Raw genomic sequence first — 115343 nt, forward strand, 5'->3', positions numbered from 1 at the left:
CGCACTATTCATCATTACCATGCCGACGGTTTAATTTTTCTCAAACGCCCTCTATACGCCCTTTCTAAACCGACACTTAGTATCTCTCCTTGTGCGTTGATGACACTTGGAGGTCGGTATGAATAAAATCTTCAAAGTCATCTTCAACAAATCCACCCAAACTTGGACAGTGGTCTCTGAGCTTGCCAAATCTGCCACCAAAGTCAAATCACAAAGCCTGGCTGCCCCAGTAGTATCTCAAACGACTGACACCCCAAGCCATCATCTAAGCAACTACGGCGAACTAACCATTATCAGCATCTTAGTACTCTCTAGCTTATATACTGGTATGGCGTGGGGAGGGCATAATACCCCAGGTAATGGTGGTACAGGGCACACTGTTGCATGGGGAGAGAGTAGCTCCGCAAATGTAGGTGGTGCAGTCGCTTTGGGACACGCAGCTAAAGTAAAGGCTCTAGAGGGAATATCCATTGGCTATAACACAAATCTTACAAGTAAATATTCTATTGCGATTGGTTCTGGAGCTAGTGCCACTGGTGGTGATAATTATGTAAGTTCTACTGCGATTGGCTATAAAGCACATGGAGGTGCAAAAGAGGGCGTGGCTTTAGGAGCATATTCAAAAACAGATAGATTTTCACTAACTAGCGACAATGTGAGTACTAATAAGATTAATGTGCAGCCTAATACTCGAGTAAATAGTGTTTGGGGACCTCAAGGAGTTAATCACAATGATATTAAAGAGACTGTTCGGGAGACAAAGGGGGCAGTCTCAGTGGGGGATTCAACGGGTACTGCTCCCAAATCTGCCACATTCACCCGCCAAATAATTAACGTGGCAGCAGGTTCTGCGGATTCTGATGCGGTAAACGTTGCTCAGCTACGGGCAGTGGCCGAATATGCCAAGAATCTTGCCAAGAATGTACAAGGTGGCTATGACATTACTGTGAAAGGGGATAATGGTCAAGGAGTACAAATTACCTCCCGTAATAAAACACTTAATTTGAACGGTAAAAAGGATAGCAATCACCAAAACATCATCGTTTCCAAAGCGAATAGTAGCAGTACACTTGAATTTGCACTAAATAAGGAGCTTAAAGGGGTAACCAATATCATCACTCAAAATCTGACTTCAACTGCCATGGCTACTTTTAATCAAGGGATAACCCTTGGTAACCAAGGGCCAAAGATTATAAAAGGCGATAACCAAGATACTATCAAAATAATGGGTACAGACGATCAAAGTGAAGTAAAAATCACCAACCTTAAGGCGGGTGAATCTGATAGCGATGCAGTGAACTTTAAGCAACTAAAAGACAACAAAGTCAAGGTTGAAGCAAATGGTTTGGCAAAAGTGAGTTCAACAGATAATCAGATAGAGGGGGGCAAAACTTACACTATAACTGTAGAAAAAGCCACTGTGCCAAATGATGACGATAACGACGGTAAGCTAAACGACAATGCTAATGACGATAATAAAGTCTTAAGTGCCAAAGGTGTGATTGATGCTATCAATAAAGCTGGTTTTAAGCTGCAAAACAATGGCACTGGCAATGGTGTAATCAATGCAGGCGATACGCTTAACTTTGAGAATGGTACTGGCACAACGGTGACAGTAACTACAGACAATGGTGGGGCGAAAGTTAAGGTGAATATCAATACAGCTGATATTACTATCACTGACGGCAAAGCTCAAGATCCACAAGCTCAAAACAATAGTGATAAATTGACCACTGTTAAAGCCGTTGCTAAAGCAATCAACGACATAGGCTTTAAAGTCAAATCGGAGGGCAATAAAATCAATGGTGCTGATACGGTGGCTAGCCAATTGATAAAAAATGGCGAAGAGTTGGTATTTAAAGCGGGCGATAACCTAGAAATTGGTCGCCAAGATAAAACCTTTACGATTCAAACTAAGCGTAATGTAAGCTTTGACAGCATACAGCTGGGTAATGATGCCCCAAAAATCACTAAGGGTGATGACGGTAGCACTATTAAGCTCACAAGTGGTAACGGCAATCAAGATATAACGCTAACTGGTATCAAAGATGGCGTGAAGGATAGCGACGCAGTGAACTTTGGTCAATTGAAGAAAACCCTTACTGTGGGTGCAAACCTGAAGTTTGGTGGTGATATAGGTAATGACATTACTCGTATTCATAGCCAAAAGCTGACTGTCTCTGGTGGTGAGAAAATTGCAGGTAACTTAACCGAGAATAATATCGGTGTGGTGAGTGATGGTACTGACAAACTAGTGGTCAAGTTAGCCAAAAATATTGTCATGGGTACAGGTTCAATCAAATTTACCCCTGATAAGGCAGAGCAAGGGCAAGATGTTATTTTAAAGAGTACGGGCTTGCAGATCATTCCTGCTGATGCAATTGTGAAAAAAATGACTGGTAATGAGATAGATCTCAATAAAGCTATCGAAATCAACCAAGACGGTATTAATGCTGGCTCCAAGGTCATCAAAAATATTGCATCTGGTACAGATGACAACCACGCAGCGACGGTTGGACAGTTGAGAGCAAGCCGTACAGTGATTGAAAAAGGTACGAACATCGTTAGCGTAGATGTGCAAGATAATGGTGATAAGAAAACCTACACTATTAATGCGAAGGGTGCGAAAGTCTTTGCTAGAAACGGCTTGGAAGTACAAAGCACTGATGGCGCTGATAATGTAACCAATTATACCGTTGGTTTAACAAAAGACATACAAGATAAAATCCAAAAAGGCGTAGATTTCAAAAATAAAGTAGATACTCAAGGTATTACTTTTAAAGGCAATGACAATGGTGCTGGCGTAACCAAAAAATTAGGCGAAATGCTTAATATTGTTGGTGCGGCTGACAATAATAACGGCAACCACCAAAACATCACTACAGCTGCTGTGAGTAACGATTTCACACTTACCCTCAATTCGGTATTAAAAGGCATTACTAGCATTACAGGTTTGATGCCAAATCTGACCGCTCATGGTGCAACTGGCAACACCAAGCCACAGCAACTTGACGAAACGAAAGCGGCTAGCGTGGGAGATGTGCTAAATGCAGGCTGGAATTTGGCTCATAAAGATGGCAATAACGAAAGTGCTAAAGATTTTGTAAAGCCTTATGATACTGTTGTGTTTGAAAATGGTAATGCAACGACAGTTAGCATTGTTAGTTCTGATAACAGCCAGAAAAATACCATCAAAGTTGATGTTAATACTGATAACACGACGATTACCATTGATGCAAATAGCGGCAATAGGTTAAAAGCAGTTACAGGGACAATCAATGAAGGTGCTGCGAACACTAATGATGAAGGCAAAGCGGTTGTCAATAATGGTGATGCTAACAAACTGACTACTGTTCAAACTGTAGTAGAGGCCATTAATAAAGTAGGCTTTAAAGTCAAATCTGCAGGTAACAAAATTCAAGGCAGAGATATGGCTACAAGCGAGCTTGTTAAAAGAGGAGATGAGCTGATCTTTGAAGCTGGCGACAATTTAGAAATTGGTCGCCAAGATAAGACGTTTAAAGTTCAAACTAAGCGTGATGTAAACTTTAATAGCGTAGAAGCAAGCCAGTCTATCAGCGTTAGTAGCAATGCTGGCTCAAAAGTAAATATTACAGGTACTAGCGTTGTTGGTCTAAAATTCATCTTTGCTGACGCAGCAGGTCAAAATATTACCAATGCTCCGTTTATAGACGGATTGAATGGCAGCTTACGTGTCGGGTCTGGTAATGCCAATACCCCAGTGAAAATCACTAACCTTGCTCAAGGTATAGAGAACACTGATGCCGTCAATGTTGGACAGCTCAAAAACTCAAGCTGGGAATTGAAGCACGAGGCAAGACAGCAAGATCATGATACAGCCTACGATGCAGCACATAAAAAAGATGATGTCAAAAAAGACGACAGCATTACCTTTAAAGATGGTAAGGGTACTCGCTTTAAGATTAATGATGGTCAAAATACTACAGAGCTAACAGAAAACACTGTTCAGTTAGATATTGACGTGGACGATCAAACTGTTTGGGTAAACCAAGAAGGTAAGCTACAAGCAGCTTCTCCACAAACTCGTTATCAAGCCGATGGCGTTTGGGGAGCGACAGTCACTCGTGAAAATGGTCAGATCTTAAAAATTCAAGGTGGTGATACCATTATTGACCGTACTGCACCAGCACTAGGTACATATAAAAATATCACAACACAAGTTAAACAAACTGCTCCAAATGTAGATCAAGACACGATTGAAATCGTTTTAAACAAAGACGTGAAAATAGACAGTGTTGAGACCAAAACAGTCAATGCCAAAGAAAAGGTGAGTGTGGGAGAAAATAATAGCACGACAATTACTGGCAGTAGCGTTGTTTCTCCAAAAATTACTTTTGTGACAGGTAATAACCAAGCTGATACACCTTCCATCACGGCAAATGGAGGTGATCTAAAAGTGAGCAAGGGCAACAATGGCGAAGCGGCTAAGATCACCAATGTGGCTGATGGTACAGCAGACGACCACGCTGCGAATATAGCTCAGCTAAACAAAGCCAAAACTAAAGTGGTAGGTGCAGAGTTAGCCAAAGTTACTAAAGCTAATATCAATGGTGATCCGACTAAAGGCACAACTTATACCGTAACTGTAGAAAAAGCCACTGTGCCAAATGCAACAGCTGATGGCAAGTTGGGAAATCCAGCCGATGGCGAAAAAGTGCTGACCGTTAGTGGCGTGGTAGAAGCTATCAATAAAGCTGGTTTTAAGCTGCAAAACAATGGCACTGGCAATGATGTAATCAATGCAGGCGATACGCTTAACTTTGAGAATGGTACTGGCACAACGGTGACAGTAACTACAGACAATGGTGGTGCAAAAGTTAAGGTGGATATCAATAAAGCTGGCGTTACAACCATTAATGGCATAGCACAGGTCGATCCTGCAAATCAAACTAATGGCGATCGTTTTGTTACTGTGGATACCGTTGTTAAAGCGTTAAATGACGCAGGATTTAAGATCACTGCTGATAAAGAGGACTCGGGTATGCAGACTGGTACGAAAGAAGATAAGCTGATCAAAGCTGGCGAGAAAATTACTCTTAAAGCAGGCAAAAACCTCACAGTTAAGCAATCTGGGGCAGATTTTACTTTCTCAATGCAAGATCAAGTTGAGGTTGATAAAGTGACAGTAGGTTCGGTTAGCATTGAAAAAACTGACGGCATTAACGCGGGTCAAAAAGCTATTAGCAATGTTAAAGATGGTGTGAAAGACAGCGATGTGGTAAATGTGAAGCAGCTAAATGCAGCTAAGACGGAAGTCAAAGGTATGGGGCTTGCCACGGTGAGCAAATCACAAGGTGATAAAGGTCAGGATGTTTATATTGTCAATGTCAATGCCCAAGGTGTGGTAGGCACAGCTCAAACGTCTATGATGTATACTGATGGCTACGGTAATAAAGTGTATAAGCACACTGATGGCAAGTTCTACACCCAGCCAAATGGCGGTGGCGATGAAGTCGATCCAGATCAAATCACTGCTACATTAAATAGTCCGAGTAAGGGTGGCACCAATACGCCAACCACGCTAAACAATGCGGCAGGTTCACTCGCACAAGCGGTCAATATTGGCGATAAAATTGTAGGTTTAAATCAGCGTTTGGGCAACCGACTAGCCACTGATTTCACTCGCAACCAAGCTTTACCGCAACAGGTACAGAATATCTACAACAATGTGGCAACTGTGGGTGATGTGCTAAACGCTGGCTGGAATCTACAAGGTAATGGTATTGCGGTAGACTTTGTTAAGTCATATGACACGGTAAACTTTATCAACGGCATGGGTACATCGGCTGTGGTGATAAATAGGGACGGTAAAACTTCAACGGTGAAAGTTGATGTTAATATGGACGACACTACGCTAACTACCGAGAAATTTGTAGAAGATGGCATAGAGAAAACTCGATTAAAAGCCAACACGGGTGAGATAGAGAAAGTGACCGATAATACCAAGCCAGATCAATCTCTATCAAGGGGTAAAGTAGCAGCTAAAGTGGGCGATGAGAACAAGTTAGCAGCGGTTGGCACCGTCGTGCAAGCGGTCAATAGTGTTGGATTTATTGTAAAAGCCAATGATCAGCAAGATGGTCAGCTGATTAAATCTGGCGATATGCTAGGGCTTAAAGCGGGCAAAAATGTGAAAATTGAGCGTAATGGCGGCGATTTCACCATTAGCATTGATGATATGGCGTTTAATAATGTTCAGCTAGACAATGATCACACTGTACCCAAATTATCTAGCGATGGTAAGGGCAATGTCAAAGTGGGTGATAAAGATGGTAACCTTGTGAAAATCACCAATGTTAAAGATGGTGAGAACGACAGCGATGCGGCGACAGTGAAGCAGCTTAAAGCGGTTCAAGTCGCCTCAACCACTAAAGTAGCTGGCGACCAAGGCGTAACGGTTACCAAGAGGCAAAATGCAGATAGCAGCACCAGCTATGAAGTCGCAGCGAAGACCGATAATGTTACTGTTGGCATTAACGAGAAAGGCGAGATTGCAGCCAAAACGGGTAACATGGTGGTAACTGGCGGCAAAGCAACGGGTAACCAAACCGATGGCGATAAGCTGGCAACGGTAAACACTGTGGCAGAGGCACTTAACAACGCAGGCTTTATTGTCAAAGCTAATGGCAAAGATGGCACGCTGATCGAATTAGGCGATGCGATTGAGTTTTTTGGTGGCGACAATATTATCATCAGCGAAAATGGCGGCAAAGTAACGGTTGAGATCAAAAAAGAGGTGGCGTTTGACAATGTCAAAGTCGGTGATGCAATGGTTAGCAAAGATGGTATCAATGCGGGCAATAAGCAAATTACCAATGTGGCTGATGGCGTAGCTGATACTGATGCGGTGAATATGAAGCAGCTTAAAGGTGCGAAGACCGAAGTTACAGCCTCAGGCTTGGCTATGGTAACCAATATAACGAGTTTAAGTGGTCAAAATGCCTACAATGTTGATGTGGCAAAAGCGGATAAACCAATCATTTCTGCTACTGGTAATGTGAGCCTCACAAGCCCTGACGATGCAGGCAAGGTCTTGACTGCAGGCGATGTGGTCGAGACGGTGAGTAACAGTCATTTTAATATCAATGGCAAAGAGGCAAATGGGACGAATGTTACTAGCAAAGTAAAAGCAGGTAATACAGTTGAGTTTACAAATGGTCAAGGCACGACGGCAATTGTAGAGGTCGATCAAGTGGGTAAAATTGCTCTAAAGATTGACAGCCCATTAGCTTATATCAATACCAATAAAGCAGATAGTTCAACGCCAAGTGATAAGGTGAAACTAGTCGGTGAAAAAGGCTCTGATAACGCTGTGCAATTGCAAAATATCGCAAGTGCTGTTCATAGCGAGGTATCTATTTTAGATGTGAGGCACCCAACCGATGCTGAACGTAATGCGATTGCAAAAGCCATTATACAAGCAGAAGAAGATGCTCTGTTGAATGCAGTAAATGTGGGTGATTTACAAGCTATCACTAATAATGTTATTGGTACTGATATTATCAAAACTTATGATGTGAAAGGCGGCGAAAAACGTGGTATGACGTTAACAGAAGCAATCAACAATATGAATAAAGAGGGGATTCGTTTCTTCCACGTTAATGATGGTACTAATCCTGCGACTGGTTCAGACAAAAGTAATGAGGACTCAAGTGCAGCAGGGAAATATGCTACTGCTGTAGGTTTCCAATCAGAAGCAAATGGTAAAAATGCAGTTGCTGTCGGTAAGACTAATGTTGCCGAAGGTAATAATAGTGTCAGTATCGGTAGCGATAACCAAGTCTTGACTAAAAATTCAGGTGCATTAGGTAGCTTAAACCGTGTTGAAGTGCTAGATCAAGGTGATGAGCTAACAGGTAGCTATGCTGTTGGTAATAATAATGTGATTAATTCAAGTAATACATTTGTATTGGGTAGTGGCGTTAAAAATACCATTGAAAACTCTGTGTATTTGGGTAACCAAACACAGGTTACAGCAGGTAACCAAGAAGGAACTCGCCATCTTAGCTTAGCGGGTAAACAAGGTGATACAACAACGGCTGGCGATAAAGGCGTTATTTTAAGAACGACGATTGGTGGTATTACCTATGGAGATTTTGCTGGTGCAAAAGCGAATGGTGCGGTATCAGTCGGTTCTACTGGTAATGAACGCCGTATTCAAAACGTAGCTGCAGGTGAGATTTCTCCAACATCAACTGATGCTGTCAATGGTAGCCAATTACATAGCCTAGGTAGAGCAATTGCTGGATTAAATACTCGTATTAATGAAGTGGATAACGATGCAAATGCAGGTATCGCTTCAGCAATGGCGACTGGTGGATTAGCACAGGCTTATTTACCAAGTAAAAGTATGATTGCGATTGGCGGAAGTACCTACAGAGGCAGACAAGCTTATGCAATCGGTATCTCAGCAATCAGTGATGGCGGCGATTGGATCTTAAAAGGTTCTATAAATAGCAATAGCCGTGGACACGTCGGTGCAACAATGAGTGCTGGGTTCCAATGGTAGAAATGCTTTAGCGTGGTTTTCAGACAGGATTGTACGACAATGCTGTCTGCTATTTTTAATTTATGAGGTAAAATTAAATGAAGTTAACAATGTTAGTCAGTGTTGTTGTTATTCTTGTGTTAGCAGGGTGTTCAGGTTCAACGATCAAAAGTGATGGCACGGTTACTGAACTTAGATGGCCAGATCTTTCTTCAGCTGCTTTTGATAAAAACAGAGGAACATTTCCTAACATAGAAAATTTATTAAATATTCGCTCAGCAATGACAAAAGATCAGCTTTATAAGTTGATCGGCTATCCGCAATTTTATGAGGGATTCCATGTGCGAGAATGGAACTATTTATTCCATTTTAACACGCCAAGTCAAGGAACTGATGGAATTACTACTTGCCAATATAAGGTCGTATTTGATAATAAAGCTTATGCTCGCAGTTTCTTTTGGCGAGCTGTCGATCCTGTTGACGCTGTGTGTCCACCAAATAAAGATCCAGGGGCGATCATTCGTGAAATAAAACAAACTGAAGCACTTATTCGCCAGTAGTTTAAATTGATAGTTTATATTGTTATACTTAGGTTTAATAATGAGAGTTTTTAAATTAGCCATCATATTTGTATTTGCCATATCGTCTGTAGAGGCGATTGCCTATGCAAAGATACAAAAGCACCATAAAAAGGTGATTGTAAACATTCGTACAGCAGAGCTTTGTTTTTCGGATACAGGCGATTGTCATAAAGTATTAATTGGAAAAACTACGCCGAAAGGAACGTTTGATTTAACACTTTATGCAACTAAGCTCCCTGGTTATGGTGGTACAGTTTTAGGATTTAAACAGGAAGGAAATTTCCTATTTGCATTACATAGAGTTTGGACTCGTAAACCCTCAGAACGTCGTTTAGAACGAATCGTTTCTAATAAGGTCTCTGATCGGATAATGACGAATGGCTGTATTAATGTTACTGATCCTATTTATGAGCGATTGCAAAACTACTTTGTGTTAGAAGTTATTTAAGGTTTATTTATATTCATTTTTAAAAGTTGATGGTTTTGAAGCTGATTCCGATATTGTCGGAGTCAGTTTTTTATATAAATAGATATTTTTTATTTTGAGTGTAATTGAGAGATAATAAAGATTTATTATTTGATTATAAAAAGGTTAATAGAATGAAAAACAGAATATACTCCCTTGATTATTTAAGGGGTATTATGGCATTGACGATAATGGTTTATCATTTTTTGATATTTCAAGGGCTAAAGCCTGATGTAAGTGGCATTATTGAAAAATTTGCTATTTATGGCGTATCTATTTTTTATATTCTAAGTGGATTAACACTCTGTTTGATTTATAATCAGAAAGATTTTTCTTTATTTAGTTCTTGGTTAGTTTTTCTTAAGAAAAGAGCATTTAGAATTTTACCTTTATTTGCATTGGTAACGCTCATTGTTTTCTATATGAATGGCGATTTTTCATACCAAGTTTGGATAACGTTAATATTAAATATAACAGGATTGTTTTCTATTTTAAACTATGATGGATATTTAGTAACAGGTGGCTGGTCTATTGGCAATGAGTTGTTTTTTTACATATTGTTTCCATTTTTTATTTTATTATCATCTAAATCTATTAGGCTATTTGGTGCTGTTTTAGCTATATTGTTATTTATTTATAGCTATTTTGCTTACTTTATTATTTTTGATAATTTAAGTTTATCTCAAAATTGGTCTTATTATATTCACCCATTAAATCAGATTTTCCTCTTTGCAAGCGGTGTTTTTGCTGGATTTTTTTGCAAGAGTAGATCAGAAAATAGAAATCATATGTTTTTATATATAGGGATAATGATACTTTGGGTTTATTATCCTGTCTCAGGTGATTTCTCTGCGATTATTTCAGGTGAGCATCGATTATTATTGACAATATTATCTATTTTAACTGTCCTTGTCTTTTTTCAATTCCCACTTCCATTGCCACGGTTTATACATCGTTTATTCCATACTTTAGGTGAAATAAGTTATGGTGTATATTTGTTACACCCTATTGTGTATCAGTTATTGAATAGATTAAATGTATTTACATTAAATGAATTATTTTATATCTCAATTTTAGGGACGTTAGGCGTGAGTTATTTATCATATCACACACTTGAACGCTATTTTATTAAATTAGCAAAATAATAGTTATGGTTATAGAAAATAAAAATACGCAAATTTTAGCTGAATTATTATTAGAACATAATTTTAGCGTACCAGAGATGGCACAATACTCTTTAATTCAGACAGCGGTATTGATGTCTGATTTCGTGTTACGAACATTACAGAAACAGCCTGCATTATTGCAAGAATGGTTAGTCAGTCCGCCTATGCCAAATTCGGTTGGGAATTATGCAGAAAAATGGCAAAAAATTGCGATAAATATTAGCACTGAAGAACAATTACACCATTTTTTGCGTCTGTTTCGTCATCAAGAGATGGCAGCGTTGAGTTATTTGCAATCAAATGCTCTGGTGGATCCTCAATTTATTTTTGAACATTTATCGGATTTAGCGGAAACTTTGATTTTAAGTGCGAGGGATTGGTTGTTTATCCAGCTTTGTAAAGCATATGGTATGCCAAAAAATGCCCAAGGTGAGAGGCAGGAGCTGCTTATTTTAGGTATGGGGAAATTAGGCGGTCGAGAGCTAAATTTTTCGTCTGATGTGGATTTGATTTTTACTTATCCAGAGGGAGGGCAAACGGATATAGCCGACACTCTCGCACACAAACCTATTGAAAATAGTCAATTTTTCACTCGCTTAGGACAGCGTTTAATTCAAGCACTAGATCAGATTACGCCTGATGGTTTTGTATATCGAACAGATATGCGTTTACGTCCATTTGGTGAAAGTGGGGCGTTGGTGCTAAGTTTTGCAGCGATGGAAGATTATTACCAAGAACAGGGGCGTGATTGGGAGAGGTATGCGATGATTAAGGCAAAAATTCTTGGTGAGAATTTGCAAAACAATCATCATCGTTACCTCAAATCGCTACTTCGCCCATTTGTTTATCGTCGTTATTTAGATTTTAGTGCGATTCAATCGTTGCGAGAAATGAAGCAAAAAATTAGTCGAGAGGTTGTGCGGCGAAACTTGCATAATAATATTAAGCTAGGGGCAGGGGGAATTCGTGAAATAGAATTTATTGTGCAAGTGTTCCAAATGATTCGAGGCGGTAGAGATAAAATTTTACAGCAACGCAGTTTGCTGAAAGTGTTGCCTCAATTAGGTGAACTTAATTTGTTGAATGCAGATCAAGCAGAGAGTTTGGAAGCCGCTTATCTATTTTTGCGTTATGTGGAAAATGTTTTGCAAGCGATTGACGATAGACAAACTCAAACTTTACCAGAAGATCAAGCGGTTCAATCTCAGCTTATTTTTGCAATCAATCAGGCCAAAGGGGCAAATTTTGATTTTGCTTATAAAGTGAAAAATATAAACAAAGAACGCCTAGAGGGAAAACTAAATGGCTGGGACGACTTTCTGCGTTTATTGGCCTTTCATCAAGCGAATGTGCAGGCAATTTTTGTGGCGTTAATTGGCGAGGAAGGCAGCTCAAATGGTGTCGAGTCAGAAAAAGAAAGACGAGAGTTGGCACAATGGCGGGATATCTTACATTATCAAATTAGTTTTGATGACTTAGCAAGCGTCTTGTCTGATTATCCTGTGGCACAATCAGATTATACTGTGCTGTTTGACTTGTTAGAACATACTTTTCAAGAATGGGTAAAGCGTTCAATTGGTATTCGAGGTCGTGAGGCGTTACGCAAGCTGATGCCTCAAGTATTAGATGCGGTTTGTCAAGAGAGTGATTATTTATGCCTGTTACCTCGACTGCTGAAAATTATAGACAAAATCACCACTCGAACCACTTATTTGGAACTATTACTTGAAAATGAGCAAATTATTCCTCAGTTGATGTTGCTTTGTGGTAAATCGGTGATGGTGGCTGAACAAATTGCACGTTATCCAATGCTGCTTGATGAGATAATTGTATTAAAAAGTTTAACGCAAGTTATTGAATTAGAACAATATTCAAGGATTTTACACGATTATTTGCTGCGTATTTCTGAAGATGATGAAGAGGCAATCATTGACGGTTTGCGTCAGTTTAAACAAAGTCAGTTATTGCGGATTGCGTGTGCGGATATTTTGGAGGTATTACCTGTGATGAAAATCAGTGACCATCTGACTTATCTTGCACAAGCGATCATTAAAATGGTTGTGGAGATTGCGTGGAAGTCTTTGGTTCAGCGGTTTGGTTTGCCTGATCATTTGCAAATAGATTCAGAAATACAAGAAAAAGGTTTTGCCGTGATTGGTTATGGGAAATTAGGTGGAATTGAATTAGGCTATAACTCCGATCTTGATTTAGTTTTTCTACATAATGCTCCACAAGAAGGGGAAACGGTAGGCGGTAAAAGATCGATCCCAAGTCATCAGTTCTATTTGAAATTAACCCAAAAAATAAATTCGATCTTTAATCTTAATACCAGTGCGGGCATTTTGTATGACATTGATATGCGGTTGCGTCCTTCTGGCGAAGCTGGCTTACTGGTGAGTACTTTTAATGCTTATTCGCAATATCAAAAACAAGAAGCGTGGACGTGGGAAACACAAGCATTAGTGCGTAGTCGTTGTGTCTATGGTTCCGAAAAGCTAGAGCGACTTTTTGAGGGAATTCGACAATCCGTGTTAGTGATGCCAAGGGTGAATATAGAGTTACAGCAATCCGTGAAAACGATGAGGGAGAAGATGTACCAACATCTAGCACAGGTAAAGCAGGGACAGTTTCATCTGAAAACAGATCGTGGTGGTATTATTGATATTGAATTTATAGCACAATATTTAGTATTAGCGAATGCGGATCGTTTTCCACAAATGGCGGTTTGGTCAGATAATGTCAGAATTTTCGAGACTGCTATTGAATATGGGATTTTAGACGTTGAGAAGGGAAAGCAATTAAAGCGTTGTTATACCACTTTGCGAAATAAAGTACATCATTTGAATTTATTGGGTAAAGAGAGTGTAGTGGAAGCAGACCAATTTATTTTGGAACGTCAATTTGTTGCCGCAATGTGGCAGGAAATCCTTTCTTAAGTTTTGCTGCTATTGTATTTTATTTTTGACATACTAAGGGCTAAAAATATAGGTGAAGCGGTTAATACTTGGAAAATTTTTGCAAAACGGCTATACTCCACCTCCAGAGTTGGTTAGACAATCGCTGGTTTATTGAAGCCCTCAAGTTTGTAATGGCACAAATTTGCAATTGCATAATCTAGGGGACAAGTAAACGAGAGGAAAGTCCGAGCTACATAGGGCAGAGTGCCAGATAACGTCTGGGCAGCGTGAGCTGACGACAAGTGCAACAGAGAGCAGACCGCCTTTTTTATAAAGGTAAGGGTGAAAGGGTGTGGTAAGAGCACACCGTGTGACTGGTAACAGTTCACAGCAAGGTAAACTCCACTCGTAGCAAGACCAAATAGGAATTCAATGAGTGGCCCGCTCAGAATTCGGGTAGGTTGCTTGAGCGTAATAGTAATGTTACGCCTAGAGGAATGATTGTCCACGACAGAACTCGGCTTATCGACCAACTCGTCCTATTTTTACAAATGGAATTCTGTTCGTTTTGTATCCGTCGTTTTACGAGATTGGGCGTATTAATGGTTGGATTGTGTAAATGATTTGATTATCTCAATAGTTGATAGTACGATGAAAAAATATCTGATGAAGCTAGGCTTTTCGGTCATCTTTGGGTGCTTGCCTTTCCAATTATTGGCTCACCCTCACTCGTTTTTAGATATGAAAAACCAAGTCCGTATTGAGCAAGGAAAGTTAAAAGGTTTTGCAATGAGTTGGCGGCTAGACGAAATTACTTCGTCTGAGTTGATTTATGAAATAAATAGTAGTAAAGACAAATCGGCTGCTCGTGAAAAAATTTTAGAAGAGCTTAAACAGTCATTAGTGCAGGCTCATTACTTCAGTGAATTTTATGATAAGCAAAACCAGCCTGTTAAATTTAAATCCCTTCCAGAAACACCGACATTGCGTATTGAACATAACCGCATTATTTATGATTTTTTCTTGCCTGTTGCTAAACCACCACAAGTTGCAGGTCAGCGTTTTAAATTGTTCACATTTGAGCCTAGCTATTATCTTTATATGGGTTATGAAAGTAAAAATGATGTGAGCAGTAGTGATCCGACACAATGCCAAGTGGTATTAGAGGAAGCGAAAGTAAATCAATCTTTAAGGCTTTATGCCTCAAAGCTAGATAGAACTGAAACGCCAGATATGCCACTGGAAAGTGGCGGATCATTGGGAGCACAGTTTGCACAAAAGGTAAATGTGATATGCCAGTAGCAGGAAAATCAACAGTAACTTCCCTAAAGACTTGTCAGCCAAAAACAGTTCGCTCAAAAACAAAGCAAGGTAGTTGGATAGCGGTCAGTATTTTGATAATTTTTGCAGCAGTTTTTTTAATTTATCAGATTTATCCTTACTTACTTTTTCAGGTTGTCAATTGGCAAAAAAGTTTTAATCAACAAATCTCTCAAGCATTCAATTTTATAGAGCAACAACCACAGCAAGCAGGATTAACTTTATTCGTGGTGAGCTTTCTTTATGGCGTTTTTCACGCAGTCGGACCAGGGCACGGTAAATTTATTTTAAGTAGCTATCTTTCAATAGAGCAAGCAAAATTACCACAAGCGATGCGTATTACTTTATTGTCTGCTTTGGCACAAGGTTTAGTGGCGATTGCTCTCGTCTCCGTTTTGGTTGTAGGACTGATGTTATCTCGAAGTTATTTTAATCTGACTGTAAAATGGGTGGAAAGAGGTAGCTTTATTTTAATGATCTTGTTTGGTTGCTATTGGCTTTATCAAGGGATTAAAGTATGGCGAAAATCAGCCCAGAAAGTGGTCAAGATTTATAAAATAGTGCCTTTACATAGCAATCACGCAGGTCATCAAGTTCAAATTCATTCAGAGCAATGTGGTTGCGGACATAAACATTTACCCTCTTCTGATGAGCTGGCAAAAATACAGGATTGGAAATCAATGTTATTGGTCATTTTCAGTATTGGTTTGCGTCCTTGTTCAGGAGCGATTTTGGTATTGTTTTTAGCTTATACATTGGATTTATACCTTTGGGGAATCTTTTCAGCTTTGGTGATGGCGGCTGGCACAGGATTAACTTTGAGTCTGTTTGCAATGATTGTGCTTGTCGCTCGTAAAAGAGCAGCCAAAATAAGCCGCTGGTATCTCTCCGAGACACAGAGTAAGCGGTCAGTTTTTGGTTTAAAATTACTATTAGGAATTATATTAATTAGCTTTGGAATAATCTTATTTCACGGCAGCTTAATTGATGTCGCACCAGTGGGTTTATTTAAACGTTAGATTGATAAATATTATTCAATTTATAAAAAGACTTCTTCTAACGAGATAAAAAGTTTAGAATAAAGACTCATTTTTTAATCTATTACGAATAATTTTATAACAAAATATTTACAAAGGTCTCATTATGGAAAGCATTGTTGCTCAATTTGAAAGTATGCTGAAGTGGATTGTCGATAATATTGATGGACCACTTTGGGATATAACGGTGATTACTCTTTTAGGCGTTGGGTTGTTTTTTACCATTACAACAGGGTTGGTTCAGCTCCGTCTATTGCCTCGTAGTATTCGTGAAATGTGGTCAGGGCGTGCAGCAGAAGGTGAATCGCTTACACCTTTCCAAGCATTTGCAACAGGACTTGCTAGTCGTGTTGGTGTCGGGAATATTGGTGGTGTCGCTACAGCGATTGCATTGGGTGGACCAGGAGCCGTGTTTTGGATGTGGATTACTGCTCTGATTGGTATGAGCAGTGCTTTTGCTGAATCTTCACTAGCACAAGTTTATAAAATACGAGATCCGAATGGTATGTTTAGAGGCGGTCCTGCCTATTACATCACCAAAGGCTTAAAAGCACCTTGGTTAGCGGTTGCTTTCGCTATTACGTTAATTTTTACATTTGGTTTTGCTTTCAATGCCGTACAAGCAAATTCCATCGTCGAAGCAACACGTAATGCGTGGAATTGGAATGCTAGTTATGTGGGGATTTCTCTCGTCGTTTTGACAGCGATTATCATTTTTGGTGGAATAAAACGAGTAGCTCAAGTCTCAGCAAAAGTTGTACCAATGATGGCACTGTTCTACCTTATTATGGCAGTGATAATTTTAGGTATGAATATCGAAAAAGTGCCAGCAGTTTTATCAAATATTGTTCAAAGTGCTTTTGATTTTTCAGCAATGGCTGGCGGAATGTTTGGTGCAATTTTTTCTAAAGCAATGATAATGGGGATTAAAAGAGGGTTATTCTCCAACGAAGCAGGTATGGGATCAGCGCCTAACTCGGCGGCAACTTCTGATGCCAAACACCCAGCTTCGCAAGGACTCATTCAAATGTTGGGGGTTTTTGTCGATACAATTATTGTTTGTACCTGTACTGCAATTATTATTTTGATGTCAGATAATTATGGCAGCGAGGCTCTACGAGGTGTATCACTTACACAGCAATCACTGGAATTCCACGTTGGCGAATTTGGATTGCATTTCTTAGCTTTTATCCTACTACTATTTTGCTACACATCAATTATTGGTAACTACGCCTACGCAGAAACTAATGTCCGTTATATCCGCAATACACCAAGTTTTGTGCTTGGCTTTCGTTTAGTGGTTCTATTTTTTGTTTATTTCGGTGCTGTGCGTGATGGTGGCATCGTATGGGCATTCGCTGATACTGTAATGGCATCAATGGCAATGATTAATTTGGTTTCAATTATACTGCTCGCTCCAATTGTATGGCTCATTCTCAAAGACTACCAAAAACAAATTCAATCAGGTATTCAACAACCTAAATTCAAGATAGAAGACTATCCTAACCTGATTAAGCGAGGCGTTGATCCTGAAGTTTGGAAATCAACAGATTAATCGCATAAGTAAAGAAGAAAACAAGGCAAACTTAGTGTTTGCCTTGTTTTTAAATGAAGTTATATGGAGAATAAGAAATGAAAAATTGTTGGTTATTTTTATCTGCGGTGAGCGGCTTTTTTTGTGTGGCCTTTAGGGCGTTTGCTTCGCATAGATTACAAGCGGATTTGGATTTAAAATCGCTAGGGTGGATTGAGACAGGGTTGAAATATCAGATGTTTCATACAGTCTCTTTGCTGGCGTTGGGCTTATTTCAAATTGCAAATTTTCGGCAAAATCCGCCCGCTTGTCGGACTAAAGCGTTTCGTTTGATTGGCGGAAGTTGGAGTTTGGGGATTGCATTGTTCAGTGGCAGCTTATATGCCTTGGCATTGGGGGCTGATCGCGGGTTAGTCTGGGTTACACCTGTTGGTGGTCTACTTTTTTTAATTGGTTGGGCAGGTTTATGTTATATCTCAATTGTCAGACAGAAGAGCGAAAATGAATAAGTTAGCACTGTATTGTCGAGCTGGCTTTGAGAAGGAAGTTGCTGCAGAAATCAGTGAGCGAGCTGCAGAGCAAGGCGTATTTGGTTTTGCCAATCTTCGGGAGAATAGCGGCTATGTGATTTTTGAGTGTTATCAAGCTGGAGAGGCAGATAAATTGGCTCGAGAATTAAGGTTGGATACTTTGATTTTTGTGCGTCAGATGTTGGTTGTGGGCGATTTGTTGCAAAATTTGCCTGAGAATGATCGAATTTCTCCAATTATGGCAAAATATCAGCAATTAAGCCTGCAAAATAGTTGTGATGTCGTGGTGGATACACCTGATACCAATGAGGCAAAAGAGCTACTTACGTTTTGTCGAAAATTTACTGTGCCATTGCGTAATGCGTCAAGAAAAATGGGGTGGCTGAAAGAGAAAATATCTTCCAAAAATAGTATTATTTTACATATTTTATTTGTGCGTGCTGGCTGCTGTTATGTGGGGTATGCTTATAATGAAAATAGCTCACCGTTTTTGATGGGTATTCCTCGTTTAAAATTTCCTGTTGATGCTCCAAGCCGTTCAACATTGAAATTGGAAGAGGCTATTTTGACTTTTTTACCAAAAGCCGAAGAAGCTAAACGTTTGAACGATCAAATGGTTGCGGTAGATCTTGGAGCTTGCCCTGGGGGTTGGACGTATCAGCTGGTAAAACGTGGCCTATTCGTTTATGCCGTTGATCACGGTAAGATGGCGGCGAGTTTACACGAGACTGGGAGGATTGAACATTGTGAGGAAGATGGATTTAAATTTCAGCCGCCTAAACGTAAGCAGATCGACTGGTTGGTGTGCGATATGGTAGAACAGCCGATGCGAATTACAAAATTGATGGCTAAGTGGTTGGTCAATGGCTGGTGTAGAGAGACAATTTTTAATCTGAAGCTGCCAATGAAGAAGCGTTATCAAGAAGTCAAATTATGCTTGGTATCTATTGGAGATGAACTCACTAAGCAAGGTTTTTGGTTTAAAGTACAGGCGAAACACCTCTACCATGATCGTGAAGAAATTACAGTGCATATTGTGATATTAGGTCAAAAATAGAAAGATTTTAAAGGTTATGTTTAAGACAATGTCTTAATACTATGTAGCAAGTAAACATTCGCTACTTTATAATAACGATATTTTCAATTCAGTTAATCATAAAAAGAGGTCAAGAATGAGTAATCCAATTTATAAACGTATTTTGTTAAAGTTGAGTGGCGAAGCATTGCAGGGTGAGGATGGTTTTGGTATTGATCCATCAATTCTTGACCGAATGGCATTAGAGATTAAAGAGATACTTTCGTTAGGTGTGGAAGTCGGGGTTGTTCTAGGGGGCGGTAATTTATTTCGTGGTGCGAAACTAGCAAAGGCGGGAATGAATCGTGTTGTGGGCGATCATATGGGTATGTTGGCGACAGTGATGAATGGTTTAGCGATGCGTGATGCCTTGCATCGTGCTGATGTCAATGCAAAATTGATGTCTGCTTTCCAGCTAAATGGAATTTGTGATACTTATAACTGGTCAGAGGCGATTAAGATGTTGCGTGAGCAGCGTGTTGTGATATTTTCTGCTGGCACAGGAAGCCCATTTTTTACAACGGACTCTGCAGCTTGCTTGCGTGGTATTGAAATTGAAGCTGATGTTGTTTTAAAAGCGACAAAAGTTGATGGAGTATATGATAAAGATCCTGCTAAAAATCCAGATGCGATGCTTTATAAAACATTAACTTATGCAGAGGTTATTGAGCGTGAATTGCAAGTGATGGATTTAGCGGCATTTACATTAGCTCGTGATCATGCTATGCCGATTCGTGTCTTTAATATGGGTAAAGCAGGGGCATTACGTCAGGTTGTGATGGGAACAGATGAGGGGACTACGATCTCTTAATTAATGGGATTTTGCAAAATTTTTGCCAAATCCCACCGCTTGCTTATGATAGAATCCTTAGCCTATTTGGTTAAGGATTTTTTATTATGAGCGAGAAACACGGTAAACCTTTTATTTTACATAGTCCTTTTAAGCCTTCTGGTGATCAGCCCTCGGCCATTGCAAAACTAATTGAGGGGTTAAATGATGGGCTAGCATATCAAACCTTATTAGGGGTAACAGGCTCAGGTAAAACATTTACTATTGCGAATGTGATAGCTTCTCTTAATCGCCCTGCAATGCTTCTTGCTCCAAATAAAACATTGGCTGCTCAACTTTATGCCGAGATGAAAGCCTTTTTTCCTGAAAATGCTGTCGAATATTTCGTTTCCTACTATGATTATTATCAGCCCGAAGCTTATGTGCCAAGTAGCGATACTTTTATTGAAAAAGATGCTTCAATTAATGAACAAATTGAGCAAATGCGTCTATCAGCGACTAAATCTTTTCTAGAACGTCGAGATACCATTGTTGTTGCTTCTGTTTCGGCAATTTATGGTTTGGGTGATGTCGATGCGTATATGCAGATGATGCTGCATTTGCAAGTGGGGGCAATCATTAATCAGCGTGATATTTTAACTCGACTTGCAGAACTACAATATACTCGTAATGATCAGGTTTTTCAGCGTTCGACATTTCGAGTAAGAGGCGAGGTCATTGATATTTTCCCTGCTGAATCAGATGATATCGCTTTGCGTGTGGAGTTGTTTGATGATGAAATTGAGAGTTTATCTCTTTTTGATCCGCTGACAGGGCATAGTTTAGGTAAAGTACCTCGTTATACGGTTTATCCTAAAACGCATTATGTTACGCCTCGTGAACGTATTTTACACGCTATTGAGCAGATAAAAATTGAACTGGCAGATAGGCGAAATAATTTACTTCAAGAAAATAAGTTACTGGAAGAGCAACGGCTTGCACAGCGTACTCAATTTGATATTGAGATGATGAATGAACTTGGTTATTGTTCGGGCATTGAAAACTATTCACGCTATTTATCGGGTAGACAAGCAGGAGAAGCTCCACCGACTCTCTTTGATTATATGCCCGCAGATGGCTTATTGATTATTGACGAAAGCCACGTTACCGTGCCACAAATTGGTGGAATGTATCGTGGCGATCGAGCGAGAAAAGAGACGTTGGTGCAGTATGGTTTTCGTTTACCTTCGGCGTTAGATAATCGTCCTTTAAAATTTGAGGAATTTGAACGCCTTGCACCACAAACTATTTATGTGTCGGCTACCCCTGGTCATTACGAGTTAGAAAAATCAAATGGTGATGTTATTGATCAAGTGGTGCGTCCGACAGGGTTGCTTGACCCCATTATTGAGGTACGTCCTGTTGCCACTCAAGTTGATGATGTGTTGTCTGAAATTCATAAACGTGTCGCTCTTAATGAGCGGGTGCTGATTACTACGCTAACGAAGAAAATGGCAGAAGATTTAACCGACTACCTTGATGAACACGGCGTACGAGTGCGTTATTTGCATAGCGATATTGACACGGTTGAGCGAGTGGAAATTATTCACGATTTACGAATGGGAATGTTTGATGTATTAGTGGGGATCAATTTATTGCGAGAGGGATTGGATATGCCAGAAGTATCGCTAGTTGCTATTCTTGATGCCGATAAGGAGGGCTTCCTTCGCTCGGAAAGATCATTGATTCAGACTATCGGACGAGCCGCTCGAAATTTGAATGGTAAGGCAATTCTTTATGGTGATCGCATTACCAATTCGATGCAAAAAGCGATTACTGAGACAGAACGTCGCCGAGAGAAGCAGCAAAAATATAATGAGGAAAATGGTATTACACCACAGGCACTCAATAAAAAAGTGGGGGAATTATTAGATATTGGACAAAGCGATAAACCAAAACGAAGTAAACAAGCGGTCAATCAGGTGTCAAAATCTACAAATTACTCTGCTAAATCCCTTAAAGAGTTAGAAAAAGAGCTGGAACAACTTGAGCAGCAAATGCGGGATTTCGCTAAAGATCTTGAATTTGAAAAAGCAGCAGCAGTGAGAGATCAAATTGGAGAGTTGAAGAAGATTTTGTTTTAGCGTACTATTTCGATAGTACATTACTTAATTTTAACAAGGGGATTTTATGAAATTTTCGAAAACATTATTGGTGAGTTTATTCGGTGCTTTTTCTGTTGTGGCAGGAGCGGAGGTAAAAGAAAATCTGCAAAATGTGGCGATCACCGCCATTGTGGAACACCCAGCACTCGATACCATTAGACAGGGGATGATTGAAGAGTTAGCTCGAGAGGGATTTGTTGAGGGTAAAAATATTCATATTGACTTTCAATCTGCACAAGGAAGTAGTGCGACAGCAGCTCAAATTGCACGCAAATTTGTTGGAGATAAAGCTGATGTGATTATTCCGATTACTACACCAAGTGCACAGCCTGTAGTGGCGGCTACTCGTTCTATTCCTATTGTGTTCTCAGGCGTTACTGATCCTGTTGCGGCAAAATTGGTGAAATCGTGGGAGCCAAGTGGGACAAATGTAACAGGGATTTCAGATCACAAGCCTATTGAGCCACAACTAGAATTAATTCAAGCATTTGTGCCAAATTTAAAAAGCCTTGGTTATGTGTATAGTGCAGGGGAAGTGAATTCTACGATCGTATTGGAAGAACTCAAACAAGCGGCAAAAAATGTTAATATTACGGTTGTGCCTGTTGCGGTACAGCGTAGTGCAGATATTGGATCAGCTGCTCGTAGTTTAAATGGGAAGGTACAAGCGATTTATATTACCGAAGATAATGGGGTGGTTTCTGCTTATGAGGCATTGCATAAAGCGGCATTAGAAGGTGGAATTCCTGTGATAGCAGCAGATCGTGATACCGTTCAGCGTGGGGCATTGGCTGCTTATGCAGTTAATCAATATGAAATTGGTGTAGAAACGGGAAAAGTTGCAGCACGAGTACTGCGAGGCGAAAAAGCAGGTTCAATTGCGACCCATTCAGTAAGTAAAATGGAGCTTTCGTTAAATAAGCAGACTGCAAATGCGTTAGGGATTCATTTGCCAGAGGCTTTGGTTAAAGAAGCAAAAGATGTATTTAAATAAATTTAGATGATATCTATATAAAATGAGTATTTTTTAATCTAAAATACTCATTTTTTACTTTAAATCGTCAAAAGATTACCAGCCTTGTACCATCGCCCCTTTAAAGACTTCATTCGCTTTATTAAATACTTCTTCTGTTTGATAGGCTTTTACAAAGTCTTTTACTGCCTCACTATGTTGGTTATCTTCACGAGCTACAATAATATTCACATAAGGTGAATTTTTCGATTCTACAAAAATACCATCTTTAGTTGGCGTCAAACCGATTTGACCTGCATAAGAAGTATTAATAATCGAAAATGCCACATCATCTAATGTGCGAGGTAATAGTGGTGCATCAACTTCAAGGATTTCTAAATTTTTAGGGTTTTCGATAATATCTACTCGAGTGGAGAGTAGTTTAGTGTTGTCTTTTAATTTAATTAATCCTTGTGCTTCCAACAGAATTAATGCACGACCGAGATTGGTTGGATCGTTGGGAATGGCAATTTTGTCGCCATTCTTTAATTCAGCAATCGATTTAATTTTTTTAGAGTAAGCCGCAATTGGATAAACAAAAGTATTGCCGACAGGCACGAGTTTATAGCCTTTATCTGCCATTTCCTTATCAAGATAAGGTTTATGCTGGAAGGCGTTTAAATCCATATCGCCTTTGTCTAATGAGGCATTTGGCGTGGTGTAATCGCTAAAGACAATTAACTCCACATCACGATGATATTTTTCTTTGGCAATTTTAGCAGCAACTTCCATCACTTCGTGTTCTGGACCTGAAATGACACCAACTTTTAGTTTTGATACTGCTTTATCTTCGCAAGCCGTTAATGCAATAGCGGCTAAAGAAATGATTCCCCAAAATTTATTAAATTGCATATTGTTTCCCCTTTAGTTAAAAGAAAGTCAGATTTTGCAATTATTTCATTCAATCTGACCGCTTGTTATGGATATAAATATAATAAGTGATTAAAAATAGCGATTGATCTTTTTTATAAGATTACCAGCCTTTCACCACACCACCATTGAATAATCTCACCGCTTCTTGGTAAACCTCTTCTGTTTGGAAGGATTTTAAGAAGGTTTGTAGACGCTCATCATTTTTATTATCTTCACGGCTAACGACTAAATTAACATAGGGTGAATCTTTCGATTCGACAATAATGCCGTCTTGGTCTGGGCTTAATCCTGCTTGACCAGCGTAAGTATTATTAATAATGGAAAGATCGACATCATCTAAAGAACGTGTTAAAAGTGAGGTATCAATTTGCGTGATCTTAATATTTTTAGGATTTTCAATAATATCATTTTCAGTAGCAAATAAATTATTCGGATCACTTAATTTAATTAAGCCGTGAGCTTGAAGTAAAAGCAATGCTCGAGCTGTATTACTTGGGTTGTTCGGAATAGAAATAACGGCATTATGGGGTAATTCATCAATGGATTTAATCTTTTTAGAGTAGCCTGCAATGGGCCAAATAAAAGTATTACCAATAATGGCCATTTTATAGCCACGATCTTTACTCTCTTGTTCTAAATAAGGCACGGTTTGGAAAGCATTTGCATCTAAATCACCACTGTGTAAGGCTGCATTAGGTTGGGTGTATTCTGTGAACTGCACTAATTCTACCTCTAAGCCATATTTTTCTTTTGCAATCTTTACAGCCACTTCCGTCATTTGGGCTTCAGGTCCTGTCATCACACCGATTTTCAGTGGTTTAACATCTGTTATTAAAGCTGTTTTTTCTTCTTTACAACCAGTAAGAGCAATAGCGGAAACAAAGGCAAAGATGAGTAATTTTTTTAAGTTCATAGTAATCCTTATGGAATAAGATAGATTAGGTTAAATAGATGAGTTAGCCAAACGATCCTTCAAATTTATTCAGTTGATTAAGGGCAGGAGGAAGCCCCCTGCCTTCAATCGTTCAGATAATTAATAATATTGCAAAAAATCTAGAAAAAGCTACCGCTAGTAATGGGTTACCAACCTTTTACCACGCCATCTTTAAAGTGTTTTTGTGCTTCTTGAAATACTTCTTCGGTTTGGTAGGCTTTCACAAAATTTTGTACTGCCGCTGAATCTTTATTATCTTGGCGAGCAACAATTAAGTTTACATACGGAGAATCTTTCGACTCAACAAATACGCCGTGTTCTGTAGTATTTAAACCAACCTGACCTGCATAAGTGTTGTTTACGACCGCTAGATCAACATCATCAAGTGCCTTAGCCGCCACAGAGGTGTCTACCTCTTGGATTTTGATATTTTTTGGATTTTCAATAATGTCTAAAGAGGTTGAAAATAAATTGGTATTATCTTGCAGTTTTATTAAACCTTGTTTTTCCAATAAAATTAACGCACGAGCAAGATTTGAAGGGTCGTTTGGTACAGCAATCACGGCACCATCTTGCAATTCAGAGACATTTTTAATTTTTTTAGAATAGCCTGCCAATGGGTAAACAAAAGTATTACCAACAACCACTAAATTATCTAAGCCTTTAGATTGGCTATCCTTATCTAGGTAAGGTTTGTGTTGCATTGCATTAATGTCAAGATCGCCTTTGCTGACAGCGGTATTCGGTAATGCATAATCATTAAACAAGACGAATTCCACATCTAAGTTGTATTTGTCTTTTGCAACTTGAGCGGCACGTTCAGCCACAGTATGTTCTGGACCTGACATTACGCCCACTTTAATTTTTTGTGCCGTTGAAGTCGTTGTAGAAACCTCTGTTTTTTTGTCTTCTTTACAGGCGGTAAGAGCCAAAGTAGAAATTAACACAGTTGCAAGTATTTTTTTGAAATTCATAATAAAATCTCCGAAGTAGTAAATGAATAAAGCTGAAATGACAGCGAGAATTAACGATGATCAAATTTTTGTGCCAACCGATCGCCGATTTTCTGACTGATCATCACAATGGCAACGATGATAATGGTGGCAATCCATTTTACATAGATCATATTTCTGTGTTCGCCATAGCTGATCGCTAGGTTGCCTAAGCCACCACCGCCAACCGCACCAGCCATAGCAGAGTAACCAATTAATGCGACAAGTGTTAGCGTAATCCCATTAATCAAAATGGAGAGCGATTCAGGCAAGTAAAATTTTGTAACGACCTGCCAGTTGGTTGCCCCCATAGATTTTGCTGCTTCGGTTAAACCACTTGGAATTTCCAACAGTGCATTTGAGGTTAAACGAGCAAAAAATGGAATAGCAGAAACAGATAGAGGAACGATAGCAGCCGTTGTTCCGAGTGTAGTGCCGACTAGAAGACGTGTAAAAGGCAATAACACAACAAGTAAGATAATAAAAGGTACAGACCGTCCAATATTAATAATAATATCCAGTATCTGATGTAACCCTTTATGCTCTAAGATCTCGCCCTTACCTGTTAGGAATGCAACAAAGCCAATCGGTAGCCCAATAAGCACCGCAAGGGCAGTGGCGACAAATCCCATATAAAGTGTTTCAACAGTCGATTGAGCAACAAGTTCCCACATTTTAGGGGTAAGTTCATTAAGAAAATCATTCCACATAACCAAGCACCTCAACTTTTACATTATTATCCATTAAATAGAATTTCGCCTCAGCAATCGCATCTTGATGCCCTGTAACTTCTGCAATGACAAAGCCGAATTTTACGCCACCTGCATAATCAATTTGAGACATTAAGATACTGAAATCAATGCTGAATTTTTTGGAAGCATAAGACAATAGAGGGGCATCAACAGAATGTCCTGTGAATTCAAATTTAATGATTGGCTTGTTATTAGCTGTCGGAATTTGTGCCAGCTGCTTAGTGTATTGTGCAGGCAATTCAACGTGAAATGTAGATTGAATAAAACGCTGTGCCAGCTCTGTTTTAGGATTTGAGAAGATTTCGCTAACCGAGCCTGATTCAATCAATTTACCTTTATCAATCACTGCAACACGATCGCAGATTCGTTTCACAACGTCCATTTCGTGAGTAATCAACAAAATAGTCAGCCCTAGGCGAGCGTTGATTTCTTTCAGCAATTGCAGAATGGATTGGGTGGTAGCTGGATCTAATGCACTGGTTGCTTCATCGCATAACAGCACTTGCGGATCGTTTGCTAAGGCTCTTGCAATAGCAACACGCTGTTTTTGCCCACCAGATAAATTGCTTGGATAGACATCACGTTTATCGGCAAGCCCTACTAATGCCAGCAATTCATTAACTTTCTTCTCAATTTTTTCTTTTGGCGTGTGGCTGAGTTCAAGTGGCAAAGCGACATTGCCAAACACGGTACGAGAGGAAAGTAAATTAAAATGCTGAAAGATCATCGCAATTTGGCGACGGGCTAAAATAAGCTGGCTTTCTGATAAGGCAGTGAGATCTTGACCCGCAACGATTATTTGTCCTATGGTTGGACGTTCTAACAGGTTTACACAGCGAATCAGCGTGCTTTTTCCTGCTCCAGAAGCACCAATGACACCGAAAATTGTCCCTTTAGGAACCTGAAGATTAACGTTATCAAGGGCTGTAATTTTCTGCCCTTTTACATCAAATTGCTTGCTGATCTGTTTCAGCTGAATCATAAGTGATTATCCATAATTAATTTGAGATAAAACAAGTGGGATATTCTAGACGTCTAGATTGCTATGTCAATTGAGTAAATTGAATTTTTTATGCGAAAAAAGCATAACAGGTCAAATTCACTTCCTTCTCTTTTGCAAAAGAAGAAGGAAATGAAATAAAAGTCATTTACAAGCGGTGAGTGAGGCTCAAATTTTTGCAAAATGTATTTAGTTGAAAACGTGTATTTGATTGAAAATAGTGGCAAGTTTTGCGTGGTCTTTAATGCCTTTTGCAGATTCGACACCTGAATTTAAATCAACACCTAAACACTGTTGAGCTAACGCTTGTTCTATGTTTTCAGCATTAATTCCGCCAGCCAGTAAGGCTTTTTGTTTCAGCTCTTGGGGAATTAATGACCAGTCAAAGGTTTTTCCTGTTCCCCCTTGCTGGGTTTGGGTTTTGCTGTCAAATACATAGCGGTCAATGACGGTGCTATCTTCAATAATGGGTTTTTCTTGAGTAAATGAAATCGCTCGCCAAATTTGTATATGAGGGGGTAATTGATTGCGTAATTTGGCAAGGTAATCGTCATCTTCGTTACCGTGGAGTTGCACAGCGAATAAATCCAATTGGCGTGCAATTTTTTCGACAAAATCAACCGCTTGATCTTGAAAAACGCCAACAAAACGTAGCGGTGCTTGTACAACAAGTTCTTGTGCTTGTCTAAGTGATAATGCCCTAGGGGAGTGTTCGGCAAAAATTAGTCCGCCGTATAATGCACCACAGCGATAGGCTGCCTCAATATCTTCTTTTCGAGTTAAACCACAGACTTTATTTTCGCCAAAAATAACGCTACGCACGGCATTATTCAGATCCGCACTGCCCATTAAACTGCTTCCGATTAGAAAGCCGTGAGCAAAAGGCGAAATATTTTTTATTTGTTGGTGCGTATAAATTCCTGATTCGCTAATTAACCGCACATCATCGGAGAGCTTGTGCTGATATTTTTGTGCTAAATGCACGATACGATTCATATCAATGGAGAGATCGTGCAGATTACGATTATTCACGCCGATAATTTTTGCTCCCAAGGCAATTGCTCGTTCAAATTCTTGTTCGTTACTGGTTTCAGTCAGCACTCCCATTCCAAGAGAATGAGCCAACGTACTTAATTCAAGATAGGTTTTATCATCAACAACTGACAGCATCAATAAAATGGCATCAGCGTGGTAATAACGAGCAAGATAAACCTGATAAGGGGAAATCATAAAATCTTTGCACAAAATTGGTTGTGGCACTTGATTGCGAACTTGGGCAATATAGCGAAAATCGCCTTGAAAATACTGCTCATCAGTCAATACAGAAATCGCAGTAGCGTAGTTTCTATAGACTTGTGCAATACAATTAAGATCAAAATCTGCACGAATTAGTCCTTTTGATGGCGAGGCTTTTTTACATTCTAAAATATAAGCAGGATGATTGGTCATCGAATGTGTGGCAAAAGCAGCATAAAAATCTCTATCACTCGGTTGAATTTGAGCTTGGAAAGTGGAGAGCGGTTGTATCTGTTGCTGTTTTTTAACCCATTCGGCTTTATCTTGAACAATTTTTTGCAGGATTGTTGGTTTTTGCAGGCTAGTCGGTTGCGTTTGCATAAATTTCCCTTAATTTCCTTTTCTCATCGCATCATTGTAAAAATCAGCTAAAATAGTGCCTGATTTTTTTAAGGATAGCAAATGAGAATCTCAAATACGGAAATAGTAGAAGTACAATTACGCCATAGATTAAATGATCTACAAATTGTACTTCGCCTACATCATCACTGGGAGCAAGTTCCTCCTTCGGCACAAGCAATGGCAAGCACACAGCCTTTTTGTATTGATACGTTGTCTGCAACACAATGGCTACAGTGGATTTTTATTCCTCGTTTTTTGGCATTACTTGATGCGAAAGGCAAGCTACCAAGCAGTTTAAGTATCAGCCCCTATTTAGAAGAAGCACTAAAAAACACGCCCTCCCAAAATGCAATTTTAGAAGCAATGAAAAATATTGAGCGGTTATTTGTAAAATGAGTTTAGTCTTAGATGTGCTTTATCGTGATGATGAACTGATTGCGATGAATAAACCAGCAGGAATGCTTGTACATCGTAGTTGGTTAGATAAAAATGAAACCGTATTTGCAATGCAGACGTTGCGAGATCAAATTGGACAACACGTTTTCCCCATTCATCGCCTTGATCGCCCTACATCGGGTGTATTGTTGTTTGCCTTAAATAGCGATATGGCGAGAATAATGAGTGAGCAGTTTGCATTACATCAAATACGCAAAGTTTATTTAGCCGTGGTGAGAGGTTATTTGAGTGGTGACGGGCGAATTGATTACCCCTTGAAGGTGAAGTTAGATAAAATTGCGGATAAATTTTCCGCACCGAAAGCTGCACAGGAGGCTATTACAGATTATAAGGGCGTAGCACAGGTAGAGATGCCTTATCCTGCAGGAAAATTTAACACAGCACGCTACAGCTTGTTACAACTGTTTCCGCAAACAGGCAGAAAGCATCAATTACGCCGCCATTTAAAACATCTACATCACCCAATTATGGGCGATACCAACTACGGAGACTTACACCAAAATCGTGCTTTGAGTCTTCATACACAATGTGATAGGCTTTTTTTGCACGCCCAGAGCTTGTATTTTACACACCCTAAAACATTGCAGAAAATAGAGATAAATGCACCGCTTGATCAGCAATGGCAATCACTCTTTCAACAATTTAACTGGTATTTCCCCCACCTTTTTGAAAAAGAAAATATTTTGTAGATTCACTATTGATGGGTAGGTATAATGGACAACGCTTTATTAAATTTAACTCACGAGCAGCAACAGCAAGCTGTAGAACGTATTCAGCAGTTAATGCTGCAAGGAACGAGTAGTGGTGAGGCGATTGCGATAGTTGCTAAACAATTGCGTGAGCAATATTCCGCTATTATTTTAAATAATGCTAAAGGAGAAATGTAATGAAAAAGTTTACAATCAGTTTATTTGCACTGATTTCAGCGAATGTAATGGCAGTGTCATCAATAGAGAGACCTCAAGAAAATATTCCTCCAAAATTACGTTTTGGCGTATTTGAGGTGAAAGAAAAAGGATCGAGACTGCTAGAAAGTAATCAATTCTCAGTCAGCAATAAGGAGCATAAATTGTGTTGGGCTGCATTTGATATGCCATTTGATGTATCAAATACAGTTATAGAAGTATTTTATTCGCCGAAAAAAGCAAAATTTATAGATACGATTCAACAAGTAAGTACATCAGAAGATGGAAAAACACATACTGTGACATCAAAATTACCGAGTCAACAGGGTAAGTTTATAGAGCGATGTTGGACATTTGATAAAAATGATCCTTTAGGTAAATATAGTGTTGATATTCAAGTTAATGATATTATTTTTCCAACACAATATTTTGAAGTAACAAAATAGGTTATTTTTAGATTTAATTTCCTTTCGTTGTTATTTTATAAAAGAACTTCCTCTGTAAAAAGAGGAAGTAAGATAATAAAAGTAAAGCAGAATGGATTTATAACTTTGCGGATTAATGGAGTTGCTGTTTGATAAAATGAATATTCTTTAGAAAATACTCTTCGCTGAATAAATAATGAAACAACGCTTGAGGAGTGAATTTCAAAGAAGGATTAAGTTTAAAGAACATTTGGGCTAAATGATCATTATATTTAACCATTCTTAGCATATCGGCAATGTTTTGACTTAACTGGTATATTTCTAATATAGATAATGAAGTCGAATTATCAGCACGAGCGGTGAGTTTCTCAATATTTTCTGCAATCGCTTGGCTATCCATTAATAAATAACCTCTTTTCGCTTTACTTAAGCTACTAAACCACATTCCTTGCCTAACTGGCATTTTCGATAATAAATCAATTAGATCTTGCACATCGCCTGATTTTAATTCAAATTCGATTTCGCAGATTTCTTCTTGATTTTCACTGCTTGTAACCTTTCCTTGATCAAGTGCAATCTCAATGTTGGAATCTTGAAAAGCAATTAGCCAACTTTGTCGAGTAAAGTCTGTTGTAAAGACAGGTTGTAACTTATTTTGTAGGTGAATAATATGATTAAACGTAGGGGTATTCGGAAAAGAATATGTTTTAACGAGTTTTTTTAAATCAGGGTGTTTAGAGGTTAATTCTACATTGTATTCAGGACGAATATGTAAGCCACCAATAATATCGCCTTCCGTTTTTAAGGTTAGTTCGTACTTATTTTCATTCATAATATAAAAAGAGCGAACCCGTAATCCCATTTTATGAGCAGCAAAAAAGCGTTCTGCTGAATCATAATAGGTATTTTTTAATGGTTTTGTTTCTTTCTCTAGAAAATCGAACGAATGAATCCAATCTAAAAATATTGAAATATGTTCAGGAAATAACATTATTTTTAATTCAATTTCATTTTCCATTTTTATTCCTTACTAGGTTTTAGCCAGATATTCTGTTATATTTTACGCAAATTTTTAGCGGAATACAGTGTAATGTTGCAACAGCTTCAAGATAAACTACATCATTTGGTGCAGCGTGGTTTGGATAATCATCTACGCCTTGCGGTAACAGGTTTAAGTCGTAGTGGGAAAACCGCCTTTATCACGAGTATTGTCGATCAACTACTCTATATTAACCAGCAAAATAATCGCCACCTAAGCCTTTTTTCACCAGCTCGTAATGGGCAAATTATCTCAGTGGAACGAGTTGAGCAGCATAACCTCGCAGTGCCTCGGTTTGAGTATGACAAGAATAGACAAAGTTTTGAAGCTCAACCTCCCTATTGGCCACCTTCGACAACAGGCATTAGCGAAATACGTTTAGCCATTCGTTATCGACGCCGAGATAGCCTATTGCGACATTTAAAACAGACAGCCATACTCTATCTTGATATTTTTGACTACCCAGGGGAATGGTTATTAGATTTGCCAATGATGAACCAATCTTTCCAAGAATGGTCGCAGGCACAGCAGGGGATTCATCAAGGATTGCGAGCAAATTTAGCAGAAAATTGGCTAAAGCAGGTTAAAGCATTGGATTTAAGTGCCAAAGCCGATGAGAATCAGCTTGCAAAATTAAGCGAAGAATACACCGCTTATCTCTTTGAATGTAAAGCAGCAGGAATGCAATATATTCAACCTGCACGTTTTATTTTACCGTATACGGAGCGAGGGGCACCTGTATATCAATTTTTTCCGTTGTTGAATTTGACTGATGATGATTGGGAACATCTTGAAAATAGTCCCAAAGAGAGTGTTTTTCATACACTTGAAAAACGTTATCGTCACTACCAACAAAAAATTGTCAAACCTTTTTATCAAGACTATTTTTCACAATTTGATCGCCAAGTCATTCTCGCTGACTGCCTTACGCCGTTAAATCATAGCCAACAAGCATTTATCGAAATGAAAATCGCCCTCCAGCAATTATTTAGCCATTTTCATTATGGGAACCGTTCTTTATTTAGCCGATTATTTTCAGCAAATATCGATAAATTATTATTTGTCGCAACTAAGGCAGATCATATCACTAGCGATCAATTACCGAATTTAGAAAGCCTGATGCGTCAGTTGGTTCAAGAAGGTGGACGACATAATGCGTTCAATGGTATTGAAACCGCCTACCAAGCGATTGCCTCAGTAAGAGCAACTGATCCTGTTATCGCCAATCAAGATGGACAAAGTTTTAAAGCGATTCGAGGAATTCGTTCATCGGATAAAAAAAGCGTAACGCTTTACCCTGGGAGCGTTCCAAGTCGTCTACCTGACGCTCATTTTTGGCAACACAACCGCTTCGAATTTGACCAATTTGAGCCAAAGCGTATTGATTTCGAGCAACCAATACCGCATTTGAGGATAGATGCGGTACTGCAATTTTTGCTTGCTGATCATTTTGACTAGCTAAGCGACACTATCACGCAAGTTTTAAATAATGTGATTGTGGGTATATCACGCTGATTTCAATACGGACACCACGCTTGGCGTCCCTCTCAATCGCATTCAATTAATATCAAGCCAGTAGGGACACACTGCGTGTGTCCGTTTTAAACTGTTTCAATCCCTTTAAGAGCAGGGCTTATCTTTCGACTGGCATATGAACTCCATTAAAAACAAGCGAAGATTATAGCCAAAATTCTAGGCTATATTAAAAAATGCAAATTTGTAATAAGACCGTTTTTAAAAGTTATTTCTAATTTACTGGCCTTTGATGATTAAGAATGGATTATGGGCGATATCCTTGCAAAAATTTTGACAAAACTGGTCGCTGATTTTTTGCTTTCTTTCCAAATGGGTGGAATTCAAGTAGAATTGACAGATTAATTTTTTCTTTATTTTACAGGACAGTTTTTGCCCGTATGAAAATGCAGAATATTCGTAACTTTTCTATTATTGCTCATATCGATCACGGTAAATCGACGCTTTCTGACCGCCTAATCCAAATATGTGGAGGCTTGTCTGATCGTGAAATGGAAGCACAAGTATTAGATTCAATGGATCTTGAACGTGAGCGTGGTATCACGATTAAAGCTCAAAGCGTAACGCTTCATTATAAAGCACAAGATGGTGAAACGTATCAGCTTAATTTTATTGATACTCCTGGGCACGTTGATTTTTCTTATGAGGTTTCTCGATCTTTGGCGGCGTGTGAGGGAGCGTTATTGGTGGTTGATGCAGGTCAGGGAGTTGAAGCACAGACTTTAGCAAATTGCTACACTGCAATTGAGATGAATTTAGAAGTTGTGCCTATCCTTAATAAAATTGATTTGCCAGCTGCAGAGCCTGAACGTGTGGCGGAAGAAATTGAAGATATTGTCGGCATTGAGGCGATGGAGGCTGTTCGCTGTTCTGCAAAAACAGGGCTAGGGGTTGATTTGGTGCTTGAGGAAATTGTGAAATCCATTCCTGCACCAGAAGGCGATCCTGCTGCACCGTTGCAAGCGTTAATCATTGATTCTTGGTTTGATAATTATCTAGGCGTAGTGTCTCTTGTGAGAGTGAAAAATGGCACGCTGAAAAAAGGTGATAAGATTAAGGTGATGTCTACAGGGCAATCTTATAATGTGGATAGATTGGGTATTTTTACGCCGAAACAGGTGGATACGACAGAATTAAATTGTGGTGAAGTCGGTTGGGTGGTGTGTGCGATTAAAGATATTTTAGGGGCACCAGTCGGCGATACGCTAACCCATCATCACAATAGTGCAACGGAAGTGCTGCCTGGGTTTAAGAAAGTTAAGCCGCAGGTTTATGCTGGACTTTTCCCAATTAGTTCAGATGATTATGAGGCATTTCGTGATGCGTTAGGCAAATTAAGCCTGAATGATGCTTCCCTTTTCTATGAACCTGAAAATTCTACGGCTCTTGGTTTTGGTTTCCGTTGTGGTTTCTTAGGGTTGCTGCATATGGAGATTATTCAGGAGCGATTAGAGCGTGAATATGATCTTGATTTGATTACGACTGCACCAACGGTGGTTTATGAAGTTGAGATGACTAATGGCGAAGTGATTCATATTGATAGCCCATCAAAATTGCCGCCTATTAGCAACATTGCAGATATTCGTGAACCGATTTCAGAATGTAATATGCTCGTGCCACAGGAGTATTTGGGGAACGTTATTACTCTTTGCGTGGAGAAACGAGGTGTGCAGACGAATATGGTTTATCACGGCAATCAAGTGGCATTAACCTATGAAATTCCGATGGGCGAAGTGGTGTTGGATTTCTTCGATCGCCTAAAATCAACTTCACGGGGCTATGCCTCTTTAGATTATGGTTTTAAACGTTTCCAATCTGCGGATATGGTGCGAGTTGATATTATGATTAATGGTGAGCGAGTTGATGCATTGGCGTTAATTGTTCATCGTGCGAATGCACCATATCGTGGGCGTGAGTTAGTGGAAAAAATGAAAGAATTAATTCCTCGTCAGCAATTTGACATCGCAATTCAGGCGGCGATTGGTAATCATATTATTGCTCGTTCAACGGTTAAACAATTGCGTAAGAACGTGTTGGCGAAATGTTATGGAGGCGATGTAAGCCGTAAGAAAAAACTTCTCCAAAAGCAAAAAGAAGGTAAAAAGCGTATGAAGCAGTTGGGGAATGTAGATGTTCCGCAAGAGGCGTTTTTAGCGATTTTACACGTTGGAAAAGATTAAGGGATAAGGTTAGAAAAAATCTAATGTTTATCGAACATTTTGCAAAAAAACTAGTCAAATTGACCGTTTGTGTGCTGTTCATTAATTGATTTATTTACTGAACAGTACTATTTTGTGAATTTTCATTATCAATATTAAGGGGAAAAAATGGCGAATATTCTGCCTATTCTGTTTATTGGAGCGTTGTATGGCATTTGGAAATGGTTGGATAGTATGCAGCTACCCAATGCGATTTCAATCATATTAGTGGCATTAGTCGTGATTTGTGGTGGCTTTTGGTTGTTTTATAAATTTAATGAACCTCGTCGCCAAGCGGCAATTGTGCGAGAAGAACAGCGTTTAGGTAAAGTGTTAAGTGCCAAAGAAAAAGCGGTTATTCGACCTCGCTCTGTGATAGGTGATTTTTTAGCTTCGCTTTTTGGTGTACTCTTTTTTGTTACTTTATTTCGCTCATTTATATTTGAACCATTTCAAATTCCAAGTGGTTCGATGGAGCCGACTTTGCGTGTTGGCGATTTTTTAGCGGTTAATAAGTTTAGTTATGGTATTAAAGACCCTATTTTCCAAAATACGTTAATTGAGACAGGCAAGCCTCAGCGTGGTGATGTGGCGGTATTTAAAGCTCCACCCCAACCACATCTTGATTATATTAAACGAGTTGTTGGTGTTGGTGGGGATCGTGTGAAATTTGATATTCATAATCAACAATTAACCGTCATTCACGGCGATACAGGAAAAGAGGCGGTATTCCAATATGAAGGCAATACACCGAATCCGAATTTCTTTTATCGTGGTGAAATGCAACTTGAACGTAAGGAGATTGGCGATGTAACCCACCAAATTTTAAATCACCCTCAGCCATTTAATTATGAACCTTATTTATTTAAGCAAGAAGGATTACCAGTTGGAGAGTGGCTTGTACCAGATGGGCATTATTTTATGATGGGGGATAATCGTGATAATAGTGAAGATAGCCGTTTTTGGGGATTTGTGCCTGAAAAAAATATGGTTGGGAAAGCAAGTTTGGTTTGGTTAAGCCTAGATAAAGAGCCAAATGAATTTCCGAAAGGCTTACGGTTTGAGCGAATGTTTACTGAAATTCGATAATAAATAACGTATTTTTATTTTATTGCGAGTATTGGGATACGATGAGTATCCCATTTTAGAATTGTAATAAATTTGATGAGAAAGTTGCTAAAGTTAGCAAGGTTAGCGTCGTAGGTTTACAGGAAGTGATGCAATTAGAACGATTAGAAAAAAAACTGGGTTATCAATTTGCCAATAGAGATTATCTTGAGCAAGCCTTAACTCATCGAAGTGCCGCAGCGAGAAATAATGAACGTTTAGAGTTTTTAGGGGATTCAATTCTTAATTTTGCAATAGGCAAGTCATTATATGATAAATTTCCTAAGGCAAATGAAGGCGAGCTAAGTCGTATGCGTGCAACTTTGGTGAGAGAGAAAACCTTAGCACTTGTCGCTCGTGAGTTTGAACTTGGGGACTATTTAAAACTAGGTGCTGGGGAGCTAAAAAGTGGCGGGTTTCGCAGGGAATCTATATTGGCAGACTGTGTTGAGGCAATTATTGCAGCGGTATATTTAGATAGTGGTATAGATAAAGCAATCAGTTGCGTATCTTGTTGGTATAAAAATTTGTTGAATGAAACCAATCCAAGTGAAGCTCAAAAAGATCCAAAAACCCGTTTACAGGAATATTTACAGGCTCGTAAATTAGCTTTGCCAGAATATGAAGTGATCGATATTAAAGGCGAAGCTCATAATCAGATGTTTAAAGTACGCTGTAAAATTGAAAAGTTTGAGGACGTTGTGATTGGTGTTGGTACCAGTCGTCGTAAAGCTGAACAGAATGCTGCAGGACAAATTATCCAAAAATTAGCATTAAAAGATTAAAATGTTTAATATGAAAGTAGGGGACGTGATTGCGTCCCATTGATTTATTTGTTACTTATAAAGAGAAAAAAATGACAATACAAACAAGTGCGTCCTCATCGCAATTCACCTATTGCGGCTTTATTGCAATTGTTGGCAGACCGAATGTGGGCAAATCTACATTACTTAATAAAATTTTAGGGCAGAAAATTTCGATTACGTCCCGTAAAGCACAAACTACACGCCACCGCATTTTAGGGATTAAGACCGAGGGCGTATATCAGGAGATCTATGTGGATACCCCTGGGCTTCATATTGAAGAAAAACGAGCAATTAATCGTTTGATGAACCGTGCTGCCAGTAGTGCAATTGCTGATGTAGATATGGTTATTTTTGTGGTTGAAGGAACGAAGTGGACTGATGATGATGAAATGGTACTAAATAAATTGCGAGCCTCGAAAGCCCCTGTTGTGTTAGCAATCAATAAAGTCGATAACATTAAAGAAAAAGAAGAATTATTGCCTCATATTACATTTTTAAACGAGAAATTTCCTTTTAACGACATCATACCCATTTCCGCACAGCGTGGGCAAAATGTTGCTATTTTAGAAACGTTGGTCAGAAAATCGCTTAAAGAAGGCAAACATCATTATCCTGAAGATTATGTAACAGATCGTTCTCAGCGTTTTATGGCATCAGAAATTATTCGTGAAAAACTAATGCGGTTTATGGGTGAAGAATTGCCTTATTCTGTTACGGTAGAAATTGAGCAATTTAAATTAAATGAGCGTGGTACCTATGAAATTAATGGTTTGATTTTGGTTGAGCGAGATGGGCAGAAAAAAATGGTCATTGGCAACAAGGGACAAAAAATTAAAGTTATTGGGACAGAAGCCAGAGCGGATATGGAACGCTTATTTGATAACAAAGTACATCTAGAATTATGGGTGAAAGTAAAAGCTGGCTGGGCTGATGATGAACGAGCATTAAGAAGTTTAGGTTACATTGACGAATAAATCGCATTATTTTGGATCAAAATCAATGACGTTTTTGAGGTAAAAATGAAACAGTACAGCGAACCACTACAACGTGGATTTGTTTTGCATCGTCGAAATTATAGCGAAAGTAGCTTGCTGGTTGAATTTTTTACTGAAAAAAATGGGCGTATTACCTTGCTGGCAAAAGGGGCTCGTCGTCCACATTCGCCTTTAAAAGCAGTGTTACAGCCCTTTACGCCTTTATTGCTACGTTGGGCTGGTAAAGGAGAATTAAAAACACTGACTCGAGCTGAAGATGTTTCACTGACATTACCAATGAGCACTACGGCACTTTATAGTGGTTTTTATGTGAATGAAATACTGTCGAGAGTATTGGAAAATCATACGGCTTACCCTGAATTATTTGGATATTATTTGGATTGCGTTACGCATCTTGCTGCCAATCCATCAGAGCTTGAGCCAATACTTAGAACGTTTGAATTTCGAACATTGCAAGCACTCGGTTATGCGATTAATTTTGCACATTGTGCAGCGACAGGTGAGGTTGTTGATCCCCAAATGCGTTATCAGTTTTATGAGAATGAGGGATTTGTTGCCTCGCTTATGCAAAATAATCATAGTTTCTTGGGAAAAGATTTATTGGCTTTTTCACGTTTAGATTTTTCAGAAAAAGAAACACAACAAGCAGCAAAGCGTTTTATTCGCATTGCATTAAAACCCTATTTAGGTTCTGCACCATTAAAAAGCAGAGAGCTTTTCCAGCGGATTTTACCAAATCGTTTAAAAAGTGCTTAGCGATTAGCAATTAAGTTAAAAATAAGTCGTCAAGATAACCTACAAAGGTAAAAGTAAGCGGTCAGTATATTATTATTTTTTGCAATTTGTTTTAATTTAGGGGCTGTATTAGATCAGCCCTAAATTTCACACCATTTTCTCAACGTTTTAAGCTGTTCTTTTGGCGTCCCAAAGTTAAACCGAAATTCACATTCCTTCAAGAATAAAGGGAAATTTTTTCGGTCGATTCCATTATATTTTCGAAGTATTCGCTTAGCCTGACTCCAAAAATTTTCAATCCCATTGATATGATTTTGTTTCACTGCAAACAGTTCGGAATGATTGATTCTTTCGTGATGAAATTGGCTCACATCAAGTGCGTCATAACTCCGATAAGTATCCGTGTAAACCCAGCTGTCAAGCTTAATTTTCCTTGTAATAACAGGCATTAACGTCTCTGTTTTAGTGTTTTCCACTACAACAGTAAACACCTTTCCTTGCCGCTTTAACAAACCAAAAACCGCCACTTTTCCTGCAGCTCCTCGTCCTCGCTTTCCTTTGCGATGACCACCAAAATAACTTTCATCAAGCTCAATTTGACCATCAAATACTTCATCAGCTTCAAGAGCTAAATGGTAAGTAATGACTTCACGAAGTTTTCGGTAAAATAATGCATTGGAATTAGGGTTTATCCCCAAAATATCAGCTGCAGAACGAGCCGTTACTTCTAACACAAAAAATTCAAGGAGCTTTTTCTGTATAGATTTCTTTAATTTACAATGAGTTATCTTCATTTTCATAGACTAGCATACTTGCTAATCTAATACAGCCCCTTAATTTATTTTTTGTATCTTAACATTTATAGCCATTTCCTCCTTTGCTTTCTTTTGTCCTTTCTGCTTATGGGGGGCTGTGGAAGGGAATTTTTGACTATTTTTCCTTTAGTCCTTTTCTAATCATTTCCTCAAAAAATGCATAATCTACTAAAAAAGCGTCGTGTCCAAAATCAGAATGAAATTCATAAAAGTTCACGGATACACCTGCATTTTCTAATTTCTGTTTTGTTTTATGGACATCAATTTGCTTGAATAGTTGATCACTGGTAACACCAACCAATGTATAGCGAGCTTTAATGCGTTTTAGTGCTTCCTGTTCGTTCACATAGCCGAGAGCAGGATCATACAAATCCATAGCCCTGAGTAAACGTAGGTAGCTATTAGCATCAAAGCGGTCTAGAAATTTTTTACCTTGATAGCTTAAGTAAGATTCCACCTGAAATAGATCACCCCAAATATCGCCCTGCTGCTTAGTTTCCCGCCCAAAGGCTTTTGCAAGCTGTAGATCTGTGCGATAGGTGAGCATACCGAGCATTCTGGCAATTGTTAGCCCTTTGTTTGGTGGTGTGCTGTCATAATAATTGCCATTATTAAAATGCGGATCATTTATAATCGCTTGTCGCATAATGTGATTGAATCCAATAACTTCAGCACTAAGTGTTAATGAGGAACAAAGATTGATGATATTATCAACGAAATCAGGGTAGCTAATTGCCCATTGAGTTGCCTGCATTCCACCAAAAGACCCACCAACCACAGCGTGCAATTTTGGGATACCAAGCTGAGCAATTAAGGCTTTTTGAACCTGAACAATATCTTGTATACTGATAATTGGAAATTCGCTGCCATAAGGTTTGTTAGTGTGAGGATTGATTGACATTGGACCTGTTGTCCCTTTACACCCACCGAGCACATTTGAGCAGATGAGAAAATATTTGTCTGTGTCAAATGCCAATCCACTACCAATAAAATCTTGCCACCAACCTTTGTTTGCTGAATTGGCAAAATAAGGTTCAGCATCGCCCGTTAAGGCATGGCAGAGTAGAATTGCATTACTTCTATTTTGGTTCAATTTACCATAAGTTTGATAGGCAACATCAATAGCGGATAATGAACCACCGAATAACAGTTCAAGTGGTTGTTGTTCAAAAAGCCGAATTTGCTGTGCCATTCTTACCTCAACTTTGCAAAAATTTGCCCTAATATCACCGCTTTTACACGGTGTGGGAAGGATATTTGATTATAAAATTGCAGCGTAAATTAGCAGAGCAAGCGAATTTGTCAAGAAGTTTTAGCCGTCTAAACGTCTAGATTTTTAAATGGCTAAATGCAGCCTTTTTTAAGCTTGCAATTTTCATTCACTTCGTTATTCTAGCACCTTTTATCCTATTGCTTTACTCATTTAGAAGGATTACCTATGCAATCTCATCAGCCTATTAAAGGGGCGATTGCTATCGTCATTGCAGGTATTTTATTTGCCTGCATTAATACCTTAATCCCTAAACTGACCTCTGTATCCCCTATTGATGCTGGAGTTGTTGCGTTAATGCAATATTTATTTGCGTTTATTTTCTTGATGCCAAGTATGGGGACAATGGGATTTTTCCAATCACTGAAAACCAAGCATTTGGGGTGGCATTGTTTTCGTGTTTTCTTGTCTGCTATTGGTATTCAATGTTGGACGGTTGCACTGGCACACCCAATTCCAATTTGGCAAGGGATTGCACTATTAATGACTTCGCCATTGTTTGTAACACTCGGATCAGGTTTATTATTGAAGGAAAAAGTTGATATAACTCGCTGGCTTGCAACAGGTTTAGGTTTTGTGGGAGCGATGATTATTTTAGAGCCGTGGTCTGAAAACTTTGACTGGATTGTGTTATTACCTGTGGCGGCTGCATTTTTTTGGGCGTGCTATTCGTTAATGGTTAAAAAGTTATCAAGCGAGGATTCACCGACGACAATGGTCGCTTACTTGTTTATTCTGATTACTCCCTTCAATTTATTGATTGCTTTAACTAATTTAAGTCCTCAAGGGTTTAGCTTGCCTTCTTTTAGTGATGTAGGCTTTTTAATTTTGTTGGGATTTTTTACTGCGTTAGCTCAATTGGCAGTCGCAAAAGCGTATAGCTATGCAGATGCATCTTATATTCAACCGTTTGATTTTATTAAATTACCATTAAATGTGTTAGCAGGTTGGCTGGTATTTAATTGGGTTCCACCAGGTAAATTATGGTTAGGTGCAGCCATTATTATTGCCGCAATACTTTACATTACACATTCAGAAACAAAGCAAGCTAAACAATGAAATACCAAGCTGCCAAAAAAATTTTGAAAAAAAGCCTAAAATATAGTGTACTTTTCCTCATAGGTTTGTTTGGCTGTATGTGTGTTATTGATCTTGGAACAAGCTATTTGGTTAGAGATAAGGTTTACACTGACATCAACACGCTTCCTAAACGTCAATATGTGATAGTCTTAGGTACTGCTAAATATTACCCTTCAGGATCAATGAATTTATATTATAAATATCGTCTTAATGCGGCACAGTTAGTTTTTACTCACAGTAAAGCAGATTATTTTCTAATGAGTGGCGATAATAAGACAGCTTATTATAATGAGCCTAGAGTAATGGGTCGAGATTTACGTGCAAAAGGCGTTCCTGAAAAATTTATCTTAAAAGATTATGCAGGATATAGTACTTTAGATTCCATTATGCGAGCAGATAAAGTGTTTAATCTTCCTCCATTTACCATTATTTCTCAGCGTTTTCACTGTGAGAGAGCGTTGCTTATTGCAAAATTTCACGACATTGACGCTATCTGTTTTGTGGCTACATATCCAGAAAAACATTACCAAGTGAGATTACGTGAATTCATAGCAAGGAGTATGATGGTATTGAGATTAATTACAGGGACGGAGCCTAGTACATTGCTCAATGTAGAAAAGAAATAAGAGAATAGGATAAGCAAGATATTAGCAGGACACCACTACGTTGGTGCCCTGATTGTTTAGATTGGGTGAAATCAGTGATTTCTTTTTCTGAAAATAAAGATTAAAAGAGTTAATGTTATAGCTGTTGCTGAGAAACCAAACAGTGCAGATTGTGTAAAGCCCAAGACAAGGTAGCCTATTGCTGAAGCTGCAGCAACGGTGATTGCATAGGGTAGCTGAGAAGTAACGTGATCCATATGATTACACTGTGCTCCTGTCGAAGATAAAATGGTAGTATCTGAGATAGGAGAGCAATGATCGCCACAAACGGCACCTGCCATCACAGCGGATAGACAGGGTAATAGTAATGCAGGATCGGCATTGGCAGCCATTACTGCTGCGATGGGTAGCATAATACCAAATGTTCCCCAGCTTGTACCTGTTGAGAATGCCATTCCAGCCCCTAAAATAAAGAGAATAACAGGCAAGAAAGCAGGATTGATGCTGTCTGCAACTAATGTTGAGAGATATTTTCCCGTTTGCATATCACTGACAATTGCATTGATTGTCCAAGCAAAGAATAAAATTGTGATTGCACCGAGCATTGATTTAGCCCCAATAGTATAGGATTGAAAGTAGCTTCTTACGTCAATTAATCGACTGACTAGGATACAAATGGTGGCAACAACTAATGCACTGATACCACCTACAACAAGTGAAATACCAACAGTTGTATTTTCAAATGCCCCTAGTACGCTAAATGGTTTTCCATCAGCATTTAATGCTTGATAGCCCGTATACATCATCATTGCAATGGTCGCAACAATCAAAGTAACGATTGGCAAAATAAGATTACGCACACTACCAGTAGAATGATCACTGTTTTGTTCGGTGGTTTCTTGAATTGATGACTTCGATGCTTGCTGTTCAAATGCTACCATTGAGCCTAAATCAAATGAAAAATAAGCGACGATGAACACCATCATTATTGAGAAGATTGCATAGAAGTTCATTGCACTCATCTCAATAAATGCACCAAGTGGTGAATAATGGGTAATCCCATAAGTGGCTAGTAATCCTGCGATAAGCGTGATAATGTAGGCCCCCCAGCTGGAGATTGGCATTAATACGCACATTGGTGCAGCAGTTGAGTCAAGAATATAAGCTAGTTTTGCTCGAGAGACTTTAAATCTATCGGTAACAGGACGAGCAATTGCACCTACTGCAAGGCTATGAAAATAGTCATCAATAAAGGTAAAGAAAACTAAACCTGCTGCCATTAATTTGGCTCCTCTCCTTCCTTTAATATGTTGTTGCGCCCAATTTGCAAATGCTTGATTGCTACCAGAAACACTTAGTAGGGCAGTAAGAATACCAAGTAAAACTAAGAATAGAATAATATTAACATTATTGGCATTTATACCTTCCTCATTATAAATTAATGAAAGTACATTATTTTTTAAATGGGTGAAACTATTAACAATCTCTCCATTATTAATCATTAATGCACCGACAATAATGCCAACACTTAATGAAAAGATAACACGACGTGTAGAAATTGCGAGTAGTAGAGCAAGTAATGCGGGTAATAGCGACCACGCTGAATTTGAATAGTCTATAAGACTCATAAAACCTCTTAGATTGTTTTAGTTTAAAAAAATGTCAAACAAAGAAAGAGTGATACTGAATTAATTTACATTATGAATTCATTTACATTAATGCAAATTAACGAAAGGTAATAAAAAAGAAATGGTTTAAACCTAACAGTAGCACTCCATAGCATTTGCTATGACAGTGCCGCTCCTTTCGGAAGCGACCCCAACCAATTAAGATGACGCTTAACTGATTTCGGCAAATACACCTTTCTTCTTACGTCCTCGTTTTCCACTCAGCAAGAGTACTTATTGTATCTGCACCTCTACAAGTTGTAGGATTACGATAGGTTACATTAAGAAATTGATTTTGCCAAGAGTGAAGAACGAAAGTTTATTGATTAAGATGATAAGAATAAAAGGAGATTAATAAAAATAAAAACAATTTATTTCTGTCGCTTACTTAGAAATGGTTTACCTTGAAAAAATATTAAGGTAACATTCAGTCAATCTTTATTTATCTAAGGACACATATTTTTAATTATAGGAGAAATAATAATGTCTGAAGTATTAAGAACCCTCTCTAATATTCGCAGCTTACGAGTGATTGCTCGTGAATCAACGCTTGAGCAAATGGAAGAGCTACTCAATAAAATTACTGCAGTGGTAGAGGAAAAGCGTGAGGCTGCTAAAATACAAGAAGCAGAGAATTTAAGACGTCTTGAAAGCTTAAAGAAATTTAAAGCATTACTTGATGAAGATGGTATTTCTTTAGAAGAGTTAGCAAGTTTGTTTAGTGGCTCTGCTAAAGGGGAAGGCAAAAAACGTGATAATCGCCAAGTGAATCCTGCAAGATATAAATATGTTAATGATAAAGGACAATATAAAACGTGGACTGGTCAGGGAAGAATGCCACTTACGATTCAGCGTGCTTTAGATGAAGGGAAATCGTTGGCAGAATTTGAAATTTAATTTTTCTATTCTATTCTCCATATTGTGAAGAGAATCTGTTTTTGATAGATTCTCTTTTTGTATTTTGAACGCAAGGATTACTCAATGATTGAAAATAAGATTTTATTAACAGAATGTCCAGATGATAAAGGACTTGTCGCAAAAATTACGAATATTTGTTATAAACACCAATTGAATATTATTCAAAATAATGAGTTTGTAGACAGTGATACACGTCGATTCTTTATGCGAACTGAGCTACAAGGTATATTTAATGATCAGACCTTACTTGCGGATTTGGCATTTACTTTGCCAAGTGGCTCAAACTATAGATTAGTGCCTCATAAACGTAAGCGTATTGTGATTTTGGTTACAAAGGAAGCCCATTGCTTAGGGGATATTTTAATGAAAACTTATTATGGTGGTCTTGATGTTGAAATTGCAGCCGTCATTGGTAATCACGATAAATTAAGAAACTTAACTGAACGCTTTGATATTCCTTTTCATTTAGTCAGTCACGAGGGATTAACTCGTGTAGAACACGATAAATTATTAAGTGAAAAAATTGATGAATATGCACCAGATTATATTGTATTAGCAAAATATATGCGAGTGTTAAATCCAGCCTTTGTTGAGCGTTATCCAAACCGTGTAATTAATATACATCATTCATTTTTACCTGCTTTCATTGGTGCAAAACCTTATCAACAGGCTTATGAAAGAGGGGTGAAAATTATTGGGGCAACCGCGCATTTTATTAATAATGAGTTAGATCAGGGGCCAATTATTGTTCAGAATGTCATTAATGTTGATCATACTTATACTGCTGATCTAATGATGAAAGCTGGGCGCGATGTTGAAAAAACAGTATTAAGCCGAGCATTAGAATGGGTATTTGCAGAACGTGTTTTTGTTTATCAAAATAAAACTATTGTGATGTAATAAGGTCAGTGGCAATGTGATATTGCAAAAATAGTCTTGAAATAGACCGCTTGCTTATTTTGAGGTATAGAAATGAAACAGGTTGAAATTTTCACTGATGGATCTTGTCTTGGTAATCCAGGGAAGGGAGGGATTGGAATTTTGTTACGTTACAAAGGACAAGAAAAAACCTTAAGCCAAGGTTATCGTTTGACGACCAACAATCGAATGGAGCTACAAGCAGTCATTACCGCTCTCTCGCAATTGAAAGAGCCTTGTCAGGTAAAGCTTTACAGTGATAGCCAGTATATGAAAAAAGGGATTGGGCAGTGGATTTTTAACTGGAAAAAAAATAATTGGCAGACGAGTAATAAAAAGCCTGTTAAAAATAAAGACTTATGGCTCGCACTGGATAAGGTCATTTCTTCACATCAACTTGAGTGGTGTTGGGTGAAGGGACATTCGGGACATCGTGAAAATGAGATTTGTGATGAATTGGCTCGTTGTGCTGCTGAAAATCCATCATTGGAAGATATTGGCTATCAATTAGAGGGTTAAACCCTCTATTTTTTTATCTAAAAAATCAATTTCGTGATGTAGATCACAAATCTTAATTATCGTTTTATCAATTCATTGACACATACTAAGTTAGTGATATGATGTTTTTAATCCATTTTTGATTTTAATTTTGATAAAAACACTTCAAAATTAAGATTGAAAACAGAGATTGTTCAGAAATGCTTTTCTGAGCTTAAATCGTTTGAAACACAACACTGTTAAAGGAGTCTGTTATGGCTAATCATTTTGAACTTAATGAATCACGCCGTGGTTTTATGAAATTAATGGCAGGTGTGAGTGCAGGTTTTGCATTCAGCGGTGCGTTAGGAACGTTTTCTTCCGAAGCATTAGCTGCACCAGTTGCTGGTAGCTCAATTGAAGCAGGGATTGCTTACCCAATTTCAACGGGATTTGATCCGCTTACTTCAAGTGGTGCTTCTTCACTTGCTTCGAATTTACATATTTTTGAAGGGCTAGTTGAGCTACACCCAGCAACTCGTGAAATGTATTTAGCATTGGCAGAAAAAGAGCCAGAGCAAATTGACGATGTTACTTGGCGTGTGGCATTGCGTGATGGAGCCGTTTTCCACCACGGTAAGCCTGTAACGACTGAAGATGTTGTTTACTCTTTTGAACGAGTGTTAGATCCAGAAAAAGCGTCTCTATTTGCTCAATTTATTCCATTTATTGATTCTGTGAAAGCAGTAGATGACAAAGTAGTTGAGTTCAAACTGAAATACCCATTTGCGTTATTCAAACAACGTTTAAGCATTGTAAAAATTGTACCGAAAGCGTTAATTGAAGAGAAAGGTCAGCAATCATTTGATGCAAACCCTGTGGGAACAGGTCCATATAAATTCGTTTCTGCGGTAAAAGATGACCGTATCGTTTTTGAAGCCAATAAAGCCTATAACGGTAAATATCCTGCTAAAGTTGAAAAAATGACGTGGTTCTTGCTTTCTGATGATGCTGCTCGTGTAACGGCTCAAGAATCAGGGCGTGTACAAGCAATTGAAAATGTACCTTATCTTGATGCAGAAAGATTAAAACGTCGCAATACTGTAGGTTCTGTACAATCTTTCGTACAATTATTCTTAATGTTTAACTGTGAAAAAGCACCGTTTAATAATCCAAAAGTACGCCAAGCATTCCACTATGCGTTAGATAAGCAGAAATTAATTGATGTGGTGTTCTTTGGTAACGCAGAAGCAGCAACTTCTTATGTACAAAAAACGCACGCAGACTATATGGAAGCAGGTACACAATATAATTTTGATAAAGCGAAAGCTGAAGCCCTGCTTAAAGAAGCTGGCGTGAAAGAGCTGAAATTTGAATTACTTGCAACGGATCACCAATGGGTGAAAGAGTGTGCTCCACTTATTCTTGAGTCGTGGAATGCATTATCAGGTGTGAGTGTGAGTCTTAAACATTTACAATCTGGTGCATTATACGGCGGACACGTTGATAAGGGTGCGTTTGAGGTGGTTATCGCCCCAGGTGATCCATCAGTATTTGGTAACGATTTAGATCTCTTATTAAGCTGGTGGCATCGTGGTGATGTATGGCCGAAAAATCGCTATCGCTGGTCAAATACACCAGAGTATAAACGTGTTCAAGAGCTTTTAGATATTGCAATCAAAGCAAAAGTACACGATGAAGCGAGAAAAGCGTGGAAAGAAATTTTTGATATTATTTCTGAACACGTTCCACTTTATCCGATTTTGCACCGTAAATTACTTGCATCTTGGAATGAAAAAGAATTAACTGGTTTCCAACCATTACCAACAACAGGATTATCTTTCCTTGGCGTTGGACGCAAATAATTATTAAGTCTACTCAGGAGGCTGAAAAGCCTCTTGTTTTGTTTCTTGTTGAAATTTAAGCGAATTTTGTAAATATTTTACTTAAATTAACCGCTTCTAATTCTTATTCAAATTTTATAGTCGGAGAATAAAATGGATATCATACTTCGTCTGCTTTTACGCCGTTTAATGGCATTGCCAATAATGCTACTAGGTGTAACTGCATTGGTTTTTATTGTGATGCAATTTACACCAGGCGATCCTGCTACAGTTGCTTTGGGAGAAAGTGCAAGTGAAGCAGCAAAAGAGCTTTATCGCCAAGAACGAGGTTTAAACGACCCTCTAGTTGTACAATATGTTCGCTTTATTGGTAATTTATTAGTGTTTGATTTTGGCGTAACGTCTCCGCCAGCCCAACCTATTTTAGATATGATTGCAAAAGCATTTCCATTGACATTACAATTGACCTTTATCGGAATCGTTTTTGCAGCGGTGGTTTCTTTTTCTTTGGGGGTTACTGCGGCACTTTACCGTGATCGTTGGGTTGACCAGGTTATTCGCTTTATCTCGGTTGCAGCGGTTGCAACACCTTCTTTCTGGTTGGGTATCTTACTTATTCAATATTTTTCATTGGAATTAGATTGGCTGCCATCGGGGGGCTTTATTCCGTTTAGTGAAGATCCTTCTGAATATTTTCGTTCAATGATTTTACCATCACTGGCATTGGCAGTACCCGTTTGTGCTTCTTTGATTCGTGTTGTGCGTACTACAATGGTAGAAGAAATGGATAAAGATTATGTGCGTACAGCGATTGGTAATGGGGTGCCTTATTCAACGGTTATTCGCCATAACGTATTGCGTAATGCGTTAATCACGCCTGTTACGGTATTAGGATTGCGTGTCGGTTATTTGCTAGGCGGAGCGGTCGTTATTGAACAAATTTTTGATTTACCTGGAATGGGTAAGCTTATCTTCAATGGGATTGTTAACCACGACTTAAATCTCGTACAAGGCGTAGTCATCACGATTGCATTCACCTTTGTTTTAGTGAATATTATTGTTGATATTCTGTATGTTCTAATCAATCCAAAAATTCGGAGTCTGTAATGTTTCGCCAAGGATTAGCTCAACGACTTGCTTCAGGCGGTGCAAGATTTAGAGCATTACCAATGAGTTCTAAAATCGCCTTAATTTTTCTACTGTTTATTGCAACAATTGCGATATTTGCACCTTGGATAGCTACTTATGATCCTCTGCAAACTATCCGACCAGTACAAGCACCGAGTAATGAATTTTTATTTGGTACGGATCGTCTAGGGCGTGATATTTTTTCTCGTATTATATGGGGAGCAAGGACATCAATATTTATTGGGCTTGGTGCAGTAGGGCTTGCAATTGTGCTTGGTAGCATCATTGGAGCAACAGCAGCGACAGCACAACGTCTCGGTAATGAAGTGATTATGCGTCTAATGGACATCTTAATGGCGTTCCCTGCAATTGCACTTGCTGCTGTGTTACTTGCAACCTTTGGTAATACAGTCTTTGTTATCGTCTTGACTATTGCGATTGTTTATACCCCTCAATTAGCTCGTGTGGTGCGTGCAAATGTTGTTTCTCAGTGGGAAGAAGATTATGTTCGAGCAGAGCGAGTTATTGGTGGAAGTCGCACTTATATCTTATTAAAACACGTTGTGCGTAATACTGCAGCCCCTGTGCTTGTTTTTGCGACAGTTATGGTGGCTGATGCGATCGTATTTGAAGCCTCGCTTTCTTTCCTTGGTGCAGGCGTACCACCACCATTCCCATCTTGGGGGAATATTTTGTCCGAAGGACGAAATCTAGTATTAGGTGGATTTTGGTGGGCAACAACTTTCGCAGGGATTTGTATTTTATTGACGGTATTGGCATTAAATATTTTGGCAGAAGGTTTAACTGATGCATTAGTAAACCCAAAACTAAAACGCAATCCGACAGCAGCAAAAGAAGATGTCTCAAAACCACTTTCAACTGATGTTCAAGAAGCGATGGCAGAAAGTTTGGCCCTGAAACGTTACCTGTTAAAACTAAATGAAAAGGAGTCTAGCCGTACAGACCGTATGCAGCTTAACTCGGAAACAAAAGCTATTTTACAGGTAAAAAACCTCTCTATCCGTTTTCCAAATCGCTATGGAGAGACTCCATTGGTAGATAATATTAGTTTTACTGTACACGAAGGCGAGACAATGGGCTTGGTTGGGGAGTCTGGGTGTGGTAAATCTATTTCAGCATTCTCAATTATGGGATTATTGCCTAAAACAGCAAAAATCACAGGTGAAATTCTATTTACCGACAGAGCCGGTAACCAGTATGATTTATTAAAAACAGATAGATTAAATGAATTGCGTGGACACGAAATTTCAATGATTTATCAAGATGCGTTAAGTGCATTAAATCCATCAATGCGAATTAAAGACCAAATGGCTCAATTAATTAGTCGAGGTGGAAAACAGAGTGCGGAGACATTACTTGAATGGGTAAAACTTGATCCATCAAAAACATTAAACCGTTACCCTCACGAATTATCTGGTGGACAGCGTCAGCGTGTATTAATCGCAATGGCTTTAGCAAGAGAGCCGAAGTTATTAATTGCTGATGAACCAACGACAGCATTAGACGTAACAGTTCAAGCTGAAGTGATTAATCTACTGAATGAATTGCGTGAAAAACTTGGGTTCGCAATGGTCTTTGTTAGCCACGATTTAGCATTGGTTGCTCAAATCGCTCACCATATTACCGTAATGTATGCAGGGCAAGTTGTGGAAGCAGCTCCAACAAGTCCGTTATTAATGAATCCAACACACGAATATACCCGTGGACTACTCGGCTCAGTGCTTTCGACAGAATGCCGAGCAAAACGCCTATATCAAATTCCAGGTAGCGTACCTTCACCATTTGATTTTGCTAAAGGCGACCGTTTTGCAAGTCGTTCATTACGACCAGATGCTGATGCAAGTAAGCGTTTAAAACTAGTACCAGTAGGCGACCACCCTAACCATCTTTGGGCTTCACATTTGGAGAAATAAACAATGAGTATGAAACCTTTAAAAGAACAGCCAATTATTGAATTGGAAGATATTGTTGTACAATTTCCCTCTCGTGATGGTTCAATTTTTAATCCGAAAAAATTTACTGCGGTGGGCGGAGTAAGTTTAACCGTGAGTGCAGGCGAAACGGTTGGCTTGGTTGGACAGTCAGGTTGCGGTAAATCAACCCTAGCAAATGTCATTATTGGGTTACAACAGCCGACATCAGGTTTAGTGAAATTCAATGGCTTACAGATGAAATATGGCAGTACAGAAGCTCGTAAGCAGTTTGGTCGCCAAGTTTCCGTGATTTTCCAAGATCCTTCTACGGCGTTAAACCCAAGAATGCGAGTGTTGGATATTTTAAAAGATCCAATGGATATCCATAATGTGCTTGAACCACACGAGAGAGAGAAACGAGTGTATGAATTACTGTCCCGAGTAGGATTACCTCGTTCCGCTGCACTGGTTGAACCGAGTCGTTTATCTGGTGGTCAGAAACAGCGTGTGGCCATTGCACGAGCATTAGCATTGAGTCCAAAACTTATTGTGGCTGATGAACCAACCTCTGCACTTGATGTGTCTGTGCGAGCACAAGTTCTTAATTTATTAGCCGATTTAAAGAAAGAACTCAACCTTGCAATGGTATTTATTTCCCACGACTTACAAACGGTACGTCAAGTCTCTGACCGCATCGTAGTAATGAATGGTGGTTTAATTGTTGAGCAAGGCGATGCTGCTGAGGTATTCGATAATCCAACGAAGGAATACACCAAGACCCTACTCAGTGCCGCACCATCATTGCTTTAATTGTTATCAACAAAAAAGACCCGTTTTACGGGTCTTTTTTGTTTGCAAAATATTGAGAAAAATTAACCGCTTATCTGAATAAAACATAAAAATGAGAAGTACTTAATATCTTAGACCATTTTCGCTAAAATGGTTAGTAACTATTTTAGTTTTCTAACTTAATTAAGTTGGCACATAGGGAAATTTTTAGACTAAAAAGAGATATGATTACTTATATTCAAAAATTGAGGTATTGAGGTATTGAGGTATAAAAAATTGCACTTCAATTAATTAGAAATTGAAGTGCAAATCAGGGTTATGTAATTAAATTAATTACCAGCTTACACGCACACCAGCACCGATGTTTCTAGCAATTTTCTTATCTTGTTGACCTGTTTTTTCTCTTGATAGAGATCCCTCAACAAAGGTAAAGACATTTTTATGTAATTTGTAGCTTGATCCAACTGCCACACCGTGGGTTTTAGTTTTGTCTAAGCTACCTTTTTCTGTCTTACGAGAGTAATCATAATCAGCATATACACTAACTTTATCAGTTACTGCTAATTTCACGCTTGGAGTAAGGAAAACAAGAGTTTCTTTACTGTTACCATTTTTACCAACTACCACTTGTGTACCAGTATTAAATGCTAATGTTAACTTATCAATCTCTTTTGCTAAACCAACTTGGAAGCCTTCTTTGTAATATTTTTTACCTGTTACATATGCCTTTTCAACACCATCTTCCTTTTCTTTAAATTGACCAGTTTTGAAGTTGTCTCTGCTATAACCTGCCGCAACGGTGAAACCGTCAAACTCATAACTTCCACCAAGTGCATAACCATTTTGAACTTTACCTACAGTAACTTCATTTTTAGTACGGTCAGCTGCAAAACTATAGCTTGCACCTAATTTTAAGCCTTCAACACCTTTATATTCATAGCGTAAAACTGATGCACCTGATGTGGTTAATGCACTTGAATCAACGCCAAAAGCATTAGCAAAACTTGCCTGTCCTACACCATCAGCGGCAGTAACTTGATTACCAAAAGTTACTTGACCTAACTCTTTCTTGCCCAATCCTACGTAGGCACGATGTGCTTTAACGCCACCAAAGCCGTGTGCATCATTTGCAGCGTTATTTAAACGTAATTCTGCACGAGCCAATGCGTAAAGACCATTATCTAATTTTTGATTAACGCTAACACCAACACGCGAACCATCATTTTTTAAGGTTGAATGCTTGTCTGTTGTTTTTCTACCTTCAGTTTCAGAAGATTTTGATAAAAGTAAACGTACTGAACCGTCGAATTTAACCTCAGTACCATCTTTTTCATAAAGCGTTACTGCTGAAGCTGAAGCTGCGAATGCTGTTACTGCTAGTGCAACAAGTGTTTTTTTCATAATACTCACCTTAAGTTATTGTAGTTAAATTAAAAATCACCTTCGTTAAGGTATAAAGGCAATTCTCCAATTTCCAACACTATCTTTACATAAAGATACAATAATGCTGACTGCGTGCCAATACTGTCAGAATTGTTATTTTATGTCAAGTAAGAAGGTTAAATATTATTTTTGCTTAAAATCAATCACTTATTACAGTGATATGATTTTTATTGATATTTAGCAATAAATAAAAGATGAGTAAAATATCAACATTTTATGTTTAGATTATTGAAAAATAAGCATTTATTTGATTAATGCTAAATGGAGTTGATAGCAATGTAAATTTACATTGATTTTGTGATCTACTTCACAAATTTACAAATTTATTCTATTTTTTATCTGTTTTTTGAACCTAAACAGATTTTGATAATCCCAGTTTAACTTACTATAATAAAAACCCTGTTAAGTTAATCCAATTATGTTATTTTTACAGCAGATTGAACAACAACTAGCCACATTACTTAATAAAAAAAATGAAGTTATTGCATTGCAATCGCCCTATTTTAAACAAAGAAGTGCAACGGTAGAGCAATTTGTTGCAGAGATTCGCCAAACTGCAAAAAAACTATCTACTCAGCAGCATACCGAATATGCACAAATTTATGCAACCAAATTATTATGCCAATTTTCAACACTACAAAATGCACTTAGTCATTTGGCAGTAGAAGCAAAGTTGCCAAATTCATTTCGAACCTCGTTTAGTTTCTCCAAAAATATTCACACATTACCACCTGCAAAGCGACTATGGGAATACCGTAAAGCATTGCGAGCATTGAATGAAAAATTAAGCTGGTTAGTTGAACAGCATTATAGAGCAACAGAGCCAGTACAAAAAGCACGTTACCTGCAAGAAATTACTGAAACTGAATACCGAAAACAGAAATGTTTGGTAGCAATTGAGGAATTGGGCGGCTGATCTTTAAACTGGTGATAGCTATCAATTTTTTGCTTTATAGAAATTTGAATGTAGCTTAATAGCAATAGCTTCTTAAGCTTTTGTTATTTTTACTTTAAACTGACACATATTTTATTGTTTTTGGGGCTTTTATGGCGGAATCTAGTAAATTATCTAAAGATAAACAAGTTAAGCAAATTAATGTGTCTCCCCACTCCATTGAGGCTGAGCAAGCGGTATTGGGGGGCATTATGCTTAATAATGAACATTGGGATAATGTTGCAGAGCGTGTGCAGGCAGGGGATTTTTATAATTATGCACATCGCCTTATTTTTGAGCAAATGGTTGAGTTGGCTCGAGTTAATCAGCCGATTGATATTATTACGCTTGATCAGGTTCTAAAAAATAAGGGGGTTTTGGAGGACGTCGGGGGTTTTGCTTATTTGGCAGAGCTTTCGAAAAATACGCCAAGTGCAGCAAACATTTTAGCTTATGCAGATATTGTCAGTGAGCGTGCTATTCGGCGAGAGTTGATTTCTGCAGGGAATAAAATTGCCGAAATTAGTTATCACCCAAAGGGTATGTCGGTTAAAGATGTACTTGATGAGGCGGAACGTTCGGTATTTCATATTGCTGAAAAACGCACATCAAGCGATCAAGGACCGAAAAAAATTGATGATATTTTGATGGAAACCCTCAATCGTATTGAGATTTTATCTCGCTCTAAAAATAATGGCGGAGTTACAGGCGTTTCAACAGGTTTCTTAGATTTAGATCGAAAAACAGCAGGATTGCAACCTTCTGATTTGATTATTGTTGCTGCTCGTCCTTCAATGGGAAAAACAACTTTTGCAATGAATTTGTGTGAAAATGCGTCTCTGCTGAATATTGAAGAGATTGATGAGCAGGGCAATGTAGTGAAAAAGCCCAATAAACCTGTTTTGATCTTTAGTTTAGAAATGCCAGCGGATCAAATTATGATGCGTATGTTGGCTTCTCTTTCTCGGGTTGAGCAGACTAAAATTCGTACAGGTCAGGTACACGATGACGAGGACTGGTCAAAAATGTCGAGTACAATGGCGATTTTACAAGAGCGAAAGAATATTTATATTGATGATAGTTCAGGTTTAACGCCCACAGAATTACGTTCTCGAGCTCGTCGTGTTTATCGTGATAATGGTGGCTTAAGTTTGATTATGGTCGATTATTTGCAGTTAATGCGAGCCCCAGGGTTCTCAGAAAATCGTAATTTAGAGATTGCTGAAATTTCTCGTTCACTTAAAGCGTTAGCAAAAGAATTGCAAGTGCCTGTGGTTGCATTATCACAATTAAATCGTAGTTTAGAGCAGCGAGCGGATAAACGTCCAGTGAACTCGGATTTGCGTGAGTCAGGCTCTATTGAGCAAGATGCGGATTTGATTATGTTTATTTATCGTGATGAAGTTTATAATGACAATTCGGATTTAAAAGGTATTGCTGAGATTATTATTGGTAAGCAGCGTAATGGTCCAATTGGGCGTGTACGGCTTACTTTCCAAGGGCAATACTCTCGTTTTGATAATTATACTGGTGCAGCTTATGAGGACGAATATTAATGTTGTGTGCAATTTATAAAAGCCCTAAAAAATCAGAAATGTATCTTTACATTGAAAAGAGAGACGAATTTTCAGTCGTGCCAGAAGCTCTTTTACAGCAGTTTGGCAAACCTGAATTAGTGATGTTATTTAATTTAGTTGGTGAAAAGCAATTGCAACGAGTGGGAAATCAAGAGGTTATCAGAGCAATTCAGGAGCAAGGGTTTTATTTGCAGATGCCTCCGCCGCCTGAAAATTTGTATCAGCAATTTATTGAATCTCAAGAGTTTAGGTAAGCTAGTTAAAATAAAATCTCCCTTGGTTTAGTGATGGGAGATTTTATTTTATGGTGACGAGGAGTTAAAGGTATTCGACTGAAATAATATCAAATTCTACTACACCGCCAGGTGTTGTGATTTGTGCGATGTCGTCAATTTCTTTACCAATTAAGCCTCGAGCAATTGGGGAATTGACTGAAATTAATCCTTCTTTGATATTGGCTTCATCGTCTCCTACGATACGGTAGGTTGCTTCTTCGTCTGTCTCCGTGTTGATTAAGGTAACCGTTGCACCAAAAATTACCTTTCCATTATTCGTTATGGTAGTAACATCAATAATTTGAGCGTTACTTAACTTTGCTTCGATTTCTTGAATACGACCTTCACAAAAACCTTGTTGCTCTCTTGCTGCGTGATATTCGGCATTTTCTTTTAAATCACCGTGTTCACGAGCTTCGGCAATGGCTTTGATGATTTCTGGTCGGCGAGTATTTTTCAAGAATTCGAGTTCTTGACGTAATTGTTCTGCACCTCGCACAGTCATTGGTATTTGTTGCATAATTTGTCCTCATAAACTGAAGTCTAAACCGCATCAATATGATTGTTCAGACAAAAGAGAGATTGTTCTAATACTATTTAGGTAGCTATTATCAACGAGTTTAAAAAAATTTCAACCTTTGTCAAAGAGCAGTGTGGTAAAATTGGCAGGAATGGTAGTTTATTTTCATCGAAATAAAAGTAGGAAAGAGGCTTATTGATCAGGTAAACGCTTGCCAATTTTAAGAAAAACAGACCGCTTGTAGATTAATATTTAATTGATGATGAAAACACCTCACACAGTAGATGTGTGAGGTGGAACTAAATAGCTATTTTGCAGCTTTTAATTCTTGATAATATTTTTCATATAACTCAATCGCTTCATCAACATCATCTTGCCAATGGCTTTTTTGTAGAATTTCAGATGTTGGGTAAATAGCTGGATCTTCGGTAATTTCTTTAGGAAGTCGTTCCAATGCTTTAATGTTAGAGGTTGGATAACCAATTTCTAATGCTAGTTTTTCTGCGACTGGTGCACTTAATAAATAGTTAATCAATTTATGTGCTCCATCAGGATTTTTTGCATTTGATGGAATAGCTAAATTATCTACCCATAATACTGGACCTTCTTTGGGAAAGACCATATCAATAGCAGCTTGTTCTTTTTTCGCAATACGCACAGAGCCGTTCCACAGTTGCCCCAATTCTACCTCTCCTGAAATAAATGAGCTTGCTGGGTTATCGGAGTTGAATGATAAGACATTTGGACGTAATTTCAACAGTTCCTCATACGCTGCTTTAATAATGCTAGGATCTTTCGTATTTGGATCTTGTCCAAGTTTAAGTAGTGCAATATTAAACACCTCACGAGCATCATCTAAAAGCTGTACTTTACCTTTGAATTCTGGCTTCCATAAGTCTGCCCAACTGGTGAATTGTTCACCTTTATAGGTATCTGTGTTATAAGCAATACCAGGTGCACCTAACAATTGTGGTAAAGAATATTTGTTACCTTTATCGTAGGCTTTGTTTAACCAATCTTTATTCAAATCTGCGATCACAGGTAATTTGCTGTGATCGAGTTCCATTAACATTCCTTCACGAGCCATTTTTGCAACAAAATAGTTTGTTGGTGCAATGACATCATAACCACCGTCTTTACCTTGAATCTTGAGTTTTGCGTACATTGTTTCATTTGATTCAAGCGTTGAAACCACAACCTTGATACCAGTTTGCTTTGTAAAGTCTTCTAACAAACCTTCAGGCACATATTCTGTCCAAGTATAAAGGTGAACAGTATCGTTTGCCATTGCGTTTGCACTTAACATTACCATACCTGATGTTAAAGCCACAGCCCATTTTTTCATTTAAGTTTTCTCCCAGAATGAGTAAAAAAGCGGTTGGATTGCTCCAAATTATTGTTATCTTTAAATTGATTTAAAGATAGGGGCATTCTAAGCCCCCCTTGATATTTTGCAACAAATTTATTGCTAAAATGTTTTTTTGGACGAATATCCAATGATGATTACATCATTACTACGTCAAATTGATCTTGATGATAGTAAGGTTCAATTTTGATTTCGACTTTTTTACCAATAAAGACCTCTAGTTCTGCGAGTAATGCGTGAGATTCTTCATTAATCAGATATTCGGCAACATCTCTGGCGGCATAAACAACATATTTTTCAGCGTGATAGAGGTGATGAACACGCACAATTTCTCGTAAAATTTCATAGCATACGGTCTCAACAGACTTGATTGTGCCACGCCCTTTACAGGACTGGCAATCATCACAAAGTACTCTTTCGAGACTTTCTCGTGTGCGTTTGCGTGTCATTTCAACCAAGCCTAGTTGTGTAAAGCCATTGACGTTGGTTCTTGCTCGATCAGATTTTAACGCCAGTGTCAGCGATTCTAATACCCTCTTACGATGTTCGTTTTCTTGCATATCAATGAAATCAATGATGATAATTCCGCCTAAATTACGGAGTTGTAATTGATGAGCAATGGATTGAGTTGCTTCAATGTTGGTGTTAAAAATAGTGTGAGCTAAATTGCGATGACCAACAAATGCACCTGTATTAACATCTATTGTCGTCATTGCTTCTGTTTGTTCTATGATTAAATAGCCGCCAGATTTTAAATCTACTCGTTTGCCTAACGCTTTTTGAATACCATCTTCGACTCGATAAACATCAAATAATGGCAGTGTACCGCTGTAAAGAGAGACATTTTCGGTTAATTCGGGCATAAATTCGCTGAGAAACTCTTTCACTTGTTCGTAGGTAATATGTGAGTCGATCTGAATAGATTGAATCTGTGTGCCAACAAAATCTCGCAATACTCTTTGAGCTAAAGCTAATTCGCCATAAAGCATTGATTTAACAGGGTATTTTCCTTTTCTTTCCAATACTTTTCGCCATAAACGTTTTAGGAAAGTGGCATCTTGTATCAGGCTATCTTCGCTGACATCTTCAGCTGCTGTGCGTACAATGAAGCCGCCTAACTCATCGCAAAGTGGTTCAACCAATGTTTTTAATCGTTCACGCTCAGTTTCGCTTTCTATACGTTGCGAAACACCAACGTGGCTATTTTCTGGCATAAACACTAAATAGCGAGATGGCAAAGTGATATCTGTAGTGAGGCGAGCACCTTTTGTCCCAAGCGGATCTTTAACCACTTGTACCACAATATCTTGCCCTTCTCGCACTAGTTCACTGATTTTTTTAACGATAAATTGTTTTTTTTCATTTTCATCAACACATTCTGTATGAGAAACAATATCTGATGCGTGTAAGAAAGCCGCTTTTTCTAGCCCAATATCGACAAAAGCAGATTGCATACCAGGTAATACACGAGTGACTTTTCCTTTATAAATATTTCCGACAATACCACGCTTAGCTTCTCGTTCAATGTGCATTTCTTTTAATACGCCACTTTCTATTAATGCAACACGGGTTTCACTTGGCGTAACATTGACCAATAGTTCTGCACAATTCATTAATTTTTCTCCTTTATCCATCTATGGAAAGAATTTTAGCATTAGGCTATCAAAATGTAAGAAAAAGTTACAGGAGATGTAGAAAATGGTGGTAGATGGCAGTAAGACATTGAGATTTAAAGGCAATTTTGTTACTCTCTGCCCTTGAATTTTTATTTACAATGAGACAATTTAATGAGTCAAACATTTATTCTCGGAAAAGACGCTGCACTTGAGGAAAGTATTGCAAATTTTCAGCAAAAATTGACCGCTTTAGGTTTTAATATTGAAGAAGCATCGTGGTTAAATCCTGTTCCAAACGTTTGGTCTGTACACATTCGTGATGCAGATTGTCCACAATGTTTTTCAAACGGTAAAGGAGCAACGAAAAAAGCCGCACTTGCTTCGGCATTGGGGGAATATTTTGAACGTCTCTCGACTAACTATTTTTGGGCAGATTTTTACCTCGGGAAGACATTTGCAAACAGTGATTTTGTGCATTATCCAAATGAGAAATGGTTTGCGATTGAAGATGAAACAACTCCGCCAGCAGGAATGATGGACGATTTTTTATGGGAATATTTTGATCCTAACAGAGAACTTACGCCTGAATTATTGGTGGATATGCAATCAGGTAACTATGAGCGTGGCATTGTCGCCTTGCCGTATGTGCGTCAATCAGATAATCAAACGGTTTATATTCCGCAAAGCATTATCGGTAACTTATTTGTTTCAAATGGTATGTCCGCAGGTAATACAAAACATGAAGCTCGAGTTCAAGGATTATCCGAAATTTTTGAGCGTTTTGTGAAAAATCGTATTATCACTGAAGCGATCAGCCTACCTGAAATTCCTCAAAATGTGATTGAGAGTTATCCAACCATTAAGGCTTCTATTGAGACGCTAGAGCAAGAGGGTTTTCCAATCCTCTGTTATGATGCTTCACTTGGCGGCGAATTTCCTGTTATTTGTGTGATTTTATTGAATCCGAATAATGGCACTTGTTTTGCTTCCTTTGGTGCTCACCCTAACTTTCAAGTTGCGTTTGAACGAACCGTAACAGAGTTGTTACAAGGGCGTAGTTTGAAAGACTTAGATGTGTTTGCTCCACCGTCATTTAATAATGATGATGTGGCAGATAATGCGAATTTGGAAACCCATTTTATTGATTCAAGCGGTCTGATTTCGTGGGATCTTTTCAAACAGACAGCAGATTATCCTTTTGTTCATTGGGATTTTTCAGGCACAACAGAACAAGAGTTTGCCAATTTAATGCAAATTTTTGATAAGCGTCAGCAACCTGTATATATTATGGATTATGAGCATTTAGGCGTGTATGCGTGCCGTATTTTAGCCCCCAAAATGTCAAATATTTACCCAGCAGATGACTTAATTTATGCAAATAACAATGCAGGTATGGATTGGCGAGAAATCTTGCTTGATTTACCCCATTTTCACTACGGCCGTGAGACTTATCAAGAACTGCTTGATGAACTCGATCAACAGGGAATTGATGATTTGACCCGTGTGCGTGAATTTTTAGGGATTGTGGCAGAAAAAGGATCGGCAATGCAAACTTTGCGTGTTGGCGAGCTAAAATCAATGTTGCATCTTGCGTTAGGTAATTTGGAAGAGGCGTTAGATTGGGCAAATTGGACAGCGAATATGAATGCGAGTGTTTTTAGTTCGGAACGTAATAATTATTACCGCTGTTTAATTCAATCAATAGAATTATTTTTAGATACAGATCGTTCTCCTACTGAGTATCGTGGGGTATTCAATAAAATGTACGGAAATAATACTGTAAATGTAGTTTGGGAGGCTTTACAAGGCGGAAATCCTTTTTATGGCTTGCAAGCAACTGATGAATTCCTCAAAGATTTAACCGCACATCAAAAATTGTTGAAAGCCTACGAGAAAGTACAACGAGCCAAAATGGCTGTCTAATTCTCTTCTTTTTCAGGGTTTCCTTAGTAATTAGAGAGGGAGAAATTTAGTAAAGGGCGTGTACAATACGCCCATACTAACTTTTTGACTATAAAAAAGCCGATACCTAAAAAGGGGTATCGGCGAGGTCTTATGAAAAAACTGTTATCTAGCGTAACGTCTATTCAGACTAGCCACTAAATAAAAAGTTCAGAGAATTTAAAAAAATTTTGCATTAAGGTTTATTGGCTACAATCACTGCTCGTTTTGGTGCGGGGTAGCCTTCAATAGTTTGAGTTAAATCGTGAGGATTGAGAAAATCAGCCAGTGATTCATTCTCCAGCCATTCTGTTTTTCGTTGTTCTTCTGATGTGGTTATTGATTGATCAACACAACGAATATGGGTAAAGCCCACTTTTCTCAGCCAATTAATCAGGGCTAAAATGGAAGGGATAAAATAGACATTTTTCATTTTAGCGTAGCGTTTTTCAGGTACTAATACATCATTCACATCACCGTCAATAATGAGCGTTTCAAGCACTAACTCGCCGCCTTTTCTAAGCTGGTTTTTTAATTGTGATAGGTGATCCAGTGGTGATTTTCTGTGATAAAGTACCCCCATAGAGAACACAGTATCAAACGCATTCAGCGGTTGCATTTGTTCAATGCCTAATGGAATGAGGTTTGCTCGTCGATCATTATTGAGTAGTTTACGAACTGCTTCAAACTGACATAAAAATAGCTCTGTGGGGTCTATGCCTACCACCATTTTTGCTCCTTCCCCTACCATTCGCCACATATGGTAGCCACTGCCACAGCCAACATCAAGAATTAAGCGGTCTTTCAGTGGGCTAAGATAAGGAAGAAGGCGATTCCATTTAAAATCTGAACGCCATTCGCAATCAATATGCACACCGTAAAGATGATAAGGACCTTTTCGCCAAGGCATTAGTTGCTTTAGATGATGTAGAAAACGTTGCATTTCGCCATCGCTCAGTGGCGTGTCAAGTTTTGCTTCGACTGCGTCAGCCAAATTAATTTGAGCAGGGTATTGCGGTAGGAAATCAATGATTTTACACCATCTTTCATAATCGCTGTGGGTCGTGTTTTCCCATTGTTTCAGTTGTAAGGGAAGTGTTTCAAGCCAATTAGATATCGGCGAGCTGGCGAGTTGTTGGTAAAAGGGACGTAAGTCAATCATAGTGTTAATTCATTGCGGATAATGTGGCAGATTGTAAAGCAATTTTGCCAGCGAGAAAATATAAGGACAAAAAATTAGAGGGCAAAAATCGTGGTTATTTCGTTAATAACAGATTAGAATAATCCGTTATTAGTTATATGTATGCTCATACTTGGTTGAGATAGGTAAAACAAGCTAGAGTGAAAGGTGAAGATGAGATTAAGTCAAGAAATGGGGTAGCGGGTTTGAGAAGGAATAAGGATAAAAAGCACATTAATACATATATTTTGCAATTTTTTGGATTTATTTTACCGCTCATTATCGTTTTTAATTGGATTCTTCCTGCTACTGCCAATGATCTCTCACAAATTCAACAAAAAATAAAACAGCAACAAAGCAAAATTGCTGAACAGAAAAGAAAACGTGATGGATTGCAATCGACATTGAAGAACCAAGAAATTGAGATGGGGAAAGTACTTGATGATTTAAAGAAAACTGAGCTGTCGTTAAATGAAATTCAACAATCCATTAAATTGACTGAACAGGAAATTGTGCGCTTGGAAAAACAGGAAAAAGCACAAAAAGAGAAGCTCAAAGCACAGCTAGATTCTGCTTATCGTTCAGGTATTCAGCCGTCAATTATAGAGCGATTATTATCCGATTCAGCTAAAAATGCTGATCGTATGAGTGTCTATTATGCTCATATCAACGAAATTCGCATCACTGCTATTCAAGAATTACGTCAAACGCAAATAGAATTAAAAAAACGTAGAGATGAACTAAAAAAACAACAACAAGGTCAGCAAAAAGAACTGCAGGAACGGAAAGAGCAAGAAAAAACATTAAAAAAGGTAAAATCAGAGCGAGAGAATACAATTCGTTCTATTGATAAAACTTTGCAACAGGCAGAAAGCCGTTTGAGTGAGTTAAGAAACAATGAATTAGCATTGCGTAATCAAATTGCCCAAGCAACGAATGAAGCTGAAAGACAAGAAAAGCAGGCATTGGTTGATCTAGAAGCGAAAACCAAGAAACAGGCACAGCGTCAGGCAACCGAACAGGAGAAGCAGCAAATTAAAGCTGGGAATGGTTTAGGAAGAGGGAAATATGCGATGCCAGTCTCTGGACAGATCGTTAATCGTTTCGGTACAACCCAAATGGGCGAAATTAAGTGGAATGGGATAGTTATTGGAGCAAGCAATGGTGATACGGTGCGAGCTATTGCAGCTGGGAGAGTATTGTTGGCAGACTGGCTGCAAGGGTATGGTCAGGTTGTTGTGATTGATCACGGTAATGGTGATATGTCTTTGTATGGTTATAATCAGTCGCTTTCGGTGAAAAAGGGGCAGCGAATTGAAGCTGGACAAGCGATAGCATCTGTTGGGAATTCGGGAGGACAAGACCGTTCTGCACTCTACTTTGAAATTCGCCGTAAAGGTGTGGCGGTTAATCCATTGCGTTGGGTAAAATAAAATGAAAAAAATAGGGCAATTGCGGGCTAAAAGCAGCGAGCAGAAAAATAAAATGAGTAGCAAGCGGTGCTTTTTTGCCACTTTTTTGCAAATAGTTTGTCTAATCGTGCCTGTTAGTTATGCTGGAAAACTGGCGATTGTCATTGATGATATTGGTTATCGGGCGAAGAATGATGAAGCCATTTACCAATTACCAAAGGAAGTCGCGGTAGCGATTATTCCGAGTACTGCTCAGGCGACTGCTCGTGCCAAGCAAGCCTTTGGACAACAACGAGACGTGATCATTCATTTGCCAATGCAGCCTAAAAATAAAGCACAGCCAATAGAGCGAGAGGCATTATTAGTTGGAATGAATGAAGCAGAAGTACGAAAATTGATGGCATTTGCACAACAAAAAGTACCTTATGCGGTGGGCTTAAATAATCATATGGGGAGCCTTGCAACGACAGATAAAGCATTAATGCGTCATTTGATGACAATATTAGCGGAGCAAAAATTATTTTTCTTAGACAGTAAAACTGCTGGGAAGAGTGTGGCTGTTGCAACAGCGAAAGAGGCAGGTGTGAAGGCTCTTGTTCGACATATATTTTTAGATGACAGTGATGAGTTAGTTGATGTTGAACGTCAGTTTCAACGTGCTATTGAATATGCTCGAAAATATGGAACAGCAATAGTGATTGGACACCCTCGTAAAAATAGCATAGAAGTATTACAAAAGGGACTGGCTAATTTGCCTACTGATATTCAGCTAGTGAGTATGAGTCATCTTTGGCGAGGGGAAAAAGTAGAGGCGGTTAAACCGCTGATTATGCAATTTGAGATCGAGCCAGCCTTGACCTCTAAACCTCCATTTGATTATGTACCGCTGCTGCGTGGTGTGCCGAAAGACTAAAAAATTAAGAGGTATTATGAATATAAAGAAAATATTGCCCTTTGTGATATTTTGTTTAAGTAGCAAACTTTGGGCAGAACAAACGGTATTACTAAAAGTAGAAGGAATCGATGATAAAGCATTGTATCGAAACGTACGCATTCACCTTTCACAATTAAGCAATGATATTGCCGATGGTTCAGATCGTTATCAATATCTGGTTCAGCAAGCGGTCGATAAGGGGCTGCGTGCAATGGGTTATTATAATTCACAATATCAATTTAATTTAACAGCACGTCCTCGTCCGCAAAAAGACTTGCTTAAACTAACAGTGCAATTAGATAAGCCTGTGCGTTTAGACAAACGAGATATTCAGGTTATTGGTGAGGCAAAACAAGATGAGGAATTTACGCAATTAATTCAAAAGAATACGCCAGAAAAGGGGGTTGTGTTAAATCACGAAACCTACGATGATATCAAATCAAATATTGATAAATTAGCTCAGTCAAAAGGCTATTTTGATGGGCAATGGCAGTATAATCGTTTAGAAGTTTACCCGACGGAATATGTGGCGGATTGGCGTTTAGGTTACGACAGTGGCGTTCGCTATCGTTATGGACTAATTAGATTTAAAGATAATCAAATTAATGAAGAATATTTAACCAATATTTTGCGAATTAAATCAGGTGAATTTTATCATATCAATGATCTTTCTAAATTATCGAGTGATTTTTCGTCCTCCAACTGGTTTACTTCAGTATTAGTCGATCCTGACATTAATGAGGTCGATAAGGTTGTTGATCTTGATGTATTGGTTCGTCCTAAAAAAAGAAATGAGATGACCATTGGGTTGGGGTATGCGACCGATATTGGCCCTCGCTTGCAGTTTAAATGGAAGAAACCTTGGATCAATGAATACGGTCATAGCCTTGAGATGAATAACTATTTTTCTAAGCCTGAGCAGAATATTGAAGTGGGATACAATATTCCGATAAAAAGTAATCCATTGCACTATTATTATCAAATTCTTGGTGGAATGGAGCGTGAAGATCAAAGTGATATTCGCTCAATTTCAGCAAAATTAGGTTTTCAGCGTTTTTGGAATCACGAAACAGGTTGGGTATTTTCGCTGGGTGTGAGAACTCGCTATGATGCGTTTGAGCAAGGTGAAGAAAAACGCAGAACGCTATTAGTTTATCCAACAGCTTCACTCACTCGTATTCGCAGTGATGGCAACCGTTTTCCACTTTGGGGCGACTCTCAAAAGCTCACTGTAAACTGGGGACACAAAGTGGTTGGTTCTAATGTGAATTTCTATAGTGTAAAACTGTCGAGTGCTTGGGTTAGAACATTTTGGGATAAACATCGTTTTTATTTGCGTGCAGAGTTAGGGGCTTTAAAAGCCAGTGAATTTTCTCGTATTCCACCTACGCTACGTTATTTTGCTGGTGGAGATATGAGTGTGAGAGGGTTTGGTTACAAGAAAATTTCTCCTCGTAATAAAAACGGTAAGCTAATCGGTGGGGCGTACTTAATGACAAGTACAGCCGAATATCAATATCAAGTCTATCCAGACTGGTGGGCTGCGGTCTTTTATGATGTAGGCTTTGCTGCAAATCATTTCGATTTTAATCAATTACGTTCAGGTTCTGGCATTGGTGTTCGTTGGGCCTCTCCTATTGGGGCGATTAAATTTGATCTCGCTATACCAGTAAAGTCACCGAATAAAGAAAAAGGTATACAGTTCTATATTGGTTTAGGTGCGGAGCTATAATAGGGGAAGAGTGATAATATGGAAAATATTCAAACATCAAATACAGAAACTCAAAATTTACGATCTCAGCATTCACAACCTCCGAAAACGACTAAACCTAAATCTCGTTTACGCTGGTTATGGTATGGGTTATGTATTCTTCTCGTTTTTGTGGTGGTGCTTTTAGCGTTTTTAGCAACAGGGAAAGGGCAACGTAGTGCTATTATGTGGCTAGATCAACGCTTGGATTTTATTAATATCGGTCGTGTTGAAGGCAGTTTGCAACAGGGGCTAAGCCTTGAGCAAACGCAATTTCAAATGGACGGTATCACAAGCCATATTGGAAAGCTGGATTTGCACATTGATTTTGCTTGTGTATTGAAAGGACAAGCTTGCATTGAAGATGTTGTAATTGACGATACCCAAATTATTGTAGAAACTTCAAAATTGCCTCCGCCTACACCTAAAAAAAATCAAAAACAAGGTGAGTTTAATTTACCACTAGGCATTTCATTGAATAATATCAGTGTCAATAATCTTCAATTACGTTTAGATGAAACAGAGGTTTCGCTTAACCATTTTCATACAGGGCTTGAAGCAGAGGGCAAATCACTAAAACTTGCTCCCACTTTACTTGATGGATTAATCCTTGTGCTTCCTGCACCAGCTCCACAATCAAATTCAATAGCTAAGGAAGCGGTCTATTCTCAAGAAAAAAATGCAAGCCAGACAGCAGTGCCTTCGCAGAATATTGATTGGGCTACGTTAAAAACTCGTCTTTCACAACCTTTGTTGAATAAATCGCAAGATCTTCGAATGCCAGTTTCGCTTGATATGTCCGATGTGCAAGCTCGTAATATCGCAATCAAGCAACGTCAAATGCCAAAGACAAATGTAGTGTTGGAGACAACGGCATTATCTGAGATAGCGAAATCACCAGAGGTGTCAGAATTATTGGCGATAACCGATTTTCGTGTACAGGGCAAAATCACACCTGAAGAAGTGCGCTTAACTCAGTTGGAACTTTTAACTGATAAAGGGCGATTGATAGGGAGTGGTGTGCAAAATTTGGCTGGAAACGCACCGCTGGATTGGCAAATTCATCTTGATACTGAGGCTATTCCCAAATGGCAACTTCCTAAAACACAAATAAATTTGCATCTTGAGGGAGAATTATTTCAGCAGACTAAGTTAAATACAACGCTGACAGGGATTGCTGAAGCAAAACTTAATGGCACCATTCAGCTTGCAAAGCCTAAAACACCATTTGATCTTCAATTAAAACTTGATCACGCTCGCTACTCTGTAGAGCCTAAAAAAGACGACAACGTATTTGAAATCAAGAATGCTGCGGTGGAACTATCAGGCGATTTATTGAACTATCGTGTGGTCGCAGAGGCAGATATGGTTGGTAGACCTATTTTGCAAGGTAAATCGCAAAACAAAGTTGAGTTAAGCAATAACGTGGAGTTGCAGGGAGAGGGGCAATTAACGCAGTTTGAGCTAAAACATCTAAATTTAGCGACTTTAGAAGGAAAAGCCTCGTTACAGGGCAAAATAGATTGGTCTAATGGCATAACATGGCAAAATAATTTAACGTTGGACAATATCCATACCAAAAATTTGTTACCAAATTGGGCTGCTCAATTCTCTGGTGAGCTTGTTTCAAAAGGTCATATTAAACAAGAGAATACTCAAGATGGGAAGGAACATACGACTTGGATCATTGGTGTTTCAACATTGAATGTAGATGGTAATATTGAAGGGCGTAAACTCAATTTAAACGGACATTTTAATGCAGGAAATACAGTAAAAGATAGGCTACTCAATGTTCCTCAGTTGGTATTAACTTTTGGCGATAACCGTATCCAATTAAATGGCACATTAGGAAAAGAATCTAACCTTGCAATGAAGATTGATGCACCACAATTGGCAGGGTTATATCCTGATTTGACAGTAACGGCAAAGGGAAATATTCAAGTTAAGGGAAATATCACTGAGCCGAATATTAATCTGGATCTGATGGCTAAAAATATCACTTATCAACAGGTAAAACTGCGTGATTTAACGACAAAAGGAGAGATAACAACGCAAGAACAGATTCAGGGTAATCTTGATGTTTTATTGGGACAACTATCACTTGGAGAGATGAATTGGCAAAATATACAACTTGCGGTAACAGGTAACGATCAATCACACCAACTTTCAATAAAATCAGCAGGTGATCCTGTTGCAATGGATTTGCAGTTAGCAGGACACTTTGATCGTAATACACAAAAATGGCAAGGGCAGTTAAGCAATGCGAATATAAAATCAGTATTGGGTATTTGGAAGAACAATCACACAATTCAAATAGATTATGATCATCTTCAAACTCAAGCAAAGATAGCACACCATTGCTGGCTCAATCCACAATTAAATCTCTGTTTTCCAAAAACATTACAACTAGGAAAACAAGGAGATATTCCGTTTGAGGTGAAACAGTTTAATCTTGCTCTCTTTAAATCGTTATTAGATAAAAATAGCCAGCTTGCTGGAAAGATGAATATCAATGGCGATATTCAATGGTTTGAGGATAAAAAGCCAACTGCGAATGTATTATTTGAATCACCAGAGATCAAGTTTAGTCAAAAAGTAGAAGGACGAAATTTTCCTATTCACCTTTTTCCAGTGAAAATTCAGGCAAATTTAGCTAATGATAATTTGAGATTGGCAACAAATATTCGTTTTAAGGACAATGGGCGAATTCATTCTGATTTGGAAATTAATGATATTATCAATCAAAAAGTCTTATCAGGTCATTTAGGGCTGGAGCAATTAAATTTAAAAATGCTTTCACCATTGTTAAATAATGGCGATCATCTTGATGGAGAGTTAAATGCGGTGTTGAAGCTAGGTGGTATTTTAACTCAACCATTGCTTTATGGTGATTTAGATTTGACAGGATTAAAAGTAAAAATTTTTCCTATGCCATTTAATGTGTCAGATGGTCATCTTGGATTACACTTTAATGGTGCAACTTCTCAATTACAGGGGGGAATTCAAAGTGAAAGTGGGCAGATTTTGCTTGAGGGAGATGCAAATTGGAAGAAATTAGATAATTGGCATACTCGCATTCGTGCTAAAGGCGATGGTTTCCGCATAAATATACCGAATATGGTTGAGGCCGATATTTCACCAAATGTTGAAGTAAAAGCAACTCCAAACCTTCTTGAAATTTCAGGTAATGTTGATATTCCAAAAGCGAGAATTGCGATTGAATCGCTACCTGAAAGTGCGGTGGCAGTGAGTGCTGATGAGGTGATTTTAGATAGAACAGCCAAACCTAAAGTGTTGAATTTAGCCAAAAGCCTTGTCAACTCTAAACATAGTTCGAATGGTATGGGGATTAACGCTGATGTCTCAATCAATATTGGTAATGATGTAAAATTGAAAGCCTATGGATTAAATACCAATCTACAAGGGGTATTAAAAGTACATCAAGGAAATCGAGGACTTGGGCTTTATGGACAGGTGAATTTGTTAAATGGTACTTTTGCTTCATTTGGTCAAGATTTAATTATTAACAAAGGTCTAATTTCATTTACAGGCTTGCCTTCTCAGCCGACTTTAGATATAGAGGCAATAAGAAACCCAGATGCGATGGAAGATTCGAATATCACAGCGGGCCTGAAAATTACGGGTATTGCAGACTCCCCCGATGTGAAAATTTTCTCTAATCCGTCAATGTCGCAAGATCAAGCTCTCTCTTATATCTTAACGGGGCGATCTCTTGATGGTGGAGATACAAATTCACAAAATTCGATTGCTGCTGCTTTAATTGGTTTAAGTCTTTCAAAAGGCAGTCAGTTGGTTGGTGGCGTAGGTAGTGTATTTGGGATTAATGATCTCAATGTGACGACTGCAGGTATTGGTGATAATACAAAAGTGGTAGTCAGTGGTAGTCTTACTCCTCGGTTTAAAGTTGAGTATGGAGTGGGTTTATTTGCACCACTCACTGAACTGACATTACGCTATCGCCTCGCACCGAGTCTCTATTTACAATGGATTTCTAGCATTAATCAGGCAGTCGATTTGATTTATCGTTTTGAATTTGATTAATAAACGGATTGGCATAATGGATAAACAACGTCAAAAGCATTTACAAAAATGGTTACGCCAGCAGCAAAAACCAATCAAGAAATGGCTCTATTTAAATGTGTTGTGTGGTTTTATGAGTGCATTATTTCTTATCGGACAGATGTGGCTACTGGCTCAAATGCTGCATAAAATGATTATGCTCAAGCAGCTACCAACAATGTTTATAAGTGAGTTATGCTTTTTAGTCGGTTGTTTCATAGGCAGATCAATACTAGTCTGTTTAAGGGAGCGTGTTGGCTTTAAAGCAGGGCAGCAATTGCGTTTTTATTTGCGTCAGGCGGTGTTAGATAAGCTATCTGAAGTGGGACCAATGACAATTCAGCAACGTCCTGCAGGAAGTTGGGCCACATTAATGTTGGAGCAAGTAGAAAATATCCACAACTTTTATGCTCGTTATTTGCCGCAGCAATTTTTATCGTTAATTGTACCGCTTGTTATTCTCTGTTTTATTTTTCCACTGAATTGGGCGGCTGGTTTGATTTTATTTGCAACTTTACCGCTTTTACCCATTTTTATGGCATTAGCTGGAATAAAGGCGGCGGAAGCAAATCAACGAAATATTGGCGTACTTGCTCGATTAAGTGGGCAATTTTTAGATCGATTAAAAGGGCTTGAAACCATACGTTTATTTGGTCAAGCAGAAAAGCAGACTGAACAAATTTATCAACGCACCGAAGATTTTAGAAATAGCACGATGGACGTGCTAAAAATGGCATTTTTATCTTCTGCCGTATTAGAGTTTTTTACTGCTATTTCGATTGCGGTTATGGCTGTTTATTTTGGTTTTATTTATTTGGGTGAACTAGATTTTGGCTACTATTCTGTAGATTCTAATCATTTAGATACAGGCGTAACGCTCTTTATTGGTTTTTTTTGTTTAATGCTTGCACCAGAATTTTACCAGCCATTGCGTGAACTGGGCGTTTATTATCACGATAAAGCTGCAGCAATAGGAGCAGCGGATAGTTTGGAGCAGTTTTTGGCTCAACAAGTGTTAACGCAAAATGAAGGACAAGCGACATTGCCAAATGAGCCACTGCTTATTGAGGCTTTAGATTGCATTATCCTTTCACCTCAAGGAAAGCCGTTAACACAGCCGCTTTATTTTCGTTTACACGCAGGACAACAAATTGCGTTAGTCGGACAGAGTGGGGCAGGCAAAAGTTCATTAATGAATATGTTACTGGGGTTTTTGCCTTATCAAGGTAGTGTAAAAGTAAATGGAGTGGAATTACGAGAATTATCAATGATACAGTGGCGAGAAAAACTGGCTTGGGTTGGGCAAAATCCACAATTAACGCAAGGCTCGCTGCGTGAAAATATTCTACTTGGTGTACATAATAGAGTTTCACAAGAAGCATTAGATAATGTTTTAAAACATTCCAAAGCCGATGAATTTGTATATCGTTTGGGGTTAGATAGTGAAATTCAGGAAGGTAACAGTGGCATTTCAGGTGGACAGGCACAACGTATTGCGATTGCAAGAGCGTTGTTGCGTCCTTATGAATTACTGTTACTTGATGAGCCAACAGCCAGTTTGGATCTTCAATCTGAACAAGCGGTATTAGAAGCGTTGCAATCTTTAAATAATCGCCAGCAAACAACATTGATGATTACGCATCGCATTGAAGATTTGAAAAAATGTGATGAAATTTGGGTAATGATGCAAGGGAAAATCGTACAACAAGGTATGTTTTCTCAGCTAGAGAAACAAGGTGTATTTGCTGATTTATTAACCGTAGATACAGTGGTTTCTGCTTAATAAGCGGTTGTTTTAACAAAAAATTTTACAAAAATTTATAAATTACGAGTTGGATAGTTATGTACTCTCTTTTACCATTTTTAAAACTCTATACTACCCATTTAGGACGATTATGTTTAGGCACTATTCTTGCCATTACAAGTCTTGCAGCAAGCATAGGGCTATTGAGTTTATCTGGTTGGTTTTTAGCCGCTTCTGCTCTAATTGGATCAAGTCTATTGTTCAATTTTTTCTATCCTTCTTCAGGAGTTAGGGGGCTTGCGATTGGGCGGACGATTTCACGCTATTTTGAACGCCTAGTTACACACGATGCAACTTTTCGAGTATTGGCAAATCTTCGGGTTGCTATTTTCCGAAAATTAATTCCACTCTCTCCAGCTAAGTTGCAGCGTTACCGTAACAGTGAGCTACTCAACCGTCTTGTTGCAGATGTCGATACTTTAGATACATTATATTTAAATTTACTTTCGCCTTTTATCAGTGCCTTGATAGTCATCGCATTTATGGCGATTGGCTTATCTTTTATTTCTAGTGAAATTGCTTGGGTCGTGTGTGGAACACTCACGATTTTACTTTTTTTATTGCCGACAATTTTTTATCGACTTGGGCAAAAATTAGGTAAGCACATTGTGCAATATCGAGCAAAATACCGTAGTCAATTCATTGAATGGATTCAGTTAAATGCTGAATTTGCCTTGTTTGGCGTGCAGCAATCGACAAGAGAAAAGTTATCCCTTACAGAACAGCAATGGTTGGCAGCACAAAGCAGAGAAAGTCAATTAGGGGGGGTATCCAATGCACTGTTATTGATGGTAAATGGTGTATTGGTGGTAGCTGTGATTTGGTTGAGTGCAACGGCTATTCATGCACCTTATGCTGAGAAGCCAGAAGCCTTGATTGCCTTAGTGGTTTTTTGTGTGCTGGCCTCAATGGAAATCCTAACACCAATTGGGATCGCATTTCTGCATTTAGGACAGATAATAACGGCAGCAGAAAGGCTTAATGAACTGACAAATCAGCAGCCTAGCGTATTATTTGGACAAAAAGAAGATTGGCAGTCATCTGCTCAAGGAACACCTATTCTACAATTCAATCAAGTTGATTTTGCTTACCCAATGCGTACTGAGAGTGTATTGAAAAACCTTAGTTTAATTATTCATCAAGGTGAAAAGGTGGCTATTCTTGGGAAAACAGGTAGCGGTAAATCGACTATTTTCCAGCTCTTAAATCGTAATTATGCTCCAACAAGCGGTTCAATTTGGTTAAATTTTTGCAATATTGAAGAATATAGCGAAACGCTTTTACGCCAGAAATTAGTTACCCTAAGTCAGCGAGTGCATATTTTTAGCAGTTCCTTGCGAGATAATTTGCTAATGGGTAATCCTCAGGCTTCAGATAGCGAATTGCAAAATGTATTAGAGCAGGTTGGACTAGGATATTTGCTTGAGACAGAAGGTTTAGCATTATGGCTAGGTGAGGGCGGACGACCACTTTCAGGCGGAGAACAGCGACGTTTAGGGTTGGCGAGGTTGCTATTGAGCAATGCGGAAATTATATTGCTTGATGAACCAACAGAAGGACTAGATCGAGAGACAGAACGCCAAATATTATCTCTAATACTCAAGGCTTGTGAGCGTAAAACTTTAATAATGATCACGCATCGTTTACAGGGATTGGCAAATTTTGATAAATGTTATCATATTGATAATGGACAGCTATTACCCTAGTTTTTCTTTTTTGTTTTGCTAGCCAGTTAAGAATATATGCTATATCAATGAATTTAAAATCCACCAAACTTCTTGACCATAATCTTCTGTAAACCATTGAACAAGTTGCTTTTCTTGTTCATAGTCTTCAATTGAGCAGTGATTTAATACTATTTTTTCATAGGGCTGGCGTTGTAGTTCGAAATGCACACCCGAAAGTAGATATTTGCCGCTGCCAAAGTTGCCTGAAATAATGGCAGGTGTATTATCAGGATAGTTTGCAAGAATTTGTGTGGAATTGACCGTTTGTGGTGATAACTCAAAACGGCAGCCGCCGTGGTAGTAAAGATGATGAATATTATTGAACATAGTGGTCTGAAAGGGGAGATTTTTTGCAAAATGTATCGGTATAATTGCTTTACTATTTAGGGTCTCATCGTAGTAATTATCTTGTGTAAAATGTGGGAGACTACCTTTAGCGATTCCATCAAAAAATGCTAGCTCTCGTTTTCCAGCGATGCGATATCCTTTGCCAATAAAATCAATTTCTTGACAACCGTAATAAGCACCTGCACAAATACCGATATAAATACCACCATTAGCAACAAATTGGCGGATAATCTGATTGCCTTTGCCGTTTAATTTCTCACAGTAAGGTAAATCTGCACCGCCTGCGATGATCAGTGCAGCATATTGGGATAGACCATTTTGTATAATATCTGAAGCTGAGAGGGTATGTGCTAAGCAGTTAAGTTTTGTTGGGATAGCAGTGAGTAGGGATTGTATGCCAACTTCGCTTGTGCCTTTATCTTGGTAAATTGCAATGGGTTTCTGCATAGGAAGTTTCTCAGGTTGACTTTTTCCAAGTATTCGAATTATTGCTCATAGTGGTAGCGACAAGAGACTATCAAAATGCTTTGTTCTTGTACACTGTAAATTAAGTGCTGTTCTTTGTTTATCCCTCTAGACAAAAGACACAGAGGTTGAATTTTGGTGATTCAGGTGTCCGAAAAGAGAGTGAGATTTTGTGAAATTATACTTGGTTCGTGCGTAAGAAAAGAAGCATGCAAACGTTGATTTTACAGGCTTTTTAAGTGTTTTTAGTTTGATTACGTTAAGCTACGTTTAGACATTTGGTGCTCTGGGCGAGACTCGAACTCGCACATCCCATGGACACTACCCCCTCAAGATAGCGTGTCTACCAATTCCACCACCAGAGCGTAAATTAATAAATTATTGCGGAATATCGCTATTTTCCGTTTTTACTGGAAGAGCCTGCTTTTGCTCTACATTACTTAAATCTTCAAATTGGCTTGTTGGAGCTTTAATATCTGAATTTAAGTTACCAATAACCAAACTTGTTACAAAAAATATTAGGGCTAAAATTGCTGTCGTTCTAGATAAAAAATTTGCTGAACCAGCAGAGCCGAAAACTGTTCCTGCCGCACCTGCACCAAACGACGCACCTGCATCAGCTCCCTTACCTTGTTGGATTAGAACAAATCCGATAAGAATGACTGCAACAACAAGATAGATAATCGTTATTACATTAATTAACATCGTTTTCTCTTTTTATTTTTTCAAAATAAAATTCCACAAATGCGTGGAATTTTTTCGATGGGTGAAATGATATAGATTTCTAATTTTTGTCGCAAGATAATTTTGTATTTTTATACTCATTCGATTTATTTTTCATCAGTTTTTAGTTTTTTTGAGGTGGTAGACTTTCCTTTATATTTTTTATTAGCAACAAGCGGTGTGATTCTTGCTAAATTTTGCAAAATGGTGTGATTAGGCGAACGCAGCAATATTGGGAGTTGTTGGGTTAGATCTGTCATAAATTGCGAGTAGCTTGCCAATTTTTTGCTGATATTCGTTAATTGCATTTCCCAGTGTGCAGTCATATCAGGCAATGTTGCACTTTCAGGCAAAGCAAAAATCAGGGTTCTGCCTGCTTCTGTGCTGTGAATATTACGTCCTTTTTTAGTCAGAAATCCTCGTTTAAAGAGTAGTTCAATGATGCCTGCTCGAGTGGCTTCAGTGCCTAAACCGTCAGTTTCTCGTAATACTTTTTTGAGTTGTTTATCTTGTACAAAGCGAGCGATGCCTGTCATCGCTGACAGCAAAGTCGCATCAGTGAAATGGCGAGGCGGTTGAGTTTTCTTATTAAGTAGCTCACCACTCTCACAGAGTAGTATTTGATCTTTTTCCAAAACAGGCAAGGGCGGCTCGCTGACCTCATCACTATCTTCCTTACCTAGTAGTGTTTTCCAGCCTGCAGTTATTAGGTTTCTGGCTTGTGCGATAAACAGACCGCCTGCAATGTTGAGTTCGATCCTGCTTTTTCGATATTCGGCATCAGGACAAAATTGAAATAAATATTGGCGAGCAATTAAGTGATAAATCTTTCTTTCATTTGGTGTGAGCTGAACTTGCCCTTGTCGAGATGTTGGAATGATTGCGTGGTGGGCTTCAACTTTTTTATCGTCCCAGCATCGATTTTTGCGATCAAGATCAACAGCTTCTGGTTGTTGAGTATATTCTGTGAGATGGTGAGCGATTGCCGCTGCAACTTTAAAGCGTTCAGAAAAATGTTCTTTCGGTAAATAACGGTTATCCGAACGTGGGTAAGTGATGAGTTTATGGTTTTCGTATAACCGTTGGCAAATGTCTAGCACTTCTTGAGCGGATAAATTAAAACAGCGAGCTGCATCAATTTGTAGCACGGAAAGTGAATAGGGAAGTGGTGCAATTTCTGTCTCTATTTTATCTTGATAACGACTGACTTTTGCAGGCTGATGGCAAATTCTTTTGATTACATTTTCCGCTAACGCCTTTGATAATACTCGCCCTTCTTCATCTTGGTAATCTTCACACGCTTTACTTGGCTGCCATTTTGCTTTAAAACGATCAGTCGTTTCTGAGACATAAATATTTGCTTCGACTTCAAAATAATCTTTAGGTTGGAAATGTTCAATCTCAATATCACGGCGTACAATTAAGCCTAATACAGGCGTTTGCACTCTCCCAACGGATAAAACACCTCGATAGCCTGCCCATTTTCCTTGCAATGTGTAAGCTCGTGTCATATTAATGCCATAGAGCCAATCTGCACGGGATCTGGCTAGAGCAGAAGTAGCAAGCGGTATAAAATCACGGTTATTTTGCAATTTTTCGAGTGATTTTTTGACGGCATTTGGATTGAGATCACTGATGAGACAGCGTTGAATTTTGGCTTTTTTCTGTTCAGGTACATTCAGATAGCTAAAAACTTCATCAACCAGTAACTGTCCCTCTCTATCTGGGTCGCCAGCATTAACTAAAATATCGGCTTGTGCGACTAGTCGTTTGACTACATTGAGCTGTTTAGCGGTATTTTTCTTCGGAATTAGTTTCCATTGAGAAGGCAGAATGGGTAAATGCTCCATTCTCCACATTTTAAAACGCTGATCATAAGCGTCAGGCTCTGCTTGCTCTAATAAATGCCCAATACACCAAGTAACCACATTGCCTTCACCACATTCAATAAAACCATCGCCTCGCTTGTGTGGCTTTGGTAGTACATCAGCAATTGCTTTGCCTAAAGAGGGTTTTTCCGCAATAAATAAACGCATAAATTCAATCTATAGAAAGAGTTTGGTTTGTCATCATAAGTGAATGGCACAACTATCAATTTAATCCTTGAGAGGATAACAGCATTTGACATAGTTGCGGCGGTTGTGGCAAAGCCTTAGGTTTGCTTGCTGAAGGTTTCGATGGCTTGAACCACGCACTAAGCTCCTCGCCACAACCATCACCTTGCGGGGCTGGAGATTGATTTTCGCAATTTAATGCCCCTACTGGACAACCTAAGCGAACGTGAAAATGTGAATCGTGTCCGTACCACGGACGAATTTTGCGAAGCCAATGGCGATCGCTACCTGCGGATTGGCATAATTTTACTTTGATAGCAGGATTAACAAAAATTCGATCGACTCGATGATCGCTAGCAGCAAGCTTCAGCAATGTTGTATGATTTGCTGTCCAGCGAGTTTCATCAACAACATTTGTCGCTCGATTGACCATAATGGTTGCTAAGCCAGCGGGATTGTGTGCAGTTTTATCGTCCATAGGACCAAAACGCAGCCAAATATCTGCATCAAGCCCTGTTTGGTGGCTAGCGTGCCCAGATGAAAATCGCCCACCAGCGGGCATACCCATATCGCCAATTAAAATGGGAGGAATATTCGCAGATTTTGCCTTTTTGCCGAGTTGTTTCAAATAATCTAATAGTTCTGGGTGTCCGTAATAACGATTTTTGATAGAGCGAATGACTTGATAGCCTTCACCTTTGAGTGTTAGGGCTTCAGCACCAATAATGCAGCCATTGCTATAACCGCCAATAGATTGTGTTTTGCCTGAAATAGGCGTTTTAATTTTTTCCCACGGTGTGGCAAACACATTAGCGGTAAAAATGTGGACGGAAAATGGTGCAATTATTGCAAAAAATAGGCGTTTTCTGACCGCTTGCATCAATCTTGTCATCGTAGTTTCTCAAAAATAAATAGGCTGAACATTCTAGTGTAAGCGATGGCTAAAAGCAAAAAATCTGCAACCGTGTAAATTTCCGCCGTTTATGCCAATTTTTACAGAAAATGCGACTATTTTATTTGACAGGTCAGGCATAAGGGGGTATTTATACCGCCGTTTTTCATGTTTTTTCAGATTGTCTTAATCCTATTTAGCAGGACATGGCTCTTTAGCAAGGCATAGCTCTTGGCGATACAGCATCAGGTATAGCAGAATAAAGCGTGAAGAAAAGTTATGGTAGGTTATATCCAAATAAGGTTATGAAAATATAGCAAGGATAACCAACCATAGCGGGAGAGGTGCAACATTCAGGTATCTTATCTTAGGGAGCTAGACCGTTTGAGGATAAGTGATGGGAGTGATTGCCGAGGTGTGAATTCACTAGATAGGAATGAACATCGGCTGAGCAGGTTGAATCCTATTAGCTGTCGTTTAGAATAAGAATGGATAGAAGCTGTTCTTCATTTTAGATGGAGTGCTCTTAAATTTGTCTCTGGCATTTGTCTCATACATTTGTCCTTGTACAACATAGTGCAACTCAATTTCCGAGCTAAAATTCTTTTTGATCATTATTTTACTTTATAGGAATTTTTTATATGTCCCATCTTTCTGTTGCCAAATTTGGTGGAACAAGTGTTGCTAATTTTGATGCGATGACAGCGAGTGCTAACATCGTTATGGCTGACCCAAATACTCGAGTTGTAGTACTTTCTGCTTCTGCTGGTGTTACCAATTATTTGGTTGAATTAGCCAATGGTTGTACAGAGAGCCGCCGTGAGGAAATTTTGAGTGCGGTGCGTACCATTCAATATAGCATCATTGAGCAATTGCAACAGCCTCAAGCCGTTTCAGAAGAAATTGAGCAGTTGTTGCAAAACATTAGCGTATTAGCTAATTCGGCTAGTCTTGCCACATCAGCTGCATTAACAGATGAGTTAATTTGCCACGGTGAAATGATGTCTACCAAGATTTTCACTCAGTTGCTTAATGAGCGTAATTTTCCTGCTGTATGGGTTGATGTGCGTGATGTAGTTGCAACGAACAGCCAATTTGGGAAAGCGGCTCCGAATGATGAAAAAACACAACAGCAAGCAGATCAATTGCTAAAACCATTAATCAATACAGGTAAAATTGTGATTACTCAAGGTTTTATAGGGCGTGATGAGGAAGGTAAAACTACGACGCTTGGTCGTGGCGGAAGCGATTATTCAGCGGCATTATTGGCTGAAGTGTTGGCGGCAAATGATGTGCTTATCTGGACTGATGTTGCAGGCATTTATACCACTGATCCACGAGTTGTAGCAACGGCAAAACGGATTGATACAATGAGTTTTAATGAAGCAGCAGAAATGGCAACATTTGGGGCAAAAGTGCTTCACCCAGCAACACTACTGCCTGCAGTACGAAGCAATATTCCTGTCTTTGTGGGATCAAGTAAAGCACCAGAGCAGGGGGGGACGTGGGTAACAAGAGATCCACAGCCTCGTCCAACATTTAGAGCTTTGGCATTGCGTCGCAATCAAGTATTGCTGACGTTATCAAGCCTTAGTATGTTACACGCACAAGGCTTTTTAGCGAATGTCTTTACGATTTTGGCAAAATACAAAATTTCCGTTGATGTAATTACCACTTCGGAAGTGAGCATTGCATTGACGTTGGATAAGACAGGTTCAGCTTCATCAGGAGCAGATATGTTATCAAGCGAGTTACTTGATGAACTACGTCAGCTCTGCCACGTTAAAGTCGAAACAGATTTAGCACTGGTTGCGATTATTGGCAATAATTTACATACTCAAGCGGGCGTAGCGAAGCAATTATTTGCCACACTTTCGCCTTATAACGTGCGTTTAATTAGCTACGGAGCAAGCACGAATAACGTTTGTACGTTAGTACAAAATGGCGATGTAGATAGCATTGCTCAAGACCTGCATTCTGCTTTATTTGAGTAAGCATTAATCGGTTAAACGCCAGGTGTTATAAAAAGTTCGTAACATTAGGACGCCTTTTGGCGTCCTTATTTTATTTGAAGGAGGAGTTTAATCAATTAGAAGGTATACCCTGCACTTAATTTAACATTTCTACCTTTACCTTTCATCATACTAAATGCAGGCTGGTATTCCTTATCAAAGAGATTTTCAATGGCAAAATCTAAACGTAAGTTTTTCCATTCACCTTTCAGTGGAGCATAATTCGCATTAATCCCCACCAGCGTATAAGATGGATAAGCCATTACTGGCGTAGAATGGCGAGCATTTTCTGTTTGAGGGACACGGTCTTGTGTAGCATAGTAACTTACTTGTGTACCGACAGTAAATTTCTCAGGCACAATAGCGTAATTAAGTGAAACATTGAATTTATCTGCTGCAATATTTGCTAAGTGGGTCTGTTTGCTGCGATCTTTACCTCGTGTTTGTGCATAGCTGAAAGTTAATCCGAAACGTGATGTTTGATAACGACTTTCTACCTCAATACCACGCAAACGTGCATTTTGAACATTCTTGAATTGTGAGACATCAGAGGTATAAATTCGTGGGTCATTCGGATCGGATTTAAATACGTCTAAATTAATGAAATCCTCAACATCGTTTTGGAATAGTGTTGTTTTAAATGAAGCATTATCATCTTGGGTTAATAGGTTATCAAAATGAAGATGAGCTGCCAGTTCTTTATTTTTTGCCGTTTCAGGTTTGAGATCTGGATTGTGGCGGAATGTATTGACAATAGAACCTGCTCTAAAATGAGTACCAGATGTAAAACGTTCTTCAACTGAAGGGGCACGATAGGCTTCGTTATAACGAGCGGTCAGATCTAGCCAAGAATTTGCATTCCAAACAAGAGAAGCAGATGGCGACCAACGGCTATCCGTGTATTTTTGCTGACTTTGTGCACTGTAGCTATCGTAACGAATACTTGGTGATAGGGTCAATTTCTCGCCTAACTTAATATGAGAAAGTAAATAAGCTCCTATCACTGTGCTGCTTGCAGTATAGCCATTTGCTCGTGCCTCTTCAGTAGTTTTACCTCGTTTAGCGATTGCTTCATCGTTGTGATAATCAATGCCGTAGGTGAAAGACACAGTGTCAAATTCGGTACTATTTTTGAGATTAATTCCAACGGTATTCAATTGAGTTAGATCGCTCGTTTGGTTTTTAATCCGTTTTTCGCTTTCTTTAGTAGCGTTTTTGAATAACGTAATCTGTGCATTGATATAGCGATTGTTAGGTGTTAAGTAATAATTAATGATGCTATTATTTTCAACGATTCTTTGATCGGTTAATGGGTTGTCATTGCCTGCTGTAGCGGAATGTCCAGCACCTGCTGAATGGTGTGGTGAGCCTCCTCCAGTGTGATGTGGCGAAGCATTGCCCTTACTGTGTGGTGTAGCTGTTCTTGAATGGCTTGAGTTTATTTTATTAGGATTGAACACTTCTTCGTTGTTTACATTCGCTGTTTGTTTGCTAAATCCTAAACGGTGAGAGAGTTCCACTCGGTTTGTGTCATTGATTTGCCAGCCGAATTTAGCTAATCCGCCATATTGGTTAAACGCACTGTAATGAATTTTATCGCCTTTACCGACACGAATATTATCCGCATCATTGTAATAACCAGAAACTAACCAGTCCAAGCTATCCGTTGCTCCTAGTAGGGACAGTGTCGATTCAGATAAATTATTGGCAGATTGGTATCCTTGGCGAACGGCTGCGGCAAATCGCTCATTATCTTGAAGGTAATCAAAGGCATTGGCAGTACGCATTGCCACAACACCGCCTAAGGCACCACTTCCCCATAAGGTAGTCGCAGGACCTTTAATTACTTCAATCTCTTGGACTAAAGATGCTGGGATAAAGTAAGATCCTCGATGAGCAAGGTTAAAATTTTGTCTCACACCATCAATGACTTGTACGACACGATTACCACTTAAGCCACGGATAATTGGTTTTTGAGCTAAAGAAAGTGAGCCTTGCCCAACGTCAATATTGTTAAGGTGTTTAAGAGAATCAGCAACACTTCCAGCCTGCAGGGTTTGAAGTTGTGTTTTGTTTAACTTGTCAGCACTGTTTGCGAGTTTGGCTAATTGTGTCGCATCACGAAAGGCGACAACATTGATTTCTTCCAGCTTTGCGACATTTGAGCTAGCAAATATTGAGACTGAAAAGGTCGCTGTGGGCAAAGCGAGAAAAATAGCAGTGTATAATTTAGACAATTTCATAACGATTCCTATTAATTTCGGTTAATTGATAAATTTATTGATTGAATAACGGTTTGTTGAAAATAACGAGATGTGAATTATTTCACCTCGCCAACAGAGACTTTAGCATTTTGCTTATCGCCGAATGTTTGAATAGTACAATTGTCATTTTCACAAATCTCAAGACTGGTACCCTCTTTAGCTGTAAGATTATCGACCAGTTGATTTGGCATATTTAAACGCTGATTACTTTCAGGCAGCACAGTCTGAGTACTTGAGAGGTTTGTTGAGTGAATGCCTTTAATACTATCTAATAAACGAGCAGCTTGGCGTTCACTTACTTGATTGATGTTATTTCCTTTTAAAGGAACATTGAATTCATTCAGTGATTTACCCAGTCCTTCACGAGAGTGTTCAAAATAGGTAAATTTCCCACCTTCGACTTTTAGCCTTGTTCCTGCATTGTTGATGTATGCCACACCGCCATTTGGGGCAAGAGCGGTTACATCGATATTGTTTAATGTTGTTTGTGTATCAGCGGTATCGCCAATGCCAATCGCCACATTACGCACATTAATATCAACATCTTCTTCTAACCAAGCAGGCTTCGCTCCTGTTGTGATTGCCGTAATTTTTAGGTCTTTTTCGCTACTTTCGCCTTTTAAGGTTGAGTTACCTTCTGTATGCATAGCGTAGCCTTCGTGAGTTTTAGTAAAAATCGAACCATTTTTACCAATCATATTCCCAACAAAATAGAATCCAGCAACACCGCCCCCCTCATTTGCACGAGGAGATACCCCGTTTTTCTCTGCTCCTTCAATGTGAATATGCGAATTATCAAGACGTGCATTTTCAGCATTTATGCCCACTTTATTTATAGCCAATGCAAAGGTATCGAAGGATAAATTTCTGTCGAAATAGACGTTGAGCTTACTATTTTCAAGATTGACGTTTTTCGCCATCAAATGGATAAATCCATCATGAGTTGTAATATTGCTGTTGCGAATATTGATAGCGGTGTCTAAGTGAGTCCGTTTTTCTTGCACTGTCCACATATCAAATACATCACTAAATTCACGTCCTAAACCGACATCAACTGCTTTGCTATATTTCCATCTACGTCTAGGATTATCTTTATCCGTGCGATTAATACGTTCATCAAGGTTTTTAAAACCATATTCCCAATGTGGTGTTTTTCTATAGAGACGAGTGTTACCGCCGTGCACATAAAGGTTCATCACGCCATTGTGTTGTACATTATCAATATTAAAACGTCCAAATCCGCCAGCAACAACAAAATCACCGATATTTTCTAACTGAGTATTGCGGAGATTAATATCAAAGTAACTGCGTTGTTCATCTTCGATGTGTGCTTCTTTATCAATGTAATAAGCGGGCTTCCCTGTACGAGCGGCCACAAAAGAACCGCCACCTAAATTTATTCGAGGGCTGGTAATATGAATTGTTTGATCAATCTGTTGAGGCTTACGAGTGTTAAAGTCAGTTTGTTGTATCCCAATATTCAAGCGGTTAGTTGGCGATAAAATATTGCCAGAAATATCGACTTTATTAGCTGCAAAAATTTTTAAATAACTGTCCGCTTGTTTGAATGAATTTAACTGGATATCATCGGTAATATTGAGTTTACCGAAATAGATAGGATCACTATCTGTATTTGGCTCATTTAATGCTAACGTAACTTTTCCACTTGAATTTAACATAGACGATAACGCACTATTTTGGATAAAATGACCTGTATTTCCCCCTGTTTTACCCACAGTTAAATCGCCTTTTAGACGGATTTCAAACTCATTAGTTTGTGTGCCGAACTCATCTTTGTAGTAAAGATTGGAATTATCACGCTCAAACTCACCGCTAACAGCAAGTTTTTTATCTACGTCAAAGGTGGTTTTTTTCGCTGTGATTTTAGAGCCTTTTTCGGAATGTAATCTAAGGCTTTTCTCACCTCGTTTTTCAGGTGAAGAAAATTTTAATTCGGTTTCCGCTTTAATATCGCTTTTTATACCCAAATGAATGTTATTAGCAGAAAGGGTAATTTTTCCAGAATTCTTCGAGATTTCAGTGGCTTGGAGTAGCCCATTGTTATTGATGGCATTGCTTAATGCTGCCTCTTTGCCTTTGGCGGTTAATTCAATATAGCCATTTTCAGTGATAATCGCTCCATTATTACGCACAATGCCAGCTAGCGTATTGGCATCAAGATCAACACTCACATAAGAATCATTGAGCTCCAATGTAAAACTTTCTCCAGATGCCAAAATCGCTTGAGCTAAAGTTTCTGTAGTAATTTGTTTTTCAACTTCGTTGTATTTAGGGTTTTTACCTGTCCAACCACTCCAGTAATCCTCATAGCAGTCATCATAACAACGTTTTTCTTTGACGGTTTCTGTTTTGCTGTAATGTTTCGCATTAATTTCACCATTATTTTCAACATTATCACCAACCAATACTACAAAACCATTTTTGCCGTTTACCGTAATTTTACCGTTATTTACGATTTTTCCTTCCATTTTGACATTCGTGTGTTTAACACGATTGAATTTTAGATTGTCTTCTTTTAAATTCTCAATTGAGGTAAGTTCTTTCGTAGTAGCAAGCAATGCACCAACATTGACTTGAGCATCTTTACCAAAAATAACGCCATTTGGATTAGATAAAAACACACGCCCATTGGCAGATAATTTTCCTTGAATCTCGCTGGCATTACCACTGTGTACACGGTTGTAAGCAACCGCAGTATCGCTGGGTTGTTTAAATTCTACGCTGTTATTTTTACCAATATCGAAGCTGTCCCAATCAATACTGATATGGGTTGAGGTTTGATTGATGGTAAGATTATCAGCTTGGGTTGAGATCGTTGCGTCGCCTAATTTTACTGTGCCATTTTGAGGGAGGAGTTTTGCATTAGTATAGCTTGCTGCAAATATTGCTAGGGTAATGATATTCAGTTTATTCATTTTTTTCTCTCCTAATTAAAAGGTTTTAACTGCATTGAGCCAAAAGAGATTGCTGTCTTTTGTTACAAATTTTTTCTCTAATGGCTTTGCCCAAGTAACATTTAAAGCGTAATTGTTCGGGGCATTGAGAGAAAGAGCGATACCTGCACTTTGTAACGTAACATTATTCGTAGTGAGTTTTTCAAATACTTGAGGGCGTTTATAGTAGCGACCGAAAGCATAATCATAAAACACGGAATTGCTTAAGATACTTGAGGAGAATACGGCAAGTTGATGCTTGAGTTCCGCTTGGAAAATATGTCCTTCATCAACAGAAACAGCTCCTGTTGCATAGCCCCGAACTGCTGATAAGCCACCAAGTGATAATTTTTGTGAACTATCCAAATTTGTATCGCTAAACTGACCGTTTGCAGAGAGTGAGAATGAGAGATTTTGGGGTAAGGTTTGCTCGTGAGAAAATGTATAGTTTACTAAGCTAAATTTCTTATTCGGTTTAAAATCTTCAGCAAGGTTATGTTTACGTTCATTACTTTTGTTATTTTCACGTCCCAGCACGACATTAAAGCCAAAATAGCTCACACCATTTTTAACGCTATTCCAAGCACCATTAAAACCGAGATTGAGCATATTGATATGGCGTGTTTGTTTGAGATTCACCGCTTTTTGTTCATCAATAAGTTGCTGGTGATTAAAAGCAAGTTTAGTATTTAAACGCAGATCTGTGGTGCGTATCGTTGGGTGAGAAAAATAAGCTCCTAGTGTATTTGCTTTACCTTTTGCATCAAGCGGTCTGAAACTGCCCGCTAATTTGTAATTGAGGTGGCTGACATTAACACCAAGACGTGTGCCATATCCATCAATTAATTGAGAATAATCTAAGCGAATATTTTTTAATCCTGCTGTATTTGAACTGAGTGCATCAAGTTTTAGCTCATCGCCAAAGCCAAGAAAATTGTGAGATTTTATGCCTGTATGGAAGCGATAACGCCCTGTGCTAGATGTGCCAAGATTATCTGCAGCAAGATATCCGCTAAATCGTTTATGGTTTTGTAAATTAACTTGTAAATCTGTTTTTCCTGCTTGTGGGCTTGCTCTTAATTTCAGATCAGATTTCACGCCAGCAATATCATTTAATTGTAGAGCAAATTTTTCAAGTTCATCTTTGTAAACAAAGGATCGACTTGCAACAGTGGTATTGGCAAGGCGAGTAACAAACTGATCTTTTAACGCACTTTGATTATTGATACTGATTTTGCCTAATTCACCTTTGAGAAGCTTGATGGTAACAATTCCATTTTCAATCTCTTGAGGCGGAAGAATGGCACGGGCAATGAGATAATTTTGGTGGCGATAATACTGGGTGATGGCGTGAGTTAATTTTTCTAAATCATTTAACCTAACAGGTTTATTTAAATAGTGTTGAGTAATTTGAGAAATATCATCATTTAGAGGTTGATCATCTAGACTAACTAGGTGAATGCCTGTTAGTTTAAAAGAAAAAGTGTGTTGTTTATTTGTGTATTGACGAGTTGCTTGCAAAGGGAATAGCTCGCCAGAGGGTTTCTGTTTAGGGAGAGAATGTTCAGGATAAATTTGCTTATTCAGCGATCCTGCATTGGGTGTATTGGCAGCTACAAGTGGTGAGGTGCCGATTAAAGTGAGCAAAGCAAGTGTGGTACGATTATAACAATTCTTCATTATTTATCCTTCAATGTAATTGGGCAGACAAACCTAGATGGAAGCAATGCCATCTGAAATTGCCGAAATATACCCTAATCTTTGATGAAGATCAATAAATGAAAATCATTATTATTTTCTTTTATGTTTATTTTACCTATTTTATTCTACAATATGTACTCCCTCCGTTTATAGAGGGAGTTGCTTATAGGCTGAAGATGGAAGGAACTAAAAGAGAGGATAAATCAATGGCGGAAATGACGAACGCCAGTTAATACCATTGCCATTTTATGTTCATTTGCAGCATCAATGACTTCCTGATCTCGCATTGAGCCACCAGGGTGAATGACGCAAGTGATGCCAATTTTTGCGGCTGCATCTATTCCATCACGGAATGGAAAAAAAGCATCGGATGCCATTACGCAACCTGCAACTTGTAACCCTTCATCTTCGGCTTTAATACCTGCAATTTTGGCGGAATAAACTCGGCTCATTTGTCCTGCTCCAATACCAATCGTCTGTTTATTTTTGGCATAAACGATAGCATTCGATTTGACATATTTTGCGACTTTCCAACAGAACAATAGATCTTCAAGCTCTGCTTTACTTGGTTTACGCTCGGATACGACTTGTAAATCCTCTGGAGAAATCATTTTCTGATCTGCGTCTTGAACCAATAATCCGCCACTGACCCGTTTAAAATCAAGGCGTTGCTGAGTTGTATGTAATTCGCCACATTCTAGTATGCGCACATTTTTCTTTTTCGCTAAAATGACACGAGCCTCTTCAGAGACTTTTGGAGCAATAATTACTTCAACAAATTGACGTTCAATAATAGCGTGTGCGGTATCTGCTTGCAGTTCTCGATTAAAGGCAATGATTCCACCAAATGCAGAAGTCGGATCGGTTTGATAAGCTCGTTCATAGGCTTCAAGGCTATTTTCACCTAATGCAACACCACAAGGATTAGCGTGTTTTACAATCACACAAGCAGGTTCTGAAAATTCTTTGACACATTCTAAAGCCGCATCGCTATCTGCGATATTGTTGTAAGAAAGTGATTTACCTTGTAACTGGATAGCAGTTGCAATGCTGGCCTCAGTTTGTTCTTGTTCAATATAAAAGGCTGCATTTTGATGGCTATTTTCGCCATAACGCATTGTTTGTTTGCGGATAAAGTTTAGGTTGAGTGTGCGAGGAAATTGTCCACAATGTTGCGAAATATCTTCTTCTGCACTAGCAAGATAAGGCGGTACTTTTTGTCCGAAATAGTTGGCAATCATTGCATCGTATTGTGCAGTATGTTCAAAGGCTTTGATCGCAAGGTTGAAACGAGTATCAAGAGAGAGGCTGTTTTGATGCTGATCCATTTCAGCGAGAACAGCATTAAAATCATCATTATTGACAATAATGGCAACATCTTTATGATTTTTCGCCGCAGAACGCACCATTGTCGGTCCACCAATATCAATATTTTCTATCGCTTTTTCCAAGGTACAGTCAGGGCGAGTAACCGTTTGTTTGAATGGATAAAGATTGACAACAACCATATCAATGTTTTCAATGCCGTGCTGTGTCATCACTTCATCATCAATGCCTCTTCGACCAAGAATGCCGCCGTGAACTTTAGGGTGTAGCGTTTTTACTCGTCCGTCCATCATTTCAGGAAATCCTGTATAATCAGACACTTCGATCACATTTAAGCCATTTTCAGCCAGTAATTTAGCCGTACCGCCTGTTGAAAGTAATTTTATTCCTCGCTGGGCTAATCCCTGAGCAAATTCTATAATCCCTGTTTTGTCAGAAACACTCAGTAATGCTTGCTGGATAGGACGATTAGTCATTTCATTTTTCCTTAGTGATTTTAAAATAGTTATAAATACGAAACCGAAAAATTATAACGCAAACGGTTGCTAAAAGCTATTTTTGCCATTTTGTGTGAACGTTCATTTATATGTTTATTCTTGAGCTAATCTACATGCCAAAATAATTTGTACCTCTCAGTAGCTTTGCTATGCCATCGAATGGCTTTGTAGCCGCCAATTGGAAAATTCGCTCCAAAGACCAGCTAGACGACAACATTTGCATCACGGATAATGCTGACAAAATCTGTAATGTAACGCATTCTTATGGTGAATGAGTTTATGAGATGTGTAAATAGTTGGAAAAAGAATTAAGAGAAGGATTCGTGTGTTTGTAAAAAGTGACGTATAGCAATATCACAATAAACTCAAGCAAGGAATGTGGGCAGAAAATAACCTCGAAGAAAAGAGAAAGTATCCCTTTGAAGACACTTTGTTACAAAATAGGCATATTTCAATATAGGTCACCTATTGGAATACATAAATAAGGTTGAAACCTACGGTACATTTACGGAACTCTCGCTAAATCAATTCGATTGAACCTTGCTGCTTAGCAAACTAGTAATTAATTTAAAGAAAAATGGCACGCCCTAAAGGATTCGAACCTTTGACCCACGCCTTAGAAGGGCGTTGCTCTATCCAGCTGAGCTAAGGGCGCAATTAATATGAATAAAGATGGTCGGCGAGATAGGATTTGAACCTACGACCCACTGGTCCCAAACCAGTTGCGCTACCAAGCTGCGCTACTCGCCGTAAAAGATTAAGACTTGAGCATTATAGTTTTTTTCCATTTTTCGTCAATGAAATTATGGCTAATAATATATTAAATGAATGTTCTTTGAACATAATTGAATTGTTGCTTATCAAAATGTAATTTTTTTGCGAAAATAGACGCAATCGTTTTCTTAGCTTTTATTATCGGTCTTACAGGAGAATTTAATGGCAGCTCAAATTATTTCAGGTGTTTTGCTTGCTAATCAAATTAAAACGCAAATTGCGGAGCAAATTGCCTTTTTCGTTCAACAAGGGCATCGAGCCCCAGGATTAGCTGTTATTTTGTTAGGAACAGATCCTGCTTCTCAGGTGTATGTTAATAGTAAGCGTAAAACTTGTGCGGAAATCGGTATTCAATCTCAATCTTATGATTTGCCAGCAGAAACTACAGAAACGGAATTGTTAGCTTTAATTGATAAACTCAATAATGATGAGAAGGTTGATGGTATTTTGGTACAGCTGCCTCTGCCTAATCAAATTGATGCGATAAAAGTGATTGAAGCTATTTTACCGTCTAAAGATGTTGATGGTTTTCACCCTTACAATGTGGGGCGATTATGTCAGCGTATTCCAACTTTACGAGCATGTACCCCTTATGGTGTGATGAGGTTGTTAGAACAATCTAAGGTAAAATTACAAGGGAAACACGCCGTAATTGTGGGAGCATCTAACATCGTTGGCAGACCGATGTCATTAGAACTATTATTAGCAGGCTGCACGGTTACCATTACACATCGTTTTACCCAAGATCTTGCCCTACATATTTCTCAGGCAGATATTGTTGTAGTGGCGGTAGGTAAGCCACATTTTATTCAGGGTGAATGGATAAAAGAAGGTGCAATAGTGATTGATGTTGGGATTAATCGTCTTGAAGATGGTCGCTTGGTTGGTGATGTGGAGTTTGATAAGGCTGCTTCAAAAGCGAGTTTTATTACGCCTGTACCAGGGGGAGTTGGTCCAATGACGGTCGCAATGTTAATGCAAAATACGCTACAAACTTATTTAGAGCATATCGGATATAATTAAGTCTTTATCAACTTGAACGGTTGGCTGCAATTTCAGAAGGCAGCCGTTTTTGAATGTGAAGACGTAGCTTCGTAAGCTCATCTTTAGAATATGTTTTTTGATTATCTGCTAGAAAACCGTGAATTGGCTGATATTTGTTCAATCTATATAAGCTCGCATAGCAGCTAGATAGTGTCCGTTTGGCATAAGCAAAACCAATAATATTTTGCCAATCTGCTTCATTGAGAACAGTGCGGCTTAAGTTTTTTGGCGGTAGAAAATCTACAAATTTTTGTGCAAAAGGCAATAACCAACAATCTCGTTGCCACCGCTTTTTTGCCTGCTCAACAAAAATATTACCTTGCTCAGAAATAGGATAAAGCATAATCGCACTGTGATGTCCACTACTTGCCTCAGCCGTTGGCGTAATTTGTACCAAATGAAAGCCACAATGTTGCCAAAAAGCAAACAGTTCGATACTCAAACCAAAACTCACGGAAATAAAATCAAGCGGTCGTTTTTCCCGCTTTTTTTGCAAAATAAACTGGCTAACTAACCGCTTACCTATCCCCTGTCGTTGTAAATGAGGCTGTACCGCAAGGCGTGAAATGCGTATAGATTGCAATTGACAAGCCTTAGGCAAATTACCTTGAAAGCAAAGGTACTGGGCGACAAGATTCCCCTGTGGGCGGCGTTCTCCTCGCCAAATGGCTTGCGTAAGTTCCTCGCTTATTCCTCCCTCTGATATCGCCCAAATGCCACCTTGTAATTGCTGTTCATCAATGCTCTTATATAAATGTTGATCGGCGGCATCAAATAGACGGCGTAAATCAGTTGGCGTCGTCTTATAGTGTGCGTAAGCAAGCAACTGGTAGAAGCAACTTAGACTATCTGGATTTGGATTAAGGTCATCTTCTAGCAGTAACAAACGGTGGATAAATTGTTCCAGTGGATCATTTTTGCTAAAACGCAGCGGTTCGGTAAGCTGCCAATGGGCAAGTGTTCGTTTAATTTGTGTAGGGAGCTTTAGCGAGAACCCTCGCCCAGTCCCCTCATAATGGTAAGTGGTTGTACTCAGAACCAGCTTGCGAAAAGTATGGCAAAAATGGCGTAGCATTGGCAATGGCAAGCTGGCAGCTTCATCAACAAATAACCAACTATCATAAGAAATTTCTTGATTTTCAATCAGTTGAACTAATTTATCTGGTGCAATAAAACGTAAATTTAGGTGAGAGAGTGTTTGCTGCCAAAATTGCGGTAAAGAGGCTTGGCTACGAGCAGTTATAATAACATTTTCGGTTTGAGCAAGTAGGTCAGCCAGTTTACCCGCAAGCGTTGATTTTCCTCGACCTCGAGGGGCAGTAATCAAATGTACGTCAGCATAATGTGTCGGCAATTTTGCGAAAATATCAGCTTGTTCTGCGGTTAAATTACAATTTTTTGAGCAAAAATGACCGCTCGAAGAAGGCAAACACGCTGGAAAATCGCTCACGACCTCGAACTTAAATTCACGAACCAGTTGCTTGAAATGGCGATAAAAATTAGGTGTTACAATAAGAGATGAGTGCCAGCGTAAGCTGTCATTATCAAGACAATTCGCTAAATTTTCCCAATTGGGGCAAATTAAGAATAATGTGCCGTTGGCACTGATTGTGCCAGCTACAATCGCTAACGCTTCAAGGTGCAAACTTACTCCCTGTTTAGATCGCATATCATAGATTGCACAGGGAAATTCCTGACCTAATAAACACCTTGCATTGGAAAAAGCGACGGAAGATTCGCTTTTTTCCTCACTTAATCTTAGGCAATTAACTGGAATTGTCGGAGAATACGCTGTAATGATGACTAGCTTACGCATTACTGAGCAAATTCAGCCTCAATCAGCTTTTCGCTTAAATAAGGATCAGCAAAGCCTAAAGATTGCATAATCGTTGTTTCAAGACTTTCCATTTCCTCTGCTTCAGCGTCAGTTAAATGATCATAACCGAGCAGATGTAATGTACCGTGAATGGTAAGATGTGCCCAATGTGCCTCAAGTGGCTTGTTTTGTTCCAAAGCTTCTTGTTCAACGACTGAACGACAAATCACTAAGTCGCCAAGTAAGGGCAACTCAATATTCGCTGGTGCTTCAAACGGAAATGAAAGTACATTTGTGGGCTTATCTTTGCCACGATAAGTTAAATTAAGCTGATGGCTTTCTGACTCATCAACGATCCGAATGGTGATCTCCGTTTCTGGGTAAGCTGTATTATTGGCTTCGGTCGATAATGCCTTATCCACCCAATGTTGAAACTGCGATAGTAAAGGGAGATTGTCGCTATTTTCGCTAGCAATTTGAAGATCAATATAAAGTGAAGACATTGCAAAAATTTCCTTGAAGAAGACCGCTACTTACGATTATTGCCATTTTTTTACTGCGAGCTGATCGCTTTCTCGCCCCTCAACCCAGCGTTCTCCGCTTTGTGTTTTTTCTCGCTTCCAAAATGGGACTTCTGTTTTTAAATAATCCATTATAAATTCATTGGCATGGTATGCCTCGCCTCGATGAGTTGCACTAACCCCCACCAACACAATATCATCGCCAGTATAAAGCTGCCCTATTCGATGAATAATCGCAACACGTTGTAACTCAAAACGGCGACGAGCCTCAACGACGATGTGATTCAATGCTTTTTCTGTCATCGCAGGATAATGCTCAAGAAACAAACTAGAAATCGTATCGCCTAAATTCATTTCTCGAACTTTCCCTATAAATAATGTAGTCGCCCCAACAGTCGCTGGTTCGCTAAGCCAATCATAAATAGCGGTTTGATCAAAGGTCTCTAGTTGTACTTGAATGAATGTTTGTTCCATTTTGCCCTCTGCTTTATCCTTCATTTTATCCCCCAGTAACAGGTGGGAAAAATGCCACTTCATCGCCATTTTTAATCTCGCTTTCTAGGCTGGAAATCGTCTGATTAATGGCAACTAACAATTTGCCATCTTCTAACGCAAGTCGCCATTTTTGCCCTTGTTGAGCAAGATGTTGGCGAAGCTGTTCAGCAGTTTGAAAATCAGCTGGCAATACGAGGCTTTCCACGCCTACTAATTCTCGTGTTTGAGCAAAAAATAATATTTTAATCACTGTTTTTCCTTATTCCACATTAAAATCGCCTGATTTACCGCCGCTTTTATGAAGTAGGCGAACATATTCAATCACCATATCTTTTTGTACAGCCTTGCACATATCATAAATCGTTAATGCAGCAACACTTGCCGCTGTCAAGGCTTCCATTTCTACCCCTGTTTTACCTGTTAATTTGCACACCGATTCAATACGCACTTGATGGGTATCTGGTAATGCTTGAAGCTGCACCTCGACTTTAGTGAGTAGAAGTGGGTGGCAAAGCGGAATCAATTCCCACGTTTTTTTAGCGGCTTGAATGCCCGCAATACGAGCAGTAGCGAACACATCACCTTTGTGATGATTGCCAGATAAAATCCTTTCCAATGTTTCTTTACGCATCGAAACCAGAGCTTCCGCTTTGGCGATACGAATAGTGTCTTGTTTCATTGAAACATCAACCATATTCGCTTCGCCTTGTGTGTTGATATGTGTAAATGTTGTTGTCATTTGTGTGCCATTTAAATCTGAAAAATGAAATTTTGTAAAAAAGTGCCAAACTTACCGCTTGGAGAATGGCTTTTTCTTGCGATTTTATCCGCCAATGCTAGCGAGATTATTACGAATACCACTATTACCAATATGCAGATAATGGTGTTCTCGTTTGCCCTGTAAAGCGGATTTTAAACGAGCTTCAAGTTGCAATTGATGTGAGTCTGATTGCAGTAAATCACGCAAATCAATCCCTTCTTCGCCGAATAAACAGAGATGTAGCTTGCCTAATGCGGAGACCCTTAAACGGTTACAGCTTGCACAGAAGTTTTTTTCATAAGGCATAATTAACCCAATTTCCCCTTGATAATCGGGGTGTGCTAACACTTTGGCAGGCCCGTCTGAAAGCGATTTTGACTGTAACTGCCAGCCAACTTGAAGCAGCCGATCTAAAATAGATTGCCCAGAGAGATGTTGCTGCTTAAAAAAATGCTCCATCTCGTTAGTTTCCATCAATTCGATAAAACGCATTTGAATTGGACGATTTTTAATCCATCGTAAAAAATCGTCAAGCCCTTTTACTGTATATTGTTTCATCAATACGGCATTCACTTTGATTTTGTTGTATCCCACTTCAAAAGCGTTATCAATGCCTTTGAGAATGGAATGAAGTTTGTTTTCACCTGTAATCAGCTGGAATTGACGAGGATCGAGACTATCTACACTCACATTAATATGGCTAATACCTGCTTCTTTCCATAACCCCACATCACGCTCCATTCGATAACCATTGGTCGTTAAAGCAACTTGGCGAATACCTTTGGTTTGTGCAATGGTATGAGCAATTTCAAGGAAATCCTTCCGCAAAGTGGGTTCACCACCTGTAATGCGGACTTTTTCAGTCCCCAGCTGGGCAAATGTGTGAACTAAACGCTGAATTTCAGAGAGGGCAAGAAACGTCTGTTTATCCGCTGGCGGTTGGTAGCCATCAGGTAAACAATAATTACAACGGAAATTACAAACATCGGTAATGGATAATCTCAAATAAACATATTGCCGTTGAAAACGATCAATGAGTCCTATTCCTTGATGAGAAAAATCATCACCGACATTTTTTATCGGGATAATATTTTGCATTTGACACCTTTCTAAATACGAGAGGACGGCTAATTTCTCAACAATCCTTGGCAAAATTTTGCTGGCACAGCTTCCATATTGAATAACTTAAGTGAAACGCAAGTAGCTTAAATAAAACAACTTAGGCGGTCTGGCTCGGAGTCTTAAAGTCGCTTTATTCTAGTCATCTTAACTGTATTAGGCAAGTACGCAATTTTGCGTATTTAAACACAAATCATACAATACCTTGTTTTAAGTCATATTTCATTTTTTAGCTTTGCGACTACGATCTCAAAAAAGCCATTTGCATACATTCCAACTAGTTGCATGGGTTAATGAAATATTGCCTTTCTAAAATTTCTTTTATAATCTCTCTCAATCTATTAGGGGGAAGAATGAAAATTAATACTGCTGCTCATTGGGGAGCCATCGAAGTTGAAATCCAACAAGGCGTTGCCGCCTCTTCCAAAGGCTTACTCTCTTCAGTGATTGAAAATGAATTGCAAACAGTCGTCCCTGATCAAATCTACAGCGATCGGCGAGTAAAAGCACCAATGGTGCGAAAAGGATTTTTAGAAGGCAATGTTGATACTCGTTTGCGTGGGCAAGACGATTGGGTGCAGGTATCTTGGAAAGATGCATTAGATCTCGTTCATCATAAAATAACCCAAGTGCGACAAGCGGTCGGTTCACAAGGGATTTTTGCAGGCTCGTATGGCTGGTATAGCTGCGGTGTGTTGCACAGTTGTCGCTCATTATTATTGCGTTATATGAACTTAACGGGCGGTGCGGTAGATATTGTGGGAGATTATTCAACAGGGGCGGCTCAAGTGATTCTACCACACGTTATAGGCTCTTCCCAAGTCTATGAACCTCAAACCAGCTGGGAATCTATTTTAACACACAGCGACATTGTAGTACTTTGGGGAGCCAATCCGCTAACCACCTTGCGTGTCGCTTGGGTGGCAACCGATCAAAAAGGGATAGACTATCTCGCAAAATTAAAAGCCAGCGGCAAACGGATTATCTGCATTGATCCAATACGTAGCGAAAGTTGCGATTATCTGCAAGCAGAATGGCTACCAATTAATCCAAACACAGACGTTGCTTTAATCCTTGGCATAGCACACACCCTAATCATTAATGATCTACACGATAAAGCCTTTCTTGCTAAATACACCGTAGGTTTTGATACATTTTGTGCTTATGTGCTAGGAGAAACAGATAATCAGCCAAAAACTGCAGAATGGGCAAGCCAAATTTGCGGCATTTCAGCAAAGCAAATTGCAACATTAGCCACGCATTTCGCTCAATATCGTACGATGTTAATGGGCGGTTGGGCGATGCAGCGACAACCTTTTGGTGAGCAAGCTCCTTGGGCGTTAGTTAGCTTGGCTGCAATGCTCGGACAAATCGGCTTAGCAGGCGGCGGCTTTGGTATGAATTATCACTGTAATGGCGGTGTGCCTGTCTGTAATGCAGCTGCGATGAAAGGTATTAATGCTTACCCAGATCCAACTGTACCCAAATGGCAAATTCCTGTTGCACGAATTGCAGACTGCCTGCTTAATCCGCATAAACCCTACTCGTTTAATGGGAAAACTCATCACTACCCTAATATTCAATTAATTTACTGGGCTGGTGGCAACCCATTCGTTCACCATCAAGATACTAATCGCTTACGCCAAGCGTGGCAACAAGCACAAACCGTCATTGTAAACGAATGCTATTGGACACCGACAGCGAAAATGGCTGACATTGTTCTACCTGCAACAACCAGTTTTGAACGCAACGATCTAACAATGAGTGGTAGCTATTCACAATCACATATATTCCCAATGAAACAAATTGTTGAACCACAATTTGAAGCCAAAAACGACTATGATATTTTTGCAGAATTAGCCCAAAGAGCTGGCAGATTTGCAGAATTTACCGAAGGAAAAACAGAAATGGAATGGCTTGCAGAAATCTATCACACCGCTCGCCAGCAAGCGGTGAATAAACACCCCAATATTGCAATGCCTGATTTTGCTACATTTTGGCAACAAAACCAGCCAATGGCTTTTATGCCCACAGAAGAAAGCACAACGTGGGTAAAATTTGCAGATTTTCGCCAAAATCCCACCGCTTATCCACTAGCCACCCCTTCAGGAAAAATTGAAATTTGCTCTGAAACTATCGCCAACATGCAGTACCTAAATTGCCCTAAACACCCAACATGGCTAGGAAAAAGCCCTTTAACTGCAGAATTGCCCCTGCGTCTTATCACCCCACACCCCTATTTTCGCTTACATAGCCAGCTAGCATACACTCGATTGCGAGAAAAATACGCAGTGAATGGACGAGAACCGATTTTAATCCACCCCCATGATGCCAAGGTTCGAGGCATTCAAGCAGGCGATATTGTGCGTATTGCAAATCAAAATGGACAAGTATTAGCTGGAGCTGTCATTACAATCAACATTATCGCAGGTACAGTCGCGATGTACGAAGGCGGCTGGTATGATCCTGATTTCAATGATATGCAAAATGAAAATCCCCTTTGCCTCAACGGCAATCCCAATGTCTTAACAGCAGACATCGGCAGCTCTCACCTCTCACAAGCCACAGCCCCAAATGGCTGCCCAGTTGAAATTGAGCGGTATGTTGCGAGTAAAAAATAAAACACTCCATTTTTCAAACCTGCCGATAATCTCCCTTCTGTATCGCAACAGGATTTCCCCTTTGAAATCCCTGAAAGTTGGGGGTGGGTGAGGTTATCTAGTGTTACAGAATTAATTAATGGAGATAGGGGGAAAAATTATCCTTCAAAAGATAAATTACACTTGTCTGGAATTCCTTTTATCAGTGCAATTAATCTTGATAATGGAACTATTTCAAATGAAAAATTATTATATTTATCTCAACAACAGTATGATTTGCTTGGAAGTGGAAAATTAAAGAAAAATGATCTTATTTTTTGCTTAAGAGGTTCTTTAGGTAAAAATGGGATATATCCTTTTTCATCTGGTGCAATAGCATCTTCATTAGTTATTTTAAGATTAATTAGTACAGAATTATTAGATTTATATTTCTTCTATTATTATATTAATTCCCCATTAATTAATAACGAAATCAATAAATATAATAATGGTACAGCTCAGCCAAACTTATCCGCAGGAAATTTGGAAAATTTCTATTTCCCCCTCCCCCCATTCAACGAACAAAAACGTATTGTGGCGAAAATTGAAGCATTACTGCCTTATATTGAACAATATGCAGAAAAAGAAGAAAAACTGACCGCTTTACATCAGCAATTTCCAGAACAGTTAAAAAAGTCAATTTTACAGGCGGCAATTCAAGGCAAATTAACTGAGCAAGATCCGAATGATGAGCCTGCTTCTCGCTTGATTGAGCGGATAAAAGCAGAGAAATTACGCCTAATTGCTGAGAAAAAACGGAAAAAACCGAAGGTGGAATCAGAAATTATCCTTCGTGATAATTTGCCTTATGAGATTATCAACGGTGAAGAGCGTTGTATCGCTGATGAAGTGCCGTTTGATATTCCAGAGAATTGGGGGTGGTGTAAATTTGGCGATATTGTTGATATTTCTCGTGGAGCCTCTCCAAGACCAATAAATCAGTACATTACAAATGATGAAAATGGTATTCCTTGGATTAAGATTGGAGATACAGATATTGGTGGAAAATATATTAAAACCACAAAAGAAAAGATCACATTAGATGGAGCTAAACAATCTAAGTTAGTTCAAGTTAATGATTTTTTATTAACCAATTCAATGAGTTTCGGAAGACCTTATATTACTAAAATATCTGGTTGTGTCCACGATGGTTGGTTAGTGATTAAATTTGATGAAAAGATATTTAATATAGATTTTTTATATTATCTATTAAGCTCGCCTTTTATTTTTTCTCAATTTTCTGAAAAGGCAGCTGGTTCAGCATTTAAAAATCTGAAATCAGATACTGTAAGAGATTCGATTATCCCTATTCCACCACTCAATGAACAAAAACGCATTGTAGAAAAAATTGAAAAATTATTTTTTAATTTAAAGCGGTTCAATTTATAGCGTAATAATATGCCTTTCGCTCCCTTCCGCTTGCGGAGGGAGCTGTCCGCAGGACTGAGATAGGGTATATGCTACCAATCAATAATTTTATTAACGATAGCCTGTTGCTCTGTTGCCGTTTTTCTTAAATAAATTCTGGTGGTTTCAATACTTTCGTGTCCCATTAAATCGGCTAAAAAAGCAATATCATTAAAACGCTCTAAAAAACTTTTAGCAAAACGATGACGAAATGAGTGTGGATAAACAACTTTTAGATCAAGTTTATATCTTTTTGCCAAAATTTTTAATTGCCCTGCAATCCCTCGAGTAGTAATTCTCTCACCATATTTATTAAGAAAAATAAACCCTGATATTTTGTTTGTTTCATAGAGCCATTTTTGACATTCTTGCTGCAATGCTTGTGGAATATAAATTCGTCTTAATTTTCCACCTTTGGAATAAAGATCTAAATAACCTATCTTAATATGTTCGACTTTGATCTGAATTAATTCACTTACCCTTGCACCAGTTGCCGCCATAAAGCGAATAACAAAATACCAATATAATTCATTATCCTCTTTTAGTTTCTGTTTAAAATAATGGTAATCCGCTTCGCTAATCACATTTTCTAAAAATGGCTTTTGCTGAACTTTAACAAAGCTTAACTTCCATTTTTCTTTTTTAAGAAATTCTAAATAACAATTTATTGCTCGTAGTCTTAAATTAACCGTTTGTGGCTTATAACGATCAATTAAAAAGACTTTATATTCTTTTAAATTTCCTCTTGTAACATCGGGGTATAATTTGTAAAACTGTTTCACAGCAAATAAATAAGCTGAAATGCTATTCTTAGCAAGATCTTGATTTGATAGGTATTTTTGAAAAGAAATAATCATACTGATTCTCCTGTTTGGGTTGAAAATCAGTATGATAAAAAGATTTAGGCGGTCAGTTATACGCTAAATTTTGCAAAGTAGAAAATAATTTTTCAATTTTTTCCACAATGCGTTTTTGTTCGTTTAGTGGAGGGAGTGGGAAGTAGATCTTATTTAATTCTTCAACAGGTAGCCCTTTAACAGTTAGTCCTTGTCCTTGAAGATTTAAAGTTTTGAAAAAATATACAAAAAATAGTTTATCTACATCATTTGATAGAATAATCCCTCTCAAATCTTGATTAATAGAAACATCTATATTATTTATCGCGATTTTTCCTAATCCCATTCTTGTGCATAAAATGATGTTATTTTTAGGAATTATATTAGACGAACTATTTTCTAATCCAAGATCAGAGATAAAATCAGATGTATTATTTAAATAAATACTATCTTTATCCAAATCCTTAACACTAGCCCAAGGAATTTCTCCATTCCAATATTCTGATATATTTTTAGATGGTGTTCCACCACCAATATTAAATAAAATAATGTTCTCTAACCTCACCCACCCCCAATTTTCAGGAATATCAAATGGGATTTCGTCAGCGATACAACGCTCTTCACCGTTGATAATCTCATAAGGCAAATTATCACGAAGGATAATTTCTGATTCCACCTTCGGTTTTTTCCGTTTTTTCTCAGCAATTAGGCGTAATTTCTCTGCTTTTATCCGCTCAATCAAGCGAGAAGCAGGCTCATCATTCGGATCTTGCTCAGTTAATTTGCCTTGAATTGCCGCCTGTAAAATTGACTTTTTTAACTGTTCTGGAAATTGCTGATGTAAAGCGGTCAGTTTTTCTTCTTTTTCTGCATATTGTTCAATATAAGGCAGTAATGCTTCAATTTTCGCCACAATACGTTTTTGTTCGTTGAGTGGGGGGATTGCTATTGGCAAATTATATAATTTATCATCATTGATTGCAGGATAAGCAACACCTACCATTTCTTGATTAACAAACTCAGTAAATACAGGGCTTAATAAATAGTAAAATAAATATTTATGATAAAAATTGGTAAATACATTCATTACGGCAAATGCTGTACTTGCTATTGGCTCATATTGAAAATCTTGTTCTAATATACAAATATTTTGTAAATAAGGACGAACAGTTGAGTATAAAATAGAATTTTTCTGAACAATCTTTCTTGCCCTAGATGGAGCCTGATCTGGTTCTAAAATATTTTCTAAGCTATTTAATTTATGGATTTTATTATTTATAAGACCTACATCTATGTAAAAAAAACGCTCATTAGGTGTTTTTTGCCCTAAATTAAAAATAATATTCCCCAATTTTTCAATTTCCCAACTTTCAGGGATTTCAAAGGGGAAATCCTGTTGCGATACAGAAGGGAGATTATCGGTAGCTTTTTTGCTTTTTTTGATTTTGCCTTCCGCAATCAAGCGATCTTTTTTTTGCTTAATTTTTTCAAGCAACACCGAAGCAGGTTCATCGCTTGGGTCTTGTGGCACAAGCTTGCCTTGAATGGCGAGTTGTAAAATGGCGTTTTTAAGTTGTTGAGCTTTCATCGTGTTTGTTTAACCTTTTTTCCGATTGCTTCAAGGGTATTTAAGTCATCTTGTTCGGCATTTAATGCGAGTATTTCACGTCTCTTTTGTTTAAAAAGGGCATACTGTTCATCAGTAAATTCTTTCATTTGTTGGCGGCTTTTATTGCCTTTATCCGCCAGCACAGGAAAACCATTATCTTCAATAATGCTATCAATACGGTTTTGCCAAAAGCGTAGGGTTAAATCTTGGCGATTTTTAGCTCTTAGCTCCGCACTTTCTAGGAAGATGACCGTTAGGCGGTTGAGCGTATCAATTTCGTCTTCATTGAGATAATTTTTTGAAACGATAATATCGGCTTTTTGCACTCGCTCACCACTCCAAGTAGTTAAACCCATATTTGGTAATTCCGCATTTGCTCGGTGACAAATGAGCTCTGCTGCTGTTTGTTGTGTCACCGCATAAATGAGCTTGTTTTGAGCTTCGGCGAAGAACATTTCAGTGGCTTTGTCGGTCGCATCGTAGTCACTAGAAAGCTTGAATAGCTCCCGCACTTTTTGATAAAAACGCATTTCACTGGCTCGAATATCTCGGATTCGTTCCAGTAATTCATCAAAGTGATCAACTCGTCCGTTCGGATTTTTCAGACGTTCATCGTCCATTAAAAATCCTTTTTCTAAATAAGTGCGTAAACTACTATTTGCCCAACGTCTAAATTGCACACCTCGTGGGCTACGCACACGAAAACCAATAGCTAAAATCATTGCTAAAGCATAGTGCTTTACACTGTAATTTTTGCCATCAGTAGCAGTTATGAAAAAATCCTTCATAACTGAAGCTTCATCTAACTCATTGTCATTAAATATATTTTTGATATGTTCGGATATATTTCGTACAGAGGTGTCAAAAAGTTCAGCAAGCTGATTTTGGGTTAGCCAAACTTCATTTTCTGCAACAAAAAGTGAGACTTTACTTTTACCGTCTTCAGTGTTGTAAATGATTAAATCAGACATTTTTCCACCTATAATTTAATCCCCAAAATTTGAGTGATTTCGCCTAAAATGCGATCAATATCGGCATTTAAAGCGGTACGTTTTTGCTGATAATTTGCAATGAGTTCGTCAGGTGGCAAAATTTCCTCTTCTTCGTGTGGGAAACCGCAAAGATCGATGTTAAATTGGCGATCCGCAATTTCTTGATAGCTGTAACATCTCGCTTTATCAAAGCCATCAATTTCAATCGCTTGGCGGTTGTGCCACCACTCCATTACCTCGTTGAAATGCTCTAATTTCATTGGCTTAGTTTTCGAGAAGTTTTTGTAGCCTTCTGGCATATCCAAGCGGTAGAACCAGGTCTCTTTGGTTGGTTCTGTGTTATCAAAAAAGAGAATGTTATTGTGATTGAGGTGTAAGGAGCAAACACGCTATGTGGCAGACGAATGACGGTGTGTAAATTCATTTCCGTCATTAGTTTTTGCTTAATCGCAACTTTAGCGTTATCCGTACCGAAAAGGAAACCGTCTGGCAAGACAATCGCTACACGCCCATTTTTCTTTAAGCGATACATAATCACCAACATAAACAGATCCGCCGTTTCACTGCTGCGTAATGCAGAGGGAAAGTTGGTTTTGATCTGCTCAATTTCACTGCCGCCGTAAGGTGGATTCATTAAAATCACGTCAAATTTGTCATTCTCCGTATAGTCTTTTACTGGCTTTTCAAGAGCATTGTCGTGATGCACATTTGGGTTATCAATATCGTGCAAGAGCAAATTGGTAATACAAAGCAGGTGCGGTAGGGCTTTTTTCTCAATGCCGTAAACGGAATTATTGAACAAAGTGCGGTCGGAAACGGATTGAATTTGTTTCTCTAGCACTTTCAATGCTGAGGTTAAAAATCCCCCTGTGCCACAAGCAAAATCGGCAATTCGCTCGCCTAATTTAGGGGCAATCATCTTTACCATAAAATCGGTTAGTGCTCGTGGTGTATAAAATTCCCCTGCATTGCCTGCACTTTGAAGGCTTTTTAGTATATTTTCATAAATATCGCCAAAGGTATGGCGTTCTTGGTATTGCTCAAAGTTGATTTCATCAATGATATTGATCACTTGGCGAAGCAAAATACCATTTTTCATATAGTTATTATTATCTTCAAATGCTGCACGGATAATTCTTTGATTCATTGGCGTTTCAGTCGAAATCGGCAAGTTTTTCAGTGCAGGGAAGAGATCATTATTGACGAAATTGAGTAGCTCATCGCCTGTCATTGCTTTTCCGTCTTTATTGTCTTTCGCCCAATTTTCCCAACGTAAAAAATCAGGCAAAATTGAATGGTAGTCATCAGAAATAAGTTCCCATTCTTGCTCTTTAGCATCGTAAATTTTTAAAAATAAAATCCACACGATTTGCTCAATACGCTGTGCATCGCCATTAATGCCTGCATCATTTCTCATCACATCTTGCAAGCGTTTTACTAAATTGTTTAAGCTCATTTTAGGTGTCCTTAAAAAAGAAAAGTACGGTGAGATTTTAAGATATTTTGCAAATTGCGATTTAATCTCACCGCTTGTTGAGTATTAATCCGAATAAATCATTTTTTCTAAGCCTTGAACGGCTTTTTGATAAAGTGCCTTTCCGCCAAATTTTTTCACAATCGCAATCAAGCCACCAAGCGGTTCAAATTGACTGTTTTTCAGCAATTCAGGTTTACTGAGATCTTTCACGCCTGATTTCACATATTCATCAAGTAATAGCCCTAGTACTTGGCGATTCTCTTCTGAGTATTGAGCGAAATAGCCACTGTTTTTTGCTTTTTCGATTCGTTCTTGCTTGGTTATTGGTACTTTTCCGTAACCGACTTTTCGGATAACGTCATAATCGTCAAATTGGCGACCAAATTGGTTTTTCTTGCGAAGAGAATTGAGCCATTTTTCGTCGGTGTAAAATTTTGAGAAAATCTCACCGCTACTTAGCCAGCTTTGTTGGAACTGCTCGTAGGACGAGAAATCTTTTTGAATTTCACGTTGGGAGAAAAGATCAATATCTTCTGAAACCAGCTCGCCTTGTTCGTTGAGATACTGTACTTTTTCATCAAGAATACGCAGTTTTAAGCTACCCGCTTCCAAAACGATAACAGGCTTATATTCGCCTTCATTTTCCTTCACTGTCTGTGGTTCTTTAGGATTATGAATTGGTTGATCATTTTCTGAATCAGAAATAGGGTTATCTGGATCGATATCAATAATGACCACGGGCTCACCATCAAAAGCAGGATCAGCAAAAAGCCGTGTTACGCCACGAAAATCTAAAATGGTGAAAAACTCTTTGCCTGCATCCGTGCGTAAGCGTGTGCCACGTCCAATAATCTGCTTAAATTCAGTCATGGATTGAATGTTGGCATCAAGTACCACCAATTTGCAGGTTTTGCTATCCACTCCTGTCGTCATCAATTTAGAGGTTACGGCAATCACTGGGTAAGCCTTATCTTCATTTTTGACATCACAAAAGGCTTCTAAATCCTCATTTTTAGCTGTTTGATCGCCTGTAATTTGGCGGATATATTTCGGATTTTTCGCCAGCATATCGGCATTTAAGCGAGATAATTCCGCTACCATTCGTTGAGCGTGGTTGATATTGGCACAAAATACAATCGTCTTATCTAATCGGTTCGTTTTGTGTAAAAATTCAGTAATCCGTTCTGCCACAAGTCGAGTGCGGTCATCAAGCACAATGTTATAATCAAAATCTTTGACGGTATAAAGCCTGTCTTCAACAGGATTTCCATTTTTATCCTGTAAACCTTTGATTGGTCGCCAGCCTTTCAGATCACAATCTAAATCAACACGGATAACACGGTAAGGGGCAAGAAAACCATCTTCAATCCCTTGTTTTAGGCTGTAGGTATAAATTGGATCGCCAAAATAGCTAATATTGCTTGCATCTGCGGTTTCTTTTGGTGTAGCGGTCATACCAATATGTGTCGCTTCAGAGAAATAATCCAAAATTGCACGCCAGTTGGAATCTTCTTTGGCGCTACCTCGATGACATTCATCAATGATGATTAAATCAAAAAATGAGGGCTGAAATTGCTTGAATAACTGATTATCCGTTTCACCATCTAATTGCTGATAAAGTGCCAAATAGACTTCAAAGGAGCTATCCAATTTTTTGTTGCTCACTTTGACCATTTTGTCTTTAAATGGCTTGAAGTCTTGGGTCATCGGCTGATCGACTAACACATTTCTGTCAGCAAGAAATAAAACCTTACGTTTTGTACCACTAGCTTTCAGGCGATGAATAATTTGAAAGGCGGTGTAAGTTTTGCCTGTTCCTGTTGCCATAACTAACAAAATACGATTTTGCCCTTTGGCAACCGCTTCTATCGTGCGGTTGATTGCAATTTCTTGGTAATAACGAGGCTCTTTGAAATGATCACTGGCACTGGTGTAATAAGGCTGTTGGATAATTTTTAATTCTTCTGCTGTATATTGCTGCCTCCAACGCTCCGCTAGCTCGTGCGGTGTTGGAAATTGTGTCATAGGAAGTTGGCGTTGTTTACCCGTTATAAAATCGTGTTCAACAAATTCATCGCCATTTGAACTATAAGCAAAAGGAATATCCAGTAATAAGGCATAATCGATTGCTTGTTGTAAACCATCTCTTGATGAATGTTTATTATCTTTGGCTTCTACAATTGCAATTTTGCGATTAGCAGAGTGATAAAGCAAATAATCTGCTCGTTTAGCGTCTTGGCGACTTGCTTTCTTCGTTTTAGGATCAAGAACCATTTGACCATCAGTAAATGTTTTATTGACTTTGAAAGAATATTCCTCACTAATTTGGCGATCGCTCCAACCTGCATTTTTAATGGCAGGCGTAATAAATTTAGAACGAATATCCGCTTCAGTCATTTGACGCTTTTCTTCTGGGCTAAACATAGACTTTCTTCCGATAAGTTTTGATTACGAGAAGATTATAGCAAAGAATTGAGCATTAGATATTTCTTCAGCAGATAACAAACTGTCAAGATTGTGAGAATTTACAAAAATATTGCAGAATCTGACCGCTTGCACTTACCACACTTTTTCTACGTTTATAAACCACTCACTGTTTGAACGGCTGTAAAATGCTGTGATGTTACTATCCACTTTGCGATAACGATAGTTTAATTTCGGCACAAAACCTTTCCATCGGATTTGGTTATGCCACAGGCTGGTATTCACGCTGTATTCGCTATCAATGCGTTTTTTCGGAAAATAGAAGTTATCTGCTAAGAAGTTACGTTTCACATAACGCAAACCCACACAGCTGGCAAAATTGCCAAAACGAATGAGTGTGCCAACATTTATTCCCTTGCGAATAGAGCTTTCAGCCTTGTCTTTGACTCGATCTTTGCTCACCTCTAAACCACCGAATATCACCCAATTTGCATTAGCTTGATAACTTAATGAGGTTGATAGCCCACTCATATGACCGTTATAACGTTTTGCAATATTTCCACCTGTATAACGTTTTTGTGTGTGATTAAAATTAGCAGAAAGCCGCCATTGGCGAGTAAGCTGACGGTGAAATTCCACATTTACCCCAAAATTTCTGCTATAACGTGGCGAAGCGAGCCAATTTTGTTCAAAGAACGGCAAAATGCCCCAAGATTGCAATGCCGAAAGTTTACGATAACCGAATGAACTGTATAACGATTTTTCGCTGTGTTCTCGATTATTCCAATAATGTATGCCACTAAATCGCCCTTCAAATACTACAAAATGATTACCACTTAAATTTATTTCTCTACTTGCTCCCAAACCATAACGAACACCCTGTGCTTTTTGTGGTAGGGAATCGCTATTTTTAACAAAACGCAACCCACCAATTTCGACTTCTCGTTCACTGGATGCATTATTCGCATTATTCGTTTGTGTATATTGTAATTCCGCATCAGGTTGCCAACTTTGGCGTTCCTTTATTGCTTGTAAATAGCGTTCGACTAAAGGTTGCATTTGTGGTTCAAGCGAATTTTTTGCTTGGTTTAACTGCTGTTTGGCCTCATGATATTGCTTATTTTCAAACAACATCACACCCAAATCAAAACGTGGATAAGCTAACTGCGGTTGAGCTTGTAAAAGTTGTTGATAAAGCTGGATTGCCCCATCATAATTTTGCTCTGCTCGTAACATTGCTCCTTTTGCATAACGATATAAAATCGGATCAAAATTCGCCTGCTTAGCATAATGTTCTAATGCAATTTTTAAGGCTTGCCACTGCTTATTGACCAATAAAGTCGTAATGGTTTGATCCCAATTTGCTTGCTCGATTGGGGTGAACATTGGGGTATTAGCGGTCAAATTCGGTGAATTTTTTGCAAATTTTGCCTGTTTTCGCTGAACAGATTTATCCTCAAAAAAGAGTGGCTTAGGCGTGGAAAGGGTTTCTGCTAACAGAGTTGAGGGAAGTATAAAAAGAATAAAAGATATTGATTTCATTAGATTTTATTAGACGTGAGTTCTTATTGTAGGAACACACTGCGTTCGCCTGCAAGCGGTCAAAACTGTACAAAATTTTGCATATTTTAACCGCCCAATACGGACACACAGTGTGCCTAATTATGTTGAATAGTTAAAAACTATTTTTGGATTTGGCCACGAGTGCCGCCGAAGCCGACAACGTCTTTTCCATCAAATGACACTTTACCACTTACTTCTTCAGCATTTTTGCCATAGAAGCCAAGAGAGTATTCTCCCCATTTATAACTTTGTGTTGCATTTGCAGAAATACCAGTTCCAGAAATGGTACCTCGTTCGAGCGTAATATCATTACCTAACCCAGTAATTGAACCTGAACCCGTTTTATCTGCAAAGTTTACGTTGTAAGATAATTTGCCTTCAATTGGTTCATCAGATCCAGAAAATAATTTGCCTTCAATTGGTTCATCAGATCCAGAAAAACCAACAATCGTACCGTTAAATGCTTTACCAGAATAAGTCGCACTACCTTGCAATGGCAACGCTTTTTCTTCCGTGCGAAGACCTTTTACTTGAATTGAGCTATCACGATTATCATCAAAAATATAACCTGTAGAATTATTATAAGATACAAATCCTGAATAATTACCTAATACCGCAGAATATGGTTGATTATAAATAACCTGATGAGTACGTTGTTCATTAGTCAATCTATTCGATGTACTACTAGATAACATCGATGTTTTACTTGTTAATGAATCTACTGGATAAGAATGATTAGAGATACCTTTAAGGCTTTCCGCTTCTGCAAGCACTTTTTCTTTAAGGAAATTATCTAGTGCAGGTTGCTCTTTACCATTGGAAATATCTACATTTTGTTCAGCAAACTCTTTAGCATCACTATCTGATAAGCCTTTTCCTTTTGCAAAGGCAATAAGATCTTTCATTTTTTGTACAATACGAGCTTCTTCCTTCGCTCTAGCTTCTGCCTCAGCTTTTTCTCTCGCTTCCTGTTCAGCTTTAGCTTTGGCCTCTGCTTCCGCTCTTGCTTTTGCTTCTTGTTCAGCTTTAGCTTTGGCCTCTGCTTCCGCTCTTGCTTTTGCTTCCTGTTCAGCTTTAGCTTTGGCTTCTGCTTCCGCTCTTGCTTTTGCTTCTTGTTCAGCTTTAGCTTTATCTGTTCGTGTCGTTTGTTGTACTTTTGAAATTGGCTTTGTTACATTACCTGAACCGCCGCCACTGCTCCCACAAGCAGTTAAACTCAGTAAAATTGTGGCTGCAATAGAAATACGTTTAATAGACATAGATAGACCTCATTTGATGATTGTAAATACGCTTAAAATTAAAGCCCTTTTAATCTATACTAATCTCAAAAATAAACCATAAACCACCAGTTACAGCCTATTACCTTTTTAGGCGAAGTAACTTACCTTAAAAGAGCAATTATGAAAATTAACGAAAAAATCCGCTATTTACGAGAAACTCGCCGACTTTCACAAGAAGTAATGGCGGAAAAATTAGGAATGTCAGTGACAGGTTATGCCAAAATTGAGCGAGGCGAGGTGCGTTCAAATTTACCCCGTTTAGAGCAGATCTCTGAAGTATTTGATATGGATATTTGTGAGTTATTATCTTACGGAGATGAGGGGCAGATTTATTTTCATAATGCGGAAAACGGTTTTAGCAACTCTAATAATTTTCTTACCGTTGGGCATAATAATAGCAACAGCCAAGAAATTGAACGCCTACAACAGCTTTTAGCTCACAAAGAAGAGTTAATGGCTCAAAAAGATAAACTGATTGAAAGCCTAGAGCGTGAACTTGCCTTATTAAGAAAGCTAACAAGTGGTCAAAGTTAGATATATTTTGGTATGTTTGGCTAAATACCCACTGATTTATATGATTTATAGGTGGGAAACGCCTATATCTAGACTTCTGTAAAAATTTCGCAAGAACTGACCGCTTGCAATACAGCGTGAACTCGAACACATTTTATGCAAATTCTGATTGTATTTTATTTTTAATGCTTTAGACTATGACAACGTTTTAGTCGGGGTGCTTTGTGAACAACGGTTCAAAAAGCTGAGATGATACCCGTGAACCTGATACAGCTAACACTGACGTAGGAAACTAATATGCCAATCATAATCTGCTACGGCTTTTCGCCGTTTTATTCATTATCTGTCTTCTTTCTTAGTTCTTGTACGCAAGATTTCTATTATAAACAGCACTGATTAACGCCGCACATTCTTGCCAATCTTGGTAATAAAATGTGCGGTTTTTTTGTATTTCATCAATCAATCCATAAGAGGCAATTATGTCTATTTTTCAACAACTGGTTCAACATTCACAACCCCATTGGACACAATATATTCAGCACGATTTTGTACAGGGGATCGCAACAGGCACGTTACCTAAAGCCGCCTTTCAACACTATTTGAAACAAGATTATCGCTATCTGTTTCAATATAGCCGAGCGTTGTCATTGGGGATTTTTAAAGCCGATAATTTTGCTCAAATGGCACAAGCAAATGAAGCAATTAGCATATTGCTGAAAGAAATCAATGTGCATTTGCAATTTTGCCAACAGTGGGGCATTGCGGAATCTGAGGTGTTTGCAACAGAAGAATCTTTCGCCTGTATTGCCTATACACGTTATGTGCTGGATTGTGGAATAAACGGAGGGCTGGCAGAGCTGTATGCTGCCTTACTACCTTGTGCTGCAGGCTATGCGGAAATTGGGCGTTGGATTAAAAACAGTGGAATAAGTGCTGAAAATAATCCTTATCAAGCGTGGATTGACGCTTATGCAGCAGACGATTTTCAAGCGGGTGTACAGAAGATGATTTACTTATTTGAGTCCGTTTGTTGTCAATTAAACGAAAAGCAATTACAGAATTTACAAACGATTTTTACCACTGCAACCAAAATGGAGATCGCGTTTTGGCAGATGGGCTTAGATTTAACCCTTTAACGACTTTACTCAATAGGAGAAAAAAATGAAATCACGTTTTTTAAAACAAGTTCGCCAGCAAAATCCGCTGGTACATAATATTACCAATATTGTTGCGGCGAATTTTGCTGCAAATGGGCTATTAGCAATCGGTGCTTCTCCTTTGATGTCCAACTCTATAGAGGAAATGGAAGAAATTGCACGTTTTAGCCAAGTGTTGGTGATCAATATCGGCACGTTACTCGGTAATGATGTTGAGGCTATGCTCTTGGCAGGTAAAACAGCAAATAAAGTCGGCATTCCTGTGGTGTTAGATCCTGTTGCGGTGGGGGCTACCCAATTTCGCCGAGAAACGGTCAAGCGGTTACTTAATGAGATCAAATTTACCTTAATTCGTGGTAACGCAGGTGAAATTGCCGCGTTAGCTGGCGTACAATGGGAAGCAAAAGGGGTGGACGCTGGGAGCGGTCAGGGCGATGTCGCAGCATTAGCAAAGAAAGCTGCTCACGACTATCGTTGTATCGTGGCATTAAGTGGCGAGATTGATGTGATTAGCGATGGCTCTCAAGTGGTCAAAATTGCTAATGGCACGCCGATGTTCCCTAAAATTACGGCGTCAGGCTGCTTACTTGGGGCGATTTGTGGGGCGTTTTTAGCCGTTGCAAAGTCAGATAACTATTTTGATGCGACCTTGGAAGCTTGTGCAACTTATGCCATTGCAGGAGAACGGGCAGCGGCCTCATTAAATCCAACAGAGTTTGGTCAATTTGAAGTGGGTTTGCTGGATAATCTAGGCGGTATCTCGCCTGAAATGATTGAGCAGTATGCAAGGATTACTTATGCCTAATTTATCTCAGCCGTCTCAAATTTCCCAGTTTTGCAATACTCCTCAAGCACTCACCATTGCAGGCTCTGATAGCGGAGGCGGTGCGGGCATTCAAGCGGATCTCAAAACGTTTCAAATGCGAAAAGTATTTGGTACATCAGTGATTACCGCAGTAACGGCTCAGAATAGTTTAGGCGTATTTGATATTCATGCCGTGCCATTAAAAACTGTCGAAGCACAATTGAAAGCCATCGCTGACGATTTTCAGATTTCAGCCTTTAAAATCGGTATGCTCGGCAATGCTGAAACCATTATCGGCGTAGCGAGTATGCTCAAAAAGTTAGATTTTAGACAACTCGTCCTCGATCCTGTCATGGTGGCGAAAGGTGGTGCGGCATTACTTGAGAGCGAGGCAATTTACGCATTAAGAGAGTATTTGCTGCCGCTTGCAATGGTTATCACCCCCAATCTCCCTGAAGCAAAAGCATTGACAGGTGTAGAAATTATTGATGATCAGACCGCTAGTCTTGCCGCTCACATATTACAAGAACAAGGGGTAAAAAATGTGGTGATTAAAGGTGGTCATTTAGCACATTCCCAAAGTGCAGTCTGCCGAGATTGGGTCTTTACCCCAGAGGCACAATTCGTGTTAGATAGCCCTCGTTATTCTACACGTCATACACACGGCACAGGCTGCACATTTTCTGCTTGTCTCACTGCAGAATTAGCCAAAGGAAAAGCGGTCAGTTCTGCGGTAAAAATTGCAAAAGATTTTATTACGCAAGCCATTGCTCAACCGCTTAATATAGGACAAGGACACGGTCCAACTAACCATTGGGCCTATCAGGAGGAAATATGAATACCACTACAAATAAAACCGATCAACTCAATGTTAATATCCGTAAAATGCTCTCGCTCTATTTTGTCGCAGGCTCACAGGATTGCCCTCGACCAACAAACGATCGTGCAGCGAATTTGTTGCACGTTCTAGAACAGGCATTGATAGCAGGAATTCGTTGTTTTCAATTTCGAGATAAAGGGGCAAACTCATTAGAAAGTATGCCAGAGAAACAGCGAGAATTGGCACGACAATGTCGTGATTTATGTCGAAAATATCAAATTCCATTCATTATGAATGACAGCCTACCGCTGGCCTTAGCCCTAGAAGCTGATGGTATTCATATTGGACAACACGATATGTCGCCTAGTGAAATTCGTAAACAATGCCCACCGCCCTTTATTATTGGGCTTTCTACTCATTCACTTGATGAAATTGGCTACGCTGAATCGCTGCCTGAAGTGGATTATTGCGGTTTTGGTCCTATTTTCCCAACCCAATCAAAAGCCAATCACAGCCCACCGATTGGACTAGAACTTATTAAGGCGGTTCGCCAAGCAGGAATCACAAAACCTATCGTGTGCA

Annotated in this window: 88 protein-coding genes, 3 tRNA genes, 1 other RNA gene, 1 pseudogene and 4 riboswitches (1 of these 97 running past the window's edge); of the genes and pseudogenes, 53 read left to right on the forward strand and 40 right to left on the reverse strand. The window is 38.7% G+C overall.

Features of this window, described 5'->3' with window-relative positions; all coding sequences use genetic code 11:
- The first annotated feature begins 118 nt into the window (after positions 1–118).
- The 14 genes from EV693_RS04225 to EV693_RS04290 all read left to right on the forward strand — a co-directional run bounded on the left by EV693_RS04225 (position 119) and on the right by EV693_RS04290 (position 23064).
- The gene (locus EV693_RS04225) at positions 119–8551 is read left to right on the forward strand and encodes a YadA-like family protein (RefSeq protein WP_165904872.1); all 8433 of its coding nucleotides are present in this window, start codon (positions 119–121) and stop codon (positions 8549–8551) included.
- A 77-nt stretch (positions 8552–8628) separates the two neighbouring features.
- Positions 8629–9090 carry an outer membrane protein assembly factor BamE gene (locus EV693_RS04230; RefSeq protein ID WP_165904873.1) on the forward strand — a complete coding sequence of 154 codons (462 nt, stop codon included), beginning with the start codon at positions 8629–8631 and terminating at the stop codon, positions 9088–9090.
- A gap of 40 nt (positions 9091–9130) precedes the next feature.
- A complete protein-coding gene (locus EV693_RS04235; protein WP_132501145.1) occupies positions 9131–9559 on the forward strand; it encodes a murein L,D-transpeptidase in 429 nt (142 codons plus the stop codon).
- A 152-nt stretch (positions 9560–9711) separates the two neighbouring features.
- Entirely contained in the window at positions 9712–10722 is a 1011-nt protein-coding gene (locus EV693_RS04240; protein WP_132501146.1) for an acyltransferase family protein, read from the forward strand.
- A 5-nt stretch (positions 10723–10727) separates the two neighbouring features.
- A complete protein-coding gene (glnE, locus tag EV693_RS04245) occupies positions 10728–13679 on the forward strand; it encodes a bifunctional [glutamate--ammonia ligase]-adenylyl-L-tyrosine phosphorylase/[glutamate--ammonia-ligase] adenylyltransferase (RefSeq protein WP_132501147.1) in 2952 nt (983 codons plus the stop codon).
- A gap of 105 nt (positions 13680–13784) precedes the next feature.
- Positions 13785–14181: RNase P RNA component class A (gene rnpB / locus EV693_RS04250), an RNA gene on the forward strand.
- Between the two features lie 110 nt (positions 14182–14291).
- Positions 14292–14942, forward strand: coding sequence for a DUF1007 family protein (locus EV693_RS04255; RefSeq protein ID WP_243694569.1), 651 nt, complete (start codon positions 14292–14294; stop codon positions 14940–14942).
- Positions 14933–15979, forward strand: coding sequence for a nickel/cobalt transporter (locus EV693_RS04260; protein WP_132501148.1), 1047 nt, complete (start codon positions 14933–14935; stop codon positions 15977–15979). Before EV693_RS04255 ends, EV693_RS04260 begins: the two co-directional genes overlap by 10 nt.
- 124 nt (positions 15980–16103) lie before the next feature.
- Positions 16104–17552, forward strand: coding sequence for an alanine/glycine:cation symporter family protein (locus tag EV693_RS04265; protein WP_132501149.1), 1449 nt, complete (start codon positions 16104–16106; stop codon positions 17550–17552).
- A 77-nt stretch (positions 17553–17629) separates the two neighbouring features.
- Positions 17630–18040: a DUF423 domain-containing protein gene (locus EV693_RS04270; RefSeq protein ID WP_132501150.1), complete on the forward strand. Its 411-nt coding sequence runs from the start codon at positions 17630–17632 to the stop codon at positions 18038–18040.
- On the forward strand, positions 18033–19118 hold the full coding sequence (gene rlmM, locus EV693_RS04275; protein WP_132501151.1) for a 23S rRNA (cytidine(2498)-2'-O)-methyltransferase RlmM: 1086 nt from the start codon (positions 18033–18035) through the stop codon (positions 19116–19118). The genes EV693_RS04270 and rlmM overlap by 8 nt, the downstream gene beginning before the upstream one ends.
- 115 nt (positions 19119–19233) lie before the next feature.
- Entirely contained in the window at positions 19234–19947 is a 714-nt protein-coding gene (gene pyrH, locus EV693_RS04280; protein ID WP_132501152.1) for a UMP kinase, read from the forward strand.
- Between the two features lie 86 nt (positions 19948–20033).
- Positions 20034–22049, forward strand: coding sequence for an excinuclease ABC subunit UvrB (gene uvrB, locus EV693_RS04285; protein ID WP_132501153.1), 2016 nt, complete (start codon positions 20034–20036; stop codon positions 22047–22049).
- 46 nt (positions 22050–22095) lie between these two features.
- A complete protein-coding gene (locus tag EV693_RS04290) occupies positions 22096–23064 on the forward strand; it encodes an ABC transporter substrate-binding protein (protein WP_132501154.1) in 969 nt (322 codons plus the stop codon).
- A gap of 75 nt (positions 23065–23139) precedes the next feature.
- Here the strand turns inward: EV693_RS04290 and metQ are convergent, their stop codons facing one another.
- From metQ to trpCF, 6 genes are all read right to left on the reverse strand, one after another.
- On the reverse strand, positions 23140–23934 hold the full coding sequence (gene metQ / locus EV693_RS04295; protein ID WP_132501155.1) for a methionine ABC transporter substrate-binding lipoprotein MetQ: 795 nt from the start codon (positions 23932–23934) through the stop codon (positions 23140–23142).
- A 121-nt stretch (positions 23935–24055) separates the two neighbouring features.
- Positions 24056–24868 (reverse strand): MetQ/NlpA family lipoprotein, encoded by an 813-nt coding sequence (locus EV693_RS04300; RefSeq protein WP_132501156.1) that lies wholly within the window; start codon positions 24866–24868, stop codon positions 24056–24058.
- Between the two features lie 167 nt (positions 24869–25035).
- Positions 25036–25863 carry a MetQ/NlpA family lipoprotein gene (locus EV693_RS04305; RefSeq protein WP_132501157.1) on the reverse strand — a complete coding sequence of 276 codons (828 nt, stop codon included), beginning with the start codon at positions 25861–25863 and terminating at the stop codon, positions 25036–25038.
- Positions 25864–25913: 50 nt separating this feature from the next.
- A complete protein-coding gene (locus tag EV693_RS04310; RefSeq protein WP_132501158.1) occupies positions 25914–26591 on the reverse strand; it encodes a methionine ABC transporter permease in 678 nt (225 codons plus the stop codon).
- Positions 26581–27615, reverse strand: a complete 1035-nt coding sequence (metN, locus tag EV693_RS04315; protein ID WP_132501159.1) for a methionine ABC transporter ATP-binding protein MetN — start codon at positions 27613–27615, stop codon at positions 26581–26583. The genes EV693_RS04310 and metN overlap by 11 nt, the downstream gene beginning before the upstream one ends.
- Before the next feature lie 207 nt (positions 27616–27822).
- A complete protein-coding gene (gene trpCF, locus EV693_RS04320; RefSeq protein ID WP_132501160.1) occupies positions 27823–29250 on the reverse strand; it encodes a bifunctional indole-3-glycerol-phosphate synthase TrpC/phosphoribosylanthranilate isomerase TrpF in 1428 nt (475 codons plus the stop codon).
- An 81-nt stretch (positions 29251–29331) separates the two neighbouring features.
- Here trpCF and EV693_RS04325 point away from each other — a divergent pair, with 81 nt between their 5' ends.
- Genes EV693_RS04325 through EV693_RS04340 form a run of 4 tightly spaced genes read left to right on the forward strand, consistent with a single transcriptional unit; the run spans position 29332 to position 31078 of the window.
- Complete coding sequence (locus tag EV693_RS04325) at positions 29332–29667, forward strand: YqcC family protein (protein WP_132501161.1); 336 nt, start codon at positions 29332–29334, stop codon at positions 29665–29667.
- Positions 29664–30416, forward strand: coding sequence for a tRNA pseudouridine(65) synthase TruC (truC, locus tag EV693_RS04330; protein WP_132501162.1), 753 nt, complete (start codon positions 29664–29666; stop codon positions 30414–30416). Before EV693_RS04325 ends, truC begins: the two co-directional genes overlap by 4 nt.
- A gap of 21 nt (positions 30417–30437) precedes the next feature.
- The gene (locus EV693_RS04335; protein WP_132501163.1) at positions 30438–30614 is read left to right on the forward strand and encodes a YoaH family protein; all 177 of its coding nucleotides are present in this window, start codon (positions 30438–30440) and stop codon (positions 30612–30614) included.
- On the forward strand, positions 30614–31078 hold the full coding sequence (locus EV693_RS04340; RefSeq protein WP_132501164.1) for a hypothetical protein: 465 nt from the start codon (positions 30614–30616) through the stop codon (positions 31076–31078). The genes EV693_RS04335 and EV693_RS04340 overlap by 1 nt, the downstream gene beginning before the upstream one ends.
- 112 nt (positions 31079–31190) lie before the next feature.
- On the opposite strand, the gene EV693_RS04345 is transcribed toward EV693_RS04340, so the two are convergent.
- A complete protein-coding gene (locus EV693_RS04345) occupies positions 31191–32075 on the reverse strand; it encodes a CYTH domain-containing protein (RefSeq protein ID WP_132501165.1) in 885 nt (294 codons plus the stop codon).
- A 72-nt stretch (positions 32076–32147) separates the two neighbouring features.
- Here EV693_RS04345 and EV693_RS04350 point away from each other — a divergent pair, with 72 nt between their 5' ends.
- From EV693_RS04350 to recO, 6 genes are all read left to right on the forward strand, one after another.
- Positions 32148–33554, forward strand: coding sequence for a YcjX family GTP-binding protein (locus EV693_RS04350; RefSeq protein WP_132501166.1), 1407 nt, complete (start codon positions 32148–32150; stop codon positions 33552–33554).
- A 461-nt stretch (positions 33555–34015) separates the two neighbouring features.
- Positions 34016–35809 (forward strand): translation elongation factor 4, encoded by a 1794-nt coding sequence (lepA, locus tag EV693_RS04355; protein ID WP_132501245.1) that lies wholly within the window; start codon positions 34016–34018, stop codon positions 35807–35809.
- Between the two features lie 147 nt (positions 35810–35956).
- Positions 35957–36916 (forward strand): signal peptidase I, encoded by a 960-nt coding sequence (lepB, locus tag EV693_RS04360; protein WP_132501167.1) that lies wholly within the window; start codon positions 35957–35959, stop codon positions 36914–36916.
- 128 nt (positions 36917–37044) lie between these two features.
- Positions 37045–37719, forward strand: coding sequence for a ribonuclease III (gene rnc, locus EV693_RS04365; protein WP_132501168.1), 675 nt, complete (start codon positions 37045–37047; stop codon positions 37717–37719).
- 71 nt (positions 37720–37790) lie between these two features.
- On the forward strand, positions 37791–38714 hold the full coding sequence (gene era / locus EV693_RS04370; RefSeq protein WP_132501169.1) for a GTPase Era: 924 nt from the start codon (positions 37791–37793) through the stop codon (positions 38712–38714).
- Positions 38715–38759: 45 nt separating this feature from the next.
- Entirely contained in the window at positions 38760–39491 is a 732-nt protein-coding gene (gene recO / locus EV693_RS04375; RefSeq protein WP_132501170.1) for a DNA repair protein RecO, read from the forward strand.
- A gap of 119 nt (positions 39492–39610) precedes the next feature.
- Here the strand turns inward: recO and EV693_RS04380 are convergent, their stop codons facing one another.
- Both EV693_RS04380 and metX read right to left on the reverse strand, forming a co-directional pair.
- Positions 39611–40264, reverse strand: a complete 654-nt coding sequence (locus EV693_RS04380) for an IS1595 family transposase (RefSeq protein ID WP_132501246.1) — start codon at positions 40262–40264, stop codon at positions 39611–39613.
- Positions 40265–40400: 136 nt separating this feature from the next.
- A complete protein-coding gene (metX, locus tag EV693_RS04385) occupies positions 40401–41477 on the reverse strand; it encodes a homoserine O-acetyltransferase MetX (protein ID WP_132501171.1) in 1077 nt (358 codons plus the stop codon).
- 246 nt (positions 41478–41723) lie between these two features.
- Here metX and EV693_RS04390 point away from each other — a divergent pair, with 246 nt between their 5' ends.
- Both EV693_RS04390 and EV693_RS04395 read left to right on the forward strand, forming a co-directional pair.
- Positions 41724–42614, forward strand: a complete 891-nt coding sequence (locus EV693_RS04390) for a DMT family transporter (protein ID WP_132501172.1) — start codon at positions 41724–41726, stop codon at positions 42612–42614.
- Complete coding sequence (locus EV693_RS04395; RefSeq protein ID WP_132501173.1) at positions 42611–43261, forward strand: SanA/YdcF family protein; 651 nt, start codon at positions 42611–42613, stop codon at positions 43259–43261. The genes EV693_RS04390 and EV693_RS04395 overlap by 4 nt, the downstream gene beginning before the upstream one ends.
- 71 nt (positions 43262–43332) lie before the next feature.
- Here EV693_RS04395 and EV693_RS04400 read toward each other — a convergent pair whose 3' ends face one another.
- A complete protein-coding gene (locus tag EV693_RS04400) occupies positions 43333–44868 on the reverse strand; it encodes a Na+/H+ antiporter NhaC family protein (protein ID WP_132501174.1) in 1536 nt (511 codons plus the stop codon).
- 131 nt (positions 44869–44999) lie between these two features.
- A riboswitch (Lysine riboswitch) is annotated at positions 45000–45169 on the reverse strand.
- Between the two features lie 221 nt (positions 45170–45390).
- On the opposite strand from EV693_RS04400, the gene EV693_RS04405 reads away from it, so the two are divergent.
- The 7 genes from EV693_RS04405 to EV693_RS04435 all read left to right on the forward strand — a co-directional run bounded on the left by EV693_RS04405 (position 45391) and on the right by EV693_RS04435 (position 52936).
- Complete coding sequence (locus EV693_RS04405) at positions 45391–45804, forward strand: H-NS family histone-like protein (protein ID WP_132501175.1); 414 nt, start codon at positions 45391–45393, stop codon at positions 45802–45804.
- Between the two features lie 84 nt (positions 45805–45888).
- Positions 45889–46725, forward strand: a complete 837-nt coding sequence (gene purU / locus EV693_RS04410; RefSeq protein ID WP_132501176.1) for a formyltetrahydrofolate deformylase — start codon at positions 45889–45891, stop codon at positions 46723–46725.
- A gap of 72 nt (positions 46726–46797) precedes the next feature.
- Entirely contained in the window at positions 46798–47262 is a 465-nt protein-coding gene (rnhA, locus tag EV693_RS04415) for a ribonuclease HI (protein WP_132501177.1), read from the forward strand.
- Between the two features lie 233 nt (positions 47263–47495).
- The gene (locus EV693_RS04420) at positions 47496–49085 is read left to right on the forward strand and encodes an ABC transporter substrate-binding protein (protein ID WP_132501178.1); all 1590 of its coding nucleotides are present in this window, start codon (positions 47496–47498) and stop codon (positions 49083–49085) included.
- 132 nt (positions 49086–49217) lie between these two features.
- Entirely contained in the window at positions 49218–50171 is a 954-nt protein-coding gene (locus EV693_RS04425) for an ABC transporter permease (protein WP_132501179.1), read from the forward strand.
- Positions 50171–52126 (forward strand): dipeptide/oligopeptide/nickel ABC transporter permease/ATP-binding protein, encoded by a 1956-nt coding sequence (locus EV693_RS04430; protein WP_132501180.1) that lies wholly within the window; start codon positions 50171–50173, stop codon positions 52124–52126. The genes EV693_RS04425 and EV693_RS04430 overlap by 1 nt, the downstream gene beginning before the upstream one ends.
- Before the next feature lie 3 nt (positions 52127–52129).
- A complete protein-coding gene (locus EV693_RS04435) occupies positions 52130–52936 on the forward strand; it encodes an ABC transporter ATP-binding protein (RefSeq protein WP_132501181.1) in 807 nt (268 codons plus the stop codon).
- 312 nt (positions 52937–53248) lie between these two features.
- Here the strand turns inward: EV693_RS04435 and EV693_RS04440 are convergent, their stop codons facing one another.
- Positions 53249–54316, reverse strand: coding sequence for a porin (locus EV693_RS04440; RefSeq protein ID WP_132501182.1), 1068 nt, complete (start codon positions 54314–54316; stop codon positions 53249–53251).
- Between the two features lie 460 nt (positions 54317–54776).
- Here EV693_RS04440 and priC point away from each other — a divergent pair, with 460 nt between their 5' ends.
- From priC to EV693_RS04455, 3 genes are all read left to right on the forward strand, one after another.
- Positions 54777–55274, forward strand: a complete 498-nt coding sequence (gene priC / locus EV693_RS04445; RefSeq protein ID WP_132501183.1) for a primosomal replication protein PriC — start codon at positions 54777–54779, stop codon at positions 55272–55274.
- A gap of 131 nt (positions 55275–55405) precedes the next feature.
- The gene (locus EV693_RS04450) at positions 55406–56848 is read left to right on the forward strand and encodes a replicative DNA helicase (protein ID WP_132501184.1); all 1443 of its coding nucleotides are present in this window, start codon (positions 55406–55408) and stop codon (positions 56846–56848) included.
- Complete coding sequence (locus EV693_RS04455; RefSeq protein WP_132501185.1) at positions 56848–57123, forward strand: YcgL domain-containing protein; 276 nt, start codon at positions 56848–56850, stop codon at positions 57121–57123. Before EV693_RS04450 ends, EV693_RS04455 begins: the two co-directional genes overlap by 1 nt.
- A gap of 64 nt (positions 57124–57187) precedes the next feature.
- Here the strand turns inward: EV693_RS04455 and greA are convergent, their stop codons facing one another.
- The 3 genes from greA to rng form a co-directional block, all read right to left on the reverse strand.
- Positions 57188–57664 carry a transcription elongation factor GreA gene (greA, locus tag EV693_RS04460; RefSeq protein ID WP_132501186.1) on the reverse strand — a complete coding sequence of 159 codons (477 nt, stop codon included), beginning with the start codon at positions 57662–57664 and terminating at the stop codon, positions 57188–57190.
- Positions 57665–57971: 307 nt separating this feature from the next.
- Positions 57972–59009, reverse strand: coding sequence for an extracellular solute-binding protein (locus EV693_RS04465; protein WP_132501187.1), 1038 nt, complete (start codon positions 59007–59009; stop codon positions 57972–57974).
- 158 nt (positions 59010–59167) lie between these two features.
- On the reverse strand, positions 59168–60643 hold the full coding sequence (gene rng, locus EV693_RS04470; RefSeq protein ID WP_132501188.1) for a ribonuclease G: 1476 nt from the start codon (positions 60641–60643) through the stop codon (positions 59168–59170).
- A gap of 174 nt (positions 60644–60817) precedes the next feature.
- Here rng and ycaO point away from each other — a divergent pair, with 174 nt between their 5' ends.
- Positions 60818–62569, forward strand: coding sequence for a 30S ribosomal protein S12 methylthiotransferase accessory factor YcaO (gene ycaO / locus EV693_RS04475; RefSeq protein WP_132501189.1), 1752 nt, complete (start codon positions 60818–60820; stop codon positions 62567–62569).
- Between the two features lie 214 nt (positions 62570–62783).
- Here the strand turns inward: ycaO and cmoB are convergent, their stop codons facing one another.
- On the reverse strand, positions 62784–63749 hold the full coding sequence (gene cmoB, locus EV693_RS04480; protein WP_132501190.1) for a tRNA 5-methoxyuridine(34)/uridine 5-oxyacetic acid(34) synthase CmoB: 966 nt from the start codon (positions 63747–63749) through the stop codon (positions 62784–62786).
- Positions 63750–64033: 284 nt separating this feature from the next.
- Between cmoB and envC the strand changes: the two genes are divergently transcribed.
- Genes envC through cydC form a run of 6 tightly spaced genes read left to right on the forward strand, consistent with a single transcriptional unit; the run spans position 64034 to position 75453 of the window.
- The gene (gene envC / locus EV693_RS04485; RefSeq protein ID WP_243694579.1) at positions 64034–65200 is read left to right on the forward strand and encodes a murein hydrolase activator EnvC; all 1167 of its coding nucleotides are present in this window, start codon (positions 64034–64036) and stop codon (positions 65198–65200) included.
- Between the two features lies 1 nt (position 65201).
- Positions 65202–66092: a divergent polysaccharide deacetylase family protein gene (locus tag EV693_RS04490; RefSeq protein ID WP_424991507.1), complete on the forward strand. Its 891-nt coding sequence runs from the start codon at positions 65202–65204 to the stop codon at positions 66090–66092.
- Positions 66093–66108: 16 nt separating this feature from the next.
- Complete coding sequence (gene tamA / locus EV693_RS04495) at positions 66109–67845, forward strand: autotransporter assembly complex protein TamA (RefSeq protein WP_132501191.1); 1737 nt, start codon at positions 66109–66111, stop codon at positions 67843–67845.
- 18 nt (positions 67846–67863) lie between these two features.
- Positions 67864–71925, forward strand: a complete 4062-nt coding sequence (gene tamB, locus EV693_RS04500) for an autotransporter assembly complex protein TamB (RefSeq protein ID WP_132501192.1) — start codon at positions 67864–67866, stop codon at positions 71923–71925.
- Positions 71926–71941: 16 nt separating this feature from the next.
- Positions 71942–73726 (forward strand): heme ABC transporter permease/ATP-binding protein CydD, encoded by a 1785-nt coding sequence (cydD, locus tag EV693_RS04505; RefSeq protein WP_132501193.1) that lies wholly within the window; start codon positions 71942–71944, stop codon positions 73724–73726.
- A gap of 59 nt (positions 73727–73785) precedes the next feature.
- Positions 73786–75453: a heme ABC transporter ATP-binding protein/permease CydC gene (gene cydC / locus EV693_RS04510; RefSeq protein ID WP_132501194.1), complete on the forward strand. Its 1668-nt coding sequence runs from the start codon at positions 73786–73788 to the stop codon at positions 75451–75453.
- A 39-nt stretch (positions 75454–75492) separates the two neighbouring features.
- Here cydC and EV693_RS04515 read toward each other — a convergent pair whose 3' ends face one another.
- From EV693_RS04515 to mepA, 6 genes are all read right to left on the reverse strand, one after another.
- The gene (locus EV693_RS04515) at positions 75493–76269 is read right to left on the reverse strand and encodes a BPL-N domain-containing protein (protein WP_132501195.1); all 777 of its coding nucleotides are present in this window, start codon (positions 76267–76269) and stop codon (positions 75493–75495) included.
- 38 nt (positions 76270–76307) lie between these two features.
- On the reverse strand, positions 76308–76403 hold the full coding sequence (locus tag EV693_RS09630; RefSeq protein ID WP_243694570.1) for a type II toxin-antitoxin system YoeB family toxin: 96 nt from the start codon (positions 76401–76403) through the stop codon (positions 76308–76310).
- Between the two features lie 163 nt (positions 76404–76566).
- Positions 76567–76652, reverse strand: a tRNA-Leu gene (locus EV693_RS04525).
- 13 nt (positions 76653–76665) lie between these two features.
- Complete coding sequence (gene secG / locus EV693_RS04530; RefSeq protein WP_132501196.1) at positions 76666–76992, reverse strand: preprotein translocase subunit SecG; 327 nt, start codon at positions 76990–76992, stop codon at positions 76666–76668.
- A gap of 125 nt (positions 76993–77117) precedes the next feature.
- Positions 77118–79046, reverse strand: a complete 1929-nt coding sequence (locus EV693_RS04535; RefSeq protein WP_132501197.1) for a DNA topoisomerase III — start codon at positions 79044–79046, stop codon at positions 77118–77120.
- Positions 79047–79101: 55 nt separating this feature from the next.
- Positions 79102–79944 carry a penicillin-insensitive murein endopeptidase gene (gene mepA, locus EV693_RS04540; protein WP_132501249.1) on the reverse strand — a complete coding sequence of 281 codons (843 nt, stop codon included), beginning with the start codon at positions 79942–79944 and terminating at the stop codon, positions 79102–79104.
- Positions 79945–80287: 343 nt separating this feature from the next.
- A riboswitch (Lysine riboswitch) is annotated at positions 80288–80490 on the forward strand.
- Positions 80491–80597: 107 nt separating this feature from the next.
- On the opposite strand from mepA, the gene lysC reads away from it, so the two are divergent.
- Positions 80598–81950, forward strand: coding sequence for a lysine-sensitive aspartokinase 3 (lysC, locus tag EV693_RS04545; RefSeq protein WP_132501198.1), 1353 nt, complete (start codon positions 80598–80600; stop codon positions 81948–81950).
- A gap of 95 nt (positions 81951–82045) precedes the next feature.
- Here the strand turns inward: lysC and EV693_RS04550 are convergent, their stop codons facing one another.
- From EV693_RS04550 to purH, 4 genes are all read right to left on the reverse strand, one after another.
- Positions 82046–84211: a TonB-dependent hemoglobin/transferrin/lactoferrin family receptor gene (locus EV693_RS04550; RefSeq protein WP_132501199.1), complete on the reverse strand. Its 2166-nt coding sequence runs from the start codon at positions 84209–84211 to the stop codon at positions 82046–82048.
- A gap of 77 nt (positions 84212–84288) precedes the next feature.
- Positions 84289–87168 carry a two-partner secretion domain-containing protein gene (locus EV693_RS04555; protein ID WP_132501200.1) on the reverse strand — a complete coding sequence of 960 codons (2880 nt, stop codon included), beginning with the start codon at positions 87166–87168 and terminating at the stop codon, positions 84289–84291.
- 15 nt (positions 87169–87183) lie between these two features.
- Positions 87184–88866, reverse strand: a complete 1683-nt coding sequence (locus EV693_RS04560; protein WP_132501201.1) for a ShlB/FhaC/HecB family hemolysin secretion/activation protein — start codon at positions 88864–88866, stop codon at positions 87184–87186.
- Positions 88867–89090: 224 nt separating this feature from the next.
- Positions 89091–90689, reverse strand: coding sequence for a bifunctional phosphoribosylaminoimidazolecarboxamide formyltransferase/IMP cyclohydrolase (gene purH / locus EV693_RS04565; RefSeq protein WP_132501202.1), 1599 nt, complete (start codon positions 90687–90689; stop codon positions 89091–89093).
- A gap of 170 nt (positions 90690–90859) precedes the next feature.
- Between purH and EV693_RS09685 the strand changes: the two genes are divergently transcribed.
- Entirely contained in the window at positions 90860–90985 is a 126-nt protein-coding gene (locus EV693_RS09685) for a hypothetical protein (RefSeq protein WP_279432610.1), read from the forward strand.
- 303 nt (positions 90986–91288) lie between these two features.
- On the opposite strand, the gene EV693_RS04570 is transcribed toward EV693_RS09685, so the two are convergent.
- Positions 91289–91365: transfer RNA gene (locus EV693_RS04570), tRNA-Arg, on the reverse strand.
- Positions 91366–91383: 18 nt separating this feature from the next.
- Positions 91384–91460 (reverse strand) — tRNA-Pro (locus tag EV693_RS04575).
- A 186-nt stretch (positions 91461–91646) separates the two neighbouring features.
- On the opposite strand from EV693_RS04575, the gene folD reads away from it, so the two are divergent.
- Complete coding sequence (gene folD / locus EV693_RS04580; RefSeq protein ID WP_132501203.1) at positions 91647–92507, forward strand: bifunctional methylenetetrahydrofolate dehydrogenase/methenyltetrahydrofolate cyclohydrolase FolD; 861 nt, start codon at positions 91647–91649, stop codon at positions 92505–92507.
- Positions 92508–92514: 7 nt separating this feature from the next.
- Here the strand turns inward: folD and EV693_RS04585 are convergent, their stop codons facing one another.
- The 6 genes from EV693_RS04585 to moaA all read right to left on the reverse strand — a co-directional run bounded on the left by EV693_RS04585 (position 92515) and on the right by moaA (position 97218).
- A complete protein-coding gene (locus tag EV693_RS04585) occupies positions 92515–94344 on the reverse strand; it encodes a tRNA(Met) cytidine acetyltransferase TmcA domain-containing protein (protein ID WP_132501204.1) in 1830 nt (609 codons plus the stop codon).
- Positions 94344–94847, reverse strand: a complete 504-nt coding sequence (gene ybeY, locus EV693_RS04590; RefSeq protein WP_132501205.1) for an rRNA maturation RNase YbeY — start codon at positions 94845–94847, stop codon at positions 94344–94346. The genes EV693_RS04585 and ybeY overlap by 1 nt, the downstream gene beginning before the upstream one ends.
- A gap of 36 nt (positions 94848–94883) precedes the next feature.
- Positions 94884–95339 (reverse strand): molybdopterin synthase catalytic subunit MoaE, encoded by a 456-nt coding sequence (moaE, locus tag EV693_RS04595; protein ID WP_132501250.1) that lies wholly within the window; start codon positions 95337–95339, stop codon positions 94884–94886.
- Between the two features lie 25 nt (positions 95340–95364).
- A complete protein-coding gene (gene moaD, locus EV693_RS04600; protein ID WP_132501206.1) occupies positions 95365–95610 on the reverse strand; it encodes a molybdopterin synthase sulfur carrier subunit in 246 nt (81 codons plus the stop codon).
- Between the two features lie 9 nt (positions 95611–95619).
- Complete coding sequence (moaC, locus tag EV693_RS04605) at positions 95620–96099, reverse strand: cyclic pyranopterin monophosphate synthase MoaC (protein WP_132501207.1); 480 nt, start codon at positions 96097–96099, stop codon at positions 95620–95622.
- Between the two features lie 84 nt (positions 96100–96183).
- A complete protein-coding gene (gene moaA, locus EV693_RS04610; protein WP_132501208.1) occupies positions 96184–97218 on the reverse strand; it encodes a GTP 3',8-cyclase MoaA in 1035 nt (344 codons plus the stop codon).
- A riboswitch (molybdenum cofactor riboswitch) is annotated at positions 97207–97371 on the reverse strand. Its footprint overlaps the gene before it by 12 nt.
- A gap of 221 nt (positions 97372–97592) precedes the next feature.
- Here moaA and EV693_RS04615 point away from each other — a divergent pair.
- A complete protein-coding gene (locus EV693_RS04615; protein ID WP_243694573.1) occupies positions 97593–99860 on the forward strand; it encodes a molybdopterin guanine dinucleotide-containing S/N-oxide reductase in 2268 nt (755 codons plus the stop codon).
- Positions 99861–99947: 87 nt separating this feature from the next.
- Complete coding sequence (locus tag EV693_RS04620) at positions 99948–101267, forward strand: restriction endonuclease subunit S (protein ID WP_243694574.1); 1320 nt, start codon at positions 99948–99950, stop codon at positions 101265–101267.
- 71 nt (positions 101268–101338) lie between these two features.
- Here EV693_RS04620 and EV693_RS04625 read toward each other — a convergent pair whose 3' ends face one another.
- The 7 genes and pseudogenes from EV693_RS04625 to EV693_RS04655 form a co-directional block, all read right to left on the reverse strand.
- The gene (locus EV693_RS04625) at positions 101339–102142 is read right to left on the reverse strand and encodes a tyrosine-type recombinase/integrase (RefSeq protein WP_132501211.1); all 804 of its coding nucleotides are present in this window, start codon (positions 102140–102142) and stop codon (positions 101339–101341) included.
- A gap of 52 nt (positions 102143–102194) precedes the next feature.
- Entirely contained in the window at positions 102195–103709 is a 1515-nt protein-coding gene (locus EV693_RS04630) for a restriction endonuclease subunit S (protein ID WP_132501212.1), read from the reverse strand.
- A complete protein-coding gene (locus EV693_RS04635) occupies positions 103706–104701 on the reverse strand; it encodes a virulence RhuM family protein (RefSeq protein ID WP_132501213.1) in 996 nt (331 codons plus the stop codon). Before EV693_RS04635 ends, EV693_RS04630 begins: the two co-directional genes overlap by 4 nt.
- An 8-nt stretch (positions 104702–104709) precedes the next feature.
- Positions 104710–106178: pseudogene (locus EV693_RS04640) on the reverse strand (class I SAM-dependent DNA methyltransferase).
- A gap of 84 nt (positions 106179–106262) precedes the next feature.
- Positions 106263–108623 carry an EcoAI/FtnUII family type I restriction enzme subunit R gene (hsdR, locus tag EV693_RS04645; protein ID WP_132501214.1) on the reverse strand — a complete coding sequence of 787 codons (2361 nt, stop codon included), beginning with the start codon at positions 108621–108623 and terminating at the stop codon, positions 106263–106265.
- 135 nt (positions 108624–108758) lie between these two features.
- The gene (locus EV693_RS04650) at positions 108759–110165 is read right to left on the reverse strand and encodes a surface lipoprotein assembly modifier (RefSeq protein WP_165904876.1); all 1407 of its coding nucleotides are present in this window, start codon (positions 110163–110165) and stop codon (positions 108759–108761) included.
- Between the two features lie 140 nt (positions 110166–110305).
- Positions 110306–111445 (reverse strand): factor H binding protein domain-containing protein, encoded by a 1140-nt coding sequence (locus EV693_RS04655; RefSeq protein ID WP_132501215.1) that lies wholly within the window; start codon positions 111443–111445, stop codon positions 110306–110308.
- Between the two features lie 141 nt (positions 111446–111586).
- Between EV693_RS04655 and EV693_RS04660 the strand changes: the two genes are divergently transcribed.
- The 5 genes from EV693_RS04660 to thiE all read left to right on the forward strand — a co-directional run.
- Positions 111587–112000: a helix-turn-helix domain-containing protein gene (locus EV693_RS04660; protein ID WP_132501216.1), complete on the forward strand. Its 414-nt coding sequence runs from the start codon at positions 111587–111589 to the stop codon at positions 111998–112000.
- 182 nt (positions 112001–112182) lie between these two features.
- Positions 112183–112287, forward strand: a riboswitch (TPP riboswitch).
- Positions 112288–112458: 171 nt separating this feature from the next.
- Positions 112459–113115 (forward strand): thiaminase II, encoded by a 657-nt coding sequence (gene tenA, locus EV693_RS04665; RefSeq protein ID WP_165904877.1) that lies wholly within the window; start codon positions 112459–112461, stop codon positions 113113–113115.
- A gap of 25 nt (positions 113116–113140) precedes the next feature.
- Positions 113141–113941, forward strand: coding sequence for a hydroxyethylthiazole kinase (gene thiM, locus EV693_RS04670; protein ID WP_132501217.1), 801 nt, complete (start codon positions 113141–113143; stop codon positions 113939–113941).
- Positions 113934–114779 carry a bifunctional hydroxymethylpyrimidine kinase/phosphomethylpyrimidine kinase gene (thiD, locus tag EV693_RS04675; protein ID WP_132501218.1) on the forward strand — a complete coding sequence of 282 codons (846 nt, stop codon included), beginning with the start codon at positions 113934–113936 and terminating at the stop codon, positions 114777–114779. Before thiM ends, thiD begins: the two co-directional genes overlap by 8 nt.
- Positions 114776–115343 carry the 5' portion of a thiamine phosphate synthase gene (thiE, locus tag EV693_RS04680; RefSeq protein ID WP_132501219.1) on the forward strand. Its footprint extends 131 nt past the window's final position, so 568 of the gene's 699 nt are visible here — the first part of the coding sequence; it begins with the start codon at positions 114776–114778; its stop codon lies off the right edge, out of view. The genes thiD and thiE overlap by 4 nt, the downstream gene beginning before the upstream one ends.

The sequence above is a fragment of the Nicoletella semolina genome (genome assembly GCF_004345745.1).
Classification (GTDB): domain Bacteria; phylum Pseudomonadota; class Gammaproteobacteria; order Enterobacterales; family Pasteurellaceae; genus Nicoletella; species Nicoletella semolina.

What these genes read in the sequence shown, in the direction of transcription:
- EV693_RS04225 (WP_165904872.1), top strand. Translation starts at nt 119, where the DNA reads ATGAATAAAATCTTCAAAGTCATCTTCAACAAATCCACCCAAACTTGG.
- EV693_RS04230 (WP_165904873.1), top strand. Translation starts at nt 8,629, where the DNA reads ATGAAGTTAACAATGTTAGTCAGTGTTGTTGTTATTCTTGTGTTAGCA.
- EV693_RS04235 (WP_132501145.1), top strand. Translation starts at nt 9,131, where the DNA reads ATGAGAGTTTTTAAATTAGCCATCATATTTGTATTTGCCATATCGTCT.
- EV693_RS04240 (WP_132501146.1), top strand. Translation starts at nt 9,712, where the DNA reads ATGAAAAACAGAATATACTCCCTTGATTATTTAAGGGGTATTATGGCA.
- glnE (WP_132501147.1), top strand. Translation starts at nt 10,728, where the DNA reads ATGGTTATAGAAAATAAAAATACGCAAATTTTAGCTGAATTATTATTA.
- EV693_RS04255 (WP_243694569.1), top strand. Translation starts at nt 14,292, where the DNA reads ATGAAAAAATATCTGATGAAGCTAGGCTTTTCGGTCATCTTTGGGTGC.
- EV693_RS04260 (WP_132501148.1), top strand. Translation starts at nt 14,933, where the DNA reads ATGCCAGTAGCAGGAAAATCAACAGTAACTTCCCTAAAGACTTGTCAG.
- EV693_RS04265 (WP_132501149.1), top strand. Translation starts at nt 16,104, where the DNA reads ATGGAAAGCATTGTTGCTCAATTTGAAAGTATGCTGAAGTGGATTGTC.
- EV693_RS04270 (WP_132501150.1), top strand. Translation starts at nt 17,630, where the DNA reads ATGAAAAATTGTTGGTTATTTTTATCTGCGGTGAGCGGCTTTTTTTGT.
- rlmM (WP_132501151.1), top strand. Translation starts at nt 18,033, where the DNA reads ATGAATAAGTTAGCACTGTATTGTCGAGCTGGCTTTGAGAAGGAAGTT.
- pyrH (WP_132501152.1), top strand. Translation starts at nt 19,234, where the DNA reads ATGAGTAATCCAATTTATAAACGTATTTTGTTAAAGTTGAGTGGCGAA.
- uvrB (WP_132501153.1), top strand. Translation starts at nt 20,034, where the DNA reads ATGAGCGAGAAACACGGTAAACCTTTTATTTTACATAGTCCTTTTAAG.
- EV693_RS04290 (WP_132501154.1), top strand. Translation starts at nt 22,096, where the DNA reads ATGAAATTTTCGAAAACATTATTGGTGAGTTTATTCGGTGCTTTTTCT.
- metQ (WP_132501155.1), bottom strand. Translation starts at nt 23,934, where the DNA reads ATGCAATTTAATAAATTTTGGGGAATCATTTCTTTAGCCGCTATTGCA.
- EV693_RS04300 (WP_132501156.1), bottom strand. Translation starts at nt 24,868, where the DNA reads ATGAACTTAAAAAAATTACTCATCTTTGCCTTTGTTTCCGCTATTGCT.
- EV693_RS04305 (WP_132501157.1), bottom strand. Translation starts at nt 25,863, where the DNA reads ATGAATTTCAAAAAAATACTTGCAACTGTGTTAATTTCTACTTTGGCT.
- EV693_RS04310 (WP_132501158.1), bottom strand. Translation starts at nt 26,591, where the DNA reads ATGTGGAATGATTTTCTTAATGAACTTACCCCTAAAATGTGGGAACTT.
- metN (WP_132501159.1), bottom strand. Translation starts at nt 27,615, where the DNA reads ATGATTCAGCTGAAACAGATCAGCAAGCAATTTGATGTAAAAGGGCAG.
- trpCF (WP_132501160.1), bottom strand. Translation starts at nt 29,250, where the DNA reads ATGCAAACGCAACCGACTAGCCTGCAAAAACCAACAATCCTGCAAAAA.
- EV693_RS04325 (WP_132501161.1), top strand. Translation starts at nt 29,332, where the DNA reads ATGAGAATCTCAAATACGGAAATAGTAGAAGTACAATTACGCCATAGA.
- truC (WP_132501162.1), top strand. Translation starts at nt 29,664, where the DNA reads ATGAGTTTAGTCTTAGATGTGCTTTATCGTGATGATGAACTGATTGCG.
- EV693_RS04340 (WP_132501164.1), top strand. Translation starts at nt 30,614, where the DNA reads ATGAAAAAGTTTACAATCAGTTTATTTGCACTGATTTCAGCGAATGTA.
- EV693_RS04345 (WP_132501165.1), bottom strand. Translation starts at nt 32,075, where the DNA reads ATGGAAAATGAAATTGAATTAAAAATAATGTTATTTCCTGAACATATT.
- EV693_RS04350 (WP_132501166.1), top strand. Translation starts at nt 32,148, where the DNA reads ATGTTGCAACAGCTTCAAGATAAACTACATCATTTGGTGCAGCGTGGT.
- lepA (WP_132501245.1), top strand. Translation starts at nt 34,016, where the DNA reads ATGCAGAATATTCGTAACTTTTCTATTATTGCTCATATCGATCACGGT.
- lepB (WP_132501167.1), top strand. Translation starts at nt 35,957, where the DNA reads ATGGCGAATATTCTGCCTATTCTGTTTATTGGAGCGTTGTATGGCATT.
- rnc (WP_132501168.1), top strand. Translation starts at nt 37,045, where the DNA reads ATGCAATTAGAACGATTAGAAAAAAAACTGGGTTATCAATTTGCCAAT.
- era (WP_132501169.1), top strand. Translation starts at nt 37,791, where the DNA reads ATGACAATACAAACAAGTGCGTCCTCATCGCAATTCACCTATTGCGGC.
- recO (WP_132501170.1), top strand. Translation starts at nt 38,760, where the DNA reads ATGAAACAGTACAGCGAACCACTACAACGTGGATTTGTTTTGCATCGT.
- EV693_RS04380 (WP_132501246.1), bottom strand. Translation starts at nt 40,264, where the DNA reads ATGAAGATAACTCATTGTAAATTAAAGAAATCTATACAGAAAAAGCTC.
- metX (WP_132501171.1), bottom strand. Translation starts at nt 41,477, where the DNA reads ATGGCACAGCAAATTCGGCTTTTTGAACAACAACCACTTGAACTGTTA.
- EV693_RS04390 (WP_132501172.1), top strand. Translation starts at nt 41,724, where the DNA reads ATGCAATCTCATCAGCCTATTAAAGGGGCGATTGCTATCGTCATTGCA.
- EV693_RS04395 (WP_132501173.1), top strand. Translation starts at nt 42,611, where the DNA reads ATGAAATACCAAGCTGCCAAAAAAATTTTGAAAAAAAGCCTAAAATAT.
- EV693_RS04400 (WP_132501174.1), bottom strand. Translation starts at nt 44,868, where the DNA reads ATGAGTCTTATAGACTATTCAAATTCAGCGTGGTCGCTATTACCCGCA.
- EV693_RS04405 (WP_132501175.1), top strand. Translation starts at nt 45,391, where the DNA reads ATGTCTGAAGTATTAAGAACCCTCTCTAATATTCGCAGCTTACGAGTG.
- purU (WP_132501176.1), top strand. Translation starts at nt 45,889, where the DNA reads ATGATTGAAAATAAGATTTTATTAACAGAATGTCCAGATGATAAAGGA.
- rnhA (WP_132501177.1), top strand. Translation starts at nt 46,798, where the DNA reads ATGAAACAGGTTGAAATTTTCACTGATGGATCTTGTCTTGGTAATCCA.
- EV693_RS04420 (WP_132501178.1), top strand. Translation starts at nt 47,496, where the DNA reads ATGGCTAATCATTTTGAACTTAATGAATCACGCCGTGGTTTTATGAAA.
- EV693_RS04425 (WP_132501179.1), top strand. Translation starts at nt 49,218, where the DNA reads ATGGATATCATACTTCGTCTGCTTTTACGCCGTTTAATGGCATTGCCA.
- EV693_RS04430 (WP_132501180.1), top strand. Translation starts at nt 50,171, where the DNA reads ATGTTTCGCCAAGGATTAGCTCAACGACTTGCTTCAGGCGGTGCAAGA.
- EV693_RS04435 (WP_132501181.1), top strand. Translation starts at nt 52,130, where the DNA reads ATGAGTATGAAACCTTTAAAAGAACAGCCAATTATTGAATTGGAAGAT.
- EV693_RS04440 (WP_132501182.1), bottom strand. Translation starts at nt 54,316, where the DNA reads ATGAAAAAAACACTTGTTGCACTAGCAGTAACAGCATTCGCAGCTTCA.
- priC (WP_132501183.1), top strand. Translation starts at nt 54,777, where the DNA reads ATGTTATTTTTACAGCAGATTGAACAACAACTAGCCACATTACTTAAT.
- EV693_RS04450 (WP_132501184.1), top strand. Translation starts at nt 55,406, where the DNA reads ATGGCGGAATCTAGTAAATTATCTAAAGATAAACAAGTTAAGCAAATT.
- EV693_RS04455 (WP_132501185.1), top strand. Translation starts at nt 56,848, where the DNA reads ATGTTGTGTGCAATTTATAAAAGCCCTAAAAAATCAGAAATGTATCTT.
- greA (WP_132501186.1), bottom strand. Translation starts at nt 57,664, where the DNA reads ATGCAACAAATACCAATGACTGTGCGAGGTGCAGAACAATTACGTCAA.
- EV693_RS04465 (WP_132501187.1), bottom strand. Translation starts at nt 59,009, where the DNA reads ATGAAAAAATGGGCTGTGGCTTTAACATCAGGTATGGTAATGTTAAGT.
- rng (WP_132501188.1), bottom strand. Translation starts at nt 60,643, where the DNA reads ATGAATTGTGCAGAACTATTGGTCAATGTTACGCCAAGTGAAACCCGT.
- ycaO (WP_132501189.1), top strand. Translation starts at nt 60,818, where the DNA reads ATGAGTCAAACATTTATTCTCGGAAAAGACGCTGCACTTGAGGAAAGT.
- cmoB (WP_132501190.1), bottom strand. Translation starts at nt 63,749, where the DNA reads ATGATTGACTTACGTCCCTTTTACCAACAACTCGCCAGCTCGCCGATA.
- EV693_RS04490 (WP_424991507.1), top strand. Translation starts at nt 65,202, where the DNA reads ATGAAAAAAATAGGGCAATTGCGGGCTAAAAGCAGCGAGCAGAAAAAT.
- tamA (WP_132501191.1), top strand. Translation starts at nt 66,109, where the DNA reads ATGAATATAAAGAAAATATTGCCCTTTGTGATATTTTGTTTAAGTAGC.
- tamB (WP_132501192.1), top strand. Translation starts at nt 67,864, where the DNA reads ATGGAAAATATTCAAACATCAAATACAGAAACTCAAAATTTACGATCT.
- cydD (WP_132501193.1), top strand. Translation starts at nt 71,942, where the DNA reads ATGGATAAACAACGTCAAAAGCATTTACAAAAATGGTTACGCCAGCAG.
- cydC (WP_132501194.1), top strand. Translation starts at nt 73,786, where the DNA reads ATGTACTCTCTTTTACCATTTTTAAAACTCTATACTACCCATTTAGGA.
- EV693_RS04515 (WP_132501195.1), bottom strand. Translation starts at nt 76,269, where the DNA reads ATGCAGAAACCCATTGCAATTTACCAAGATAAAGGCACAAGCGAAGTT.
- secG (WP_132501196.1), bottom strand. Translation starts at nt 76,992, where the DNA reads ATGTTAATTAATGTAATAACGATTATCTATCTTGTTGTTGCAGTCATT.
- EV693_RS04535 (WP_132501197.1), bottom strand. Translation starts at nt 79,046, where the DNA reads ATGCGTTTATTTATTGCGGAAAAACCCTCTTTAGGCAAAGCAATTGCT.
- mepA (WP_132501249.1), bottom strand. Translation starts at nt 79,944, where the DNA reads ATGCAAGCGGTCAGAAAACGCCTATTTTTTGCAATAATTGCACCATTT.
- lysC (WP_132501198.1), top strand. Translation starts at nt 80,598, where the DNA reads ATGTCCCATCTTTCTGTTGCCAAATTTGGTGGAACAAGTGTTGCTAAT.
- EV693_RS04550 (WP_132501199.1), bottom strand. Translation starts at nt 84,211, where the DNA reads ATGAAATTGTCTAAATTATACACTGCTATTTTTCTCGCTTTGCCCACA.
- EV693_RS04555 (WP_132501200.1), bottom strand. Translation starts at nt 87,168, where the DNA reads ATGAATAAACTGAATATCATTACCCTAGCAATATTTGCAGCAAGCTAT.
- EV693_RS04560 (WP_132501201.1), bottom strand. Translation starts at nt 88,866, where the DNA reads ATGAAGAATTGTTATAATCGTACCACACTTGCTTTGCTCACTTTAATC.
- purH (WP_132501202.1), bottom strand. Translation starts at nt 90,689, where the DNA reads ATGACTAATCGTCCTATCCAGCAAGCATTACTGAGTGTTTCTGACAAA.
- EV693_RS09685 (WP_279432610.1), top strand. Translation starts at nt 90,860, where the DNA reads ATGCCATCGAATGGCTTTGTAGCCGCCAATTGGAAAATTCGCTCCAAA.
- folD (WP_132501203.1), top strand. Translation starts at nt 91,647, where the DNA reads ATGGCAGCTCAAATTATTTCAGGTGTTTTGCTTGCTAATCAAATTAAA.
- EV693_RS04585 (WP_132501204.1), bottom strand. Translation starts at nt 94,344, where the DNA reads ATGCGTAAGCTAGTCATCATTACAGCGTATTCTCCGACAATTCCAGTT.
- ybeY (WP_132501205.1), bottom strand. Translation starts at nt 94,847, where the DNA reads ATGTCTTCACTTTATATTGATCTTCAAATTGCTAGCGAAAATAGCGAC.
- moaE (WP_132501250.1), bottom strand. Translation starts at nt 95,339, where the DNA reads ATGGAACAAACATTCATTCAAGTACAACTAGAGACCTTTGATCAAACC.
- moaC (WP_132501207.1), bottom strand. Translation starts at nt 96,099, where the DNA reads ATGACAACAACATTTACACATATCAACACACAAGGCGAAGCGAATATG.
- moaA (WP_132501208.1), bottom strand. Translation starts at nt 97,218, where the DNA reads ATGCAAAATATTATCCCGATAAAAAATGTCGGTGATGATTTTTCTCAT.
- EV693_RS04615 (WP_243694573.1), top strand. Translation starts at nt 97,593, where the DNA reads ATGAAAATTAATACTGCTGCTCATTGGGGAGCCATCGAAGTTGAAATC.
- EV693_RS04625 (WP_132501211.1), bottom strand. Translation starts at nt 102,142, where the DNA reads ATGATTATTTCTTTTCAAAAATACCTATCAAATCAAGATCTTGCTAAG.
- EV693_RS04630 (WP_132501212.1), bottom strand. Translation starts at nt 103,709, where the DNA reads ATGAAAGCTCAACAACTTAAAAACGCCATTTTACAACTCGCCATTCAA.
- EV693_RS04635 (WP_132501213.1), bottom strand. Translation starts at nt 104,701, where the DNA reads ATGTCTGATTTAATCATTTACAACACTGAAGACGGTAAAAGTAAAGTC.
- hsdR (WP_132501214.1), bottom strand. Translation starts at nt 108,623, where the DNA reads ATGTTTAGCCCAGAAGAAAAGCGTCAAATGACTGAAGCGGATATTCGT.
- EV693_RS04650 (WP_165904876.1), bottom strand. Translation starts at nt 110,165, where the DNA reads ATGAAATCAATATCTTTTATTCTTTTTATACTTCCCTCAACTCTGTTA.
- EV693_RS04655 (WP_132501215.1), bottom strand. Translation starts at nt 111,445, where the DNA reads ATGTCTATTAAACGTATTTCTATTGCAGCCACAATTTTACTGAGTTTA.
- EV693_RS04660 (WP_132501216.1), top strand. Translation starts at nt 111,587, where the DNA reads ATGAAAATTAACGAAAAAATCCGCTATTTACGAGAAACTCGCCGACTT.
- tenA (WP_165904877.1), top strand. Translation starts at nt 112,459, where the DNA reads ATGTCTATTTTTCAACAACTGGTTCAACATTCACAACCCCATTGGACA.
- thiM (WP_132501217.1), top strand. Translation starts at nt 113,141, where the DNA reads ATGAAATCACGTTTTTTAAAACAAGTTCGCCAGCAAAATCCGCTGGTA.
- thiD (WP_132501218.1), top strand. Translation starts at nt 113,934, where the DNA reads ATGCCTAATTTATCTCAGCCGTCTCAAATTTCCCAGTTTTGCAATACT.